This window comes from Paenibacillus sp. 22594 (assembly GCF_052044425.1).
Lineage (GTDB): Bacteria > Bacillota > Bacilli > Paenibacillales > Paenibacillaceae > Paenibacillus_AQ.
This window is the reverse complement of record NZ_JBQENA010000011.1, coordinates 1-115,343: the sequence shown is the minus strand read 5'-3', so window position 1 is coordinate 115,343 and position 115,343 is coordinate 1. Positions and strand designations below refer to the sequence as shown.

At 49.6% G+C, this 115,343-nt stretch carries 114 protein-coding genes and 3 pseudogenes; 26 read left to right on the top strand and 91 right to left on the bottom strand.

The window, feature by feature from the left end:
* Positions 1-13 precede the first annotated feature (13 nt).
* From ACTJKB_RS26630 to ACTJKB_RS26620, 3 genes are all read right to left on the bottom strand, one after another.
* Positions 14-637 (bottom strand): hypothetical protein, encoded by a 624-nt coding sequence (locus ACTJKB_RS26630; protein ID WP_440837354.1) that lies wholly within the window; start codon positions 635-637, stop codon positions 14-16.
* Between the two features lie 602 nt (positions 638-1,239).
* Complete coding sequence (locus ACTJKB_RS26625) at positions 1,240-1,932, bottom strand: SAM-dependent methyltransferase (RefSeq protein ID WP_440837353.1); 693 nt, start codon at positions 1,930-1,932, stop codon at positions 1,240-1,242.
* A gap of 37 nt (positions 1,933-1,969) precedes the next feature.
* Complete coding sequence (locus tag ACTJKB_RS26620) at positions 1,970-2,863, bottom strand: LysR family transcriptional regulator (protein WP_440837409.1); 894 nt, start codon at positions 2,861-2,863, stop codon at positions 1,970-1,972.
* A 142-nt stretch (positions 2,864-3,005) separates the two neighbouring features.
* On the opposite strand from ACTJKB_RS26620, the gene ACTJKB_RS26615 reads away from it, so the two are divergent.
* Positions 3,006-3,746: an SDR family NAD(P)-dependent oxidoreductase gene (locus tag ACTJKB_RS26615; protein ID WP_440837352.1), complete on the top strand. Its 741-nt coding sequence runs from the start codon at positions 3,006-3,008 to the stop codon at positions 3,744-3,746.
* Between the two features lie 176 nt (positions 3,747-3,922).
* Here ACTJKB_RS26615 and ACTJKB_RS26610 read toward each other — a convergent pair whose 3' ends face one another.
* From ACTJKB_RS26610 to ACTJKB_RS26555, 12 genes are all read right to left on the bottom strand, one after another.
* Complete coding sequence (locus ACTJKB_RS26610) at positions 3,923-7,591, bottom strand: X2-like carbohydrate binding domain-containing protein (RefSeq protein WP_440837351.1); 3,669 nt, start codon at positions 7,589-7,591, stop codon at positions 3,923-3,925.
* 367 nt (positions 7,592-7,958) lie between these two features.
* Positions 7,959-8,618 carry a DUF1775 domain-containing protein gene (locus ACTJKB_RS26605; protein ID WP_440837350.1) on the bottom strand — a complete coding sequence of 220 codons (660 nt, stop codon included), beginning with the start codon at positions 8,616-8,618 and terminating at the stop codon, positions 7,959-7,961.
* Between the two features lie 46 nt (positions 8,619-8,664).
* Entirely contained in the window at positions 8,665-9,330 is a 666-nt protein-coding gene (locus tag ACTJKB_RS26600; RefSeq protein ID WP_440837349.1) for a response regulator, read from the bottom strand.
* Positions 9,327-10,124 carry a sensor histidine kinase gene (locus ACTJKB_RS26595; RefSeq protein ID WP_440837348.1) on the bottom strand — a complete coding sequence of 266 codons (798 nt, stop codon included), beginning with the start codon at positions 10,122-10,124 and terminating at the stop codon, positions 9,327-9,329. Before ACTJKB_RS26595 ends, ACTJKB_RS26600 begins: the two co-directional genes overlap by 4 nt.
* Positions 10,125-10,367: 243 nt before the next feature.
* Positions 10,368-11,309 carry a hypothetical protein gene (locus ACTJKB_RS26590; protein ID WP_440837347.1) on the bottom strand — a complete coding sequence of 314 codons (942 nt, stop codon included), beginning with the start codon at positions 11,307-11,309 and terminating at the stop codon, positions 10,368-10,370.
* A 30-nt stretch (positions 11,310-11,339) separates the two neighbouring features.
* Positions 11,340-12,260: a cysteine synthase A gene (gene cysK / locus ACTJKB_RS26585; protein ID WP_440837346.1), complete on the bottom strand. Its 921-nt coding sequence runs from the start codon at positions 12,258-12,260 to the stop codon at positions 11,340-11,342.
* Positions 12,261-12,470: 210 nt separating this feature from the next.
* A complete protein-coding gene (locus ACTJKB_RS26580; RefSeq protein WP_440837345.1) occupies positions 12,471-12,914 on the bottom strand; it encodes a flavodoxin domain-containing protein in 444 nt (147 codons plus the stop codon).
* Between the two features lie 143 nt (positions 12,915-13,057).
* The gene (locus ACTJKB_RS26575) at positions 13,058-14,020 is read right to left on the bottom strand and encodes a TetR/AcrR family transcriptional regulator (protein WP_440837344.1); all 963 of its coding nucleotides are present in this window, start codon (positions 14,018-14,020) and stop codon (positions 13,058-13,060) included.
* A 104-nt stretch (positions 14,021-14,124) separates the two neighbouring features.
* Positions 14,125-15,186: an HAD family hydrolase gene (locus tag ACTJKB_RS26570; protein WP_440837343.1), complete on the bottom strand. Its 1,062-nt coding sequence runs from the start codon at positions 15,184-15,186 to the stop codon at positions 14,125-14,127.
* 268 nt (positions 15,187-15,454) lie between these two features.
* On the bottom strand, positions 15,455-17,149 hold the full coding sequence (locus tag ACTJKB_RS26565) for a methyl-accepting chemotaxis protein (protein WP_440837342.1): 1,695 nt from the start codon (positions 17,147-17,149) through the stop codon (positions 15,455-15,457).
* A gap of 243 nt (positions 17,150-17,392) precedes the next feature.
* Positions 17,393-18,088, bottom strand: a complete 696-nt coding sequence (locus tag ACTJKB_RS26560; protein ID WP_440837341.1) for a Crp/Fnr family transcriptional regulator — start codon at positions 18,086-18,088, stop codon at positions 17,393-17,395.
* Positions 18,089-18,205: 117 nt separating this feature from the next.
* Complete coding sequence (locus tag ACTJKB_RS26555) at positions 18,206-19,741, bottom strand: DUF4153 domain-containing protein (protein WP_440837340.1); 1,536 nt, start codon at positions 19,739-19,741, stop codon at positions 18,206-18,208.
* A gap of 113 nt (positions 19,742-19,854) precedes the next feature.
* On the opposite strand from ACTJKB_RS26555, the gene ACTJKB_RS26550 reads away from it, so the two are divergent.
* Complete coding sequence (locus ACTJKB_RS26550) at positions 19,855-21,528, top strand: ABC transporter substrate-binding protein (RefSeq protein ID WP_440837339.1); 1,674 nt, start codon at positions 19,855-19,857, stop codon at positions 21,526-21,528.
* 89 nt (positions 21,529-21,617) lie between these two features.
* Here the strand turns inward: ACTJKB_RS26550 and ACTJKB_RS26545 are convergent, their stop codons facing one another.
* Both ACTJKB_RS26545 and ACTJKB_RS26540 read right to left on the bottom strand, forming a co-directional pair.
* A complete protein-coding gene (locus ACTJKB_RS26545; protein ID WP_440837338.1) occupies positions 21,618-22,106 on the bottom strand; it encodes a DinB family protein in 489 nt (162 codons plus the stop codon).
* A gap of 109 nt (positions 22,107-22,215) precedes the next feature.
* A pseudogene (locus ACTJKB_RS26540) lies at positions 22,216-22,353 on the bottom strand (carbohydrate ABC transporter permease); the annotation flags it as partial.
* 325 nt (positions 22,354-22,678) lie between these two features.
* Between ACTJKB_RS26540 and ACTJKB_RS26535 the strand changes: the two are divergent.
* From ACTJKB_RS26535 to ACTJKB_RS26525, 3 genes are read left to right on the top strand one after another with little or no spacing between them, the layout of a single operon-like run.
* Positions 22,679-23,494 (top strand): ABC transporter ATP-binding protein, encoded by an 816-nt coding sequence (locus ACTJKB_RS26535; protein WP_440837337.1) that lies wholly within the window; start codon positions 22,679-22,681, stop codon positions 23,492-23,494.
* 21 nt (positions 23,495-23,515) lie between these two features.
* Positions 23,516-24,346, top strand: coding sequence for an ABC transporter permease (locus tag ACTJKB_RS26530; protein ID WP_440837336.1), 831 nt, complete (start codon positions 23,516-23,518; stop codon positions 24,344-24,346).
* A complete protein-coding gene (locus ACTJKB_RS26525; protein ID WP_440837335.1) occupies positions 24,343-25,146 on the top strand; it encodes an ABC transporter permease in 804 nt (267 codons plus the stop codon). Before ACTJKB_RS26530 ends, ACTJKB_RS26525 begins: the two co-directional genes overlap by 4 nt.
* A 95-nt stretch (positions 25,147-25,241) precedes the next feature.
* Here ACTJKB_RS26525 and ACTJKB_RS26520 read toward each other — a convergent pair.
* The 8 genes and pseudogenes from ACTJKB_RS26520 to ACTJKB_RS26485 all read right to left on the bottom strand — a co-directional run.
* Positions 25,242-26,450: pseudogene (locus ACTJKB_RS26520) on the bottom strand (NAD(P)-dependent malic enzyme); the annotation flags it as partial.
* A 54-nt stretch (positions 26,451-26,504) separates the two neighbouring features.
* The gene (locus ACTJKB_RS26515) at positions 26,505-27,851 is read right to left on the bottom strand and encodes a 2-hydroxycarboxylate transporter family protein (protein WP_440837334.1); all 1,347 of its coding nucleotides are present in this window, start codon (positions 27,849-27,851) and stop codon (positions 26,505-26,507) included.
* 175 nt (positions 27,852-28,026) lie between these two features.
* Entirely contained in the window at positions 28,027-28,737 is a 711-nt protein-coding gene (locus tag ACTJKB_RS26510) for a response regulator (protein WP_440837333.1), read from the bottom strand.
* Entirely contained in the window at positions 28,734-30,341 is a 1,608-nt protein-coding gene (dcuS, locus tag ACTJKB_RS26505; RefSeq protein ID WP_440837332.1) for a DcuS/MalK family sensor histidine kinase, read from the bottom strand. The genes ACTJKB_RS26510 and dcuS overlap by 4 nt, the downstream gene beginning before the upstream one ends.
* A gap of 181 nt (positions 30,342-30,522) precedes the next feature.
* A complete protein-coding gene (locus ACTJKB_RS26500; protein WP_440837331.1) occupies positions 30,523-31,014 on the bottom strand; it encodes an N-acetyltransferase family protein in 492 nt (163 codons plus the stop codon).
* The gene (locus ACTJKB_RS26495) at positions 31,001-31,489 is read right to left on the bottom strand and encodes a histidine phosphatase family protein (RefSeq protein WP_440837330.1); all 489 of its coding nucleotides are present in this window, start codon (positions 31,487-31,489) and stop codon (positions 31,001-31,003) included. The genes ACTJKB_RS26500 and ACTJKB_RS26495 overlap by 14 nt, the downstream gene beginning before the upstream one ends.
* A gap of 76 nt (positions 31,490-31,565) precedes the next feature.
* Positions 31,566-32,123 carry an ATP-binding protein gene (locus ACTJKB_RS26490; protein ID WP_440837329.1) on the bottom strand — a complete coding sequence of 186 codons (558 nt, stop codon included), beginning with the start codon at positions 32,121-32,123 and terminating at the stop codon, positions 31,566-31,568.
* A gap of 105 nt (positions 32,124-32,228) precedes the next feature.
* A complete protein-coding gene (locus tag ACTJKB_RS26485; protein WP_440837328.1) occupies positions 32,229-33,638 on the bottom strand; it encodes an NAD-dependent malic enzyme in 1,410 nt (469 codons plus the stop codon).
* Positions 33,639-33,800: 162 nt separating this feature from the next.
* Here ACTJKB_RS26485 and ACTJKB_RS26480 point away from each other — a divergent pair, with 162 nt between their 5' ends.
* Complete coding sequence (locus ACTJKB_RS26480) at positions 33,801-34,745, top strand: tyrosine-type recombinase/integrase (RefSeq protein ID WP_440837327.1); 945 nt, start codon at positions 33,801-33,803, stop codon at positions 34,743-34,745.
* A gap of 26 nt (positions 34,746-34,771) precedes the next feature.
* A complete protein-coding gene (locus tag ACTJKB_RS26475; protein WP_440837326.1) occupies positions 34,772-35,830 on the top strand; it encodes a hypothetical protein in 1,059 nt (352 codons plus the stop codon).
* A 46-nt stretch (positions 35,831-35,876) separates the two neighbouring features.
* On the opposite strand, the gene ACTJKB_RS26470 is transcribed toward ACTJKB_RS26475, so the two are convergent.
* From ACTJKB_RS26470 to ACTJKB_RS26455, 4 genes are all read right to left on the bottom strand, one after another.
* The gene (locus ACTJKB_RS26470) at positions 35,877-38,342 is read right to left on the bottom strand and encodes an ATP-binding protein (RefSeq protein WP_440837325.1); all 2,466 of its coding nucleotides are present in this window, start codon (positions 38,340-38,342) and stop codon (positions 35,877-35,879) included.
* Between the two features lie 424 nt (positions 38,343-38,766).
* Entirely contained in the window at positions 38,767-38,961 is a 195-nt protein-coding gene (locus ACTJKB_RS26465; protein ID WP_440837324.1) for a hypothetical protein, read from the bottom strand.
* A gap of 15 nt (positions 38,962-38,976) precedes the next feature.
* On the bottom strand, positions 38,977-39,462 hold the full coding sequence (locus tag ACTJKB_RS26460) for a hypothetical protein (protein ID WP_440837323.1): 486 nt from the start codon (positions 39,460-39,462) through the stop codon (positions 38,977-38,979).
* A 6-nt stretch (positions 39,463-39,468) separates the two neighbouring features.
* On the bottom strand, positions 39,469-40,098 hold the full coding sequence (locus ACTJKB_RS26455; protein WP_440837322.1) for a TetR/AcrR family transcriptional regulator: 630 nt from the start codon (positions 40,096-40,098) through the stop codon (positions 39,469-39,471).
* Positions 40,099-40,218: 120 nt separating this feature from the next.
* Between ACTJKB_RS26455 and ACTJKB_RS26450 the strand changes: the two genes are divergently transcribed.
* Positions 40,219-41,211, top strand: coding sequence for an acrylyl-CoA reductase family protein (locus tag ACTJKB_RS26450; RefSeq protein WP_440837321.1), 993 nt, complete (start codon positions 40,219-40,221; stop codon positions 41,209-41,211).
* Positions 41,212-41,292: 81 nt separating this feature from the next.
* Here ACTJKB_RS26450 and ACTJKB_RS26445 read toward each other — a convergent pair whose 3' ends face one another.
* From ACTJKB_RS26445 to ACTJKB_RS26410, 8 genes are all read right to left on the bottom strand, one after another.
* Entirely contained in the window at positions 41,293-42,042 is a 750-nt protein-coding gene (locus ACTJKB_RS26445; RefSeq protein ID WP_440837408.1) for a cupin domain-containing protein, read from the bottom strand.
* A gap of 143 nt (positions 42,043-42,185) precedes the next feature.
* The gene (locus ACTJKB_RS26440; protein ID WP_440837320.1) at positions 42,186-43,778 is read right to left on the bottom strand and encodes a sensor domain-containing diguanylate cyclase; all 1,593 of its coding nucleotides are present in this window, start codon (positions 43,776-43,778) and stop codon (positions 42,186-42,188) included.
* 278 nt (positions 43,779-44,056) lie between these two features.
* Positions 44,057-44,602, bottom strand: coding sequence for a YfiT family bacillithiol transferase (locus ACTJKB_RS26435; protein ID WP_440837319.1), 546 nt, complete (start codon positions 44,600-44,602; stop codon positions 44,057-44,059).
* The gene (locus ACTJKB_RS26430; RefSeq protein WP_440837318.1) at positions 44,592-45,317 is read right to left on the bottom strand and encodes an HAD family hydrolase; all 726 of its coding nucleotides are present in this window, start codon (positions 45,315-45,317) and stop codon (positions 44,592-44,594) included. The genes ACTJKB_RS26435 and ACTJKB_RS26430 overlap by 11 nt, the downstream gene beginning before the upstream one ends.
* Before the next feature lie 28 nt (positions 45,318-45,345).
* Entirely contained in the window at positions 45,346-46,980 is a 1,635-nt protein-coding gene (locus ACTJKB_RS26425) for a glycoside hydrolase family 9 protein (protein ID WP_440837317.1), read from the bottom strand.
* Positions 46,981-47,081: 101 nt separating this feature from the next.
* Positions 47,082-47,819 (bottom strand): GTP pyrophosphokinase, encoded by a 738-nt coding sequence (locus tag ACTJKB_RS26420; RefSeq protein WP_440837316.1) that lies wholly within the window; start codon positions 47,817-47,819, stop codon positions 47,082-47,084.
* A 144-nt stretch (positions 47,820-47,963) separates the two neighbouring features.
* The gene (locus ACTJKB_RS26415; protein ID WP_440837315.1) at positions 47,964-48,998 is read right to left on the bottom strand and encodes an HD-GYP domain-containing protein; all 1,035 of its coding nucleotides are present in this window, start codon (positions 48,996-48,998) and stop codon (positions 47,964-47,966) included.
* Positions 48,999-49,142: 144 nt separating this feature from the next.
* A complete protein-coding gene (locus tag ACTJKB_RS26410) occupies positions 49,143-49,469 on the bottom strand; it encodes a hypothetical protein (protein ID WP_440837314.1) in 327 nt (108 codons plus the stop codon).
* 226 nt (positions 49,470-49,695) lie between these two features.
* On the opposite strand from ACTJKB_RS26410, the gene ACTJKB_RS26405 reads away from it, so the two are divergent.
* On the top strand, positions 49,696-50,001 hold the full coding sequence (locus tag ACTJKB_RS26405; RefSeq protein WP_440837313.1) for a Dabb family protein: 306 nt from the start codon (positions 49,696-49,698) through the stop codon (positions 49,999-50,001).
* Here the strand turns inward: ACTJKB_RS26405 and lepB are convergent.
* From lepB to ACTJKB_RS26360, 9 genes are all read right to left on the bottom strand, one after another.
* Positions 49,998-50,495, bottom strand: a complete 498-nt coding sequence (gene lepB / locus ACTJKB_RS26400) for a signal peptidase I (RefSeq protein WP_440837312.1) — start codon at positions 50,493-50,495, stop codon at positions 49,998-50,000. The two genes, ACTJKB_RS26405 and lepB, sit on opposite strands and share 4 nt — an antisense overlap.
* A gap of 26 nt (positions 50,496-50,521) precedes the next feature.
* Positions 50,522-50,938: a DUF4265 domain-containing protein gene (locus ACTJKB_RS26395; protein ID WP_440837311.1), complete on the bottom strand. Its 417-nt coding sequence runs from the start codon at positions 50,936-50,938 to the stop codon at positions 50,522-50,524.
* A gap of 28 nt (positions 50,939-50,966) precedes the next feature.
* Positions 50,967-51,833, bottom strand: a complete 867-nt coding sequence (locus ACTJKB_RS26390; RefSeq protein ID WP_440837310.1) for an SDR family oxidoreductase — start codon at positions 51,831-51,833, stop codon at positions 50,967-50,969.
* Between the two features lie 222 nt (positions 51,834-52,055).
* Positions 52,056-53,198: a GNAT family N-acetyltransferase gene (locus ACTJKB_RS26385; protein WP_440837309.1), complete on the bottom strand. Its 1,143-nt coding sequence runs from the start codon at positions 53,196-53,198 to the stop codon at positions 52,056-52,058.
* The gene (locus tag ACTJKB_RS26380) at positions 53,195-54,511 is read right to left on the bottom strand and encodes a F390 synthetase-related protein (RefSeq protein WP_440837308.1); all 1,317 of its coding nucleotides are present in this window, start codon (positions 54,509-54,511) and stop codon (positions 53,195-53,197) included. Before ACTJKB_RS26380 ends, ACTJKB_RS26385 begins: the two co-directional genes overlap by 4 nt.
* On the bottom strand, positions 54,508-55,362 hold the full coding sequence (locus ACTJKB_RS26375) for an MBL fold metallo-hydrolase (RefSeq protein ID WP_440837307.1): 855 nt from the start codon (positions 55,360-55,362) through the stop codon (positions 54,508-54,510). The genes ACTJKB_RS26380 and ACTJKB_RS26375 overlap by 4 nt, the downstream gene beginning before the upstream one ends.
* A complete protein-coding gene (locus ACTJKB_RS26370) occupies positions 55,359-56,351 on the bottom strand; it encodes an NAD-dependent epimerase/dehydratase family protein (RefSeq protein ID WP_440837306.1) in 993 nt (330 codons plus the stop codon). Before ACTJKB_RS26370 ends, ACTJKB_RS26375 begins: the two co-directional genes overlap by 4 nt.
* The gene (locus ACTJKB_RS26365) at positions 56,351-57,580 is read right to left on the bottom strand and encodes an ATP-grasp domain-containing protein (RefSeq protein ID WP_440837305.1); all 1,230 of its coding nucleotides are present in this window, start codon (positions 57,578-57,580) and stop codon (positions 56,351-56,353) included. The genes ACTJKB_RS26370 and ACTJKB_RS26365 overlap by 1 nt, the downstream gene beginning before the upstream one ends.
* Positions 57,570-58,571 carry a beta-ketoacyl-ACP synthase III gene (locus ACTJKB_RS26360; RefSeq protein ID WP_440837304.1) on the bottom strand — a complete coding sequence of 334 codons (1,002 nt, stop codon included), beginning with the start codon at positions 58,569-58,571 and terminating at the stop codon, positions 57,570-57,572. The genes ACTJKB_RS26365 and ACTJKB_RS26360 overlap by 11 nt, the downstream gene beginning before the upstream one ends.
* A gap of 393 nt (positions 58,572-58,964) precedes the next feature.
* Between ACTJKB_RS26360 and ACTJKB_RS26355 the strand changes: the two genes are divergently transcribed.
* The gene (locus tag ACTJKB_RS26355; RefSeq protein ID WP_440837303.1) at positions 58,965-59,780 is read left to right on the top strand and encodes a hypothetical protein; all 816 of its coding nucleotides are present in this window, start codon (positions 58,965-58,967) and stop codon (positions 59,778-59,780) included.
* 101 nt (positions 59,781-59,881) lie between these two features.
* Here ACTJKB_RS26355 and ACTJKB_RS26350 read toward each other — a convergent pair whose 3' ends face one another.
* From ACTJKB_RS26350 to ACTJKB_RS26285, 14 genes are all read right to left on the bottom strand, one after another.
* Positions 59,882-60,673 carry a lipid II flippase Amj family protein gene (locus ACTJKB_RS26350; protein WP_440837302.1) on the bottom strand — a complete coding sequence of 264 codons (792 nt, stop codon included), beginning with the start codon at positions 60,671-60,673 and terminating at the stop codon, positions 59,882-59,884.
* A 142-nt stretch (positions 60,674-60,815) separates the two neighbouring features.
* A complete protein-coding gene (locus ACTJKB_RS26345) occupies positions 60,816-61,220 on the bottom strand; it encodes a DUF2809 domain-containing protein (RefSeq protein WP_440837301.1) in 405 nt (134 codons plus the stop codon).
* 24 nt (positions 61,221-61,244) lie between these two features.
* The gene (locus tag ACTJKB_RS26340) at positions 61,245-61,718 is read right to left on the bottom strand and encodes an NUDIX domain-containing protein (protein ID WP_440837300.1); all 474 of its coding nucleotides are present in this window, start codon (positions 61,716-61,718) and stop codon (positions 61,245-61,247) included.
* Positions 61,719-61,782: 64 nt separating this feature from the next.
* Positions 61,783-62,232: a hypothetical protein gene (locus tag ACTJKB_RS26335; RefSeq protein WP_440837299.1), complete on the bottom strand. Its 450-nt coding sequence runs from the start codon at positions 62,230-62,232 to the stop codon at positions 61,783-61,785.
* A gap of 163 nt (positions 62,233-62,395) precedes the next feature.
* Positions 62,396-62,983, bottom strand: a complete 588-nt coding sequence (locus tag ACTJKB_RS26330; RefSeq protein WP_440837298.1) for a putative ABC transporter permease — start codon at positions 62,981-62,983, stop codon at positions 62,396-62,398.
* Between the two features lie 118 nt (positions 62,984-63,101).
* The gene (locus ACTJKB_RS26325; protein WP_440837297.1) at positions 63,102-63,863 is read right to left on the bottom strand and encodes an ABC transporter permease; all 762 of its coding nucleotides are present in this window, start codon (positions 63,861-63,863) and stop codon (positions 63,102-63,104) included.
* Positions 63,856-64,623 carry an ABC transporter ATP-binding protein gene (locus ACTJKB_RS26320; RefSeq protein WP_440837296.1) on the bottom strand — a complete coding sequence of 256 codons (768 nt, stop codon included), beginning with the start codon at positions 64,621-64,623 and terminating at the stop codon, positions 63,856-63,858. The genes ACTJKB_RS26325 and ACTJKB_RS26320 overlap by 8 nt, the downstream gene beginning before the upstream one ends.
* Positions 64,624-64,638: 15 nt before the next feature.
* Positions 64,639-64,989 carry a DUF1048 domain-containing protein gene (locus ACTJKB_RS26315; protein ID WP_440837295.1) on the bottom strand — a complete coding sequence of 117 codons (351 nt, stop codon included), beginning with the start codon at positions 64,987-64,989 and terminating at the stop codon, positions 64,639-64,641.
* Between the two features lie 12 nt (positions 64,990-65,001).
* Positions 65,002-65,349 carry a DUF1048 domain-containing protein gene (locus ACTJKB_RS26310; RefSeq protein WP_074114853.1) on the bottom strand — a complete coding sequence of 116 codons (348 nt, stop codon included), beginning with the start codon at positions 65,347-65,349 and terminating at the stop codon, positions 65,002-65,004.
* Positions 65,349-65,654: a PadR family transcriptional regulator gene (locus tag ACTJKB_RS26305; protein ID WP_440837407.1), complete on the bottom strand. Its 306-nt coding sequence runs from the start codon at positions 65,652-65,654 to the stop codon at positions 65,349-65,351. The genes ACTJKB_RS26310 and ACTJKB_RS26305 overlap by 1 nt, the downstream gene beginning before the upstream one ends.
* Positions 65,655-65,884: 230 nt before the next feature.
* Positions 65,885-66,070, bottom strand: a complete 186-nt coding sequence (locus ACTJKB_RS26300) for a hypothetical protein (RefSeq protein ID WP_074085202.1) — start codon at positions 66,068-66,070, stop codon at positions 65,885-65,887.
* Positions 66,071-66,262: 192 nt separating this feature from the next.
* Positions 66,263-66,436: a hypothetical protein gene (locus tag ACTJKB_RS26295; protein WP_167374635.1), complete on the bottom strand. Its 174-nt coding sequence runs from the start codon at positions 66,434-66,436 to the stop codon at positions 66,263-66,265.
* Positions 66,437-66,532: 96 nt separating this feature from the next.
* A complete protein-coding gene (locus ACTJKB_RS26290) occupies positions 66,533-67,072 on the bottom strand; it encodes a hypothetical protein (RefSeq protein WP_440837294.1) in 540 nt (179 codons plus the stop codon).
* A gap of 83 nt (positions 67,073-67,155) precedes the next feature.
* A complete protein-coding gene (locus tag ACTJKB_RS26285) occupies positions 67,156-68,058 on the bottom strand; it encodes an ArsR/SmtB family transcription factor (RefSeq protein WP_440837293.1) in 903 nt (300 codons plus the stop codon).
* A gap of 150 nt (positions 68,059-68,208) precedes the next feature.
* Here ACTJKB_RS26285 and arfA point away from each other — a divergent pair, with 150 nt between their 5' ends.
* A complete protein-coding gene (gene arfA, locus ACTJKB_RS26280; protein ID WP_440837292.1) occupies positions 68,209-69,717 on the top strand; it encodes an arabinosylfuranosidase ArfA in 1,509 nt (502 codons plus the stop codon).
* A 43-nt stretch (positions 69,718-69,760) separates the two neighbouring features.
* Here arfA and ACTJKB_RS26275 read toward each other — a convergent pair whose 3' ends face one another.
* Positions 69,761-70,450 (bottom strand): LrgB family protein, encoded by a 690-nt coding sequence (locus ACTJKB_RS26275; protein ID WP_074103672.1) that lies wholly within the window; start codon positions 70,448-70,450, stop codon positions 69,761-69,763.
* On the bottom strand, positions 70,447-70,857 hold the full coding sequence (locus tag ACTJKB_RS26270) for a CidA/LrgA family protein (protein ID WP_440837291.1): 411 nt from the start codon (positions 70,855-70,857) through the stop codon (positions 70,447-70,449). Before ACTJKB_RS26270 ends, ACTJKB_RS26275 begins: the two co-directional genes overlap by 4 nt.
* 320 nt (positions 70,858-71,177) lie before the next feature.
* Here ACTJKB_RS26270 and ACTJKB_RS26265 point away from each other — a divergent pair, with 320 nt between their 5' ends.
* A complete protein-coding gene (locus ACTJKB_RS26265) occupies positions 71,178-71,561 on the top strand; it encodes a winged helix-turn-helix transcriptional regulator (protein ID WP_440837290.1) in 384 nt (127 codons plus the stop codon).
* Positions 71,562-71,660: 99 nt separating this feature from the next.
* Here the strand turns inward: ACTJKB_RS26265 and ACTJKB_RS26260 are convergent, their stop codons facing one another.
* Positions 71,661-72,047 carry a YkvA family protein gene (locus ACTJKB_RS26260; RefSeq protein ID WP_440837289.1) on the bottom strand — a complete coding sequence of 129 codons (387 nt, stop codon included), beginning with the start codon at positions 72,045-72,047 and terminating at the stop codon, positions 71,661-71,663.
* A gap of 135 nt (positions 72,048-72,182) precedes the next feature.
* On the opposite strand from ACTJKB_RS26260, the gene ACTJKB_RS26255 reads away from it, so the two are divergent.
* Entirely contained in the window at positions 72,183-73,271 is a 1,089-nt protein-coding gene (locus tag ACTJKB_RS26255) for a low temperature requirement protein A (protein WP_440837288.1), read from the top strand.
* Between the two features lie 105 nt (positions 73,272-73,376).
* Here ACTJKB_RS26255 and ACTJKB_RS26250 read toward each other — a convergent pair whose 3' ends face one another.
* Positions 73,377-74,348: an acetylxylan esterase gene (locus ACTJKB_RS26250; RefSeq protein WP_440837287.1), complete on the bottom strand. Its 972-nt coding sequence runs from the start codon at positions 74,346-74,348 to the stop codon at positions 73,377-73,379.
* 171 nt (positions 74,349-74,519) lie between these two features.
* Between ACTJKB_RS26250 and ACTJKB_RS26245 the strand changes: the two genes are divergently transcribed.
* From ACTJKB_RS26245 to ACTJKB_RS26235, 3 genes and pseudogenes are all read left to right on the top strand, one after another.
* Positions 74,520-75,296 (top strand): sugar phosphate isomerase/epimerase family protein, encoded by a 777-nt coding sequence (locus tag ACTJKB_RS26245; RefSeq protein WP_440837286.1) that lies wholly within the window; start codon positions 74,520-74,522, stop codon positions 75,294-75,296.
* A 158-nt stretch (positions 75,297-75,454) separates the two neighbouring features.
* Complete coding sequence (locus tag ACTJKB_RS26240) at positions 75,455-76,561, top strand: glycosyltransferase family 4 protein (RefSeq protein ID WP_440837285.1); 1,107 nt, start codon at positions 75,455-75,457, stop codon at positions 76,559-76,561.
* A gap of 145 nt (positions 76,562-76,706) precedes the next feature.
* Positions 76,707-77,474, top strand: a pseudogene (locus ACTJKB_RS26235) (SGNH/GDSL hydrolase family protein).
* Positions 77,475-77,539: 65 nt separating this feature from the next.
* Here the strand turns inward: ACTJKB_RS26235 and ACTJKB_RS26230 are convergent.
* Entirely contained in the window at positions 77,540-78,334 is a 795-nt protein-coding gene (locus ACTJKB_RS26230) for an AraC family transcriptional regulator (RefSeq protein ID WP_440837284.1), read from the bottom strand.
* Positions 78,335-78,496: 162 nt separating this feature from the next.
* Here ACTJKB_RS26230 and ACTJKB_RS26225 point away from each other — a divergent pair, with 162 nt between their 5' ends.
* Complete coding sequence (locus tag ACTJKB_RS26225; protein WP_440837283.1) at positions 78,497-79,849, top strand: glycoside hydrolase family 30 protein; 1,353 nt, start codon at positions 78,497-78,499, stop codon at positions 79,847-79,849.
* Between the two features lie 102 nt (positions 79,850-79,951).
* Here ACTJKB_RS26225 and ACTJKB_RS26220 read toward each other — a convergent pair whose 3' ends face one another.
* On the bottom strand, positions 79,952-81,064 hold the full coding sequence (locus tag ACTJKB_RS26220) for a glycosyltransferase (RefSeq protein WP_440837282.1): 1,113 nt from the start codon (positions 81,062-81,064) through the stop codon (positions 79,952-79,954).
* A gap of 179 nt (positions 81,065-81,243) precedes the next feature.
* Between ACTJKB_RS26220 and ACTJKB_RS26215 the strand changes: the two genes are divergently transcribed.
* From ACTJKB_RS26215 to thiD, 3 genes are all read left to right on the top strand, one after another.
* Positions 81,244-81,780 (top strand): RNA polymerase sigma factor, encoded by a 537-nt coding sequence (locus ACTJKB_RS26215; protein WP_440837281.1) that lies wholly within the window; start codon positions 81,244-81,246, stop codon positions 81,778-81,780.
* Entirely contained in the window at positions 81,777-83,228 is a 1,452-nt protein-coding gene (locus ACTJKB_RS26210; protein WP_440837280.1) for a DUF4850 domain-containing protein, read from the top strand. The genes ACTJKB_RS26215 and ACTJKB_RS26210 overlap by 4 nt, the downstream gene beginning before the upstream one ends.
* A gap of 108 nt (positions 83,229-83,336) precedes the next feature.
* The gene (gene thiD / locus ACTJKB_RS26205) at positions 83,337-84,149 is read left to right on the top strand and encodes a bifunctional hydroxymethylpyrimidine kinase/phosphomethylpyrimidine kinase (protein ID WP_440837279.1); all 813 of its coding nucleotides are present in this window, start codon (positions 83,337-83,339) and stop codon (positions 84,147-84,149) included.
* A gap of 159 nt (positions 84,150-84,308) precedes the next feature.
* Here the strand turns inward: thiD and ACTJKB_RS26200 are convergent, their stop codons facing one another.
* The 4 genes from ACTJKB_RS26200 to ACTJKB_RS26185 form a co-directional block, all read right to left on the bottom strand.
* Positions 84,309-85,319: a hypothetical protein gene (locus ACTJKB_RS26200; RefSeq protein WP_440837278.1), complete on the bottom strand. Its 1,011-nt coding sequence runs from the start codon at positions 85,317-85,319 to the stop codon at positions 84,309-84,311.
* Positions 85,316-87,184 carry an AAA family ATPase gene (locus ACTJKB_RS26195; protein WP_440837277.1) on the bottom strand — a complete coding sequence of 623 codons (1,869 nt, stop codon included), beginning with the start codon at positions 87,182-87,184 and terminating at the stop codon, positions 85,316-85,318. The genes ACTJKB_RS26200 and ACTJKB_RS26195 overlap by 4 nt, the downstream gene beginning before the upstream one ends.
* Before the next feature lie 208 nt (positions 87,185-87,392).
* A complete protein-coding gene (locus ACTJKB_RS26190; protein WP_440837276.1) occupies positions 87,393-88,301 on the bottom strand; it encodes a hypothetical protein in 909 nt (302 codons plus the stop codon).
* Positions 88,302-88,403: 102 nt separating this feature from the next.
* Positions 88,404-88,877 (bottom strand): N-acetyltransferase family protein, encoded by a 474-nt coding sequence (locus tag ACTJKB_RS26185; protein WP_440837406.1) that lies wholly within the window; start codon positions 88,875-88,877, stop codon positions 88,404-88,406.
* 105 nt (positions 88,878-88,982) lie between these two features.
* Here ACTJKB_RS26185 and ACTJKB_RS26180 point away from each other — a divergent pair, with 105 nt between their 5' ends.
* A complete protein-coding gene (locus tag ACTJKB_RS26180) occupies positions 88,983-89,267 on the top strand; it encodes a hypothetical protein (RefSeq protein WP_440837275.1) in 285 nt (94 codons plus the stop codon).
* Here the strand turns inward: ACTJKB_RS26180 and ACTJKB_RS26175 are convergent.
* The 5 genes from ACTJKB_RS26175 to ACTJKB_RS26155 all read right to left on the bottom strand — a co-directional run bounded on the left by ACTJKB_RS26175 (position 89,264) and on the right by ACTJKB_RS26155 (position 94,962).
* On the bottom strand, positions 89,264-90,310 hold the full coding sequence (locus ACTJKB_RS26175) for a Rieske 2Fe-2S domain-containing protein (RefSeq protein WP_440837274.1): 1,047 nt from the start codon (positions 90,308-90,310) through the stop codon (positions 89,264-89,266). The genes ACTJKB_RS26180 and ACTJKB_RS26175 overlap by 4 nt on opposite strands.
* A 314-nt stretch (positions 90,311-90,624) precedes the next feature.
* Positions 90,625-91,056, bottom strand: a complete 432-nt coding sequence (gene fucU / locus ACTJKB_RS26170) for an L-fucose mutarotase (protein ID WP_440837273.1) — start codon at positions 91,054-91,056, stop codon at positions 90,625-90,627.
* A 16-nt stretch (positions 91,057-91,072) separates the two neighbouring features.
* Positions 91,073-91,723, bottom strand: coding sequence for a class II aldolase/adducin family protein (locus ACTJKB_RS26165; RefSeq protein ID WP_440837272.1), 651 nt, complete (start codon positions 91,721-91,723; stop codon positions 91,073-91,075).
* 3 nt (positions 91,724-91,726) lie between these two features.
* Positions 91,727-93,169 carry a rhamnulokinase gene (locus ACTJKB_RS26160; RefSeq protein WP_440837271.1) on the bottom strand — a complete coding sequence of 481 codons (1,443 nt, stop codon included), beginning with the start codon at positions 93,167-93,169 and terminating at the stop codon, positions 91,727-91,729.
* 26 nt (positions 93,170-93,195) lie between these two features.
* Complete coding sequence (locus ACTJKB_RS26155) at positions 93,196-94,962, bottom strand: L-fucose isomerase (RefSeq protein ID WP_440837270.1); 1,767 nt, start codon at positions 94,960-94,962, stop codon at positions 93,196-93,198.
* Positions 94,963-95,182: 220 nt separating this feature from the next.
* Between ACTJKB_RS26155 and ACTJKB_RS26150 the strand changes: the two genes are divergently transcribed.
* Together ACTJKB_RS26150 and ACTJKB_RS26145 are read left to right on the top strand one after the other, a co-directional pair.
* Entirely contained in the window at positions 95,183-95,953 is a 771-nt protein-coding gene (locus tag ACTJKB_RS26150) for a DeoR/GlpR family DNA-binding transcription regulator (RefSeq protein ID WP_440837269.1), read from the top strand.
* Between the two features lie 120 nt (positions 95,954-96,073).
* Complete coding sequence (locus tag ACTJKB_RS26145; protein ID WP_440837268.1) at positions 96,074-96,547, top strand: MarR family winged helix-turn-helix transcriptional regulator; 474 nt, start codon at positions 96,074-96,076, stop codon at positions 96,545-96,547.
* 65 nt (positions 96,548-96,612) lie between these two features.
* Here ACTJKB_RS26145 and ACTJKB_RS26140 read toward each other — a convergent pair whose 3' ends face one another.
* From ACTJKB_RS26140 to ACTJKB_RS26075, 14 genes are all read right to left on the bottom strand, one after another.
* Positions 96,613-98,481 carry an LTA synthase family protein gene (locus ACTJKB_RS26140; RefSeq protein ID WP_440837267.1) on the bottom strand — a complete coding sequence of 623 codons (1,869 nt, stop codon included), beginning with the start codon at positions 98,479-98,481 and terminating at the stop codon, positions 96,613-96,615.
* Positions 98,482-98,509: 28 nt separating this feature from the next.
* On the bottom strand, positions 98,510-99,217 hold the full coding sequence (locus tag ACTJKB_RS26135) for a glycosyltransferase family 2 protein (RefSeq protein ID WP_440837266.1): 708 nt from the start codon (positions 99,215-99,217) through the stop codon (positions 98,510-98,512).
* Positions 99,218-99,328: 111 nt separating this feature from the next.
* Positions 99,329-100,564: a cation:proton antiporter gene (locus ACTJKB_RS26130; protein ID WP_440837265.1), complete on the bottom strand. Its 1,236-nt coding sequence runs from the start codon at positions 100,562-100,564 to the stop codon at positions 99,329-99,331.
* 76 nt (positions 100,565-100,640) lie between these two features.
* On the bottom strand, positions 100,641-101,018 hold the full coding sequence (mnhG, locus tag ACTJKB_RS26125) for a monovalent cation/H(+) antiporter subunit G (protein ID WP_440837264.1): 378 nt from the start codon (positions 101,016-101,018) through the stop codon (positions 100,641-100,643).
* Positions 101,002-101,295 (bottom strand): Na(+)/H(+) antiporter subunit F1, encoded by a 294-nt coding sequence (locus tag ACTJKB_RS26120; protein ID WP_440837263.1) that lies wholly within the window; start codon positions 101,293-101,295, stop codon positions 101,002-101,004. The genes mnhG and ACTJKB_RS26120 overlap by 17 nt, the downstream gene beginning before the upstream one ends.
* Complete coding sequence (locus tag ACTJKB_RS26115; RefSeq protein WP_440837262.1) at positions 101,292-101,771, bottom strand: Na+/H+ antiporter subunit E; 480 nt, start codon at positions 101,769-101,771, stop codon at positions 101,292-101,294. The genes ACTJKB_RS26120 and ACTJKB_RS26115 overlap by 4 nt, the downstream gene beginning before the upstream one ends.
* A gap of 6 nt (positions 101,772-101,777) precedes the next feature.
* A complete protein-coding gene (locus ACTJKB_RS26110; RefSeq protein WP_440837261.1) occupies positions 101,778-103,253 on the bottom strand; it encodes a Na+/H+ antiporter subunit D in 1,476 nt (491 codons plus the stop codon).
* On the bottom strand, positions 103,250-103,585 hold the full coding sequence (locus ACTJKB_RS26105; RefSeq protein ID WP_440837405.1) for a Na(+)/H(+) antiporter subunit C: 336 nt from the start codon (positions 103,583-103,585) through the stop codon (positions 103,250-103,252). Before ACTJKB_RS26105 ends, ACTJKB_RS26110 begins: the two co-directional genes overlap by 4 nt.
* A gap of 1 nt (position 103,586) precedes the next feature.
* Positions 103,587-106,445: a Na+/H+ antiporter subunit A gene (locus tag ACTJKB_RS26100; protein WP_440837260.1), complete on the bottom strand. Its 2,859-nt coding sequence runs from the start codon at positions 106,443-106,445 to the stop codon at positions 103,587-103,589.
* A 33-nt stretch (positions 106,446-106,478) separates the two neighbouring features.
* Complete coding sequence (locus ACTJKB_RS26095) at positions 106,479-107,120, bottom strand: universal stress protein (RefSeq protein WP_440837259.1); 642 nt, start codon at positions 107,118-107,120, stop codon at positions 106,479-106,481.
* Between the two features lie 235 nt (positions 107,121-107,355).
* The gene (locus ACTJKB_RS26090; RefSeq protein ID WP_440837258.1) at positions 107,356-107,937 is read right to left on the bottom strand and encodes an NAD(P)H-dependent oxidoreductase; all 582 of its coding nucleotides are present in this window, start codon (positions 107,935-107,937) and stop codon (positions 107,356-107,358) included.
* Positions 107,938-108,019: 82 nt separating this feature from the next.
* The gene (locus ACTJKB_RS26085) at positions 108,020-108,442 is read right to left on the bottom strand and encodes a MarR family winged helix-turn-helix transcriptional regulator (RefSeq protein ID WP_440837257.1); all 423 of its coding nucleotides are present in this window, start codon (positions 108,440-108,442) and stop codon (positions 108,020-108,022) included.
* A 113-nt stretch (positions 108,443-108,555) separates the two neighbouring features.
* Positions 108,556-108,774 carry a hypothetical protein gene (locus ACTJKB_RS26080; protein ID WP_440837256.1) on the bottom strand — a complete coding sequence of 73 codons (219 nt, stop codon included), beginning with the start codon at positions 108,772-108,774 and terminating at the stop codon, positions 108,556-108,558.
* Between the two features lie 352 nt (positions 108,775-109,126).
* The gene (locus ACTJKB_RS26075; protein WP_440837255.1) at positions 109,127-110,086 is read right to left on the bottom strand and encodes a LacI family DNA-binding transcriptional regulator; all 960 of its coding nucleotides are present in this window, start codon (positions 110,084-110,086) and stop codon (positions 109,127-109,129) included.
* A 141-nt stretch (positions 110,087-110,227) separates the two neighbouring features.
* Between ACTJKB_RS26075 and ACTJKB_RS26070 the strand changes: the two genes are divergently transcribed.
* On the top strand, positions 110,228-110,755 hold the full coding sequence (locus tag ACTJKB_RS26070) for a hypothetical protein (protein ID WP_440837254.1): 528 nt from the start codon (positions 110,228-110,230) through the stop codon (positions 110,753-110,755).
* Here the strand turns inward: ACTJKB_RS26070 and ACTJKB_RS26065 are convergent.
* Entirely contained in the window at positions 110,742-111,788 is a 1,047-nt protein-coding gene (locus ACTJKB_RS26065; protein ID WP_440837404.1) for a PocR ligand-binding domain-containing protein, read from the bottom strand. The genes ACTJKB_RS26070 and ACTJKB_RS26065 overlap by 14 nt on opposite strands.
* 334 nt (positions 111,789-112,122) lie before the next feature.
* Between ACTJKB_RS26065 and ACTJKB_RS26060 the strand changes: the two genes are divergently transcribed.
* Together ACTJKB_RS26060 and dhaK are read left to right on the top strand one after the other, a co-directional pair.
* Positions 112,123-113,256: a glycerol dehydrogenase gene (locus ACTJKB_RS26060; RefSeq protein ID WP_440837253.1), complete on the top strand. Its 1,134-nt coding sequence runs from the start codon at positions 112,123-112,125 to the stop codon at positions 113,254-113,256.
* Between the two features lie 6 nt (positions 113,257-113,262).
* A complete protein-coding gene (gene dhaK, locus ACTJKB_RS26055) occupies positions 113,263-115,023 on the top strand; it encodes a dihydroxyacetone kinase subunit DhaK (RefSeq protein WP_440837252.1) in 1,761 nt (586 codons plus the stop codon).
* 116 nt (positions 115,024-115,139) lie between these two features.
* Here dhaK and ACTJKB_RS26050 read toward each other — a convergent pair.
* Positions 115,140-115,343 (bottom strand): transposase (locus tag ACTJKB_RS26050; protein ID WP_440837251.1); only part of this gene is annotated, 204 nt, incomplete at its 5' end.

The following is a 115,343-nucleotide window of genomic DNA, read 5'->3' as shown; positions in this document are numbered from 1 at the left end:
TTAGTGCCAGCGATCATTTTGCATACTGCAGGATGGCGATTGCCGCCCGTTCCCTCCGCTCCGCGTCCTCACTCTGCAAAGCAGCCTTCAATACAGCGAGAGCCTCGGCAACCAGCTCATCGTCAACTTTTCCTGCTGTTTTTGCGCTGACTAGACTTTCTGTTGTTGACTCTGTGATCCATAAATCAAGCCTGGCGCCGGGCAGCGTCCCTGTGTATTGCGAAATAACCGCCTCCCCCGTTAACCACTCTCTCAGCGCGTGATGAAGCATCACAAGGGGTACGCTTTTTAGCCAGGTTACTCCCCGTCTGTGGCATCGCCCATCTTCAGCCGAATCGAATGTATCCGCATAAAAATAATCGCCCAGATCCCCCAGATAAGCCCACTCTTCATCCGTTATCAGCACATAATCCCCATCCTGCATGTCGTGAACGAAGATTTGAAGATTATCCAGCGCGGCATCCAGCTCAGCTCCTTCCGGAGTCCCGGTAAGAACCAGACGCTTACGCATCTCCTCCTTGCCTGCATTCGCCAAATCCCCCACACCGGTATAACCGATGCATACATAATTGTCCTCTAAAAACTCCTGAACCCGCTCCACACCCAGCGGCTCCGTTTTGACCTGAAACAGCTTCATCGTTGGTCATCCTTCCCTTAAATCTCCGCAAGCTTAAGTATAATTAATTATACCTCAAGAAACTAAGGATACTGGAGTATAATAGCGCTTACATTAGATTGTTTTTCAAAACAGCCCCAAATTTAAAGGTTTCGCCTTTTTACGAATCCGGGAAATGACGGTATAATTCAGGTATCAACTCAAGGAACCATACACTGCTGAAAGGAAGCCGGAGGGCAGAAACATTCTCTCCGAATATAATCTTTGGCAGATGTACTCCCTGAGATTGAGACTATATCTTTGATCCTGTTGCTGAAACTTTCAATCCATCCCGGGACGAAAGGGTATGAGCTTCTTAAAGCTCAAACATTGAACCATGAAACCAATCGTTAGCCAGCGGATGAATAAGAGAAGAATCATAAGCAGGATAGGCAAATTGAATGCCGCCTCGGACGATTTCTACCCGGCTGAGAACAAGGATAGGATAAGGAGTCTGAGAATAACATGGGTATAGTATCTACACCATAAACCCCTATTATTGATGCAAATCAATAGTAGGGGTTTATGTGTGTTCTGGTTTTAGGTCCACCTAAATAAATCCAGGGGGTACTGTGCGGGTCCGCTTAAGCACGCAGCAGCCGTAGCATAGAGTCCGCTCCCCTCTGAAATTCATAAGGGACCAACCTCTCTTCAGCAGTCCAGCCTTGGTCCTTAACCGCACAGAGCAGTCTCTCCAGCTCCTTGTATCTTTGGCAGGATAAGTCCACCAGCGGAAAGATCCGAATCTCCGACTTCGTAACTCTCATCAATTCCTCAATGGTCCTGAGATGGAAATCATAGTCCAGCCGGTCCCCGTACATAAACAGAAAATGTGCGGACAATGTAAGATCAAAGGTCTGGTCGGCAAACGGAAGCATCGGCAGCTCGACCGGAACATACCTTTCACCAAATTGTTGCCGGTCCAGGGTACTGATCGTTAAGGCTGACGTCCTTGCCTGCTGTAATTCCTGCACTGAAGCGAACTCTTCCCACACAAAGCTGTCCTTGACCTTACTCAGCTGCTGAACGGTGTGATCAATATCTCTCAGCCCTTTGTCCCTCAGCACTTCAGCGGAATAATCATACGCAATGTCTGCGGCAACTGATGCCGCACCAAGCTTGTTTGCCCCGGCAGTAAAAGAGCAGGCTCCCGCCGGGCAGTCCAAAATACTCCTTCCAATCAGCTCCTCACGCTGAAGATCGAACATCCGTAAATACTCCTCAAACGTGCGGCCAATAAAAACAATACGCTCCAAATCCAGTTTGTTTCTGCTCATCTCCGCTCAGCTCACCTTTCCTGGTTCCTATCCCCGGCTAAATGCCCGGCAGCACCGCCAGTTCCTGCCTGATGAAATCATACAAGCTGCGGATGGCCGGTTTCAAGGGATAATCACCGATCCGGCAAATGATGCCGCAGGTCATGTCCACAGCTTTGCCCTCCAGCCTTCGAAACACAGTTCCGGGAGGTACAGGGTCGAGAGTAACCTCGGGTACAAGCGCAATTCCGAGACCACTCTGCACATAGAACTTCAGTGCAGACATGCTGCCGATTTCCATCGTATTCAGCGGCGGTCCGGCAGATTCCCTCAGCACGCTCTCCAGTTTTTTGCGGTAGGGGCATGTAGGTGCTGTAATCAGCAGGCGGTGGCCGCGCAGATGATCTGCAGTAATGACGGGTGCGGAAGCCAGCGGATGGCCTTCCGGCATTAACAGCACAAATGCTTCTGTAAACAGCGGTTCAAAATGCAGCTCCTTCCCCAGCTCCGGAGCGGAACAGAGCACAACATCCAGCTCCCCGCTCAGGAGCCGGTTACAAAGCGCACCTGAACCGGAGATATCCACGGACAGCTCCATTTTGGGAAACCGTGTCATGAATTTCTGCAGGATGACAGGCAAACGGTAGCTCGCTGTCGGATCAGCAGCACCGATGCGGACATTCCCCGCTTCACCTGACTTCAAATCCGTGATGCTGCTCTGGAGCCGTTCCATATCCTTTACAATTCTGAGGCTTTGTTCATGGAACAACCGTCCTGCTTCGGTGAGTGTAATACCTTTGCCTCGTTCCAGCAATTGAACACCCAGATCCGACTCCAGCTTCTGAATTTGCATCGTGACCGTAGATTGGGCATAATTCAGCTCTTCCGCCGCCCGGTTGAAGCTCCCGCTCTGGACGATTGCTTGAAAGGTTTTTAGAGTTTTCAGATCCAGCTTCATTCCCTCCCTTCACCTCAAGCCTACGCATTAATTCAACCAAATTGAACTCATCCTTCAATTCATTCAATTATACAAAATCGAACGTGTTGTATAAACTGCTAATAAGGCTAAAAACACAATCAAGGAGTGAATACGAATGGAATTGTCAGGAAAAGTCGCACTGGTTACAGGTGGAGGGACGGGGATTGGCCGAGCGACAAGCCTCGAACTGGCTGCACGCGGAGCCATAGTCGCCGTCAATTACTCCCGCTCGGAAGCGGAAGCCCTGGAAACGGTTCAAAGGATCATTGAAAAAGGCGGAAAGGCCCTTGCGGTTCAAGCAAATGTAGCCCGGGATGCAGAGGTACGGAATATGGCTCAGCAGATCGCCGAAACCTTCGGAACCATCGACTTGCTTGTGAATAACGCGGGCATCACCAGGCACATCCCTATGGACGATCTGGAAGCGGCCACGGAAGAGGTGTGGGATGAACTGTATGATGTCAACGTCAAGGGTATGTTTTTCTGCGCTAGAGCAGCGGCGGTATATATGAAAAAGTCCAAGCAGGGAGCCATTGTCAACCTCGGCAGCATTGCGGGGAATACAGGAGCCGGCTCCTCCCTTCCCTATGCTGTATCGAAAGCGGCTATTCATGGGCTAACCCGATCTCTGGCCCGCGCGCTCTCTCCGTACGTTCGGGTCAACTGTGTAGCGCCGGGGGCAGTCGCTACCCGATGGTGGACTGGGCGGGAAGAACAAATGCGCCAGCTCGCGCCGAATCTGCTGCTCCAGCGGATTGCCGAACCGGAGGATATCGCCGGGTTCATCTGCGCCGCTCTGGAGCAGGAAGCCATGACCGGGCAGATTATTACAGTGGACAGCGGACAGACATTGTAAATACGAAGCAGAGTCAGCATGAGTACTTCGTGTGAAGTAAAGCTGTGAGCAAAAGCCGTCAATGATCAAAAACGCAGAGCAGTGATCCTCCGATAACGGGATGATCACTGCTCTGCTCCTTTTCCCAGCTATAACCCTTTCAGATAAACCTCTTCTAATTCAGGTATGCGGGTGAGTTACGAAGGTTCAATTCCCCACACCAGGTTGCCGGAAAGATAGGCCGGAGTTTTGGTCCAGTCTGCATAATTGGTACCCGCCCCATTGAAGGAGTAGTCCCCTGTCTGCGTATAGGTGCTCCAGTTCGATTTTACAGCCTGCATCTGGATGTCAATGCTTGCCCCAGCCGCCAGAGATCCTGCTGCGCTGGTAAATCCAATCTCCAGGTAGTAGTCTGCGCCTGTCTTGGCAGACGGCATTTTAACAAAGTTGCCTGTCACATTCGCACTGCCGACCTGGGACCAGTCACAGAAGAAGTTCTGTGTCTGCTCACCGTCAATGGTGTAATAGTATCTTAATTTCACATCTGACAGGGAAATACTGCTAGTCCCTGTATTGACCAGCTTAAACTTTGGATTGAGGGATTGCACCGACGCTGCTGTTGCACCATTATACATCTGTACTTTAAGTGCTCCGGCTGCTGGGGCTGTTGTATCCACGACACTTACGGCCAGTGATTGCGCAGCTCCGGCACTGAAATTGAAGCTGAGCGTAGTCGTGCCCACCGCCTGTGCTGCCAGATACTCTTTCTTGATCGTCACGGTTGTCCCGCCCAGTGTATAATCCGTTCCGGACACCAGGGCAGTCGTACCATTCTTGATCGAGCTGAGGCTGTTGCCATTCAGTGTCAGTGTGACCGGAACATCCGCCTGGTTCCCAGCTTTCTTATCGAAGCTGGCGCTCACCGGAGCAATGGCCGAATTGGCTGCGACGGTCGTATCTGCAATAGTCACAGCCAGCGATTGCGAAGCACCGGCGCTAAAGTTGAAACTCAGCGTAGTCGTGCCCACTGCCTGTGCTGCCAGATACTCCTTCTTGATCGTTACGGTTGTCCCGCCCAGTGTATAATCCATTCCGGACACCAGGGTGGCAGAACCGTTCTTGATCGAGCTAAGGCTGTTGCCATTCAGTGTCAGTGTGACTGGAATATCTGCCTGATTCGCTGTTTTCTTGTCAAAGCCCGCGGTGACCGGTGTAATCACCGAATTGGCCGTTCCAGTTGTATCAACGACGGCTACGGTCAGCATTTTTGCAGCACCCGCACTAAAATTGAACGTTAGCTGGGTAGTGCCCACTGCCTGGGCAGCCAGATAAGCCTTCTTAATCGTTACCGTTGACCCGCTTACACTGTAATCCGTTCCAGCTGTTAGGGTTGCCGCACCGTTCTTAATGGAGCTAAATGTAGTGCCGTTCAGTGTCAATGTGACTGGGATATCGGCCTGGTTTGCAGTCTTCTTATCAAAACTGGCGCTCGTTGGTGTAATCGATGCGCTGGCAACTGGAGGATTTACCGGATCCGCATAAAGTGTGCCTCTGCCGTTCGTCCCAAGATAGACACGGCCATATACTCTGGGGTCGCCGGTAATTGCCATGTTGATTTTGGCATATTGATGGGCGTCATCATTAATCCGTACCCATGATGCACCGGCATCATCGGAACGGAAGACACCTCTGACGCCATCGATTTTGGCTACCGTATAGAGGGCCATGTAGCTCTGGCCCGGTGCGGCCATGCCGAAGCCGATCAGATCGCCTTCCTCAACATTCGGCAGCTTGGTGAAGCTTGTACCTGAATTCGTAGAGTGCCATATACCATATTTGCCCTCAACTGCATTGCCGCCGGCAAACCAGATATCACCTTCGATGCCGGGCATGGCTTTCATACTGATCTGTGCCTGATTCGGCTGGAGACCAGCTACGTTATTAGTTGGGAACCCTGCTGCCGCAGTAGCGCTGAAGGTAGCTCCGCCATCTGTACTGATATAGAAGGTTCCGGCATAGAACGCATAGAATTTGTTCGGGTTCACCCGATCAGATGCCACTTTGGCGCCTGCCGGAACGCCGGTGCTTGCGGTCCAGGAGTTGCCTGTAGTTTTGGAATAGTAGACTCCGATATCCGAGGTGCTCCACAAGATGGAATTACCGTTAGCCGATACCGCAACCTGTCCTTGTCCTGCAGTAGTCTTGGTTCCGTTCGAAGGCTCGCCATTTGGCATATACCAGTTGACACCGCCGTCATTGGAGATCCCAATCGACTTCATGCTCGGAGACTTCTCCTTATCAGCACCTCCTACACGCACAACATAGGCAGGGCTCAGCTCCGCATAATCAATGCCTGTTGTTGTTGCCCAGGATGGGCTGGTCTGGAACTTGACGGGTGCCTGGGTTACATCTTCATAGCGGAATCCGGAAACGTCGCCAAGCGCCGTAATCAGGTGGGCGGTTCCCGATGGAGGGCTGATAAGGCCAAGGACTGCCGTTTCTTCCACTCCTTTGGCCATCACTGAAATATTAACTTTGCCCCCGGTATCCCAGGAGCCCAAATTGTTCGTTCCGTAGATGGTGGCTCCGGTCCCGTACATCATACGATTCGAGTTGAAAGGGTCAATCTCCAGATCCCCCATCATCCAGCCGAGCTTCGGTGATGGATCAATGGAAGTAGGGTTGGTGACGCCATGATCAAGCCAAGGTGCTGCGGTAATGTCCATAGCGAATTTATACGTACGCTCAGGATAGCTGCCCCAGTCCCAGATCCGGCTCCAGGTAGCACCGCCGTTCGTACTGCGGAAAATCACCTCATCCGGCCACCATGCATTCAGACTTGAAACCATAACGGTGTTCGGGTGCTGGGCGTCAACAGCCAATCCGCCGAAGCCATACCAGTTATCCGTTCCGGTGCTTGGGCTGATATTGGTCCAGGCTCCGCTGGTGGTGTTCAGCTTCCACACTTCGCCCTTGCTTCCATCATAAGGGCCGACACCATTACTGTAAGTGATGTAAAGATCTCCTGTGGATGACAGCACCCCATGATGAGGCAGGAAGCCGGTTGGCTGTCCGGGAACTGCCGTCCACGTTGCTCCACCGTCGGTACTGCGGTAGATACTGCTAGCAGTATCGGCAACACCGACATAGATTGTTGGAGTGGCGCTGCCTAGTGTGCCGGTGCTTTTATCAAAAGTAATCCAGGATAGTCCGACCAGATCATTGCCGTAATCCAGTGTCGGATTCTGAATATAGGTGCCCACATTCGGGAAGGAGCTTACCTTCGACCAGGTTACCCCCGAGTCTATACTCTTCCATAATCCGTTGCCGCTGCGTGCTCCAAAAAAGAGAATGCTGTTCTTGTTGGGGTCGATAACCAGCCGCTCCCCTGCGGACCGGCCGGGCATATTGCCCCCAACCTTAAACGGCAGCGGAGTAGACTGCCAGGTATTCCCCCGGTCACTGGAGCGCATAATCTGCCCGTTATCATCCCAACTGTTGGTATAGGTGCCTGTAGCCATATATACCTTGTCCGGATTAATGGGGTCCGTGGCGAGCGCATCCACACCGTTCTTGTTCCAGTCTACCCAGCCTACTGCATCACTGATGGATACCCAGCTGCCAGTAGCCTGATTCCAGCGGTATGCACCGCCGATATCGGTGCGTGCATAGATTAAATTCGGTTCACTCTGATTAAAAATAATGCCGGGCACAAAACCTCCGCCCGCGCCGGTGACAACACTCTTCCAGCTGTAGGCTTCACTTGCCGCTGCACGGGTAATCGCTGGAAAGGCGGTGAATAACGAGCTTGTCATAGCAGCCAGCAGCACAACCAGGCCCAGTTTTCGGATACGTTTACGTGTCACAATTTACGCCTCCTATGATTTGATTTTCCCCAGTCCATTCCTTGTGGTTCTTGGGCTTTCCTCGTTTCCTTGCCCCTCCTTCCTGATCCCCGATCTGATCCGGCAAACAGCAGCATGTACATCTGATAACGCTTACATTATAATTGGTAAATATTATAATATGATATGGAAAATGGTTGATTTTGCGGGAAAATTGTCGTCTGTTTTTGTACCATTTTCCCACTAATAATTACATATTAAGTATATAAGGATAAAGCAGTTCCGCCTTTAAAAAAAGCTATTCCTTGCTGCAAATATAGCTCTACAGCAAAGGAATAGCTTTAGGACCAACGTTGCCAGGTCTCTTGTCATGTGTACCCGCTTGACGCTATGCCCGTCCCCGCAGCAGCCCAATTGCCGCCAGCAAAAAAGACAGCAGAGAAATGCCCAGTGCAATGTACAGCAGCGGGGAAACGCTAGACGTTGAATTCTGATCCTCCATAATCGCATTGTGCTCATCCATGCTCATTGAATCCTTGGTACCCTTGTCCATATTGGCCGAACCGTGAGAATGGCTGCTGCTCCCTGATGCTGCTTGCACAATCTCGGTGATGGCATGAGGGGTATCCGTTCCTTCATCACCGGACCACTGGACCAGGCTGCCGTCGGCATAATGCTGGTAGGCATCCCAGGCGATTTCGCCTGTGGTATCCGGATTCTTGGCCGTGAAGTAAAAGCGCTGAAACTGCCCGGCCTCTATCCCTGCTCCGGTTGATGTCCAGCTGATTTTATTGCCGTCAATCGTTACTTTCCAACCCGGTACAGCCTCGTACTGTTTGAATTCCGCCCCTTGGGGAATGCGCAGGTCGATCTGTACAGTGGCGGCCTCTTTTTCTGAAGGCACTTTCAGAGTATATGTCTCCCATGCACCTGTGGTTGATTCTGCCGGAGCCACGGTCACATGCGCACTGGCAGCTGCTGCGAACAACATCAGGGCTGCGGCCGAGGGTGCAGCTAAAACTGCGATTTTACGGAAAAGTTTATTCAAATTAAAGGTCCCCTTTTCATGAATTCACTGAATCTTCCGGTTCGTTCTATTTTTTCTTGGGGAAATCCCGTTCACGTGAAGCCAGTCCCTGTTCCAGGGCATACCGTGTCAGCTGTGTACGGTTCTGCAGCTGCAGCTTCTGGAGGATGTTTTTGAGATGGTTTTTAACCGTATGCTCCGAAATTCCAAGTGTTGCTGCGATTTCCTTATTCGTGGAACCGGAGGAGACACAGCCCAGTATTTCCTTCTCCCGCGCCGTCAATGCCTCCCGCTCCTCCTTGACGGAAGTGACAGCAAATTCCTTCAGAATTTGAAAAGCCAGCTCCCGGCTCAGCGGAACCTCCTCACTGACAATCGCCAGCAGATATTCGATCCAGGTGGACGGGGCCAGATTTTTCAGCAGATACCCTTGTGCCCCTTGCTTCAGCGCTTCGAATAAAAAGGAGATTTCGTCGGAAACGGTTACGATTACGATTTTGACATAGGGATATTCCAGTTTGATCCGCCGTGTGGTCTCCAAACCATCCATTTCCGGCATCTGAATATCGATCAGGATCAGATCGGGCATCCACTGTCCGGTCCACTCTATCGCCTCAGCACCGCTCCCCACGGCACCGATGACCTCAAAGCGCTCATCCATCGCCATAATCTCACACATCGCCTCACGGGCATGAGCATGATCATCCACAACAAGCACCCGGCAGCGGTTCATACGGAGGTCCCCCTTTTCGCAATCTCTACTATGGTCCCGGAATCCCCGGATTTCAGCGTAAGCGTCCAGCCCATGCCTTCCGCACGTTCCTTCATGATCTGCAGCCCGTAGCTGCCGCTTACGGCAAAAGGGTCCTCATGCCGGATTCCGGCACCATCATCGGAGACTGCAACCCGCCAGCCCTGCTCATCCGCCCGGCCGGAAATCGCAACCTTGCCCGCCCGGGTATGCTTGCGTACGTTAATCATTGCCTCACGGATACAGGAGAGCAGCTCTGCTTGTTCAGAAGGACTGAAGATTTCCTCCCCCAGATCCCAGTCCAAGGTTACGTCAATTGAAACCTCACGGGCAATCTGCGCGAGTTGCTCCTGTACCGACAGCATAAGTAGAGACGCCTGCGGACCCGTAATCGGGACCTTCAGATTGGATATAGCCTGCCGGACATAGCGGTTGACCTCATGTACGGTTTTTTTCAGCTGTCCAATCGTTTCCCCGTTCATCTCGCCCCGCTCCTGCTTCTGTTCCAGGCGGTCAATCCGTACCGACAGCAAGAATAAAGACTGTGCCATCCCGTCATGCAGCTCTTTCGCCAGCGCCTCCCGGGCCTCCATAGCCGTCTTAAGCATACGTTCCTGTTCCAGCTCCCGTACATTCTTTTCCATGAGGGAGAACAGCGGTAACAGCAGGACTATACTGAACAGGAACACTAGTACAGGGGTTAAGTAATTGCCCATGTTCATGGAGAGATAAGGCATCAGGAACTGATGGCGTACAATCTCCCAAATGCCGACCATGACGGTTGGCAGCAGTAGAATAAGCAGCTTAATTCTTGTATACGTTGCTGTCCCCTCCCCATTCTTAAGGATTACATTAGCATTCTCCCGCTAACCCGGGCATGACTCTTTAGGGCTATGACCAGGCTGTAAATGTTACAAAAATAAGTATTTAAAATTCCATAAAAACAGATGCGGCTCGCACCACATCCGTTCATTCCGTATATTATCCATTCAATCCGCCGTTTACTGTTACTGAGTGGTCTACAAAGGCGAAGTGTACCGGCTATACCGCACATCCATTTCCTTCAGGTCTGTGCCCTGCTGAAGAAGGAAAAACGAATTCACACCTTCCGCTCCCCACCAGTTGATACCAAGTGCCACACCGGTTGCTGTCCTTGCCGCAAAGAGCAGTGAGAACATCTCCGGGAGGATTTCGCCTCCATCATCGACGCGCCAGACTGAATAATCATCTTCCTGGATGACAGCAGGATAGTCCGCGAAGCTGAGCTCTGCATTCTTTTGCAGAACCAGACTAAAGAGCATATTCTTATCCTGTCTAGTGAACTGAACCAGATACAAATGCAGCTCTCCGGACGGGTCTGACGAGGCTGACAGGTCTGCCAATTTCCAGATCGATTGAATCTTCCGCTGCTTACGCGCCAAGATTTCCTTCCGCACCGGATGATCGGCTCCCAGCTGCTGCGGCTTGTCTCCTGCCGGCTCTACCTTAAGCAGCGACCCGGGAGCAAATACAGCAGAATCTGCCAAGTAGTAGGTTTCATCTGATGCGGCACTGCCTTCCTCAACAGTAAAAACATATCCTGACAGATTGGCAAAATTATTCGCCAGATCTCTGCCGTTGCTGTTTGCGGTGCCACGCTGCCACTTCTCAAATCTCACGGTGAGTAACTGACCGCCCTGACCAACAGCCATATTTAGCGATTTCATTTCCGCCAGCTTGCTGTCATTTTCCCATGCCGCCAGGATGTGCTTGCCTGTACGGTCTGCAAACCCGAAGCTTGCGTTCAGACTCGCGGGATCCAGAGTTGCCGCTGGTGATGGCGGCACTGGCGGATCGCTCTGTTTTGCCGAGGCTGCTGGTGACGTCCCCGGATTACGCCCGTCCGTAGAGTCCGCTTCCTGCAAAGAGCATCCGGTGATCAGCAGAAAGACCATTACAGCAATCCCAAGCCGCTTCAGCATTGAAGTACCTCCCAGACCCGTCATATTTAGTTAAAATATACCCATGCTCAGGTAACGTTCACCTGTGTCGGGAGCAATGCACAGCACCCGTTTGCCGCTCCCCAGCCGCCGTGCTTCCTGCAGCGCCGTCCATACAGCCGCTCCACCGGAAGGCCCTATTAGGATTCCCTCTGTGCTGGCCAGGCGTCTGACCATTTCCAGTGCATCCTCATCGGAGACCTGGACAATTTCATCATAAACCCCGGTATTCAGAATTGCAGGTACGAACCCCGGGCTGGTTCCCACCAGCTTATGCGGTCCGGGCGTTCCGCCGGAGAGCACCGGCGAGCCCTGAGGCTCCACTACAACAATGCGGATATCCGGCAGCTGCTGGCGCAGCACCTCTCCGGTGCCTGTAATCGTACCTCCCGTCCCTGAGGTAGCTACGAACACATCAAGCCGTCCATCCATTTGCGCCATAATCTCCGGGGCCGTTGTGGTCCGGTGAATATCAGGATTCGCTTTGTTCTCGAACTGCTGCGGAATGAAGCTGTCCGCGATTTCCTTACCCAGCTCCAGTGCCTTGGCAATAGCTCCCGGCATCCGGTCCGCTGCAGGAGTCAGAACAACTTCCGCTCCGTATGCTTTTAGAATATTGATCCGTTCCTTCGTCATATTATCCGGCATTACGAGTATGGCTTTGTAGCCTTTGGCCGCGGCGTTCATTGCCAATCCGATGCCGGTATTTCCGCTCGTCGGCTCGATAATCGTTCCGCCCGGCTTCAAGCTTCCGGCAAGCTCGGCCTGAAGAATCAGATTATAGGCTGCCCGGTCTTTCACGCTGCCGCTCGGGTTGAACATTTCCAGCTTCACGTACAGCTCGGCATCCTGAGGTCCGGTCAGACGGTTCAAGCGGACCACCGGCGTATCGCCGATCAGTTCCGAAATATTGTTGACTACTCGGGATGACATGGATAAGCCTCCTCATTACTTGTGCTATTTATCACCCCATTGTAGCGCTGTAAGGCAGCTCTTGTCGATTGCCTGGAGCAAGGCTTCAGAGGAACGGAATATTTTTATACTTCCCTTGGGGTACGGATAGATATATTATGGCTTGCATCAGGCTTCCCGCCGGAATGCACTGCAAAGTCAGATTGCACTCTTCCGCTAGAAGTTACTGCTTCATTGCTGCAAGTCCACAAGACCCTGTGCAAACTGCCGCGCACGTATCAAATCGTTCTCATCGGGATGTCCTTTTTTATCCAGATTGAATCCGAGCGGACTGAACTCACCAGAGCAGTTGAACTCTGCTACGATGGTGCAGCCCTTCAACTCAAGCTTTTCTGTGATCAGCTGTTTCTTTTTAAATTCGCCGGACCCGGATGTGCAAAAAATAAATACTTTCTTGTCTGTGGCAGGCATTTTCCGGATGAATTTGAATAGCTTGTTATGAAGCTTGGATGCATAAATCCCTGAACCAAAACCGATCAGATCATAACCTTCCAGCACCTCCGGCCGGACATCCTCCACCTTCGCCACATCTGCGTTCATAACCTCTGCCATCACCTTTGCCAGCTTTTCCGTATTCTTTCTGTGGACCGACTTGTAGATAATCAATGTTTTCATAAGTGCACCTCTCTCTTCAATCATATATCATATAATATGAATGAACTTAAATAAATTCATTCATTTATAGAAAAAAATAATGCGCATGAAGCTTGAGCTGCATTCACACGCATGGTTCATCTTCTCACCCGTATTCATTTCATTTATTTCGGCACATCGGTCAGACCTTTCATCACGAACTCGACAAAATAATCCAGGATATGCGGAAAATGCTGTATACCAATCTCCTCTTTGTGGATATCGATATAAGGAATGGCACTGAGCAGCGCGTGTATCAGATCGTCGTCCAGATCTGCTCTTATTTTGCCTTCTGCCTTCCACTTCCTAATCAGCTCGAGCGTACCACTGTTCGTGAATTCATCAATGCTCTCGATGCCGCCTTTTTCATAAAATTCCTTCTCCAGCTTGCTGAAAAGCTCCCGGTTGTACCATTCCTTCAAAATCGGATTCGAGATCATGCCGCTGTAATTCAGAGCCATAACTTCCTTCAACAATTTCACAGGCTCATCATCCGGGTTCACCGTCTCCATGATGCTCTGCTTCAGCTTCTCATTTTCTTTTAGATAGATCTCTATGAAAAGTTTCTCTTTCGAGGCGTAATAATTGTAAAAGGTGCCCACTGCCACCCCGGCCAGTTTCGTAATGTCGGACACATTGGTATCCTTGAAGCCTTTGGAGCTGAACAGCTCTTTTCCGCGATTAAAAATCTCCATTTTTTTGTCTTCCATGGTTGTAAACCCCCAAGATTCTGAATGAATATAAATATATTCATTCGAATTGTAGCATAGCAATCTCTCATTTTCAAGCTGGGGGCCTGGAGATAGGGGCGTTGTCAGGTGGCAGGCAACAACCGCCTCGTTGACCCAGATGCCTGCACCCGACTTGGCGCCAAAAGCGTCTCCGCTCTTTTGCGTACCGGAAATGGTAATGTTCGTGAAGATCGTATCGGCTACCGGGAACTGAGGCGAAGAACCGACATAGCCCTGGAAGACCTTCGAGGCCGAGAACAGTGCAAAGCGGTCGTCGCCCGTAGCCCGGGCTTCATTATTGGAGCCGAGATTGTTCGTATTGCCGTTAGTCATATTGATACCGTCGGCGGATTTCACGTCCCTCCTCTGTTTGAGTAATCTGCTAACTAGCGAGTTGTCTGTTCTCCTGCTTCCTGCGAATAGTATGTGGAATATTACGATTCTTGGGTATTCTGAAGATATTAATGTAGTCCCAGCAGCTCTCGAAGTTCTGCAAATGTACTGACAATGGCTTCAGGCCTATTTCCATTCCCTGGCATAGCCTGCAAAGGATTGAACCAGATCGTATGCCATCCTGCCGCGCTTGCTCCGGCGATATCCTTTGGCCACGAATCCCCAATGTAGAGTGAGTCTTGGGCCTTCATCCCTGTACGGGTATTAACTAATTGAAAAATACGCGGGTCGGGCTTCGAGAAGCCTACCGTGCTGGAAATCATTATTCGTTCTTCAGGGACATAGCGGTTCAACCCGAGTGTCCGCAGCTTGCCCTGTTGATGCTCTTCATTGCCATTCGTAATGATGCCTACCGTCATTCCAATTTCATTCAGGGAGGCCAGCAGCTCACCAGCCCCCGTGGAGAGGCGCATTTCCCCCTGTAGGCGGCTATATGCTTGCTGTATTCGAGTTCCCTGTTCCCGGCTAATAGGTATGCCGAACTCAGCCAACCCCTGTATAAAACGCTCTTCCCTCATCCGGGAGGCCCGTTCCCCTTGTGGTGAAGCCTGCAGCAGATCTCCCTCTGCTGACAATTTCCCGCTATAATAACCTATTCGCCGGTAGGCATCGATGTACGGAAAGTGCTCCGGAAGCGTGAGCACCTCCTTCAGTGCACAGCAGGTCAAGTCAAACTGGCTGTACAGGGTATCATCCACATCGAAGAACACACATCGTATACCTTTGTGGTCCAGCCAATTATCCGATGTATCTACAGAAAAAGGTACCGCCCCATCCTGGCGTATCCTATGATTCTCTATCCGTCCAAAGCTGACCTTCCTGGTAACATCATCCCCTGATGAACCCCATCTGCCGTGATGGCTATCCTGCACCGCATGATTCGTAAGAACAAGTCCGTTAACCGTATCATGGATGATTTGGAGCTCATGATGCTCCAGCACAGCCAATGCTTGCGGCGTCAAGCTCAGCGGTTTCCCAAAATAACTGGAGAGCGCATCTGTAACGATCCGCTGCTGCTGTACGGATAACGACCGGCTTAAAGCTGTTATCTCTTGAGTAAACGCTTCCATACTTCATTCCTCCTGTAAGGCCAGGATAAACCCGTCCATGTCTTAATATCTTAATCCATTCTGTCCCGCCATGAATCATCATGTCACCGAAATATGGGAATGGTTAATCCGGTACCTTCCAGACAAAAAAAGAGCCCCGCCATCTCCGGCAGAGCCAAGGTCTATTATAAGGGGGGTCATAGGATGACTATAACCTCTGAAGCTTAAATCTATATGAACAGAAGATAAAGCTTTGCTGAAAAAGCTGTGGAATTGTGATACATAGATGTTATACATTGAACCGGGCGACCAATCCTTGCAGCCCTTGAGCCATTGAGTTCAGGACACTTGCGGAGGAGGCGATTTGTTCTACCGATGCCATCTGTTCCTGCGAAGCGGCGGACACCTGCTGGGTGCTCGCCGCAGTAGTCTCAGAGATTTGGACTACAGTGCGGATAGACTCCACAATTTCTTCTGTAGCTGCTGTAATTTCTTCCACCGCTCCGGAAACTTCCTGCACCTGGCCAGCCAGGGAATCGATAGAAATGCGGATCTCTCCGAAGGATCTGCCGGCTTCTTCAATAACCGCCGTCCCTCCCTGCACCTCGCTCATGCTATTCTTCATGATCTTCACCGCATCGTCGGCATCGGATTGAATGCCGGCTGCCATCAAGGCAATGAGATTGGCTGATTCACCGGACTGCTCAGCCAACTTGCGGACCTGATCCGCGACCACGGCGAACCCACGCCCCTGCTCTCCGGCTCGTGCCGCTTCAATCGTTGCGTTCAGTGCCAGCATATTGGTCTGCGAGGCAATGCCTTTGATAACATCGACAATGCTGGCGATCTCGCTCGAACGGCCCACAAAGCTCAGCACCTGCCCGGACAAAGTCTGGATGGAACGGTTGATTGAAGCCATTTGCTGAACTGCCGCCTGCAGGGATTCATCACCGGCAACGGCATATTCGCTTGAACGGATCGAAGCTTCAGAAATATCCTGCACACTGGAGGCGATCTGCTGAATGCCAATGGACATCTCTACAATCGTGGTCATATTGGTCTGCAGATCATTCATCTGGCGGTCATTACCGGAGGCTACCTCGCCCATAATACCGGCGATCTTCTCTGTAGCCTCGGCTGTCTTTCCACTGTCGGAGGTAAGTTTTATGGAGGAGGCTGTTAATCCGCTTGCCGATTCTGTCACCTGCCCAATCATTACTGCCAGATTATCCGTCATCTTGTTGAAGTTCATCGCCAGCTCCCCAATTTCATCCTTGCTCCGTACCGAGAGCTTACGGGTCAGGTCCGCATCGCCCTCAGCTATTTCCTGCAGTTGAACGTTGACACTGCGGAGCGGCTTGAGGATCCGCTCCGACAAGAGCAGTGCAATTACTGCGGCCAGCAGCACTGACAATCCTGTCATACCCAGGCTGACGTCCATCGCGAAGCCGCGATGATTGTCGGCCTCGCTCTGTTTCTTCTTGATTTCTTCGGTCAGTACATTCTGAAGCACCAGCTGGGAATCAATAATTTGATCCAGGGAGAGCGTGGTGAACGCTTTTTGGGCAACAGGGAAATTTCCCTCCTTCGCTTGTGCGAAGGCACTTTCCAGCACCGTCAGATAATTAGTCCATTCGTTCTGCAGGTTGGTAATTCCGGATTGCTCCGCCTCGCTAAGCCCGGTGACCTGGAGTTCCTTAACCGCCGCTGTAATTTCAGGAATCTGAGCTTCATAGCTGGTCAAGTATGTCTTCCGTTCCTCATCCGTGTTACTCATCACATACCTTGCTGCCAGCCCGTCGGCTGTGCGGATTTTGTCCGTCAGCCCCTGCACCAGCGACAGCTTGCTGTAATTGCGGTTAATCTGATCCGTAAGCATGCTGACCTTGCTTTGAAAGAAGGTATTGCCGGCGATAGCGATAAGAAACACAAGAATGACTGCGGCAAAGCCAATCAATATTTTGGCGCGTATTTTGGTGAACATAAGTATTCCTCCCGTATCTGTATGTATTTTTGGGTTGGCTGCAATGGGGATCCGTTATGTAAGGCTTAATCGTTATGACTGTCTCTCTGCTCTCCTTCCTTATACTGAAGTTAAGTATTTCCTGATACGTCCATCCTACTTCTCCAAGCTTAAATGAAACTGAAGTGGCTAATAGTTATCTTAGTTTCCTTACAACAAAAAAAACCGCCCCTCCTGCCCTAACGCAGGAATTGACGGTTTGGATTATTCATATAAATTGCCGTTCGCCAGCAGAGCCAGCTTGTCCTGGTCCAGTACACTGAGGCTTCCTTTCCTGCGCTCTATGATGCCTTCCTCCACAAAACGGCGCACGATCCGGTTCAGATGCCGGTAGCTGGTTCCGAGCAAATCCGCGGTTTCAGCAAGTGTAGCTGTACGGATCTCTTCCACGCGCTGGCCGCCGCTGTCTGCAAACAGGGACAGCAGATAGCTGGCAAAGCGGTTTTCCAGCGGATATAGCAAATTTAGCGCCGTAGTCTGACCCAGCGTATACATTTTGTGGCTAAGCTCTCCTACCAGAAAACGCAGAAGAGCCGTATTTTGCTCAAATTCCTTAAGAACCAACTCGCGTCCGGCAACCAGAAGCAGGCTTTCGTCCACTGACACCACTTCATTCTTGACCGGATATTGCCGCAGCAACTCCACATCCCCGATCAGCGACATCGGTCTCGCAAAACGCACCAGCAACGATTTTCCGTTGGGCAGTAGTGTATGAATCTTGAGCCTGCCCTGCACCAGAATATACAGATGCTCCAGGTGGTCACCCACTGAACAAATAGCCTCCCCATCACTGTACCGCCGCAGCTCCATTCCGGAAATCGCCCCACTGCTGAATATATCCTTCAAGCCATTTTGCCCGGCCAGAGCACTGACCTGATCACGGTCTGCAATCCACTGCATCAGCCGCTGCCTCCCCACCTCTGTCACGAATGAACTAAATGTAACACAGCAGCGGAGAATCAGCCAACACCCGACTCACCACATAGTGAAGATTTCTCTGCATCTTGGCGGATCATACTACTTGTCAAAATAATGCTCCAGGGCCCGCTCGGCACGGAACTTCGCCACATTGAAGGCTGGCCATTTCCGCTTGGTTGTCTGCTGACCTTCCCACTTTTCGCGGAGGACCGCATCCAGCTTGCCGTTCTCTTGCTTATTAAAGCTGATCAGCAGCGGCAGGACGTCCGGTGACAGCCGGGATAAATAGCTGGTGTCCAGGACGCCGCTCTTCTGATAGCGCTGGATATTCTGCTTGGCAATAATATGATCCATGCCAAGATAGTTCACCAGTACATAGGATAGTAAACCTAAGGCGAGACAGCACTGCGCGAGCGGGAACTGCACCCGGCTGATCCGCACCGCTGCCAACACCAGTAAGAGTCCGAGGAAGATCATAAACATATGCACCAGAAACCGGATATATGTGTAGCCATAAGCCTCTTCATACAGCATCAGCCGGGAATAGGCTGAATACAACATGATTACAGAACAGAGTACGAGGATATAGAGCAGAATATGAACGGTTGTACGCAGCAGGCTTCTCTCCGGGCGATCCGAATGCAGGGACAGCAGCAGCAGAACGAAGTTGATCGAAGTCACCAGAATCAGCTCCAAAAAACCGCTACGCGCATAATCGGCATACGTGCTACCCTCTGGTAAAATGCCATCCCAGGCACCGAAGAGGTAGGAAAATTGTACGCTGACGAACAGCACATACACCGTATTGATGACGGTGAGAATCGTAGTAAGGATCACCGGATCCACTTTCAGCGTCAAAGGCTCGGGAAGAAGCTCCAAGGTAGAATCCGGGGCAGGTACGATTTCCATATTCAGCTCCGGCTTAGGATTCCATATATACACCTTGTGATCGACAAAACCCCAGAGGAGGCCGAACATGCCCAGTCCCAGCAGGATCACCCACAGCAGACGCGCAATCCCTTCGCCAAAAGAAATCCGTGCCAGCATCTGCGGGAATTTCGCCAGCATTTCATGGAATACCCCGTCTGCCGAGGAGAGCAGTGAGGTTACAATGAGCAGCAGCGGCAAAGAGATTCCCAGTCCAATTAACACCTTGATCAGCACCTGCTTGCGTTCGTCCTTAATTTTCTCACCACCGAAGAGTTTGCGGATGATCCGTGGAGCTGTTCCCCAGTGACGCAGACTTTGGGCAAAAAAATGCTCTGCAGCCGCCCCTATAATCCCGATCCTGCTCCAGGAGGGGTGCTTATAGCTCAGCATATAGGTCATATGTAATAAAATCAGCGCCGGAATAACCAGCAGGTTCAGCCCGAAGAAAACCCAATTCGCAAACAACGCATAGGTCAAGGAGAGAAGCACAATCGCACCAAGCCAGATATAGCTGACCACAGAAGGCTTACCCAGCTTGTCTTTGGCAAAATAGAACACAAACACGTAAAACAAACACACAAAGATCGGATAGGATATTCCTGGCACTGTACCGTAAAACAGAAACTGGTTAAGGACCGCCAGCAACAAAGCCGCTCCCAGAGCCTGGAGAGCACGTTCCGGTTTCGGTGCGGATGGATCATTCATGGTAAATACCTCCATCTTCTTACTTTCATATCCTGATTTTAGCTGATAAAATAAGAAGAAAAAGAGAAAGAATATACGGTTTATTTCCTATTTTAAAAAGGAGACCACGACTCATGAAGCTGCACAGCCAATTTCTGAAGCTCCACTCGCACCATGGAGGACCAGCTGAAATCTCTGTTACTCTGGATGAGCTGGCTGCAACCTTTAACTGCACTCACCGCAATGCACTCCATATTGTTCATAAAATGGCCGGGCAGGACTGGATCACCTGGACCCCCAGCCGCGGCCGGGGAAAACGTTCAAAGCTGGTGTTTCTGGTGGAAGCGGAGGACATTGCGCTGCAGTCTATGAAGCAGGCCATCAGCAGCAAAGATATTGGAAGTGCGATTGAGGGTATACGCGGACATGCAAGGTCCTCCTCGCTTCAGGACACGCTGCAGGGCTGGCTGCTAACCTATTTCGGACATCATTCGGAAATCCGCAGCAATAAGGTCATTGATACACTGCGGCTTCCAGTCACCCAGAAGCTTCACACCCTTGACCCGCTGTATATGAATCTACTGGCAGAGTCCTTCGTCTCCAGCCATGTATTTGACGGATTAGTTGGAAGAAGCGGGGAGCGGGGTATTGTTCCGGGCCTGGCCCACGCCTGGGATGTGGATGACAGCCGCACTGAATGGACGTTTCATCTGCGGAAGGAGGTCCTGTTCCACCACGGAAAAGTACTGTCCGCCGAAGATGTGGTCTATTCGCTGCAGCGGCTGATGCAGACCTCACAGCGGACGCTTTATAGTTCTATTTTCAAGGAGATCACTGGAGTTGAAGCACTGAACGCCACCACAGTGCGCATTGTGCTGCGGAATCCAAATGAGCTGTTTCTCCCGTTCCTCTGCACCAGCCGGGCAGCGGTGGTTCCGCGTGAGTTGGTGTCTGCAGCAGGGAGTGCCTTTGGCCGCAGACCGGTCGGCACCGGCCCCTTCAAGCTGGTTGAGCTGAATGAGGATCTCTGCGTGCTGGAGGTATTCCCTTATTACTATCAGGGCCGGGCACATTTGGACCGTGTGGAAATTCTTCATGTACCGTTCGGCAATGGGCAGGTACAGCCGGATACGGTTTCCGCCTTTCACATTATTCACAATCCTTCGGCAGCAGACTCTTCCTCGTGGAGCCAGATTCATTCTGAATCCTGTGTGCGCAAGTTTGTCACCTGCAACACAAAGAAAAACGGACCTTTAAACGACCCCCTGCTCCGTGCGGGCATTCTATCTTGCCTGAATGAAACAGCGCAGGCTCCTGTCCGCGATTTGCAAGTCATACAGCCAGAGGTTTTGCAAATTGCCACCATTCCGCAATATCTCGGGGATGCCGAGCATATTGCCTCCCGGCTGTTACGGCACGGGTATGCCTGCAGCGTTTTGGCGGTCTCGCCGGAGGAATTCAAAGGTCCCGTGCGCCTGAAGGCCGATCTCATTGTCTTCTCCCTGCTCCGGGATCAGGACGAGCAGCTTCGGCTATTCGATCTGTATACGACGCTGTCTCAGCATGTGGATCCCGGGACAAGGGCAGATATTGAAGGCATGCTGAACCTCATCTCACGGGAGCCCGATCCCGCAGCAAGAAACGGCAGCTTCAAACGGATTGAGGACAAGCTGACAAGGGATCATCAGCTGCACATTCTGTACGAAAAGCCGGTCCAGACCGCATATCTCCCTTCCGTGCGCGGCGTGACCTTCAACAGCCAGGGCTGGGTAGACCTTCGCCATCTGTGGTTTCCGCGCGGCATGTAAAACAGCTCCGGCGGAGGTTCCACCGGAGCTGTTCGTTCGTGCGACTGTTGGGGTCAGTTCCAGGACAACTTCCCGCTTGAAAAAGACCTCTATGCCCTTCCAGGAAGGCTGATAAGCCCCTTGCCGATTAGATTGGCGGAAGGGGGCTGCTTACCCATTTCCCTGGCCCACACAGAGAGCTGACCGATATGATGAATTTCATGGGCGATGACATGGCGTATGATCTCGCCCCAGGCATAGATCACTACTGATCCATCCTTCCGCGTATCCGTAAAGATATTCCGCTCCATCCCCTCATTCCAGGCCAGAACAAATTGCTCCACCTCCGGCCTGAAGCGAGCATCAAGCTCTCTCACCTTCTCCAGACTGCGGAACTCGGCGAAATCCTCCTGGAAATCAGGTTTGCCCTGCACCGTCATGATCCAGCTCCACTCCACATCGGCAATATGAAACAATGTCTTCAGAATTCCGCCAACCCCGCCTACCCGCGGCTTGAGCAGTTCCTCCTCCGTCAGGTCTTCACACCACTTGTACCATTCCTCCCGAACCATCCAGTTATAGCGGAAAAACGTCTGCATGAAATCCCTCCAATAAAAAGATATGAGAACAGCAAACAATTGTTAAATAGATCACAGTTGTTTCCAGTTTATCACATCAGAGCAGGGACACGGGATGTAAAAAATATATATAACCGGAGCCCAGTGTGGAGATCAGAAGCGGCATGGTCTTCGTCTCGGGGGTCTGCAGTACAATCAGCGGCCACAGATAGTTATTCCAGCTTGACATGAAGGTAATGATTGCACCGGCTGCATAAGTGGTTTTCATCGCACTTCGCTTCTTCCACTCGCCGGGAAAAGCAATACCTAGAAGGAAAGGCCTTTTTTTGACAACAAAAAACCGGTGAAATCATCACCGGTATCAAAGAACTTATTTGAGAGACATATGTAAAATAAAACTCAGTTTTCCTGCGTTAACTATAAAATTAATATAGCACGGAAATGTCAAGATAGCAAGCATTTTTATGGAAATTGAAGAAAATCAATAGCATATCCCCACCACAGCGGCAATGTTGGATCAACAGATGGCGTAATTCCGTTTTATCTCAGCCATCGACAATGTTATGATCTTCTGCACGAAGGAGGTGCAGTAGATGCAAATTGAAGTCAAGGATATCCGAAAAACATTCAAGGTGTACAAACGTCCCGAAGGAAAATGGGGGCTGCTGAAGGGAGCTTTTATGCGCAATGTAACTCAGGTGGAAGCACTCGGTGGGATCAGCTTTAAGATTAATGAAGGTGAGCTTGTCGGGTACATCGGGCCAAACGGTGCCGGCAAATCCACTACGGTCAAGGTGATGAGCGGCATCCTTACACCGGACAGCGGTGAATGCACCATTATGGGCAAGGTTCCCTGGAAGAGCCGTGTAGAGCATGTGTCCAAAATTGGTGTCGTGTTCGGGCAGCGCTCCCAGCTGTGGTGGGATGTGCCGGTGGCCGACTCTTTTGAAGTGCTCAAGGATATTTACGCCATTCCCCCGGGTGATTACAAGACAAGACTTGCCGAACTGACGGCAACCCTTGGTGTGGAAGCGCTTTTAAAGACACCAGTCCGACAGCTCTCGCTTGGACAACGGATGCGTTGCGAGTTGGTGGCTGCCCTGCTGCACCGGCCCAAAATCCTCTTCCTGGATGAGCCTACCATCGGCCTCGATGCGGTATCCAAGCTTGCGCTCCGGAACTTTTTAAAGGAGGAAAACCGTAAATACGGGGTTACCATGGTGCTGACCACCCATGATATGGACGACATTGAAGCGCTATGCGAACGGGTGATGGTCATTGGGCATGGACAACTGCTGTACGACGGACCGCTGGGCGGCCTGCAGGAGAAATATGCTCCGGAAGTGATTATGAAAGTAAATACGGATGCCATGATCGCTGCGATGTATAACGACCTGTCGCTGGTATAAAAACTTTTTAGGAGGTGTGAAATGAATTTTCGGAATACCTGTAAGGCCTGCAGTTCCCTCTTCCGCATCCGTATGGCTGAAGGGCTGCAATACCGGGCTTCTGCAATATCCGGCGTGTTTGTAAGTGTCTTCTGGGGTTTCCTGGAGTGCGTACTGTTCACCGTATTTTATACATATAGCGACAACGGAGCCTGGAATAATAACGGTCTATCCTTATCACAAACGATATCCTACGTATGGCTGGCCCAGGGCCTGTTTGTGCTGCAATCCATGAACATTGATGGCGAGATTATGGCCAAAATCAACAACGGTGATGTCGGTGTGGAGCTATGCCGCCCGATGAATCTATACACGCATTGGTTCGTCAAAAGCTCAGCAGGCAAGCTTGGGACCTCCTGGCTCCGCAGCCTCACCACCATCCTGGCCGGACTGCTGATGCCTGTCAGCTATGCGCTGGGAGCTCCTGCATCTGCCCTTGGATTTGCCTGTTTTCTTCTGTCGGTTGTGATGGCCTTTGTGCTGTGCTCCGCCTTTGCCATGTTCGTCACCGCCATACGCTTGAACATCACCTGGGGTGATGGCCCAACTTATATGCTGTTGTTGTTCAGCGGGATATTGTCCGGCACTTATCTTCCCCTCCGTCTCTGGCCTGACTTTATGCAGACCTTTCTGTATCTCCAGCCCTTTGGCGGGTTCGCAGATATACCGGTTCAGCTGTATGTCGGCAGTCTCGCACCATCGGGTGCTCTGCCTGCAATCGGTTTACAGCTTTTTTGGAGTGCCCTCTTTATATTCGCCGGACGGTCGATCATGACCCGCAAACTAAAAAGTATTATCGTGCAGGGAGGGTGAGCAGAAGGATGATTGCTGAAGGCAAAATCTATTTCAAATATTTGCGGATGCACCTGTTGTCGGGGATGGAATACAAAGGCTGGTGGCTGATGCTGATCCAGGTGCTTGTTGTTGTCATCTCAGACCCCATCTCTACCGTGCTGCTCTTCTCACGCTTCGGCAATATCGGAGAATGGACTGTAGCCCATATTATTCTGGTCTATTCACTGGCTGTAGCTTCTTTTGGACTTGCGGAGAGCCTGTGCCGCGGCTTTGATTATTTCCCCTGGCAGATGCTGCGCTCCGGTGACTTTGACAGACTGCTGCTCCGTCCCCGCTCCCTGTTCGTCCAGGTCGCTGCGTCCAGATTCCATCTGCACCGTCTGGTCCGTCCCATCACAGGAATCTGCGCGGCAGGCTGGGCGCTCTCAGAGCTTGGCGTTTCACTAACCTTGGGGAAGATCGGCATTCTGACCATGGCCCTGGCAGGCGGGTGCATTATGTATTGCGGGGTGTTCGTGCTTACCTCGGGGCTCGCATTTTTTACCATCAAAGGCCTGGACTGGATCTATATCCTGACCAATGCCAGCTATCAAATCACCCGCTGCCCCGAGCCCTACATGCCTAAGGCGCTGAAGTCCATGTTCAGCTTTGTGCTGCCTATGCTGTTTATCAGCTTCTATCCTGCGGCCACGGTGTGCGGCTGGGGTTATCCGCAGTGGCTGGGCTATCTGTCCCTTCCCGCCGGAGCTGCGTTCCTGGGCGTGTCGCTGCTGGCCTGGCGTTTCGGGGTAAGACATTATAAGAGCACAGGAAGCTGACTCTATCAGAGCTGCCGGGATAAAGTTCTAGAAAAATGTACGAAAAGCACAAAGACAGCATCCGATCCACACGAGCGAATGCTGTCTTTGGCATACTATAGTGAGGGCTGCCCGAAGGAGACTGTTCTAGCCACACCGCTCTTGACCGCGGCCCGGATCACAGCTTCACGGATAAGCTTCACTACCCGAGGGTCAAACGCATCGGGCATAATATAATCTGACCTAAGCTCACTGGCAGGAATTACTGAAGAGATCGCCTCGGCAGCCGCCAGCTTCATATCCTCATTAATTTCGGTGGCACCGCAGTCAAGCGCTCCGCGGAATATTCCGGGAAAACAAAGAACGTTATTAATTTGGTTCGGAAAATCGGAGCGTCCTGTAGCCATCACCTTAACGTAAGGAGCGGCAATTTCAGGATCGATTTCAGGTGTGGGATTCGCCATCGCAAACACAATGGGGTCCACAGCCATACTTTTCACATCACTGAGCTTTAAGATTCCCGGTGCAGAAACTCCGATAAAGACATCGGCACCCTGAATGACATCAGACAGTGAGCCCGTTTCCAGATTCGGATTCGTAATCAGTGCAAATTCACTCCAATGTGACTTGTCGTATTGCACTGTGCGGCAGATTGCCCCCTGACGATCCACACCGATCAGATTCACGGCCCCTGCATGCAGCAGCATCTTGGATACGGCTATACCGGCAGCTCCAATACCGTTCACTACGATCTTTGCATTCTTGATGTCTTTGTTGCAGACCTTAAGCGCATTCAGAATCCCCGCCAGCACAACAATAGCCGTGCCGTGCTGATCATCGTGAAAGACCGGGATATCCAGCTCCTTCTTCAGTCTTGCTTCAATCTCAAAGCAGCGGGGCGAGGAGATATCCTCCAGATTAATACCGCCAAATGTAGGTGCGAGCGCTTTGACAATGGCGATAATCTCTTCCGTGTCTTTCGTATCCAGGCAGATTGGAAAAGCGTCCACATCCGCGAATTGCTTGAACAGCGCAGCTTTGCCTTCCATCACCGGCATGGCGGCTTTTGGGCCGATATCACCAAGACCCAGCACGGCGGTTCCATCGCTGACAACAGCAACCATGTTCTTCTTGATGGTATATTTGTAGGCCAAGTCTTCATTCCCTGCGATGGCTTGGCATACTCTGGCGACACCAGGTGTATACACTTTGGAAAGGTCCTCCATCGACCGAATCGGGTTTTTCAGCCCTGTTGAAAGTTTGCCTCCGAGATGCAGCCCCATAACTTCGTCCATAATTTTCATCATTTTTCCTCCTGTTAACTGAAGTTCGTTTCTATCAATCAATGACTTCAAAAATGAAGCGCATACAATACGCCGTTAATGCCACACCGAAAGCAGCAGCGTCGCAAGTATGACCGTAACTGCTCCTCCAATGCGTGTAGAGATTTGGGCGAAGGGCATGAGTTCCATACGGCCGGCTGCAGACAGGATAGCAACATCACCGGTTCCACCAAGCCCGCCCCGGCAGCCTGTGACAATAGCAGCTTCCACCGGATACATTTGAATGAGCTTGCCGACATAGAAGCCGGAGATAATCATCGCAATAATAACCGACGCACAGGTCAGAATATAGGGAATGGAGATGATGGCTGCCACATCGTTAAGTGGTACGTACAGCATGCCAAGCCCCACCATCAGCGGCCAGGTAAGACTGGTGGATACGAACTTGTACATTTGGAACGCGCCCTGCTCAATTTTTTCCGGCATAGCCTTGAAGCATTTAATCAAAGCTGCTGTAAAAATCATCAGGATCGGTCCGGGAATACCTACAATCTCCGAAGCCAGACTGCCAAAGATGAATAATCCGCAGGCAACTAATAATCCGGCCCCCATTAGCGAAAATACAACCGGTTTATCCTCATAACTGCCTCCACCCAGTTGCTCACCATCTTTCGCTTTCACCAGCATACCGTTGCCTGTATAGGATGGCTTCTTTTCTCCCAGCTTCTTAAGCAGCCCGGCTCCAATGATCGCTACAATGTTCCCGATAATGGCAGCCGGAATCATTTGTGCGACAACAGCTCCCGATTCCCCGCCAATAATTTGGGAGTAAGCAATGGACAATGGAAGAATGCCTTCACCGATACCGCCGCAGATAATTGGAACAATAATGTAAAAGATCGTGTGATGCAGACTGTAGCCAAACATTGTGCCAACGGCGATACCTGCTGCAATCGCGGCTACGGTACCGACCACCATCGGAATGAATATTTTCATTACACCCCTAATCAGTGTCTTCCGGTTCATGCCCAGTATACTGCCGGCTACCAGACAGGAGATGTAGAGGTACAGAAAGTTTGAAGTTTTCATTAGTGTTTTCACTGAGGCGATTGCATCTGGACTGATTATATTCCAGAACACCATGAATGAGGGAACCATCAGAGCCAGGATGGCGGGACCGCCGATATTTTTGAGTATAGGAAGCTTGAAGCCCAGGTCGCTCAGCAGGATTCCAAGAACCATAATCACCGCAAATCCGCCGATCATGTCGTTGGGAAGGTTCCCGCTTACAGCTGCTCCATAAATGATAAGGGCTATAATCAAGTAAAGTGGAAGCGGGATGACACCTACCTTTAGTTGTCTCAGTTTTTGCAGAAATCCTTCATTGGCCGGAAGGGAAGTGGTATTCCTTTCAGCAGCAGGGGATTGAATAGCTTTTTGCATCTTTCATTACCTCCTAGTTTCGTCTACAGCCTTATAGTAGCGGAAATGAAAGCGCTTTTGTTTTTACGTAAATATTGATTGAATTATGTAAATTATTAAAGTAAGCGCTACCAAATAAGATGCAAAAAACCGCCAATCCCATAAAATCAGGAATTAGCGGTCTGCTGCCCTAAGACTATATGAATTTAGAGATTACTGAGCTGCCCCGGGGAGATATCCGGTATCGCTGCACGGGCCTTCCAACGGTGCCGTAAGTCACATCACAATCAAGGGCTCCCATGTCCACCAACCCGGCAAGATATTTGCCGACTGAAACACGAGAAATCCCGGATACCGCCGCAATCTCTTCGGTGGAGAAGCTGGCTGTATTGCAGGTCTCCACCGCTCTCCAGATGGCCCGAAGCGTATTGCGGGTAAAGCCCTTGGACAATTCTTGAGCTGTAACGTTTTTTTCCTTCCTATACCCGGTCAGCTTATCGAGTTCGGACTGGTCCAGAGAATCCTGGCTGCGAAAAAGAAAGAACTGCTCCTTGTAAGCCGATAGCGCTGCACGCAGTCGTTCGAACTCAAACGGTTTGATTAGGTAATCTACAGCCCCGTTCTGGAGCGCATCTCTGATGCTGTCTTTATCGCTGGCAGCTGAAATGACTATAACATCTATTCGTCTGCTGTCCCGGCGGATTGCAGACAGTAATTCGAGGCCGTTGCTCTCTTTCATGTAAATATCCAGCAAGATCAGCTCGAAGGGCTGTTCTTCCAATTTAGCCATCGCCTCGTCCGCAGATCTGGCCCAGGCCGCACACCGGAAACTTTCCACTTGTTCCACATAAAATTTGTTCATCTCGGCTACCATCGGATCGTCTTCTACAATCAGCACGTTAATCATTGACCATCACTCTTTGCTTGGTAAGGTAAACTAACTGTAAACCGGGTTCCTTCCCCTTTGCCTGTTTCGCACACAATCTTTCCGCCCAATAGTTTAAGACTCCTCTCAACCAGGTACAAGCCGATGCCCCGGTCATTTCCTTTTGTCGAATATCCTTGTTGAAATATAAATGGCACCGTCTCAGCAGGTACACCGCTGCCGTTGTCGCTAACCGTACAAATGAGCGTATTGTCCTGAAACTGAAAACCGACATGAATGCATTTGCTTCCTGTCCCCTCCGGCGCTTCCATCGCGTTATCCAGCAGGTTACCAATAATCGTTATAAGCTGGCGGGATCTTTCCGGGTCACGGGGCTCTGGCAGAACCCCATCCTCAAGCAGCACCAGCCGAATGCCTGCTTCTCTGGCCCGGCTCAGCTTACCCAGAAGGAATCCAGCCATCACAGGGTCCTTGATTTGCCTGACAACAGCTCCCATCTCCGTCTGTGTTGTTGTGACTGTACTCGTGATGTACTCCTCCAGACGATCATACCGCCCCATATGGGTTAATCCCAGGATGACATGAAGCTTGTTCATAAACTCATGCGCCTGGGCACGCAATGCTTCGGCATACTGGGAGATGCCAGAGAGTCTTTCCATAAGCAGGCTGATTTCCGTCTTGTCGCGGAACGTGGCGATTGCACCTTCTACTGTCCCGTTTACGCGGATAGGCACCACGTTGGCCAGTAAAGTGACCCCGTTATGCTCCACCTCCAGATCCTGACTGGCTTCACCGGTCTGCAGTACATGGTTCAACCGAAGCAGGGGCCAGTATTTCTCCACCGGCTGGTTCAAGGGATCATCCTGGATGCCCATTTCTGCAAGCAATCGTTTAGCTTCCGTATTGATTAGGGTAATACGTGAATCCCCGTCAACTGCAATGACCCCCTCTCGGAGAGATTGAAGCATAGAGCTCCGCTCCTCAAGAAGCTTGGCAATTGCAGCAGGCTCCATGCCGAACATCATCTTTTTTATGGTACGGGCCAGCAGGATCGCTCCCAGAGCTCCGATCACACTGCCTACAAGAATTCCCCAATACAGGATTTCCTCATTCTCTCTGACAGCAAGCTGAACATTCCCCAGTGATATTCCGACCGCGACCGCTCCCACCTGTTCCCCGCTTGAGGAGAATACTGGTGAGAACGCTCTCACAGATGCGCCCAAAGATCCCTCAGCTTCAGATATGCTCTCCTGCCCATGCAGAACCGCAGTTTCATCGCCGCCGCTGAAATGCTTGCCGATTTTCGCCTTATCCGGATGGGTCAAGCGGATCGCCTTCATATTCATGACAACCACAAACTCTACCTTATTTAATCTCCGAATATCCTCGGTGTAGCTTTGTAATTCGGAAGTGGGTTGTGATTTGCCTAAGGCTTCAATAATCAGCGGCGTACGGGACAGGGTACGGGACAAAGTAACGGCCTTTTGCTCCAGCGCGGTTTGGGTCTGTGAGGATACCTTCATCCCAAATAGCACATAGACCACCAACAGCATTAAGACAAGTACTGCACAGATCATCATCGTAATCGTTGTTCGCAGCCTAAATGTATATTTTCCAATTCTCACCAGATAGCCCTCCGGAAATACCCCATTATTCTAACCTATACACGGAGCCGATAGCCGTGATTACACACACAAGTTGTGCTGGTAAAGGCTGACTAAGGTAGACCTGGCCCCGTTGCATTTGCGGCTTCAACAATACCAAAACTAAAACGCCGCTGTCTATACCCTAAGAGGTGCAGGCGCATTAATGTGAGCTTAAATGCTTACGGTAGCCCTCCACCTTCTCTTCACGATACCCCATTGCCTCATAAAAAACATGCGCTTCCTTCCGTTTCTCCCCGGAGACAAAAATGATATAATAGCAATCTCTTTCGTGGGCGATCTCTTCAAGGGCGGTCATCAGCTTTTTGCCGAGTCCCTGACGGCGTGCCCGGGAGGAAACAACCACATTCTCAATCACCATGAAGGGCCGGCAATCGCCAATGAGATCCTGGCACACGATGCCCATCATTGATCCCAGCAGCTCCCCGTCCACATAAGCGCCCAACAGTATGTAACGGCTATCCGCCTGAATTGAACGAAATGCCTCTTCCAACTTCTTCGGGTCCGAAGTACGGTCGATCAGCTCATGGTAGAGTCTGTTCAGTGCGTCAAGGGATTCGAATTCAATTTCTTTAATAGTGACCATATGCAGGTTCCCCGCTTTCTGTTGATTGATCAGGCTATTCTTTTTCATACATATATAGCTTCCCCTTCTGGGGATGAAACATCCTTCTGCCCTTGAAGCCCCTGCGCCGCAGCTCGCGCTCCAGCAGTTTCATAAAGGCACCATGACTGACCATTAGCACATTTTCGGGCTGTTCCCTTGTTTCGAGGGAATCTATTAGCAAACGGGCCTTTGTCTTTGCGGTCACCCTGTTCTCAGGCTGTGAGTGATGCCCCAAGGCCCAGCATAATCTCCCCACTGTCAGCCAGCACGAAACGGGAAGTTTGATGCCAGGCAGCATAACGGCGGCAATACCGATCTCTCTCAGCAACGTTGTGAACGTCACCTCGCCTTTATACAAACTTCGTGCAGTTTGTGCGGCTCTCGCTTGATCGCTGCTTAGACACTTGTTCCATTCTTGACCACCGTTCCTAGCATAGTCCGTATGCAGAAGATCCGCTTGTTCATATTGTAAGATCCACTCGTTAAACTGCTCTGCAGACATCCAAAACTTCCGAGGTGGAGGATTTACTTTGTAATGTCTGACTAGTCCGATTTGCATAAGCTCCACGCCTACCCTTTTACTGAAAATAATTGTACTTAGGCTCAGCATTATATTCTTTAAGCACAGCCTTCACTCGCTCTTCGACAGTCATATCCCCTTCCAGTCTCAATACAGGACATTGCAGCTGCGACATCCATTCCTCATGAAGGACTCTGCTTCTGACTTCCGGACCCGCTGTATCATACAAAGCCGCCCATTCCATAAAGGACTGTACCTCATTGAACATGCTGCCGCCAGGCAGACTTTCCGCACCATACCGCAAAGCTTCCCTTCCTCGCAGGCGTTCGAGCCGGATTTCCCCGGGAATCCACAGAAATACAACCAGATCAAACCAGGGACGCAGTCCATCACCCCAACCACAAACGGCACCAGACAATATCCATGGCTCCTTCTGGTCGAGATCACGCTGGATCGTACGCAGCCTTTCATTAATCTCCGTCTGTTTGGTATATTTATGCTCCCAGAAATAATCGTCGCTGTCCAAATGCAAATGTGGCAGATGCTCAGCCAAAGCCCGGCCCAGCGTACTGGTTCCAGAGCCTGACGCTCCCAAAATATGAATTTTGCTGTACATGTACCCTCCTATATATGCGCTAAGTAGACCGTGTAACAAATCATGCATATATTCAAAAAAAGATACAGCGATACTTCTCACTGTACCCTTTTTCTATATCCGGTCTCACTCCGAAATGTCTGGTGGAATTCTCCGTGCTATACCCGTTGCGATTGCGGCCCGAATCACCGCGTCCCGTATCCCTTCGACCACTTTCTCATTAAAAATACTCGGGATGATATATTGCTCATTTAGCTCGTCCGGGTGAACTACAGAAGCTATCGCCTGCGCAGCAGCCAGCTTCATCTCCAGATTGACCGTTTTGGCCCTGCAATCCAGTGCCCCGCGAAAAATCCCGGGAAAGCAAAGCACATTATTGATCTGATTCGGATAATCACTTCTTCCGGTAGCCACTACCCGGGCATAGGGCTCAGCCAGCTCCGGCTCAATCTCAGGGGTCGGATTAGCCATGGCGAACACGATATTATCCTCTGCCATACTCTGTACATGCTCTACTTTCAGGATACCACCGCTAGAGACGCCTATGAACACATCCGCCTCCCGTATGGCCTCCGTCAGTCCTCCAGTCAGCCCCTCAGGATTGGTTGCCCCGGCAAGCCAGCTCCACTCCGCATTGTCATAACTCTGCTCCTTGTGCAGAATGCCCGCCCGGTCAACAGCATAGATCTTCTGTGCACCCGCTGCCAGCAGTAGACGGCAAATCGAAACGCCTGCCGCTCCGATGCCAACAACGACAATCCGGCAATCCTCTACTCTTTTCCCAACCACTTTAAGCGCATTCAACAAACCGGCCAAAGCCACAACTGCTGTACCATGCTGATCGTCATGAAACACCGGAATATCCAGTTCAGCGGACAGCCGCCGTTCAATCTCAAAGCAGCGGGGAGAGCTGATGTCCTCCAGGTTAATTCCACCAAACCCGGCAGCAACCGCTTTCACAATACGGATGATCTCCTCTGGGTCTTTGGTATTCAGGCATAGCGGAAAAGCATCGATCTCTGCCAGCTGCTTAAACAGCATGGCTTTGCCTTCCATCACAGGCATCGCCGCTTCCGGCCCGATATCGCCGAGACCCAGCACCGCGGTGCCGTCGGTGACGACAGCTACCGTATTTCTTTTCATCGTTAGTGAATAGGCTCTCCCCGGGTCCTCAGCAATGGCCATACAGACACGCGCCACACCAGGTGTGTAGACCAGCGACAGATCCTCCCGGTTCTTGATCGGCATCTTTGGGGTGATCTCAATTTTGCCGCCGATATGAGCAAGAAAGGTTCTGTCCGATACATTGATGACTTTAATCCCCGGCATGTCTGTAAGTACCGTAATCACTTTGTCATTTGAAGCATCCTGCACATTTACCGTAATATCCCGCGTCGTTACATCCTTGCCTGCGCGAATCACGTCAATGGCCACAATATCGCCACCAACCGCAGCCAGCCTCGAGGCCACATCCCCAAAGGTCGCAACCGACTTGCGGATTTCCAGCCGGATAATCATCGTTGTTGCAATCGACATAGAGTTACCCTCCTTGATCTAAGCAATCTATGTCCAATATACTACAGTTCACACTTTATACATAATTGTATTCTAAAATTTCGGATTCCCACGTTTTACCGGTTGCCTTTGATATAATCTGAACATCTGACCTTAGAAACTATACATCCAGGAGGAATAGCATTGGCCGTTTCCGTATCCGAATTCACTGAATACTTAGAGAAATATGTATCCTTTTTGATTATTGAAAAGAACCTCTCCCCGAAGTCCATCAAAGCCTACATGTCCGACCTTAACATGCTCCACAACTGGTTAACCGAAAATGAGGTGGATACTATCACAAGTGACATCCTCCATCATTACTTCCATAGCTTCAACAGTGCAGGCATGCTTAAGGATTCCACGATCAAGAGAAAGTACATATCGATTAAGTCATTTTTTTTATTTTTGGTCCATAAAAATTGGATTGAACAATCCCCGCTCCACAACTTCGGAAAAAAGTTCAAAACCGCCAAAAGAATTCCCAAGACACTGGCCGTTGAAGAAATTGAACGCTTGCTGCAATCTCCGTTGATCGACCGGAAGCAATTGACCACGCCGTTTCGCACCCGTCTGTCCATCCGTAACGATGCCATTATCGATTTATTATTTTCAACCGGCATTCGTATTGGAGAGCTTGCACAAATTCATCTGCAGGATATCGACTTGAAGAATCAGGTGGTTGTTATTTTCGGCAAAGGGCGAAAAGAGCGGCTGCTCTATCTGTCCAGCTCCGAGCTAATCGGCAAGCTCAACGACTGGATGGAGATCAGAGAGCAGTTCCGTCCGAAGAACGATACCTTGTTCGTTAATAAATACGGCCGGGCCTTGTCGATTTACGGAGTTGAAGATATCTTTGCCAAATACAGAAAGTTAGCCAGCATTAACGAAAAGGCAACGCCTCACTACCTCAGGCATTCCTTCGCCACTCAGCTGCTGGAGAACGGAGCCGACCTCCGCGCCGTCCAGGAAATCCTCGGCCACTCCAGCGTAAGCACCACCGAAATCTACACCGAGGTCTCGGTCAAACGAAAGCGGGACGTCCTCTCCCAATTCAACCCCAGAAACCGGCTGGAGACCTCCAAATAACTACGAATTATTTGGGGGTAATATATTTGAGTGATACAGATGAAATCATAAAGATCCTATTAAATTCTAAAGAACGAATACAGAATAAAAGAATATATATGGTTGTCAATATAAAAGAAAAAACAAAATTAACTCTTGATTATAATAAGTATTCAATAACTACTGAGTTTTTTTCTGATTCTGAACTAAATGAGCTAGTATCAGCATTTAGAGAAGCGGATATTTATGTAGAGGTTATTTTTGGTGAAGATGAATTTATCGGCAAAATTTTAAATGATAGTAGCATCGATAAGAATGTGCTTGTTTATAATACTGCACAAAATGGAACAGGCGCAGGTAGAAAATCACTAATTCCAGCATTTTGTAACCTTCACCATATTCCAATCACTGGCTCTAATGCCTATGTAGTAAGTCTATGCAGGAACAAGTACCATGTTAACAAGCTACTGGAAGCTCATAATATTCCGGTTGCAAAAAGCTGGCTATATGATGCAAAACGAGGTGGTTGGCTAATGAATAAATCACCAGAAGATAACTTAATGGTGATAGCCAAACCAATTTATGAATCTGCGAGTATTGGAATTAATGATTCGTCAAGATTTGTTTATTCAAGTACAGCTTTAATTTTTTTGAAAAATCTATCCGAAGAAATGAATCAGCCCATTATAGTTCAAGAATTTATTTCCGGTTATGAGGTTGAAACACCTGTAATTTGCCATGGAGGAAGATATTTGTCGATTTCTCCTGTTGGTATCAGTTGGAATAACTCAAGGCTCTTGGATAGCAAGTTTTTAACATATGAAAACATATATTTTGACCAGTATGAATTTTATAATTTCGAACATGAAGACGAAGCCATTGCAAAAGAGTTAATAACAACAAGTAAAATTTCAGCTAATATTGTCGGAATTGATGGATTAGGTAGAATTGACTATCGCATTACCGAAAATGGTAAATATTATGTAACTGATATATCAACAAATCCTCATCTAACTATGCATAGCTCATATTTTCACATGTTTCAGAACAACAATCTAACACAATCTGACATTTTAAAACTCCTAATTACTTGTGCCTTAAAATAATGCCTTAAGGAGTAATGAAAAAGTAGCTTAACTTCTTTCGACTGGTTTACGACTCTGACCAAAACTGAATATCTGAAGTTAAAAAACCTCTCCCCCAATGCTTCCATGAAGGCCCCAATATTTGCGGGTATTTATTTATCAAATAAGTATCAAATTGGTTAGGATCAATAGATACATCAGAAGAAAACAATTCTTGCAGATATCGCTGGCGATTCACCAAAAAATTTTTTTCATTTTTGCAGATGTATGGTATTTTATCCTCATATTCAGTTAAAATGTCTAATGCACTCATTTTTTCTCCGAGTATATATAATACCGAGGCCAGATTCATTGAAATAAAATAATCGTAGTAGTCGTCAACTTTTATTCTCTCATCATGCGCCATTTCTTCTAAGTTACATTTAGCTTTGATAAATTCACCTGATAAGGCAAGTAAGACAGACAGGTTGTTCTTAATAATATACGAATCATCTGATTGCAAATGACTTTCTAGTATTTTTTCAAGAAGTTCTATTCCATTACTAATATCTAATTTATTGGAATATACTCCTGAGAGTACGGCGTTATTAACTAAATAGTAATTATTCATTAGAGCTAGATTTTCATAATCACTTAAAATATTAGAGTTTTCTTCAATAAATTCAAAAGATTTATTGTACTCTCCCAAAGTAATTAAATTCCCCAAATGATTACATAAGGATTTATAGTATTGTGACAAGTACGAGGAATTTTTAAAAAATTCAACACTTTTTTCTGTATTTTTAACGGCAATATCGCTCGTTAAAAACATTTTTGATTTTCTGTACAAAATATTTGTATTATATTCGCCTTGAGGATCAAAGCTTTTTCTTTCGCTGTAATAGTCAAATAGTTTTCTATTAATTTCAAATGCTTTTTTATCATCATGAAAACAATCATAGTAAAATGCCATTAGACATGAAGAACATCTGGCCCAAAGCTCTTTTTCATCCATATTAGAATTATTAAAAATAAATTCCAAACGCTCCTTGGAGTAGTTTAGTTCAGTATTTATTGAGTATACTTTTTTTGAAGCAATTGCAAGCAAATATTCTTTTTCCATATTTAAAATGGGCTGAATTGCATCTTCAATTTCCAGAAGTTTATTTATGCATTTTGTAAAATCCTGCTTTTTGTATAAGGAATATGCCTCTTTCATTGTGACGTAATAATCGCTTAATGAGCTATTTTCTAATAAGAACCGCACTCTGGATTCTATGTATTCGCTTATTTCCATATCGTTTCTTAGTTGCTGGAAACAGCCAAGCATATATAACAACAGGGAGTCTTCAGTGTCACCAGCTTCAAAAAGAAAATTAGCCCTCATGAAATATTCCCCTGTTTTCATGAATTGTAAAAACTGTGATATTTTTTTAGAATACCCTGATTTATTATGATTTGCTCTGTTATTGAAAATAAGTCTTATGATATCATGAGTGAATTTATATGCTGTGCTTTTAATGTTTTCAGTTAATTTTGCTTCATTAGAGCTTTTTATTATTTCTTTTATCTTATCGGTATTAATTTTAGTTATATATTCAAGTTCATGTAAATTGAAATTCATTCCAATCAATGAGGCTGTTGATAAAAGTTCATCAATAAGTTCACCATCTGCGCCAATCAGTTTCAATCTTGATTCCAAAATATCATAAAAAACATGTTCCTGGTTTATATTATCAACCTCAAAAAATGCTTCAAAACTTTTCTCCGCATCATTTAACAATAATACCATTTGTTTAATTAACTCAATGTTTCCGCCTGAAATATTATAGATAAATTCTGTAGTTTTAAAATTAATATTATTAATGAATTTGTAATTAAATTGCTCTAAAATATCCTTGATATTATCTTGTGAGGCCGTTGGTAGTTGGAACTCCTTGTAATTATTGCTGGAATTAAGCCAGTTAACAAAATCAGAATCAATTTCTGTATTTACAATTAATAAAATTGATGTTTTTTTTAGAAAAGTAAATTTATCATTTAAATTTCCTGATACAAGATTTTTTAATAAGTCAATTGAAGACTGATCGAGGCTGTTGATATCATCAAATATAATTAATGCAACTTGATTATTTATAAGATGTTGGAAAACTGCCATTATCTCGTTAGCTTGCGAGTCCAATAAACTGGTGGTTTTCTTTGTATATTTGTCACTTATAAGCTCAAAAAACCAACTAACTAAATCTCCTGCAAAAGGAATTGCTTTTACACCTTCTCGAAGGCCGCCATTTAAAAGCTTACTTTTTGTTATTGCATTTCCAGATAAATAACTATCAAACTTTTCTCTGAAAATATAATAATCATTAAATCTATAATGATCATTTCCACGGAAATAGACTTGTTGTCGCTCTTTATCATTGGATAGATGGTCTTGTATTTGTTTTGAAATGTATGTTTTTCCGACACCAGAGTTTCCTTTTAAAAGAATTACACTTGTATTTCGATTTATTTCTCTTAATAAATTTTCAAAAACAGTATTCTGCCACGAAAACATGGATATACCTCCTACTTTTATAGAACCCCCAAATAATTCGTAGTTATTTGGCCATAAACCAACTGATTTGTGGCCGCCCTATTTTCCTTTTAACAACCTGCACCTTAGGCATAAAAAAAGCTCAAATCACTATCCCAAAGTACCGAATTTAGTTCTTTTTTCATTCCTCGAAAATATATATTCGTCCTTAAATACCATAATCCTCCTGTAACCGAGCTTGAATTTCATGAAAATCTACAAATGTAGACAAAAAAAGACAGCCGATTAGGCCGTCCTTCATTCCTACGAATATTCCCTTCAAAAATCTCTCATTCTAGCTCCTAAGGTCTATAGACCTCCTCCAGCAATACGACCTTCCCTCAACAGATGTAACCCGGAACGGCCTTTCTTTTACCTCGGAGGCAATAAAGTCATGGAACGGATTTCAGCCCGGCCCCGTCAATTCGGCAATGACTACCCCTGGTTTAAGGTTGACACTCCCAATAGATTCACTTGCATTTCTGATATAAAATCCGTTCTTCAGGGAGCCTGCATCCGGTTTGCAGTCCCTCTTGTGCAGCTGCCTCGGCTTATGTATCTGCCCGGCATCCACTTCTCCACTTGCCCTCCTGGTCAACATGCTCTGCTCCCTCCGCTACTTCGGAACTTCCCAAGTCTGTGCAAGCTTCAGTAATTCTTGTTCAGCGGCATCCTCGTCACCGGTCACTTGAGCTTCAATATAATAGGTATCCGTTCCGTCTTTGAGGTCTATGCTGGGCCGCTGAATACAGAGCCAATACTGCGTGATATCCGGGACGGACAGGACAGCCGGACCGCCATGCAGGAACTTGATCAGGATTCCTTCTCCTGCGGGAAGCTGTAGTGTACGCCGCCAAAGCTCTTCTGAATGATTCGGTATGCTGATATAGTTCTGCGGGTTTGTCTGATGGCCGAGGGAAATCTCCATATTTTCCAGCGCTATCCGTTCGTCTTCCACTATATATTTTGCCGGTTCTTTGTGCCCCAGACGAATCCTGTTGACTGTGGGTTGAGAGGTAGCCCCAGACTGGGAATAGATCCATATTGCAGCAGAAAGACAGAGCATACTAATAAGCAAGAGATAACGCCATTTTGTCCTCATAGGCACTCAGCCTTTCATCGGTTTGTTGTTTGTCATATCCTCAGCGCTCAGCACCTTCATAACCGATGCATAACAGGATTCTTTGAACACGGCATGAAGCTCATCGTTGTCGGTCATCAGCCACTGGATCAGACAACCGTCAATAATTGCACGAATGACTGGGGCTGTTGTCTCCGGGGACAGCTCCTTGGCAAAAATCCCTTCCACTTGCCCCAGCGTCAGCACCTCTGTGCTTATCCGTGCGCAGTTGTCATAGAAACGCTGGTTAATCTCTCTGTACACCGGTATCCGGCTGGCCCTCGCCAGGAAATCCAGATATACACGGTAAAAGGAACGGTTCTTCGCCGCATCGGGGAACGCAGAGTCGATGTAGGCCTTAAGCTTGCCGGTCGCTGTCTGCTGTTCTTGCACTGCTGTCTGCTCTTTGGCAGATATTTTGCCAGTCAGCCATTCCAGCAGCTCCACAAGCACCGCTTCCTTGTTGTCAAAATAATAATGTACAACCCCTTTACTGACCCCAGCATGATCAGCGATCGTCTGCAAGGTCACGGAATCATACCCCAGCTCGGACAACGCCTGAAAGGCGGCGAACAGAATCTGTTTGCGTTTTTCTTCTGATTTCTTGTAGCGTACCATGGGACCTCCACGAATTAGGGAATAATGTACATTATATCATAGATAATAAAAAGTTGACCGGTCAGAATAAATAATATATAACTGACTTACACATTATTATTCGTCTAAGGAGAGACTTACATGACAGAAACCTTTCAAGCTTTGGTTGTGGACAAAACGGAGACATTTTCCGTGGCGGTACAGCCGCTGACTATGGAGAAATTGCCTGCCGGAGAAGTTCTGATCCGAGTTGCATATTCCAGTGTAAACTATAAAGATGGACTCGCGAGTATCCCGAACGGGAACATTGTCCGCAATTATCCTTTTATCCCGGGCGTCGATTTGTCGGGAACAGTTGTTTCCTCCGCAGACCCGCGTTTTCAAGAAGGGCAGTCCGTCATTGCCACCGGGTACGGCATTGGGGTATCCCATTACGGCGGCTTCAGCGAGTATGCGCGCATTCCTACTGAATGGGTCATGCCACTGCCTAAAGGCCTTACGCTGCGGGAAGCAATGATCTACGGCACTGCCGGTTATACCGCTGCCATGTCCATTCTGGCGATCGAAGCTCATGGCGCTGCGCCGGATAAGGGCAAAGTGCTGGTCACTGGCGCAACCGGTGGTGTCGGCGGCTCGGCCGTTGCCATGCTTGCCAAGAAAGGCTACCAGGTCACTGCCAGCACCGGTAAAGCAGATGCAGCTGATTATTTACAGACCCTGGGTGCTGCCGAAGTCCTCTCGCGTGAGGAGGTCAGCGGCGGTTCAGGCAAACCGCTGGACAAGCAGTTGTGGCAGGCCGCTGTTGATGCCGTCGGTGGTGCTCCACTTGCTGCAGTACTCAGTAAAATCGCCTACGGCGGCTCCGTTGCCGCAAGCGGATTAACCGCCGGAACATCGGTTCCGACGACGGTTCTGCCTTTTATCTTGCGGGGTGTTAGCTTACTCGGAATCGATTCAGTCGCTTGTCCGATGGAGCAGCGCATTCAGATTTGGGACCGGATGGGCTCCGATCTGAAGCCGGAACAGCTGGACGCGCTTGTGGACCGCGAGGTCACCTTAACCGATCTGCCTGCTGCCCTAGCGGATATCTTGAAATCCAACACACGGGGCCGCGTATTGGTCCGCTTGTCTTAACCTATGAAGCCACCCGCAGGGAGCAATCCCGGGGTGGCTTTTGTTTTATCTGATTATGAAGGATTTCACTTCAACCGCTTGTTATACATTCCCCCCAATATCAACCGCATTCTGTATACCCGGATAAGTCTGGACATAGGGCTGCTGGCGGTACTCCTGAACATACGGCTGGCCGTAGTATCCATGCGCAGGGGTTGGCTGGTAACCGAAGGGCTGAAGCATATGCGAAGCTTGGGCTTCCATGTATGGAGCCATATTATTGGCGTATGCCGTGTTTGCTACCGCGGTCTTGCCGGGTTCACAGCAATCTGCAGGCGGTCCGATAAAGGTTCCAGGTTTCACCGGTGCCAGTACTTCCTTGAGTTCGGCTTCATTCATGCAATACGTGTGAGCAAGCACTTTTAGCGGTGTAAGTGTCAACAGATCGGAGCCCAGTATGACTTCCGGTACCGGGGCATTAAAGATCGCCAGCAAATGCGTGCAATCGGTGGTAGCCACCTCATAATGCCACCAGCCTTGCGGCACATTCGCCACCTGGCCCGGTGTGATTGGGAAGTGCAGCAACTCATTCGTAAATGGATTGATCAGGGAGACGACTGCAGCACCGGAGATACAATAGACCAGTTCAGCGGCATTCTGGTGGTAATGGGGTTCCACTACGTTGGACTTACTGAGAAAAATGTCTAGAAGGGAGGTATTCTCCAGCGTATTAAGCTCTTTGATTGACAACGTATTGATATAATTACAGTCATCCTTCTTAAACGTTGTGTTACAGTTCACATTAAAGCTAAACTGTGTATTGGGTGATTTGTAATCCATGTATGAAGTCACCTGGCTATCCTTCCCTTCCGCAAACCGGTTTTTATCGTTCTTACAATAGGATATGTACCCGCCCAGGCCCAGGTGAATAATTATCTCCGGCTGCAGCAAGAAGAAACGGCATCCTCCTTTTAAGGAGCATGCCGCTTCAACATTTATTCATCTGCTATAATCGTCCGGTTCCTGCCCTGGCCCTTCGCCGAATACATCGCACGGTCCGCCTGCTCCAGCAGCTCCTCAAGGGAGTCCCCATGGCTCGGATAATGAGCGATTCCCTGTGAGGAGGTTACCTTCATCGCCAGCGGAACTTCACTGGCCTCAAGCGTTTTACGGATTCGTTCCGCAACGATGTAGGCGTCGGCAGCCTTGGTTCGCGGAAGAAGCACTACAAATTCCTCCCCGCCATAGCGGCAACAGACATCCCCCGGACGAATACTTGCTTTCAGTATACCCGCAACCTGCTTCAGGACCTCATCCCCTGCCAGATGACCATAGGTGTCATTCACAAATTTGAATTTGTCGACATCCAGCACAATCACGGAAAAGGAAAATTGCGCGGCAATCCACTGATTCATTGTAATATCAAGAGATCGGCGGTTGGCAAGTCCCGTCAAAAGATCAGTCATCGCTTCCTGGGTGAGCTGATCTGTCTGTTTCTGAATATCACTCCAAGCAATGGCCACCGCTTTGGTCAAGAGGTCTGCTTCCCGGTTCCAATGCGGTTTCAGCACAGGGAGTTCAGTCTTTTCCTTCCCCACCTTGTTCATCAGATCAGCAAGCATGACAAACGGCTTGGCCAATTGATGGGCTATTACAAGGGCCAGCAGCAGCATAATCACAAAAGGGATCAAAGTATAGGCAAGTGTTTTGCGGATATGGCCCCATAGCTCATCCTGAATTTTGCTCACGGGTGAAACTACAGCAACTCCCCAGCCATTGGCTGGAACACTTGAATAGCCAGCCAGCATAGGGATTCCTCTTACATTAACTGCTTCCCTTTGCCCGCTGCGTCCTTTCATTAATTCCTGCACGATCTCACTTTTGCTGATGTCCTCATTGAGCCGTTCCTTATCAGGATGAAACAAGAGATGCCCGTCCGCACTGACGATGTAGTAATAGGAGCCCGAAGAATCAATTTCATTATCGTTACCAAAAATCATACTCAGAATATTGCTATCCTGCAGATAAATGGTTCCGCCCAGCTGACCAAGATAATGCTTATCCCGGTCATACATCGGTTCACTCATAAAAACAATCATTCTGCCGGTTGAAGCAGGAGTAAACGGCTCAGAAAGATATGGATGTCTAAGACGAAGCGCTTCCACAGCCCAAGGGGACTTAATTGGTTTGCCTGCCATTCCAAGCGTTGCCGGTGAAGTATTGCGAATGACACCGTCAGCGCCAACCAGAAGAATTGAATTGAAATAGGTGCTGCTCTTGCGCATCAATTCCAGGTAATCGTCAACTTGTTCCGGCTGCACCTCATTGATCTGGGACAGTTTGTCCGCACTATACACCATACTGTTGCGCATAGACCGGAAGAGTGAATCCACTGTCTTGCTCATGCGTTCAGCATTGGAGAGATTTAAATTCAGGGTCGTCTCGATCAGAGACTTTTTTTTCGATTGATACGAAGCGGTGAGCAGGATCGTTGAAGTCAGTAAAACCACCAGTGTGACCAGACCAATCAGCAATAGGGTAAGACTGAGTTTCTTTTTCGGTTGTCCTGCTTCTCCCAGTCTAGGCATTCCTCAACCTCCTTATGTTACTGGGCGGCAGTTGCCGACAGGTCCATCTGATGTTAATTATATACGATTGGGAAACAGAGTCTACACACAGTTTATATTTCCAAAACCACCGACAGGCTACGCAAAAAGGGGGTTTTACGGTGAGGATATCTTTGTTATTGAAATCTCTTCCTATACCGGCCTAGACTGAAGATTGGCCAAGACAGCAAATAAACAGAGGAAAGAGCAAGCGGCGGGAACTGTTCCCTAATCCGCTTGCTCTTTTCAATTCTCTGGGGTTACCAGCTGCTTCGTTCAATCAATGAGGTGATCTGTGCAAGATGATGGCGGTTATGCCAGTTGTACCGCTGAATCGCTGTATCCAAAGTCATCGTACCCAGCATAAGGCTTATAAAGGTTCTATTAAATTGTTCTTCTTCCAGGGAAACCAGCAGGCCAGCGAATCTCCGGTTCAGGTTCTCAAGCAGCGCAAGCGAGGTTTCAATGGGCTCCTCATAATAATCACTTAGCTCTGCCCAAAGCTCCTCCCGGTAGGAAGGAATCTCCGGTGCCTCTTCGGTGAGTCCCCGCTTGAAACGCAGATAAGCATTCATATTGTTGTCGGCAAGATGGTGAACCACCTGCTTCACACTCCAGCCTCCTGGGCGGTAAGGCGTATTCAGTTGCTCCGGCGTGAGAGACTGGACGGCCGCTCTCCACAGTGGCGTTATATTGCGGATTTCGTCAATGGATTGTTTGCGCTGTGCCGCCGTCGGCTGTCCCGGGCTTACAAAAGGACCAATGGGATAACGCAATTGTTCTATATTGGGTAGATTAGTATTCACTGGGCTCCAGCCCCCTTTCTGCATGCAATGCCGCGCCTGGCTCAAGAATGGTATAGAGTTCTTCAAGATTACCCACAGTTACATCCGGCTGCACCTCATGCTTCCAGACTGATCCGGTCCGATTGATCCAGCAGGTTCGGATTCCCGCTCTAGCCGCACCCAGCACGTCCGAGGGTGAATCTCCAATATGCAGGATTTCACTAGGCTGCACGCCGTAGAATGCGATGACCTCGCTGAACATCCGGTTCAGCCCGTCATTTTTATAGGAACCGTACTCTTCTGAAGTAAACAGCTTAATGGGATAGGCCTTATAGAAATCCGGCAGCATCAGAGTATCCGTGTCACTCACAATGCAGACCTGATACGCTTCAATGATCTTCTGCAGGAACGGCATCGTGTCTTCATACAAATCGGAGAGCCGGTGCTCGGCGAAGAGAATATCCACTGCCTTAAGGGAATCAAAGTTCAGCTTGTGCTCCATGAAGACCTTCTCAAAGCCGCTGCGGAATATTTCCTTGCTGGTGCAAAAGCCTCCGGCATCACGAATCGCAACCGACTGTTCCAAATAATGTCTTAAAAGCAGTTGAGCGAGCTCTAAAGCCCGTTCCTTGCTAAAATCCTGCTGCAGGATCGGTCTCCAGATGTGATTCCTCCGGTCTTCAATGTTTACCAGGGTCTGGAACATATCCAGGCTGATGATTTGGTAAGGGTTCATTGGGATTGACTCCTTAGTAGAATTTTCTCTATACATTAAACCGGGCCGTCACGAACACAGCCGGAGAGTTCCAATAAATCGTTACCTCATTTGTGGAATAGCTGAGATCATGATCGGCAAAGCACTGGGCAGCAGGCTTGCCTTGAAGATGCTCTGCAACATATTCATCGTGCAGCCCGCGGTCGGGTCCGCCGGATACAAGGCCGGGCACCGGATCTGCTACACCGTCACCAACCGATGGGCGGTGATGAGGATGCATAACGGGACGGTCACCGAACCCGGTCACATAGCTGATGTCCAGCACATTGCGTCCCATCAGGTAGTGCAGATGATCCAGCGCGCAAGCGGCATAGGCGGTCTCTCCGCTGAAATGCTCTGCCGCCAGCAGCAGCATCGCGTTGTTCATGACCAGCATATTGCTGCCCCAGATATAATCCTCTTCCAGCAAGGAAATACGGTAGCCATCCTCCCGGCTCTGCCGCACCAGTCGATCGGCTTCAGCCAGCAGCCCCTGCTTCAGCGAAGTATACAAGCCCTTCTCTGTGGCGAATTCCCCGGTAAAAAGGTATGTAAGTGTCCCGTATCCGCCCATATCCGCCCAACCCAGGCTGTATTTTGGAAATGACAGCTGTGCCAATGCCTGAACCGCCTCATGATAGACCGCTTCACCTGTGGTACGGTACAGTTCTGCCGCTGCCCAGTACCGTTCATCCCGATCCGTATCGTCACCATATTCACCGGTGCTAATTCCCGCCGGATTCGTGAAGCCAGGCGCCTCAGGGTGCTGCTGCAGCCAACTCCAGGCCGCTTCAGCCGCAGTGAGACATTGGCGCGCATAACCTTGGTCATAAGGCTCATAGACCCTTGCAGCCATCGCCATCACACCGGCAAAGTCCCCAGTCGCTGTTGCCGATACCGGCGAAAAATACAGGTCTGCGTTATCTTCCTCCGGCATTACATCAAGACCGGGAAAGTTCAAAGTAGTCAGCTTGTGGTACACTCCGCCTGTACCGGATTCCTGCATCTTGAACAGCCAATCCAGCTCCACCTTGCATTCCAGCAGCACATCCGGTGTCTTGCCATCGCTCTCAGGAAGCGGAATTGAAACCGCAAATGCTGTGGGATATAGTTCATAGGCAAGCAGCAAATCGGCTATGGCCTTTGCTCCAGGACCGGAGTATTTCCCGTAATCTCCGGCATCATGCCAGCCACCACAGCTATCCAGCGTCAACTCCGGTTGTCCGTATACGATGCCTTCTGCCGTGTGACACGCTCCGTGGGCCCATGGACCGGCAAATTCTCCGGTCAGCTCTACACCGCAGCGGTAATAATAAAAGGCTTTCAAAAGTCCCTGCTGCAGCTCCCCATAGGGCTTATCCCCAATCACAAAGGAGGCAGATATATTACCATCGTCTCCTTCAAGATGATATCGTCCGGCAGTTCTGATCCCGGAGAAATCCGCCACATGAACGATAGCACCGCTGGGTTTATCCACGGTGGCTTTTCCGGACTTACCGGAATACACCGCGGCCCCTGTCTCTTCATTGATTACCCGGAAGCCATGCCCTTCTCCGCTGAATATGGCGATTTTTGCTCCTTCTGTGGCATAACCGATGTGATTCACAGCAATGTGACGATGATCAGGCGTGCTCAAAGTGTTCATCTCTCCTCTATACATATGATTTTTCAGAAAATAATCATCCTCTATGTAAAATCAGTGCTGCCTCCTGAAAACGCTCTTCACCAGCTCATGGAAACCCCCTTTTATTCGCCTAACAGCTTAAGAAAATTGGCCGGCAGGTTAAACTGCTGGTTGTTGATCATGATCCGGCGCAGCTCTTCATCGGAATCGTCGCCTTGTGCATCCTTAATTTCCTTAATTTCACGGTGGAGACGCTCCATCTGCAGATCCAGCTCATACGCCTTATCGGCTGCATTCTTCAGTTCACGGGTCAGCTGCTCGGGGACAGCCTGGCTGTATTTATAAAAAATCTTGTGCTCCAGGCTGGCCCAGAAATCCATAGCAATCGTGCGGATCTGCACCTCTACACATACATGCTCCTGGCAGTCCGACAAAAACACCGGAACCTCCACCAGCAAATGCAGGCTCTGATATCCATTGGGCTTGGGGTTCTTGATATAATCCTTCACGCCAAGTACCTTTAGATCATCCTGCTTCTGCAGCATGGCACTGACCTGATAAATATCGGAGATAAAAGAGCAGGTAATCCGCAGTCCGGCGATATCCTTAATGCTGGATTTAATCGCATCCAGCGACAGCTCGCTGTTTTTGCGCAGCATTTTGTTCATAATGCTCTCTGGGGATTTAATTCGCGATTTCGTATGCTCGATCGGGCTATAGTCATGGAGCATTTGAAATTCCTGTTTCAGGATATCAATTTTGGTCTCAATTTCTTCCAGTGCAAACTTGTAAATCATCATAAAACGGGTCAATTCATATTTAATCTGTTTGAATTTCTCGATCTGATCTTGGGTGTTCATGCTCATTTCTCCTATCTTAATCTTTCATTCATCATAGCTAATCTGCTAGCTGAATTCAAATTCCTGGCAATCAAAAAGGCCATCCCGAACTTCCGCTGCGAAACGGATGGGATAACCTTTTGTCATGTCTCGTTATTGCTCAGGCTATAAAATAATTTCTTCAACTGAAAGGCTGCGTTCGCGTGACAAATCCTTGAATACATTATCCACTTTAACAAGCGGCTTGAACATGTCAAGCGGGTTATTCATCACAATCGTCCCGATTTCCCCATTGGAAAGCTGAACATTTTTGCCGACAAAACCTGGCAGAAGATGTCCTGTAAGCGCCTGGACCACTGTTCCGTTCAGCTTACCGAAGCCCATTTCATGAACTTTGCGCAAGACGGCAACAAGCCCTTGCTTCGGCTGATTCAGCCTGGAGGTAGTCAGCCCCATATAAATATTCGCCACGGTGACAATTTCAGTGTACGGATGAATTTCATTCTTAAGAATCTGGTTCGGATACCCTGTTCCATCCTCAAATTCATGATGCTGGAGTGCCACGAGTGCCGTCTTCTCATCCATCTTGGAGCCGCGGATAATATCATATCCATAGGTGGTATGGCGTTTCAGCTCTTCCTCCTCGGCAGGAGTCAGGACTCCGGCTTTGTTCAATATGGACAGCGGCACTTGGCTTTTGCCGATATCATGCAGGTAACCTGCACGGCTGATCTCATAACGCTCCTCTTTGGAGTGGCCCAGCCAAGCAGCGATATAATACGACAACAGACCAACTTGCAGCGAGTGGTGATATGTATCAATGTCGTCGCGTTCCAGCAATAACAGCAAGGAAACGACATCTTTCTGGGCATCCAGCGTTTCGAGCAGCGGCTGCAGCGTGTCGTCCACCATGGACTGAGTGAAAGAGCCTTGGGCCAAAGCTTCCAGGAAAATCGATTCGTAATTCTGGATGGTATGATCAAAATTGTCATTTAGGCTGTTACTGAGTCCATTTCCGCTCTCAGCATGGCTTATCGTGCGCGGCTCAATATCTACATACTCTATTTTGTGCCGGATCAGGATGGTGATTTCCTCACGCTGAACAACTGTTCTCTTGGGGAGAACGTGCAGGCCTACACTATTGAAAGTGTCTGTCAGAAGACAGTCGCCGTGTTTAAGATCCGTGACATGAACTTTCAAGTCTCAGCACCCCTTTTTATGTATAGGAATATTTCCCTCAATCTTTACTTGATCATAGCCCAAAAGCTGGCAAAGTAACAATATGGTTAAAGTCACGTTCCCTATTCTGGAGTAGGTATATTGAATCCCCGACTTTAGCCTCTTCTACATCCATTTCACGTATCTTTTATAGGTCAGCTTGACCCCGTTCGCTTCTGCCCAATGGTTCAATTCTTTCATCGACTGGGCGCGGTCATCTATAAAACGAAAGGTTAAACGCATAGGAGGAATCCTTTTGCCAACCGGTTTGATGCCCACTACTGGTCCGTCAATTTGGATGGCTTGAATCCTCTGTGCATAGATGGTTTCACCACGGATTTGCAGCGAATCGGTGCCCCATTTGATTTCTGCAGCCGGCCGCAGGGCATTCACAATCGACAGCACAAGGAGAACAATAAGAATAACAAGCAAGACAACTATAATATAATCCACAGTAGAATAAGGACGATATGGATTGTGTGAATTCAACGTCCAAGATTCTATTGCAATAAGTAATATAAACGACAGCATTGTACGTAAGCTCAGCGGAGTTTTGATTCTGGATACAGGTAATTTGTCCTGCATAATATTTTTCCTTTCATGAATCGGAATAATGGAACCATATCCTTGAGCAGGCTTAACAGCTATAATCGAAATAAAATACACGGGAGGACACAAAATGATGTATGAACATCTTGTTGTTTTTAAATTTAATGAGCAATATAGGCCCGAAACCGGAGAACAGCTGGTACATACGCTTAAGGCGCTGAAAAATTCGATTCCCGGGATTGTGGAGCTTACGGCAGGTGTGAACAAAACGGAAGAAACAGAGAATATCCATGGATATACGCTGGGGCTTCGAGTGACCTTCAGAGATCAGGAAGCCCTGCGCAAATATGGACCCCATCCTGCACATCAGCATTTTGTAGGGCTGCTTGAGGGGATCATTGAGAATGTCGTGGTGGTGGATTACCCTATTTTTTAGAAAAGATTATTAACATCTACCAGAACTTTGCCGATCAGCTTATCTTTGGCTACAAAAGGTGTGCTCCACAGGTGGGCATCATAGCTCGTATTCCGGTTATCGCCCAGAAAAAAATAGTGGTCTGCAGGAACCGTGACCGGTCCGAACGTATAGTCCATCTTATCCTGAAGATAAGGCTCTTCGATCCTGTCGCCGTTTCTGTACAAAGCTCCGTCCTTGATCTCAATCGTATCTCCCGGCAGCCCCATGAGGCGTTTGACATACTTTTTCTGTTCATCACCGGGCACCGGCGGGTTAAATACGACAATATCACCATGCTTCAGTGTGGTTAACCAGAGCATTTTCTCCACCACCAGCCGGTCATTGATCTGTATCGTCGGAATCATCGAACCGGTTGGGACTCTCATGGCTTCAGCTACATATGTACGGATAAACAATGACAAAATAATCCCGATGGCTATGCTCGGCACCCATTGCTTGAGAAATTTCTTCATATTATATCTTCCTTTCAGTTCACGGATTATATATCAAAACGTTCAAGAATCCGGGCCATTTCGGCCTCAACGTCAACTTCAGAGTACTTGGAAATATGGATCACCAGCAGACCGCCAAAGATTTGCTCCCATTTGCCCTCGCATATTGTAATCCGGTGTTTGAACTCATGGATCTCCCTCGATCCTGCGGCCTCCTTGCTCAGTAGCCAGGCATATCTGGCATAGCCCGATTTCTGCACCGTTTCCACATAGTACGCAATCCCCTGCTTCTCCTCGACCCGAATGATGTCCCCAAGGGCGATGCACGGGTTGAAAATCGGCGTTTCTTCAATACGGTATTTGCCACGCGCCACCGGCGTCACATCCAGAATCTCAATTTCCCGGCCAAGCTCATCAAAGCAAATATGCAGTCCCACCTTATCCGGCACTAGGTACACCTCCATTCTTGTCAGACATCATCCTGCCTGTAATTCACTTCATGTTCTTAAGAGATTTGGCGATAATTCCTTCGAACACCTTCCAGGGAAGCAGTGTTTTACCAATCACCAGCAGACGGGAGCCCTTGCCGACTGGGTATCGCAGCCTTGGGGCCTTCATTGCTGTGATCCGTGCTATCAGCTCGGCAACCTGATCCGGTTCGGGTGCGGTCTCGGCGCTCTGACGGGAATAGCGCAGTACATCGGCAAGCTGCTTCTGATAGGGAGAATTCTCGTTGGTATGCATCCCCTCCAACCCTTTGCCCCAGATCGGTGTACGGAAAGAAGCAGGCTCCACCAGTACAACCCGAATCCCAAATGGAGTCAGCTCCTGGCGCAGGCTTTCACTGAAGCCCTCCACGGCGTATTTGGAGGCGGCATAAGGGGCATATCCGGGAAATCCGGTCAAACCGCTGACGCTGCTGACATTGACAATCAGGCCCGCCCGCTGACTCCGCATCATAGGCAGAACAGCCTTAGTAACTTCAATTAGACCAAAAAAGTTCGTATCCATCTGCCGCCGCCATTCCTCCATGCCCACCTCTTCCACAAAGCCGCCGACGGCAAAACCTGCATTGTTGACCAATACATCAATTCTTCCGAATATCTCCATAGCCGCTGCTATTGCGAACTTAATGGACGCTGAATCCGTAACATCCAAAGCCAGTACATGTATCCGCTCTGCAACCCCGGCTTTTTCAGCCTGCCGCAATAGCTCTCCCTGGCGGCTTAGGTCCCGCATGGTGGCTGCGACCTGGTAGCCTCTGCGGGCCAGCGCCAGTGCAGTCAGCAGACCGAAGCCGGAGGAGGCACCGGTGATGAGGGCGATTTTATTTGCATTCTGCCCGTTTTCGCTATTCATAACTGCACCTCTTAAAAGTTTTGTGAGCTTTGCTTCTTGGATTTCACTTCGTGCAAAACTTGCTTCGGAAGCATACGCTTTTGTTTTGTGAGCTTCACTTCTTAGAATTCACTTCATACAAAACTTGCTTCGGAAGCATATGCTTTTGTTTTGTGAGCTTCGCTTCTTAGATTTCACTTCGTACAAAACTTGCTGTGACAGCTTAAGCGTAAAACAAATCCGCTACAGCTTCAACTTTTGGATCAAGGGTATGCCCACCCGCCGGAGCAGCAGCCCCAGAAAGGCCCAGCCGGAACGGTTCAGCCAGGATGTGCCTTTGTCATACACTGCCGAGAACTCTGTGGCGGCCACAGCTCCGCGGTTGCGCTTGAATTGACCTACCCCGGAGCTCTCATGCAGCAGTTCTCCCCGGCTGGCGGCAAGATCAATCAGCACAGCAGACAGCATCCGGTACAGTCCGGTCGACTGCGGCAGCGAAGTATCATAACCGAACAACGGCGCCGTCATCGCACCCTCCCGGCTGTAGAAGCCGAGTACTGCGTCTAACCTGCCGTTTTTGCGCAGACCGTGTACATGGAGTGTACGCTTCTCAAGGGCAAGGCGGATGTAGGCTGCGGTGAACTTCGGATTATGTTCTGAATATTTATGGATATACAGCAGCTCGTAGAGCGCCACTATGCGGGGGATGTCTTCCTCCGTAATCTGATCGGGCCCCTCAACCGTATAGCCATGCTTGTCCAGCAATGCCCGGTCACGCTTGACCAGCCATTTGGCCTTTGACCCGGCAGGATGCTGCAGCAGATAAATCTGGCGGCTCGGCACCCATTTACAGCCATAGCTGCTAAGTGCGTCCATTAAAGGCCCTGATGTCTCCTGGCTTAGGGAGCGTAGGAGAATCGTATAGCCGGGATACTCGCAGCGGAGAAAGTCCAGCACCTTCAGCAACTGGTCCGGATTCACCGGAGGATACAGGTTGGTGGACAGCAGCCAGTTATTGACCTGAACCACCCGGTTGAACCTGGCAGTCCTCAGCAGATGGTCCATGCCCCGCAGTAGAGCGGCCAGGGTTCCCTCCAGCAGCCGGTTATTCAGCAAAGCAAGCTCTTCATGGGCATAGCTGACATAATGCGTGTACGGAGAGCAAACATAGGAGTTTGCATACTCGGCTTCATTTACGCTGATCGGTATGGGCAAGCCGTCAACCGCAACCACCTTGACCGCAGTACGCACATTGGCAATAAAATATTCTGCAGGATGCTCCAGCAGGGCTGTAACGTATTGCTGCGCATAGCGGCCATATTCCGTATCCGGCCAGTTCAGTTCCCTGATGCTATCCCTGTCATATTGAAACACTCCATCCTTCAAAGCTTCCAGCTCCTCTCCACCCGCCGCAGCTTCACCGGTCCAGGTGAGAAGCTATATTCGGTGAACTGAAGCTGCGGAGGAATGCAGCAGAGCCGGGTGAATAACCGCGAGAATTCCCCGGTTAACAGTGATTCAATATCCCCTGTGCTTCCCTCGCGTGAGCGGTACGAAATTTCCAGATCCAGCGGACTGCGCTGAATAACCCGGTAATGCTCGATCTCCGGTGAAGCTGCCATTACAGCCCGGGTGATAAAATCGGGGAACAGCGTAACCAGCTGGCCGTTCTCCAAATGGGGCAGATACAGAATATCATCGCATCGTCCTTCAATACGTTCTATCCCCGTAAACAATGAACCGCAAGGACAAGGCGCAGCCAGTTCGGTTAGTATATCATTCAGCCGGTAGCGGATAATAGGCTGGACCTTTCTTGAAAAGTCCGTTACCACCGGCACGAAGCGCCTGGATTCGCGGTCCAGATATTCTTTTTCAATATGAACAATATCTTCATTAAGGTGCAGCGTGCCGCACTCACAGGTATATCCGAGAAATCCCTCTGTACACTGGTAGGCCTGATGCACCTTCTGCCCGAAGGCCCGCTCAATATGCTCGCGGTCCAGCGGGTCCAGAACCTCTGCTACGGAAATCAGTCGGCGCGGCTGAACGCTCAAGCTGCCCGACAAATGCGCTTCAGCGAGCAGACGAAGCATGGACGGCGGCGCAATCCAGATGTCCGGACTGTACTGCTCCAGCCTGGCGACCAGCTGTGCGACCGGCTCCAGCAGATCAAAATACTGAAATTGCAGCCGCCCTTGTCTGACTGATTCATATAGATTGCTATTGGCCCGCAGGAAAAAGGCGATCTTCGCCCGTTGCCACAGCCCTCCCGGCAGCAGCTTGGCCAGTACGGTCCCTGTCCAGGCAGCCTGTTCTTCTTCACTGACAAGAAAGATCCCCCGGTTTCCTGACGTTCCCGACGACAAACCAACCGTAATTCCATGGAGTGTCGGCTTAAAATGACGGCTGTTCTCTGCTTCATAAGCCTCAGCGAAAGCTATGTCTTTGGTAATCCCCACTGTATTCAGCGTATCAAAATTATCCATCATGAGCTGCTTCTCAATGATCGGAAATCGGTGCCACTCTGCGGCGGGGATATTGGCCCACAGATCACGGTAATAAGGAGATGCCTGGCGGATCTGTTCCACATGATGCCGAATCCGCTTTTCCTGCCACAGCTCCAGAGCTTCCCGGTTCTTCCAGCGATGCCGCTGCCTTGTAAGGCTGTAATACCGGAGCGTGCGCAGCAGCCGTCTCATTTCACACCGCCTGTTCCCCAGCGTGCAAGTGCCTCACGACAGTGGCTGGGTACAATCCGCAGGTTGGGAAAGTTCTCGTGGATCTGCCGCAAACGGTCAAAATTCAGCCGGTATTCTCTGCGGTCAGACATAATGAGACTGGCTGCGGGATGTGGCCTGCGATTCTCGCGGAAAGCCCGGCTCGACCATACGGTATCCGCGCAGAGCAGGTAGTCACAACCTCCGTCAGAGACGAACAAGCCGATCATCCCGGCAGCATGGCCTGACATTTCCACTGCCAGCAGACTGCCGTCGCCAAGCAGATCATAAGCATCCCTGAAGGGAAGTCCAGAGTCCAGCGGGCGTTTGGGAGAGTGCTCGTCTATAGGCAATGAACGGGCTGTAAAGTCTTCTGGAAGCAGTCCTGGAAGAAATCCGGCCCTAAGCGCCTTAATGGTTCCAAGCCTGCGAACGGCCTCATATGCCTTCTGTAAATAGATGAACTTTGCCCGGGGGAAGTCCCGGACACCGCCGATGTGGTCCGCATGAAAATGCGAAAGCACCATGTAACGGATCTCTTCGGGTTGAATACCAGCTTCCCGGAGACGCTCCACGGCACTTTCCCCTGCCTTGAAAACTACCGGTGTAATATGGCGGTACAGTGAAGCCGGAAGCTTCGCTGTCTCCTGAAAGAATCGGGCACTATAGCCTGTATCGAACAGGATTGGTCCATGTTGTGGGTGTCTCAGCAGCACATAACCAGCCGGAAATGCCACAGGTCTGATCGTTCCGCCCTTCAGTGTCAGCATTTCGGGATGAACGCAGTATCCTGCGGACAAAATAGACACCGATACTGGAATTGAAGTCATCATTTCTGTTCTCTCCACCATTCCGCGAAGGACTGAAGACCTTCGTCTATAGTTACACGGGGATGATAACCAAGCTGGGCCCGCGCCAGTGAAATATCGAGCGTCTGAGAGACACCGAGGGCCGAAGCCGAATAACGGGTAAGCATCGGTTCGCCCAGGAATGGAAACAGCTTATGTACCCCTTCCAACATTCCCGCAACAGCATAAGCGGTAGGATATGGAATCTGTCTGCTATGCAGCGGCATCCCTAGCCGGACAAACAGCCGCTCAAGGAGCTCCCTGAACATGACCGGCTCGCCGTTGGTGATATTGTAGGCTCGCCCGGCCGCTGACAGCGGAGCGCTACAACAGAGCAACATGGCGTCGATGACATTCTCAACGCAAGTCACATCTATTATTGCGCCTCCTCCGTCAAGCAACGGTACCCCTTTACCTTCATTAGCCTCCAGCAGCCGCGGAAACAAGGCATTGTCCATAGGGCCGAAGATTGCTCTCGGACGTAGTATAAATGCCGTCAGCCCCTCACTTACCGCCTGCTCCACTACCTGCTCCGCTATTCGTTTGGTTGCCGCATAGCTGTTAGCCGGTTTCGGCGGAAGCGGATCTGCTTCCCGAATGCCGAACCGGCTTTTGCGGCTGGAGTAAAGGCTTGGGGTCGATATATGAATCAGCCGCTGGACCCTATGCCGCTCGCAGCCCTCAACTATGTTCCGTGTAGCTGCTACATTACATGCGTAAAAGTCACTATATTTGCCCCAGGGCGAAGAGAGTGCCGCACAATGGAATACTACATCCATACCCGAACACGCCCGGACCGCAGCTTCAAGCTCCCGCAAATCCTCACATAGAAACACTGCACCATCCTGTTCAATCTGTTCGCCGGCCTCCCGGTTTCGCCCGAGACCGTATACTTCCCAGCCCAGCTCTACAAGCCTCTGTACCGTATGACGGCCAAGAAAGCCGGTCGCGCCTGTTACAAGTGCTCTAGCCATCACTCACCGTTCCATTCTATATCTTCTGTCAGGGCTTCAGTAACCGAAATCTTATTCCGCCTGGCAAGACGATAGGCTTGGTAGACGACGCGGAACTGCTCGAGGAAGGGACGCATGTCTTCCTTGCGGAAGATCACATCCTCAGCAGCACGATACGCCCTGTTCCACCTATTCAGGCCTCCCGGTCCGGGCCGCAGGCCGCAGGCGAGCATGGGAAGTGCGAGCATGGCTTTTTTGCCTGAACGAGGTATGCTGACGCTTCCGTGCTGCGCAAGCAGCTCTGGACTCAGCAAAGCCTGCACCAGCCCATCCTCAGGAGCAAACAGATGAATTCCGCTGGTCGCGCGCGGATTGCATTCGATCGGGTATAGAACATCGTCCTCCGCCTGGATGAAATCGAAGCCGATCTGGCCGCTGAATCCGGTGGCATGGACAAAACGTTGTATCCACTCCAAAGCTCCCGGATGCTCCAATGGTTCAAAATACACGCTTGCTCCCGCCTTGCCGGTCCGGTACCCGCTGCCATAAGCGGCATGCGCGGCCAGCTCACCTTGATGCACAACACTGTAAGTGCATATGGCCGCTCCCTTGATAAACTGCTGCGCCACCCAGGGAGCGGCGGGACAAAGACCGGGAGGAGCAGCAAGACTGCGTGGTCCGGCAAGGCTTTCCTGCCCTCCGGTGAACTTACCGGGCAAAATGACTTTGGAAGCAAACCGTGAATAGGCCGGCTTGTATACCCAGGCTTCTCCCATACGCGCAGCTTCATCCGTCTGGTTATTCCATTCCTCCAGGCTGCTGAGCAACCGCGTCGCAGGGACAGTAAATCCCAGTTCACGGGCCCATATAATGAAGTTGGCCTTGTGATGCAAGCGGGCCAGCATCTCCCGCCCCGCAGAGAGCACGCGGCAGCCAGTGATACGGTCAAGACTGGCCGAGATATAAAAAATCTCCTCGCACAGCGGCATCAGCACATCAATATCCAGTTCCTCGACCAGCCTTGCCAGCTCATCAATATACGCCGCGGGACTATGCCTTGGCGGGGGTACACGAAAGCTGCGTTCTACGGCCGAAGAAACCCTGCATAGATGATGTCTGGCGCTTTCAGCAACATATACCCGGTGTCCAGCATCTCTCAGCAGCCGGGACAGCTCCAGTGCCACAGGTGCCCTTCCCCCGGTAATGAGCACATTCATCACTGCCGGATTGCCGGTGGGATCAGTAGTCAATAATCATGCCTCCCAGTGACAGGCCTGCCGCAGTGCCAACGAACAATATGCGTTCCCCGCGCTGCACCCGCCCTTGAACGATTGCTTCATGCAGCCCCATGGGGATCGAAGCTGCGATGGTATTCCCATGTCCAGGAGTATTGTCAAGGAATCTTTCCTCGGCAATACCCAGCTTTTTGCGGAGCAGCCGCATCGCCATTGCACTTCCCTGATGGGGGATAACCAGACGAAAATCATTCATTTGTGTATCTGTCTGCGTCAGCATTTCACTGATAAATTCCGGAAGAAGCTTGGAAGCTTTTCGAAAAATGGCCTGCCCGTCCATATGAAATAAATAAGGCAAGATATTCTCCTTGGTGTATTTTTGGGCATGCAGCCTGGTGCCTCCGCCGGCAATCTCCGAGTAACGCGCGCCGCTGCTGTAGGTTTTGAGCGAGGCATGAAGAATCTTCGAAGGATCTCCGGCTGCACTAGGACCGATGACCACCGCAGCCGCCCCGTCGCCAAATAGCGCCGCACTCTCCTTGTCCTCATAATTAAGTCCAGCCGAGGCAATCTCTGTAGCTACCAGAAGCACGTTCCGGTATCTGCCTGCTTCCACCATATAAGACATGACATCCAGACCCACCAGAAAGCTGAGGCATGTTGAGTCAATATCAAATGCCGGGACACCGGAGTCCCCCTGTCCCATCGCCTGCTGGATAAATACCGCCGTACTGGGCAGGGGCTGCTCTTTAGTTCCGCTCGTGCAGACCAGGCAATCGATATCGGAAAAGCTCAAGCCGGCTGCCGCAAGCGCAGCTTCAGCGGCCTTGGCACCCATACTAGAGGCCGTTTCACCCTCCCCGGCATAATGCCGTAGGCCTACACCCGTTATTTTGCCGACCCAGCCAGCAGGAGTGCCGAGCATCATGTCTAATTCCTCGTCCGTCACCTTCCTTGCGGGTAAATACTTGCCGGTACCCAAGATTTTCACATGTCTAAACTGCACGATGTCATCTCCCTGTCTATACTGCTTCTGCTGCGGGTTTTATCCAATATTGTAAACTATAGAACTATTCTACTAGATTTCTTGAACCAGTTACACAAGTAGAAACGCCTACTCCGTCCTTTTTTAAGGACGGCACCGTTTCAGCGAGAAATAGAAGGATAATTTATAGCGCGCGAAGCATATAAATTCTTATATTTTTAAAAATAGCAATAGAAGTTCAAATAAGCGAACTTGCGTTCTTTTTTTGTTGACGATCCCTTGATTACAAGCTATAGTAAAAGAATAAATTTCATACGATAAGCGGGAGAAGCACCTCGCAGGACAGGCCTTTGCGCCTTTCTTGGGGGTGCTTTTTTGCGTCTATTATCGACCATATTACAGGAGATGATGAGAATGAAAGCAGGAATACGGAAATGGAATGCTGCTTCAGAACAATGGAGAAGCGCAGGCTTTTACCGCAGATGGATAGGAATGCTGGTTCTGCTGGCAATGTTCTGCGTATATCTTCCTCATGCTGAAGCTGCAACTGATTGGGACTCCGCTCTGGAAGAGATTCATACGATGTACAGCGATTATACCGGACTCCAGGTGACATTGAAGTCTGAGGGTACGAGAACCCAGACACTCCGCAAGCAGAATAATGCGGATCTCGCAGCCATAAATCTGAAGTTGAAGACCGTTGATTCCGTCTTGCTGAACCGGCTGAAGGCGGAAGCTGAAGCCATAAAGAAGAAGCATTCACCGCTATTAGAGGAATACAGTTCACTCGGCAAGCAGATCACAGCAGCCCGCAAGGCCGGGAATCTGAAGTCGGCAACCCTGCTGGAGATTAAACGGAACAAACTGAAGGCCGCTGCAACTGCTGCCCGGTCCGAAGTCAAGGCGAAGAATACCCTGCTAGCGGAAGCCCGGGCAATTACAGCAGCCAAGTTAAAACCGGCCAAGGATGCCCTGGCTCCCATAGCCGGTCTTAAGAAGCAAATTGCAGCTCAGAATAAAGCGGCCAGCACTGCGCAGGCAGAACGTACTGAGGCAGATAAACGATACAAAGCCGCTATCGCAGCAGGCGACGCCATCACAGCTGCGGCGGCGATGAAATTGTCTTATGCCCGCATGGGCGAGCTCCGCACGTTCGGGCAGCAATCGTATGCCTGGGAACAGAAAATCACGCTTGCGCTCCGGGCAGCGGAAGCCAAGCTGCCTAAATGAGCCGGCGGCTGAATGCGCCAGAAGAATGCAGCCAATGAAGCCGCTGATTCAACAGCTTTACTATGTATAGCGGCAGTGTTTCTTTTGCGCGTGGGGCATCTTCAGATCAGCTGCACCAGCCAGATAATCGAATGGGCTGCAGGCAAAAGCACAGCCTGGCCAAGCAAGGTTCCCAGGAACCGCGAGCCCATCAGGAGGACATATATTTTGCCCAGCTGATCCCGGGAATCCGCATTTTCAGTAGCCTTATGGGTGATAATGCCAAGCTGAGGGTCGATGAAGATGGTCAGCATGATGGTAGCAAGACCGTTGATCATCCCTGACGCCTGGGAGGCTGTTGTACTGAAAGCAGGTACCAGATGCGCTGCCATCAATGAAGACAGTACACCGACCGTATAAAATCCGGTAACAAATATATTCATGACAATAAAGCGCTTCGGAATGCCCAGATAACGGAAGCTGTGCAGCTTCACTTTGGGCTTGCGGATGTATTTGCGGGTGTTCTTAAGCTGACTGATTGTCACACTGGTCAGCAGCTTGGGTATGGAGCCTTCAATCTCCAGCTTGGAGATAATTCTGCCGGACAGCCCCACGAAGGTGGGGAATAAGGCAATAGCAAGCAATGTACCCAATGAGGAGGCCAGCATGATGATCCGCAGATAATTTTCCAGAGGAAAGGTGTGATCAATCTTGGCAAGATCAACAAATTTGGCAGTAAGGGGGGCTTGAACCATATTGGCCGTTCTGGATACCAGCACGATGATTCCGGTCAGCGATAATGCAATCGCTATCTTGTTCAGCTTCACACCGGCAAAGCGCACCGAATAAGACAACGTTTCGGCCGTGTGAATGATCATGGTCAGCACGCACACTATGATTAGGTTATTCGTCATTAGGGGATCTCATCTCCATATCTGGCAGCATCTCCCTAAATATATATTCTTTAACCTCTATAATCCAGAAGCAATTTTGTAAGATTTATAGAATGGTTTATGGAATCACTTCATCACAGAAGTGGCCTGCTCTGCTTGTTAGTTACTTATCCAGGTGTATCATGCGGGGCGAATAAATGCGGTCCAGCGCATAAGCGAACATTATCCCTGCCGTATACCGCAGAAGATCAATCCAAAGGAACCCTTTTCCGAGAATCAATCCCCCAAGTATAGAATCACGAACCATGTTGATCCATTCGCTCTGATAGAGCTGGCTGAATTCAATCCCGAAACTAAAACACAGGCTCAGCACCAGTGACAGCCATCGTTGCCGCCGGGTAAGCAGCACACGACAAACAAAATATATCATTGATGCCCACAGCGCATCTCCCAGATGCTTGGCAACAAACGGTGGTAGCCAGTCACCACATACTCTGGAGCTGAGCCCCAGTACAATGCATATAAGAACAGCACAGCCGTATAAAATTTTGGCTCTCACTACTTTCATCCCCAATAATCATAATGGCGGGTATTATTCGAAGATGACCCGTTCTTCAGCAGAACCCCGCTTAAAAATCTCCGGTGGGAACGGGATGGCCAGTCCAGGTAGCTTTTCTTCGCTGAAAAACACCAGCTCCTCCGCCTCCCCGTCGATACTTCGGAGCGTACCCTTGACGATAGAGCATTCAAACACGATAACCGAATATTGAACCTGGTCACCATTGTTGTACTCATATGTAAACTTCTCTCCGCCGAAAACCCCGATGATCCGAAGCGGGTTCACCATCAGTCCTGTCTCTTCATATACTTCCCTGCGCAGTGCCCTGGACGGTGTCTCTCCTGGTTCAATGGCACCTGCAGGCAACCCCCACAGCTGTTCCCCACCCTTGCGGATCAGAAGAACCGCACCTTCCTCATTTCTAATAATTGCTGCGACAGACGGCACCATTAACAGTTCACTCCCAACCTTCTCCCGTAGACTCCCGTAATACTCGGATATTGGCATAGTATCCCTCCTGTTTGTGGATTAGCAATATTTTATCCGCTGCGGTTCTAAATCACTTTTATCATTAACCCTTGCGGAAAGAAATTACGGTGATTTTCTCATCCTTCGCATAGCCGTCGCAGTCTGACAACTCAACCTTGTAAAATCCAGCAGCCTCGGCAAGGCCGATTGCCTCGCATACATATTCCGTTTTCCCCGCGCTTACGGCCATGCCGTCTCTGGAATTGTCCACGATCCAGTGGATCACTCGGCCGTCGTTATAGAAATCATGAATAAACGGTCCGCTGTCTATTCCCCACTGCAGCAAGGTCAGATTATCCCCTTTTCCGTCGCCAAATCTGGCAATCGCTTCTTGCATCCGGGCCAGATCGGCCTGGTCAAAATGCGTAATCAAATCCGGCTCATCCCTGTGCTCCTGCTTGCCTGCTGAAAACAGCAGCAAGCCCGCCAACACCCCGATGATGAAGGTCTCCAGGACAATAACAACGGTACTAAGCTTTGGAATTCTGCGCATTTGCCCTCCCGCCATACGTGCTATTGTGGACTTCTCTCACTATATTTGACAACATTAGCATGTATTCCTTGTCTCCACAAACGGCAAAAGGACATTATCGGCCCGAAGGCTGACAATGTCCCTTGATTCTCTATATTCATTTGCATACTACTATACGCAAGTTTTAACCTTCCCCAAGCTCCATCAATTTCACACCACGCCGCCAGGTTCGGTAGGTCCAGAGCAGATCAGCAGTAAGCATCAACGCCATGAGCGGCAGCAACAGCATCCATATCGCTGATATAGGCTGATACAGCATCTCTACAAGCGGCTGCAGACCATAAATACATGTAGTCGCCAGCCCCCACCAGTATAATGAGAATTTCAGACAGATATGTCCCCGCAATTGATAGGCCATACCCGAGTAATCCCACCACTGCTTATGAAAAGCATACTTTAGCAGCCAGCCGCTGGCATACTCGACAGCGGAAGGGATGATTAAAGCCAGAGCAATTAGGAGCGGCAGCGGAAGGCCAAGGTCCTTAAGTGCCACCAGCAGCAATGGTGCGAAACCATACATTGGCTTGAAAGGCCCCTTGAGAAAGCCCTCCTTGCGAAAAGTCCCCTGGCTATAGAGATTATAGCTTCCTTCCAGCACCCAACCCATAAAAGAATACAGCATAAAATAGAAAAAATATTCTCCCGCCAGCATCGCACCAGGGGAATCTCCCAGCGAAAGCAGCTGTGTTATCGAAATGGTTCCCGCCCCCACCCTGTTTTAGGTTTTATTGGGAAGTAGTATGTCCGATATGGGACGGGAATCATCAAGGTAATTATTGGTTATTTTAGGCTAATGCCAGTTGCGAGGGCTTGAAGCCCTTTCCGCCGGTTTAAGCAGCTTTCCGTTTGTATGCACGTACCGCAAATAGATATGCAACAATCAGTATCCCTAAGCACCACCCAAGAGCGACCCAAATATCATTCCCTACCGGTTGACTTGACAATAGAGCACGGATGGTTTCAACGATAGAGGTCACCGGCTGGTTTTCGGCAAAGGCGCGTACGGCTGAAGGCATCGTTTCGGTCGGCACAAAGGCCGAGCTAATAAACGGCAGGAATATAAGCGGATAAGAAAATGCGCTAGCCCCTTCCACCGATTTCGCGGACAGCCCGGCAATCGCCGCAACCCAAGTCAACGCCAGCGTAAACAGCACAAGTATACCGGTTACGGCGAGCCAAGGCAGGACCCCTGCCGACGAGCGAAAGCCCATAATAAGCGCTACGAGAATGATGACGACAAGAGAAATGACGTTGGATACCAGCGAGGTCAGCACGTGACCCCACAACACGGCGGAACGCGCAATTGGCATGGAGTGGAACCGCTCAATGATGCCCCTCTGCTTATCCAGGAACAGGCGGTAAGCCGTATAGGATATCCCGCTAGCAATCGCAATTAGCAGGATACCAGGCAACAGGTAGTTCACATAATTATCGGTATCGGTTTGGATTGCGCCGCCAAATACATAGACAAACAGCAGCATCATCGCAATCGGAGTGATGCAGACCGTGATAATAGTGTCCATGCTGCGGAAAATATGACGCATGGAACGTCCAAGCATAACGCTCATGTCGCTGAAAAAGTAATTATTCATGGTTACTTACCTCCCTTTTCCCGATGATCGCGAGGAAGATCTCCTCCAATGAAGGTTGTTTTTCCACATACTCCACCTTTGCGGGCGGGAAGAGCTTTTTCAGTTCCTCAAGTGTGCCACCTGCTATAATTCTGCCCTCATGCAAAATGGCAATTTGATCGGCAAGTTGTTCAGCCTCATCCAAATACTGAGTGGTCAGGAATACCGTCGTGCCACCGTCCGACAGCTCCTTGACCATCTTCCATGCCTCAATGCGTGCCTCGGGGTCAAGCCCTGTCGTCGGCTCGTCGAGGAAAATAAGCTGCGGGTTTCCAATCAGGCTCATGGCAATGTCTAACCTTCGGCGCATACCGCCCGAATAGGTGGAAGCCCTGCGGTCGGCGGCCTCAGTCAAGTTGAAGCGTATCAGCAGGTCGTCAGCCACTTGACGCGGATTGGGGAGGTGTCGCAGTTTGGCGATCATGATAAGATTTTCCCGACCGGTCAAAATCTCGTCCACGGCGGCAAATTGCCCGGTTAGACTGATCGCATGCCGTACGTTCTCGGGATCTGACGCAACGTCAAATCCGTTAACGGTGGCAGTGCCTCCATCCTGTTTGAGCAGCGTAGTAAGGATACTGACAATCGTCGTTTTGCCCGCGCCGTTAGAGCCGAGCAGGGCGAAAATCTCACCCCGCTTCACTTCAAAATCGATGCCCTTAAGGACTTCTGAACCCTTAAAGGATTTTCGCAGACTTTTCACCTCAATTGCTTTTTCCATCCCGATATCCCCCTTTTATTTTATTTTATCCGTCCACTTTTTCATCGACTTGTTCACTTCCTGGTCAGCAGGCTCCTGGGAGATGTCGGCATAGGTTTTTGAATCTTTGATTAGATCGTCGCAGAAAGCGGCTACGTCACTGCCAGTCACTTGGAGCACGCCTTTTCCCAAGGCCGCACCCTCTTCAAAAAGATCGACAATCCCCGAAAGCAGCCCCGTATCTTCAGTTAATTCGACAGGACCGACCTTAAAGTAATATCTTTGAATCTCTTTATAAACAATCTGATAATCCTTAGGGAGCGCTTTGACACGCGCCACGTGCGCCCGCCACTCTTTTTTACCTTCGATGATATCCCGTATTTTCATTGTATCCTCCTCCTATTCACGTAATTTTTTAGCGATATTATTGTTGAGCTGCTCGCGCCATTTGTCGCGATAAGACTTTGCCTCTTCTTCACCGGCCAGCGCAGAACAGAAGCCTTTGATATCGTCACCCAAAACCTCTTGGACACTCTGACCGTCCGCCGCCGTTTCTTCAAGCAGGCCAAGCACACCGTCAAGAATTGGCATGAGGTTTCGACCGGTGAAATCGGAGTGCGTCCAAAGATTGGCTTTAATTTTCTCCCATGCCGCCTGATAATCAGCCGGCAGTTTTTGGGTTCGCGCTTCAAACATTTTGAATTCTTTAGTCATGTCGCTTCCCGTGATTTTTTCCCAAAAGTTCATTAGTTTCTCTCCTTTAACTCGTTAATTTTTGAGGATACGAACTCCCACTTTTCCCAGAACCTCTGAAGTTCCTCACGCCCCGCATCGTTGATCGCAAAGAACTTTCGGGGCGGTCCCAGTTCGGAGGGTTTCTTGGTGATCTCCACCAGCTTATTTTTTTCAAGCCGGATCAGGATGGTGTACACCGTTCCTTCCACAACATCTGTGAAGCCGAGAGCGTTCAACCGCCGCGTGATTTCGTAACCGTAGGTTTCTTTGCGGCTTATAATTTCAAGAACACAGCCTTCAAGCGACCCTTTGAGCATTTCCGTTAGATTTTCCAGCACAATCACTCCTTGCTATTCTGTACCACTGGTATGCAGTATTACTTACTACTGCTATAAAGTAACACGCAGTAGCTGAATTGTCAATAGTGTTTGCTCTGAAACGGATTTGATATTCAATTATGCTCCCCGATAAGGAATAATAACAAAAAAAACATAACCCGCAGGTTATGTTTATCATTCTGGAAGCCTTCAGATACGCTCCCTATGGATTAGTTTTTGTCCTGCTGTTCTTTGAGCAACTGTGTCAACGACTGTCCATCATGCTGCCTTCTTAGCGTCTCCAGCTTCATGTCGCTTCGTACGCCAAAGTCCGAACCGTACTTTTTCTCAAGGTTGCCTACAAGCGCGTCTCCACGCTTTTGCCGATACCGTCCGTTCTCGTTCCGACTCCGCATTAACGATTCCTCCCCGCAAAATGGATTGCCCAGAGACCTGTGAAATCTGTAATGAACTGGAGAATGAAGGCATGACTTTGTTGTACCTATTTTCAGTATACGTTATTTACTAATTGGTTCTCAATATGAAACCGCATCAAAAAAAACAGACTACCTGCGACGGGTAGTCTGTCAGAAGACAGCATTCTGTCTTTAGTTCTTGGGAAGCGGATCAGGATGGGAGGTTTCCGCAGGTTTGGCTACCCAGTCATCGGCCTCCGGCTCAATGTCCACGCCATTCTCCATCTTTTTGCGTTCCGCAAGGGAATCGCCTTGTTTGCTTTCTTTATTGCGGATGTCCGCTTCATTTTCGAGTTGATCTGACATGTGAAATCCTCCTTTGCATAATGCTTTGCAGGTTAATGGGTTACTTCAGTTATAGTTACCCATTGAACTGTTTTGCAAACATGCTTTCTGTGAAGATCAGGGATTCCGGTCTGCCATCCGGTCCTGCCAGCGCTCAACCAGAGCGTGTGACTCCTTCAAGGCAGCCTCACGGCCGTCAGCAGAAAAAGTCATGATGATGTCCCCCGCTGAACCTATAGGCTCTCCTTTATTCAACAAGACATACAGTTCACTGTAGGAGCTCTGAGCCGTGTCTGAGGGCCCAATCAACAAGCTCCATTGCTTATAGTCTCTGCTGGCAAACACCATTCCGATGACAGAAGAAGGATCGCCCTTCGCTTCCGCACAAGTCGCTAAGCCAAATTCAGGGGACAACCTGCATCTCTCCAGTACCTTGCCGTTCATTGTTATTTTACCTATATAACTTTTGGATTTCTCATCAAATACTCCCTTGAGCAGCAGGGTCACAGGCTGAGAATATTCCGGATTCTTCTCCTTGTAGGCAGTAACTGTAATCTTGCGGTCCACATGAAATACCTTGGGGGCGCTGACAAAACCGTATACTATAATTCCCGTCAGGGCCAGGACAGCAATGATGCCGTATAGCCATTTTCTCACCTGTACCACCTCCATATCTTGAAAGAATAGCGCTCACGCACCATTTTTTAACAATATATGAAAGGTTATGGAGGGGCAAGGGTTTATTCGTAATACACTCTAAATACAATATCCTGCTCATAGTTTCCGAAACCATGTCCGAACAGAGTTAATCCGCCACGTCTTCGGGTGCTGTCCTCCGCGGTCAACCGGAAACTCCACTGATCCTGCTGCCAGCACACATCGTCCAGAGTCACTGCCGAAATTTGCTGTCCGTCTATGTAAGTGCCGCCCTTATTGATCCTCAGTACTTTAAGCAGTCCATATTGATTCACCTCTGCATTCCACCAGGATGGGGTCAAGCGCCCCCGCATCATGCCGAAGTCGCCGGGACTGGTCCACTTGCCTAATTCAACTCCGTTCAGGGTAAACGTAATATCCGAAGGCCATTTCTCGTTCACATGAGGAGCTTCCGAACCCATCTCCATCGAAATTTCAATTTCCTGCACCGTCTGATCCATAAAAAGATAATTTGGCACCTTGTACTCGACATAGCCTTTGGCAAACCAGAGAATCCCGGCATCCACCCGTTCCGGGTCCAGAAAATAGCGCGGGTCATCATAATAGCCGATCAGCTTCTCCGTTGTGGCGATGCCGCATGTAGGTGCTGCCTGCAAATCCGTATATTGTCCGACGGGCACCGACACCTCCACTACCTTTCTGGAAATTCCGCGTGAGCCTGATAGCTTAATCTGTAAAAAATTTGCCGACAAAGAACAATATTTGTAGGTTCCGCTGCCGATTCTTTTCATTTGCGAGCTGACAATCCCGGCCCTTTGCAGCTTGGTGACATGAGAGCTTACAATCGCACTGCTCAGATAGAGGGTAGAAGCAAGCTCCTTGATATGCATTTCCCGCACACTAAGCAGATCAATGATCCGTAACCTTACTTCGCTGGCTAAGGCTTCATACACCTTTAGCGATTCAGCATTCGTTGTTAAGTACATATTCAGCGGCCTCCAAACCGTAAGGATTAGCGAATTTATTAATCCTGAATTTTTATATTGCTAAGTATACCGTATGATTCGTATGATGTAATTAATAAAAAAGATACTCAATTAATATTTATATTAATTCTGCAAAGGAGCAATTCATTTATGACTATTAAAGCATCTATGATTGTCGACAAAGACTTCCAGCTGGCAGAGGTAGACCCCCGCCTATACGGTTCATTCATCGAGCATCTGGGCCGGGCTGTATATGGAGGAATCTATGAACCCGGACACCCTACGGCAGACCAGAATGGATTTCGGCAAGATGTTCTGAATGCTGTCAAAGCACTGAATGTTCCGATTATCCGTTACCCGGGCGGTAATTTTGTCTCCGGCTATAATTGGGAAGATGGAGTTGGCCCCAAGTCAGAACGCAAGCAATCGCTTGAATTGGCCTGGTGGACCACCGAAACCAATCAAATGGGCACGAATGAATTCGCAGAATGGGCCAAGCTAGCCGGTTCTGAGGTCATGATGGCTGTGAATTTGGGTACCCGCGGCATTGACGCTGCCAGAAATCTGGTTGAATACTGCAACCATCCCTCCGGCTCTTATTGGAGCGACCTGCGGATCTCCCACGGGGTAGAAGCGCCTCACCGTTTCAAAACCTGGTGCCTCGGCAATGAAATGGACGGACCTTGGCAAATCGGTGCCAAAACTGCTGTAGAATACGGACGGCTTGCCAATGAAACCGCCAAAGCTATGCGCTGGGTGGACCCTTCGCTGGAGTTCGTTGCATGCGGAAGCTCGGGAAGTGGTATGAGCACTTTTGCCGAATGGGAAGCAACTGTTCTCGATCTGACTTATGACAATGTGGATTTCCTGTCGCTGCATACTTACTACAACAATAATGTGGGTGACACCCCCAATTTCCTGGCCAAGTCACTGGATCTCGACCAGTTCATCGACAGCGTGGCAGCGATTTGCGATTATATCAAAGCGAAAAAGAAGAGCAAAAAGAAAATTTATCTGTCTTTGGATGAATGGAATGTGTGGAAATCACAGGGAGAAAGCCGGATGGAGACGCATTGGCAGGTTGCCCCGCCGGAATTCGAGGATGTCTATAATATGGAGGATGCGCTGGTTGTGGGCTGCTGCCTCATCAGCCTGCTGAAGCATGCGGACCGGGTGAAGATGGCTTGCATCGCCCAGCTGATCAATACCATCGCACCGATTTCGACTGAAAACGGCGGCCCGTTGTGGCTCCAGACCACCTACTATCCTTACATGCATGCTTCTCTTTACGGCCGGGGAACGGTGCTTCATCCACTCATTTCCAGTCCGAAATATGATTCCAAGGATTTTACAGATGTCCCTTACCTGGAAGCAGTGAGTGTATATAACGAGGAGCTCAGCGAGATTACAGTTTTTGCTGTAAACCGCCATTTGACTGAAGGAATGGAGTTTACCGTGGATCTCCGCAGCTTCGGGAAGACTACAGTCATCCAGCATACCGTTATGGATCATGAAGATCTTCAGGCGGCAAACACCAAGGCAAGTCCGGGCAACGTGCTTCCGCATGACCGGGGAACAGCTTCGGCAGAGGACGGCCGTATCACCGCCCTGCTGTCCAAAGCTTCGTGGAATGTAATCCGGCTCCGTGTAGAAAATTAAGAGGCAACTTTTAGTGATTTTCCAGGGGTTTTTCAGAGATTCTTTAGTGGTACATGACCCAGGCCACTAAAGGCCCCACTATGGAACCTACGATCGCACAGACCGTCATAGCTACCGAACTCATGGACACTGACTGCTCACCGTACTCCAGGGCTTTTGCTGTACCCAGGGCGTGAGAGGCAGTACCCAGGCCAATGCCGATACCGGATTCACTGCGGATTCTGAACAGCTTGATAATATAGGGTCCGCCAATCGCTCCGGTAAATCCGGCAATCATCACGAATACGGAGGTTAAGGACGAGTCACCGCCGAGGTTGCTGGAAATCTGGATCGCTACGGCTGTCGTAATGGATTTGGGCAATATCGAGAGCACATACAGTTTGGAAAAGCCCAGACCCGCGGCCATCAGCAATCCGCTGAACATGCCTACCAGCAGGCCGATAACCGTCCCGCCGAGAATGGCCGGAAGGTTCTGCCACAGCACATGACGCTGCTTATAGAGCGGATAGGCAAGAGATACAACTGCCGGTCCGAGCAGGCGGTTGATCCATTCTCCACCGATCATATAGGTGTCATAGGAAATATGAAAGCCAAGCAGGAGAACTACTACTGTAAACGTCGCAGTCAGTGCCGGCAGAAGCACGGGAAGGCGAAACCGTTTGTAAAGCATGGACATGAACAGATAGATCCCAACATTCATCAGAACGAAGCCGGCAGCAAGCAAAATATTCATGCTTCGCTCCCCTTTTCGCGCACAACCGTTAGTTTAGTGTGATGGCTGCGGGCTGCACGGCGGCCCGTAATCCACTCGCTGGAATGCGCCGTCACAACCATGGTTAATACACTGCTAACAACCAGTATGCCAATCATCAGCAGCCCGCGGCCGCTGAATATATCCAGGTGGTTCATAATTCCGGCAGTCGCCGGGATGAAGAACATCGGAAGATAGGCCAGAATGAACAAGGATCCTTCTTCAATCAGCTTCACTGGGACAATGTTGAACAGCAACAAAACAAAAAGAAGCAGCAACCCGACAATGCTGCCCGGGACCGGTAAATGCAGCAGTTTCTGCAAGTAATCTCCGGCAAGAAAGAATATGTACAACACTGCAACCTGGGCAATAATACGAATGATTTTCATACTGCAGGAATCCCTTCAATCTTGAAATGATAATCCGTTAAAAAAAGGCTCACTTCATTAGACTATCAGAATTTTCAGCAAGTTTTCAATTCTTTTTCGAAGCTTTTATGTATTTTCAGGACTATCGCACACCAAAAAACTGCTTTGCAGGAAGGCACGTTGCAGAACGCAGCCGCCGGCAGAGCAGTTTTTTTTCATCCCGTACACGATTGACTGTATGAAGTTCACACGGTTATATTAAGAGATATATTACCGTTTAGGAAGTACACACATTATTGAAATGTAGTATACAAAATGATACTGAAGGAGTGGCACTGTTTATGCGTGACCGTAAAGGCGGATTCGGTGAATGTCCAGGGGACAATAAGGCAGCCTGCCCTGTTGAGTTCACTCTTGACGTTATCGGCGGCAAATGGAAGGGTGTGCTGTTGTACCACATGATGGAGGATAAGAAACGGTTCAGCGAATTCCGCCGGATCTGTCCCGGAATCACTCAACGCATGCTGACCCTGCAGCTGCGCGAGCTGGAAGAGGATGGCGTTGTCCACCGCGAAGTCTATCAGCAGGTTCCCCCAAAGGTGGAATACTCCCTGACGGAGTTCGGCCGCACGCTCATTCCCATTATCCGGCTGATGAAGGATTGGGGCGAAGAATACCAGAGCAAACAGCTCTCCAAAGAAAGCTGTCCGGTGGAGAGTCTGTGAGGTGCAGCTTTGGCTGCACCTTTTTTCGTAACATCTATATCGTGTGCCCGCAAAGGTCATGAACAAGCTATGCAGCCATTGCCCCAATGTGTGGGGTTATTATAAGGTTTCCTGCTCAAAAAATGCCTCTGACTTCTGACGGTGTTCATCGGTTACCTGTCCGGCTATTGCTCTTACCCCTGCTGCAATAATAGCGGCGTCATCGGTAAGACCGAGGCCAATCAGCGCATCCGGAATCGCATCAATGGGGGAAATGAAATAAGCCAGCGCGCCGAAGGCAATTCCTTTAGCCCACAAAGGGGTTTTGGCATCAATGGCACAGTAATACATGGCCACCGCGTCTTTGGTAAACGGGATTTTACCAGCAAACTTTCGGGTCTTGCTCCAGAAGCTTTTTTTTACAAGCTGTTCATTCTTCTCACTGTATTGGTAATTCTTCACTGCAAGTTCCGCAGGAAGCTTGCTACTGTCCTTCTCCTTCTCCATCTGCGGGTTCCTCCTTTAATAATCAGACTGCCTTGCGTTCACCCGGAATGAGCCTTTATTATAACATATAACCTGGAACGCTCCGGGTAAACAGACGACAGACCCGAAAACATCCGAACAGCAAAGGAGCATTATATGACTGCAAAAAAAGTAACCTGGCTGGAGCTCTTCTATGATCTGCTGTTTGTGGCCGCGGTGTCCAAAGCCAGCCATGTGCTGCTGCATGTAGAGGACGAAACACTCTCTTTAGAGACGCTAGGCAAATTCGTACTTATTTTCATCCCCATTTGGTGGGCCTGGGTAGGACAGACGCTGTTTGTCAACCGCTATGGGCAGGATATTGTCTCTCACCGGATTTTTCTGATTATCCAACTATTCTTTGTGTTAATTATGACGGCCAGCCTATCTTTGGATTTCGATCAGACCTATTATTCGTTTCTGATAGGCTACGTTGGCCTCCGTGCAATGACTGCAGTACAGTATCTTTTCGTTCGTACCAAGGAGAATGGGCATCTGAGGGCGACCGCTCATTATTTGGGTACCCGTTTTTGGGTGGGGCTGGTGATTTCCGCCTGTTCCCTGTTCTTCGATTCCTGGGTTCGTTACCTGGTGCTGTACGCGGGGATCGCCCTCGACATACTCCTGCCGTTACTGGGCCGAAAAATACTGGTCAAAACTCCGGCCAATACACATCATCTGTTGGAGCGTTTCTCCCTGTTTGCGCTGATTTTGCTCGGGGAATCTGTGGTCAGCATTCTGGCCGTGCTGCAGTCGAGCGCCTGGACCCTGCAATCTATCAGCTTCGCAGCCCTGACCTTTGTTCTGATCATCGCCATGTGGTGGCAGTACTATGACAACCTGGAGAAAAAAGTGGATAAAAATGTCCATACCGCCGGACAGACGATCATTTACGGACATTTGTTCATCTTTCTGTCGCTATGCATGCTGGCTGCCTCGATCCAGCTGCTGTTCCTGAACAAACTGCATTATGAACTGATGATGAATCTGATCTTCGTCTCTGTGCTGCTCTATTTTGCTTCCACAACCATGGTCTTTCATGTCTACCGGCATAAGCAGCATCAGCTGGGAATCGTTCATCTGGGGGTGCTGACAGCGATCCTCGTCTGCTTTTACATTCTGGACATGGTGGTTCATGTGCCGAATGTGATGATCATGGGAGAACTTGCGCTGTTCTTTGCCGTCTATGCCAAAATCACAACCTAAAGACATTTCCTCCTTAACCGGTTAAATAGCTTCTCAAAAGACAAGGGGCGCCACAGCTGCATATGCTGTGGCGCCCCTTAGTTCTCACACTAACCGCTTCCCGTTCTAGTGTTCCGCCTGACCCAGATGCTTCTGCAAAAACAAAACCTTCTGGCGGTTATGGTATTCACTCACTTCATGTCCGGAAAATGGATAGTCCATAATCTGCTTAGCCGACTCCAAGCGGTTGTAAGCGGCATATACGGTTTCGGGCATGCATACCGAATCCTTCCAGCCGACAGAGATAAGAACCGGAACCGTAATCCGCGGTGCCAGGTTCACGATATCGAAATAAGCAAGCGTATCCAGCACCTGCTCAAGATGCTCAGGATACCTTCTCACATAAGCGCCGATTTCCGTCAGGGAGCTGGTTGAATTCAGCACGCCGAAATCCAGCCGGCACAGGTTGGGAATATCTGCGGCAACAGCGGCGACCCGGGTGCTCAGCGCTCCTGCCAGCAGTGCAATCCCCCCGCCCTGGCTGCTGCCCGTAATCGCAATACGGGACGGGTCTACTCCCGGAAGCTGTGCCGCCGTTTCCAAAGCCCTGACGGTATCCATGGCGACCCCCATATAATAGGAGCGTTCCTTCTCCAGAAGACCCTGGGTAATCCAGCCTTTTACCACTCCGTTCTCCATCGGCAACAGGTTGCCGGTCTCTCCAAGCTGTCCCCTTACATCCACGGCCAGAACGGAATAGCCTAACAGCACCCATGAGGCGTACCGCTCCGGATATCCTCTATCACCGGTATAGCCGGGGAACGTAACGATACAAGGAAGCCGCTCCCCGCTCTCTCCAGCCTGTGCAGGCTGAATATGCCAGGCATTGACCCTCGTATCGTCAAAGCTCTGAAAGCTGACTTTGTCCACCCGCATTCCCGGGTACGGCGTCGCTTCAGGAACTGAAATCATATCCAGAGGTTTGCCGGCATACTCTGCAAGGATGCCATCCCAAAATTCGTTAACTTTCCCCAGTTCCAAAGTCGGTTCAGGCCGGCAGTTCTCCAATTCCTGCTTGCGCTGCTCTATCGTGTTCATTACATTCTCTCCTATTCTGTCAGCGCTTTACCATTGCAAGTAACTGAAAGCGCTATTAATATAAAGTTAATACTAATACAAATCCATATTTTTCAAAAGGAGTTGTTTCTCATCCGTTACGGAACTTTAGCTCACACCGCAGGCTGTTTGCCGCTTAAAGAGCTTACAGCTGTGCTTCAAGATTACGGAATCAGTTTTGTCCAGTTGGCTTTGTCCAAAGCCATACAGGATATCGACACCTCAACCGGAAAGCTTAGTCCGGGGCTTGCCAATTATATCGGCGAACAGTTTGACCGGGCGGGAATCCGTATCGGTGTGCTCGGTTGTTACATCAATCCGATTCATCCCGACCCGGCTATCCGCCGGCAGGAGATCGAACGGTTCAAGGAGCATTTGCGATATGCCCGGCTGTTCGGCGCACCGATGGTCGCTACGGAGACCGGTGAGTTAACCACTTTTGCAGAATTTGAGCCCCACCGGTATGAGGAACTGGGCTGGGAGACCCTCCGGGCCACCGTTCTGGAACTGGCCGAGGAAGCAGAGAAATGGGGAGTGTTCCTTGGGCTTGAGCCTGTAAGAACCCATACCTTATCCACTCCGGCCAAAATGCGCCGGATTCTCGACGAAGTCCCTTCCAGCTCTATTGGTGTAGTCTTTGATCCCTGCAACCTGATCGGGGACCAAGTGGAGCGGCAGGATGAGATCGTAGACGAAGCATTCAGCCTGTTCGGAGACCGGATCATCCTTGCCCATCTGAAAGATATGTATGCCGAAGGTGCCCGTATCCGCCATGGCCAGGCAGGCCGGGGATTATTCCATACGGCAGAGTTTCTGAATAAGCTCCAGGCCCGCAAGCCGATGATCGATGTCTCGCTTGAGGATATTCAAGGCCCGGAAATCCGCAACACGGTAGCCCTGCTTGAGAGCCTGAGCAGGCATCCGTCATAATGCTTTCAGTTCAGTGGTTGTCTGCATTCTCTTCTTAATGTCGGCTGAAGAATTAGTGCCTTCAGACCTGGTACTTTTCAGTTTCCGCTGAATAAAATAGTATACATAATCTGTATTCGCTATTTTGCAGCTTCATTGTAGAAGGGAAGAGATCATCGATGAGGTTTACATTCCCCATTCTAACCTTGTGCCATGGCGGGGCGCAGCGCATGCTGGTAGAACTCACCAACGGACTCACCGCCCGGGGCCATGAAGTCGTGATCCTCATGCCTTCTGGTGGCGACATCTCCTATAATGTCCATTCCCAGGTGCTGCGTACGGATCACACGGTGCTGAGAGAGTCTGATTTTCCCGTCAGTGATATGATCGTATCTAATTTCTATACGACTGTCCCGGTATCGGAGGCTGCAAGTCAAAAGGGTAAAGGTATGCATATCCGCCTATCTTTATGTTACGAACCGCTTTTCCTGCCGGGGAACGAGGTATCTTTCCCTACCTATCATATCACTGACAAGCTGCTTGTATTATCCCGGTGGCAGCAGGAATTAATAGCGCTGAGCCATGGCATAACCGGGAGCATTGTACCTATAGGCATCAGTACGGCGTTTCGCAACCAGCATATCCGCCATATGCTGCAGGAGCCGCTCAATATTACGGCAATTCTGCGCAAGGAAGAGAATGGATTTGCCTCGCACCGTGAGCAGGACTATCTGTTGAATCAGCTTGACATCGTCAAACATAACGCGCCACAGGTGAACATCAACTTCATCTGTCCGCCGGATGAATTCTATAGCTCGGAATCTTTGCAGAAGATGAATAACGGGGGAAAATACCGCTTTTTCACCCCGAAGAATGATGAAGAGCTCTGCTATCATTATAACGGAGCTGATATTTTTGTCAGCGCCAGCGCCTTCGATGCCGGTTCTCTCCCAGGACTGGAAGCCATGCGCTGCGGGGCTGCTCTGGTATCCGTATATTCCGGGGGAAATCTCCAGTATGCCCGTCACGGTGATAATTGCCTGCTCTCCTACCGCTACGAGAACCGGCTTGCTCAAGATGTAGTGCGCCTGATCTATGACACTCCGCTCAGAACCCGTTTAGCGGAACAAGGGGAAGCTGATTCCTTGGCCTGGACCTGGGATAACAGTGTAACTAGTCTGGAGCAGGCGGTAATGCGGTTTGTACAGGATATTCACCAGAATGAGTCTACCCGAACTCCATTATTGCGCCGATTGGCCGGCTATAAATTGTACAAAGGCCTGTAGCCCAAACTAAAATGCAGCAGCTGCGTCCGATTTAACGGATTCGCAGCTGCTTGTTTGGCGTAACCCGTGACGTTTATACATAGGCAATGCCTTCATGAATGGTTTACACTAAGATTAAGTACAATATAGTTTCGGAGGTGAGACCATGCATAGGAATGAAGGTCGTTTGGCAGCTGCAGGGTTTGAGTATAAATATATGGTCAGCGGAGACTCCATCTCGAAAGGTGTAGTCTATGATGAAGGCAGAAGCAAATATGTTATCCTGGAGGATAATTACGTCTCACTGCTGCAAGGGAAGCTGAAGGGAGCATTGCGCAACACCGCCAGGTTCGGCAATACGCTGCTCAAAGGCTTCGGCAATCTGAAACGGGATGTGCTGAAGGAGAAGCCGGATATGGTGCTCATTGAATACGGGGGGAATGACTGCGATTTCAACTGGGAAGACATTGTAAGTCATCCGGAGGCCGAGCATAATCCCAAGACCGATTTCTCGGCATTCGAAAGTATGCTCAGGGATATGATCGATTTCCTGAGAAATCAAGGGATCATGCCGATTCTAATGAGTCTGCCACCCCTAAATGCGGACAACTATTTCAAATAGGTCAGTGGAAACAATCCGGCTTCGGAAGAGAGCATTTTGAAATTCCTCGGCAGTGTCACGAAGATCTACTGGTGGCAGGAAAGGTACAATTCCACGATTATCAAGGTCGCGGAGAGTACGAAGACGAAAATTATTGATGTTCGCGGTGCCTTCCTTCAGCAGCCGGATTATACGGAATTCATCTGCCGCGACGGGATTCATCCCAACCGGGCAGGACACCGCATTATCTATGACAAGGTACTGGAGTTCATCTCCAGCAGCGAACCTCAGCTGCTGCTGGACAGCAAGGGACTGGCTCTGCACAACCATTAGAAAAACCATAGACAAGGCCCGGCCCGTAGCATATTCGAATATGTGCTGCGGGCTTTTTATTGCGTTCAGGAACGTTTGCGGTACACTCCGGGGGCTACGCCGTATCGTTCACGAAAAACTCTATGAAAATAAGTATAACTGCCAAAGCCCGTTTCCTCTGCAATCCGTTCCAGCGTATAGTTGCTGTTGTCCATCAGCTGCAGGGCCATCGCCAGGCGTATTTGCCCGGCGTACTGCATAATCGAATAGCCAAACTTCGCTTTGAACAGATGAACCGCCCGGGTGACACTTACACCTGCGTGGCGGGCAACATCCTCCAGCCTGATCAGCGAAGTGGCATGCTCTTCTATGTAATTCTTCATCTTCAATCCGAGCAGCAGCGATGCCGAAGGACCTACGGGCGCTTCGGCAATTGCGCGGTCCAGCAGAAGGCAAAGTGCCTTAAACAGGGCTTCGAGAATTTCCGGGCTGCCTCCGTCCAGCCGCCGTTTCTCCAGAATCAGCTGCTTCCAGACGCTCTGCAGCTTGCCGTCCTCAGCGATTCGCGTTTTCTTGGGCCGCTCCTGCTTATTCCACCAGTTGTCCACCCACTCCCCCGTGCACATGACGTAATAATCCGCGCTGAAACCCAACGGGCTCTCCTTCTCGCCTATTCTCAGATCGTATACTTCACCGGGACGGAACAGCAGCAGGTCTCCGGGCAGCACAGCAACCATCTCTCCGTCAATGAGAGCCTCCGACTCCCCCTCGGCCTGAAGCCTTATGATATAAGTATCCAGTCCCTCACGGAAGGGTTGCCAGAAGGGCTGGATATGCCGGGAGAAGGAGCTGAGTTGAATATGAACACCGGGTGATTCCATGGTCTTCCCCCTTTCAGTTATACGCCTAACGACCAGATCGTTGAGGTTCTTAACCATATAGTTTCTTCAAAAACCACTAGAATACCTTCTATAATCAAGAAGATACGGCGATGCCGTCCTAAATCAAAAATCAACAATACTTTCAGGAGGTTCTGTACAGTTATGACTATAACCCATTCAACCGTTCGCGTCATTCAGACAGCCAAGGAGACCGGAGACCGGTTAACCGAACTGGAAGCCCTGACCTTTCAGCCGGATTCCGCTGAGAAGGAAAATGAGCTCATTAATATTTATGAGGATCTGGAATACCAGGTTATCGAGGGGTTCGGCGGAGCATTGACCGAAGCTTCAGCTGTAACTCTGGCCAAGCTCAGTCCAGGGAAGCAGCAGGAGATCATCGATGCCTATTTTCACCCCGATCATGGGATCGGTTACACCCTGTGCCGTTCACATATCCAGAGCTGTGACTTCTCCAAAGGTAACTATGCATATGTCGAAGGCACCGATCCTGAGCTCTCCTCCTTCAATATTTCCAGAGACCAGGAATCGATCCTGCCACTGATTCAGCGGGCAGCGTCTTCTGTCGGTGACAGCTTCCGGCTGTTCTCCTCCCCGTGGAGTCCTCCGGCATTCATGAAAACCAACGGTGAAATGAATAACGGCGGCAAGCTGAAGCCGGAGTATAGACAAGCCTGGGCAAATCTGTTCGTGAAATACATCCAGGCCTATGCCGAAGCAGGAATCGATATTTGGGCGGTCAGCGTACAGAATGAAGCCAAGGCTGCACAGATCTGGGACTCCTGTATTTACACTGCTGAAGAGGAAAAGGATTTCGTCCGCGATGATCTCGGCCCTGCCTTAGAAGCAGCCGGCTTGTCCCATGTCAAAGTTTTGGTTTGGGATCACAATAAGGAACGCGTGTACGAGCGGGCGAAGGCCGCTTTTGAAGATCAGGCCGCTTCCAAGTACATTTGGGGCATTTGCTTCCACTGGTATTCCGGTGATCATTTTGAAGCACTCAGTGCAGTTCATGACCGTTTCCCGGATAAAAAGCTGTTCTTCAGCGAAGGCTGCCAGGAAGGCGGCGTTCATCTTGGCTCCTGGAATACAGGAGAACGCTATGGTCATGACATCATCGGCAACCTGAATCATTGGATGTCCTGCTGGACCGACTGGAATATCGTCCTGGATGAACAAGGAGGTCCGAACCATGTAGGTAACTTCTGCGATGCTCCGATTATCGGGGACACCACCAAAGATGAAGTGATTTACGAGAGCTCCTACTACTACATCGGTCATTTCAGTAAATTTATCCGTCCAGGCGCAGTCCGGGTCGGCAGCTCCAAATATACCGACAAATTGGAGACCACCGCCTTCCGCAATCCGGACGGAACCTATGCCGTTATTGTGCTGAACCGCACGGACAGCGAACTGCCGTTTACCCTGAGATTCAAGGGTGAGCTGGCTGAGAACATTATCCCGGCTCACGCGATTCAGACACTGCTATTCCAGTAAAGCAGAACAATCCCACTTGAGGCCTGATCTCAAGTGGGATTTGTGTGTTTGGGGAAATCGGCAGCCAGGTTGGGCGGAGCACTTAAGGAAGGCAAGCCGCTCTTATTCAGCCTGATCTGGAAATGCCTCAAGCTCAACATATTTGGGACCGAGCAGGTTTTTGAAATAATTCCGGTTGAACAGCATGCTGGGATGGGTGGGGTGATAACGAAGTGCCGTTTCATTGAACCGGTTTGCCTTCTCATGTTGTCCGAGCCGATCATAGCATAAGGCCAGCTGCAGATTCGGAAGCCAGGTGCTGTAGACTTCATTCCGCATACCCATGGAATCACTGTTCCGGGGGAGCATCACAGCCAGCTCATACCAGTAGATTGCCTGCAGCAGCTGGTTCTTCTCCAGGTGCCAGGCCGCCAGCCTGCAGCAGAATTCGGGCCGTGGCTTGTCAACTTTCAGAGTCAGGCAAAGCGCTTCAAAAGCCCCCTCCTTATTCCCCAGCCGTTCCATGCACTCAGCCAGACGAATGCAGGCCTGGTAATTATCCTCGATCCAGCCCCGGCCCCCTTTCAGAAAAAGATTGTAGTATTCGCAAGCTTCCTCATTCCTCCCGTGGTCGCGTAGCTCATTGGCGTAATAGAACTGGTCGCGTGGTGAGAATACCTCCCCGGCAGCGGCCCGTTTCTGGTAGATCCGCAGATTGCGGTCCGTAAAGGCTTTGTCTTTATCATGGGTGATACAGACATCACTGCTGAAGGATGGCCCGTAGACCTCCAGATACTCATGCACAGGCCCTATCCACTTGAAATTACAGCTGCGGCGGACCAGCCGGTTGCGGCGGAGTGACGTAATCACATGGCCTGCGGCATCAAAGGCCAGATTATACTGCATATTTACACTGTCGATATGCTCCGAAAGGCTGTGCTTGAGTGCTCTGAAAAGCTCCTGATCTCCGTCCTTCAGATAATCATCGGCATCCAGCCACAGAATATAATCCTTGGTGGCCTTGCTGAAGGCAAAGTTACGGGCCGCCGAGAAATCCTCAATCCAGGTAAAATCATAAATTACTGCACCAAAGGACGCGGCGATTTCTTGGGTCCGGTCTGTTGACCCCGTATCAACGATAATGATCTCATCCACGATGGATGCTACCGAAGATAAGCAGCGGGGCAGGCTGTTCTCTTCGTTGCGGACGATCATGCATAAGCTGATTTCAATCATGGCAGCCTCCTAACGTTATACTTCTATATGGATATGCGGATGGAGCCAAATGGAACCCCTCCTCTAACCCACAGCTCCCTTTCGCCTGCGCCAATTTTTTTGCGTAATATTTTTTACCAAAAAAAGAAACTTTCCCTGTAATGCAGGGGTCAATACAGTAGAGAACAAGGGGGGACAGCATGTCTATCGTAACGAATGAATCGGCCACCATGACCGCCGCCGCATTGCAGACACTGATGGAGCATTATGGCGAAGATGTATGGAACTATGCCTATTACCTTGCACGCAGCAGAAGCGCCGCCGATGATATTGCCCAGGAGACCTTCATCCGGGCCTACAAATATATGAATACTTTCCGCGGTGAAGCCGCGGTCAGAACCTGGCTGCTGCAGATTACCCGAACCCGTTGGCTCACCTACCGGAGCAGCAGCTTTATCCGGCGGGTAACCTTGCGGGATAACATTGGCAAAGATTCTTCCAGCCCGTCTGCCGAAGAGGTGTTTTTGCAGCAATCCCTGAGCAGTGAGGTATGGAGGATAGTCCTGCAGCTGCCCCGCAAGCATAGAGAGGTGCTGATGCTCTACGCCCACTATGGGCTGAGTATGGAGGAATTATCCGGACTACTGGGAATCTCACTCTCTGCGGCCAAATCGAGACTACACCGGGCAAGGCAACAAGCGAACGAATGCTGGGAGAAGGAGCTGGGAAGATCATGAGCACATCGCCTGAGGATTGGGAAAAACAATTGAAGGAGAAACCTTTTGACGGTACACAGTTCACGCCGCAAATGAGACAGAATGTCGAAGAACGCCTGAGAACACAGCGACACAAGCAGTTCAAGAACTGGGGCTACGCAGCTGTGCTGCTGCCGCTAGCCGCAATAATCTTATGGCTGGGTTACAGCAGCTGGGAGCCCGGCAAATCTGCTGAATCCACCATTGCAGCTGTCACTCCGGCTGTCACTCCTGCCGTCAATTCGCAGGACAACGGAATATTGGAGGACGCCCAGGCGGGCAGCGCTCAAAGGAGCCCTAACAATGACCGGACAGTTGGTATTGCCAGCAACTATGAAGCTATGGTCTCCTTCCCTTCTTCGGAAGAGGGGCATGCGGAAATATCCCTCCCGCTGACTGCCATGATCTCCGTTCCAGCTCTGGAGGGCGGCGAGACATATGAAACTTTACCGCCGCTGCCAGATATGACTTACCCGCTTCCTCCTGACATGGAAGGCAAACTTCAGGCGGCGCTTGTCTTCCGGGCCGATACCGGCAGTGCATATATGCTGCTGGCACCTACAGGCTGGACAGCATCAGCTATCACCGGAGCCAACGGCTCCTATGGTGTCACCTTTGAAGATCCGAAAGATCCGCAGCAGACCTTGCAATATTCGGATAACGCCTGGGGCTGTCAAGGCTGCGCCGTGGGCGATATCGGCACATACATCCCCGGCAAAGCCGATTGGGCAGATGAATATGGTATGACCATTGCCCCTCAGGAATTCACCCGGCAGCAGGTGATGGGAGCCGAAGGTCCGGATGCCCGGACCGTGCGGTATACAGTAGCTGCGGAAGCAAAGGGATATCAAGCGGATGGAGTTGCCTACTATGAGGAGGGGGAATGGGGTTACCTTTTCCGCAAGCTGGAGCTGACCGCCTCTCCCGGCTCATTCGGACAGGACATGATCGACACCATTCTGAGCTATTTCACAACTTATCATGGTCCTCTACTCCTTCCTGCTGTCCCTAATACAGAATCTGCCGTAGGTGATACAGGAAATACAACAGAATCACTCTACCTGGCTCTGGAACAGCGGGGGATGAGGCTGAGCCGTGTGCTGGACACCGAGGAGCATTTGTTCAAAAAAGAGCTCGCTGGCAGATGGCCGGATGAGCTGCTGATCGACAAGACCGATACTCCGGTGCGCCCGGACCGCCTGTCCGTCTATACCTACGATAATGCCGGGGAATGCGCCGCCGGGCTGGACGCGCTGAAGCTTGCGATCAACCGGACGACCTACGACGGAGGAGCTCGGATTTACCCTCATGCCTTCAGAGGCGGGAAATTTCTTGTGGTGTACTGGATGGGCGGCGACAACCCAGAGCCTTTCCAATACGACAAAGCCATCAAGACAGCGCTAAGCAGCCTGGACACTGACAAGGAATAGGCTTGTCGCTCAAAACCTTACACGGAGTGCGGACATAGGGAATGATTTTTGTTATAATGTCGTAGAGTTGCGCAGTACCTATTCATATACCAGAAGGGGACGTTCGCTTTGTCAAAAATTATTAAGACTCTAACCATTGCCGGAAGTGACTCCAGCGGAGGTGCCGGTATTCAGGCCGACCTTAAAACCTTTGAGGAGTATGGCACTTACGGCTTCAGCGCATTGACGACTATTGTTACGATGGACCCGGATAACGGATGGCATCACAATGTCTATCCGATTGATGCAGCAATTGTTGCGGAGCAGCTGAAAACAGTGTTTGCAGGCGGTCCTGTAGACGCCATGAAGACCGGAATGCTGGGCAGTGTAGATATTGTGCAGGTTGTGGAAAAAGCGATCAAGGACAACCTTCAGACCAACGTGGTTATTGATCCGGTTATGGTCTGCAAGGGAGAAGATGAGGTTCTCAACCCGGAAAGCGCAAATGCCATCCGCGATCTGCTGCTCCCTTTGGCTACGGTGGCGACACCCAATCTGTTCGAAGCAGGTGTCCTTTCCGGGCTGGGCAAGCTGACCTCCATTGACGAAATGAAAGAAGCGGCACGCCTGATTCATGGGCTTGGCACGAAGAATGTCGTCGTCAAGGGCGGTAAAGCGCTGGGCGGTGATCTGGCAATCGATGTGTTCTTCGACGGCTCTGAATATACCGTACTGGAAACAGCCAAAATCGAACCAGCCTACAACCACGGTGCAGGCTGCACCTTTGCGGCGGCTATCACAGGTGGCTTGGCAGGCGGCTTATCCGTACATGATGCTGTCGTAAAAGCCAAGGATTTCGTCTCCGCAGCCATCCGCAGCGGTTACGCATTCAACCAATATGTCGGCCCTGTCTTTCACGGCGGCTACCGGCTGGAGCGTTAACACCGGGAGAGGCCTTCACTAGCAATACACCTATGTTCGGCAGCGGATTATTCTGCACAGCATTCGGCTTTTGCAATACAAAAGAATGGCGGAACATAAGGGTAATGCCTTTTAGTTCCGCCATTCTTATTATCAAGTCCTTCCTCAATTGGGAATTCGTTATGTAATGTTCAGATTCAATTCCTCCGCGATGTCTTTGGTCAGCTTAGCGAGTACTCTTTTATCCAGATTGTCATATCCTACATAATTAGAAACAATGGATTGAATCACATCCTCCCTGCTGGAAAAAAGTGTGCCCTGGTATTGGTTATACAGTTCATCGATCCGGGAATCGGAATACATTACACGCTGTTTAATCAGATCGACGATGTAATCTTTATGCATATTGTAAAGTTCCTTGATTTTAAAGATATCCAGATTATTTTCTACACGCTGCGTTAACCCGGGATCTATGCTGCTGCCTTTAATTACAATATCAAATTCATCGCCGATCCCTTTCAAGTAATTGAGCTGGCTGGGATCACCCGGCCGTAATGTATCTCCGGACTTCATTTGCAGACTAAATTTAAAATAATCTCCGAACTCCTCCTTGTATGGATGCAGATGTGTGCTTGTTGTGAACTCCACAGAGCCTTTCAAGTCGGAGTTGCATATATCGCAGCAAGGAATCAGGTTATACAGGGACAGCGCCAGATAAGGGTAAGTTGCTTTGTCATAGAAATGATCCAGCCTGCCCCGGGTCTTTCCTTTTTTATTGGGCTCCTTACTTACGGTAAAGATATACTGGCGATTGCAGTAAGGGCAAATCTTTACGTTCAGCTGCGTTACCAACGCATATGCTCCCCATGCCGGAAGACTGCGATCAGCAAAAGCTTTATAATTAAATATCCGCTGCAAGTTTCTGTATAGAACGCCTCTATTCCCTTTATTTGTGAAATTAACATTAAGCTTAGTTGTCATATGCGTGATGATCCTGTCCAGTTCTTCCGGTTCACCTACAAGTAGCTTATCCACGTTAAGCAGCAAATAGCTGTAGACATTCTTAAAGTGCGCCTTCTTTTTATGGAGGCATTCTTGTAACAGACGTCTAACCCTGGTTTCCAGCGAAGATAAATGTTTATGCTCAACTTCGTCCATTTTCACACTTTTATCCGCATTAATGATGATCATTCGGAGCGTTCCTGCTTTAATTGATTAATTTCTTGCTGCATGTTCCGAATCATATTCATCAGCTCTTGATTCGTACGATCTGACCTGATATATTTTTCGCGTTTCTCTTTCATCAGACTATGCAGTTTCCCCCGCAAAACCGGCTCCCCTATTTGACTAATCAATATATCCAGTTCCTTCTCCACTTCGATAAATTCTTCCTTCTCAACAATAGAATGAATGGTATGGATCAGATTCAATATTTTTTTATTGGCAAATTCACCGACCAGGCCCTTCTCCATAAAAAAAGCATCCGAATAAAGCGTATGTATGTTGGCGGCAAAGGTTTGTTTATGCTCAATCAAACCGTCAATTACGGTACACCCCTTCTCTGAACGATCAATAAATATTAGATTCGAATTCGGCAGATCAGAGATAATGACAGGTGAATTGGAAGTGAAGATGATCTGTATATTTTTACCTTTATAGATTTTCGGCAGGTATTCGACCAAGTTATTAAGAAAGTTCCGCTGCCACTCTGGGTGCAAATACAGCTCGCCTTCGTCGATGAGGATAAGCAGATTTTTGGACAAATGCATATTACTTGCCCGCTCTTGTTCATCACATAATGAAAAAAACCTGCTGTACATACTAAGAAGCGCCTTCTGGCCGGAGCTTAGATCCACCCAATCAAATTCAAAGTATTCGCTAAAAAGGGTTGCAGCATTATGGAGCTCCAGAACCTCCAAAATAGTCATTGCCGAGTCCAGACCGTGAACTAAAGGCAATCGGAGTGAACTGTAAACTACGTTACTGTATGAACTGATGAGAACATCAATTTTGTTGAGTAATTGCATTATATTATGGATCAGCTCTAATAAGCCCTCATCTCGGATAGGCATGGATTCTATGAAATCCCGAATGATAATAACAAATCTATCAATTTGAACAAAGGGATCTTGTGTGTTCTTCATATCTAACCCGCGTTCATAAAAATAATTACTACTCAGGTGAATAGAGAGGAAATTCATAAGGTCATACACAAAGTTACCGAGAATAGCACTTTTGAATAGCATCTTCACCCGCTCATTACCAATCATGCTGTGCTCTAAATTTCTCAACCAAAAATTAAACTCAGCATCAAAACTATCATAGCCTTTATCTTGCCCCCCTTGTTTCCCTTTAGAAATAAGTACAGGATTGAGTAGGCGAGGAGTGATAGTAGCATATTCAGGCAATTTCATCGGAAGATCAACTGTACCGCTGCGCTGGGAATTTATAAACTCCAATTGCTTCTTAACTTCACTTCTGCGATATAACTCAATTTCACTGAAATCCCGGTCAACCTGCTTCATTTCCACCGCATGTCTTTTGATCTGTTTCACCAGATAGTTGGTAGAAATATTCCTCATACCCATCCATTCAAACTCTTGCTTGGCATCGAAAATGGTTGAGTAAAAAATGACAGAAGTCTCATCTAAGTAATGTATTTCCAAGTGTGTAAATGTGTCCATATCATCATGATATACCAAGGGATCCTCCAGATTGAAATAGCGGTAATTGCCTTTGGAAATCCCCAATTCCACATGAGAAAAGATGCGCTGTGTTCCCCTTTCATCCCTAATAATAATTATTGCCTTCTGATTTAGCCCTCCCGCTCCGTATACCAAATTCTCCTTAATAAAATCCAATACCGTCGTTTTACCTGCACCATTTTTACCAATAATGCCTGTAATATTGACAATCCTGCCTCTGCCGTCTTCCAATTCTTCTGCTCTTTGAAAAAAATCCGGAATGAACAGGTTGTTCTTCTCTACGTTCAGCTCCTGTGTAGCCTTGGTATATTTGAACCTGTATTCACTACTGAAATTAAATTCTTGTTCCATGAATGTATTCCTGTAATTCTCTATGTACATATACATAAGCTCCATTGTCGGTTCCCCTTTTTCTGAAAAATCATTCAGCCATTCCCATATTTCGACAGCTGTTCGAAACTATCCTGCATTCATTCCCGATTCTCCCATCACCAAGCAAAAAAGCGGCACCACTGTGCCGCTCCTCCTTGCATATATAGTCCGCTGTTTTGTGAAAAATTTACTTACCAGCGTTTTCCTCGGCAATATGCTTCACGAATTGAAGGATCTTATCCTTAGGTTCATCTCCGCCCAGCACTCCAATTTCTATCGATTGGGTGTTATGGTTGATTGGCAGGGAAGACACGAATTTCGAGTCTGTAATATCTACAGCGTAGAGCTCATCCACGGTACTCTCCCCTAATTTCCCCCATTTCAGACGGGGATCATCCTTGGCGATCTTGCCATCTCCCAGAATCGGCTCCAGATTTTGAAAACCATCCTGGCCGCCGATCCATTTGAGTGTAGCTTCATCCAGAATCAGAATATCCGGTGAGTTCGCTGCCAGCTCGACTACAGCCTTTTGCATATAGTTCATATCCAGTGTATCAGAACCCTCGCCGGTCTTGGGAAGGTATACAATGCTGGTGTCCACCCGTTTCCATTCGGGATATTCATCAATAATCGCCTGGTTCAGAGCGTCCATCTTGCCATCCTTGTCCTTCACACCAAAATTGCCGATGAACATAATTTCCGCATCAACCGGCGGCAGGGAGGCCAGATACTTTCTGTGCTGCCAATTGTTATACAGCGCATTACCAGCGAACACAAGTACGATTACCGCGATAATAGAAATAATGACATGTGTTTTATAGAGCCGCATAAAGCGTTCCCATTTCCGCGCTCCGCCGGCAAGACTGCCGTATTTAGCCAGCCGCTGATCTTCAGCCTCCTGAATTTCCTGCTGGTCTCTGGAATCCAGTATAAATTTGATGGCTTGAAAATCTTCTTCATACGCTGCGATTTCCGCTTCATTGGTCAATGAGCGCCGCCGTCTAAGCAGCAGATCGAATCTTTTGTCCAATTCCTCTCTGGTTACGGTTTCAGGCAACCCTAACCTTTCATAGGCTTGTTTCAGTTTCTCGTTCACAATCAAGTCTCCTTTGGGTTGATGCCGGTCCTGCATTTCGCCGCTGCCGGAACAGTCTGGAATAGTTGTGGCTTCTACTTCTCTATTTTATCAGACATGCACCTACTTTCTCCAGTCGAGCTCCATGATGATGAACTCCCGTTCCGTTTCTCCGTTCTTGTTCAGGAAAGATGTAGTACGCGCAAAGCCTGCTTGAGTATAGAGTGTGAACGCTCTTTGATTAAAAGCAGCAACAGTTAATCTAAAACCCGAGGGTGCATACGTCGCCTGACCAAATGCCAAACCCGCCTGCACAAAGCCGAGCCCCTTCCCCTTTCCCGTCAGATCCGGCCTCATCCCCAGCCCGATATCCAATACATCATCGCCTATGTACAAACCCTGCGGCCTGCCCCCTGGAACCTGAGCATTTTGTCCATAACAAAAGAATCCAATCAGCTCACCCTCAGTGGAAAGCACCGAGAAATACGTTCCGTCCAAAATTTCTTGCATGTCTTCGGGATCATCTGTCATATTATAGATAGAATATGGCGGTTCATAGACCCAATTCACTATTTTCCGAGCTTGCTGTTCATCCATTGCTGCGATGCAGTAATCATTAGCCACTCCTCTGTTCAAGCTCCTTACCTCCACGTTAAAGTTTATGCCCCTCTACATTCTATACCAATAAAAAAAGGCTTCCGCATGCTAGCAGCTATTTTTATCCTTTTTTACGTCTATGCTCTGCTTCATCTGGTCACAGGTATCGTTCAGCTTAAGTCTAAGCGAATTCCCGTCAAAAATGCAGTTTTTTTTATCACCGGCGGACTAGTCATTTTGTTAACTCCAAGCCATCAGGCCATCAGACTAGCTCCAACTCTATATTTACAAAAAAACCTTCCTATGCACTGCTCCGGAGAACAGGCACAGGAAGGGGAATCTGCGAATCTGGGAATCGTATTATACAATGAAACTACACTCGATGATTAAGAAGTATAAGATCGTCCAAGCCCAAGTTCCGTTAACAGCTGTCGGTAAGCAATTGAGGTGCGGTCCGCCGGAATATGTGCTTCTGCCTGCAGATCAAGCGGCAGATCCTCCGGAGTCTGCGACTCCACCATTTCTGCGTCTTCTGCGAAGACCTGCAGGTTAAAGTTGATCGTATCCTGTACCGGTGCGCTCTTGTCGAAGTTTCTGGAGATCGGACAGAAGAGCCGGGTATATCGTGCAGACACCGGGGAAGCACAATTTAGAATTTTGAGTCTGCCTTCATCCGGGAAGTAGACGGTAAGCGAAGCCGCAAACGGCGGGAACACGCGGAATTCGCGCAGCCACATGAAGCCTTCCGGTGCCGGGTTCTCCTGGCCTTTTCCGTAATTGCTGACCGTACTCCAGTATTCTGCAACCAGTTCGCTTCCTTCTCGTCTAACCTTGTACTGGGGAACCTCAGTGTTGTTGCGGTCACCGAAGGTTGCTGTATGCACATAAGCGAAATGTGAGACATCGAGGAATCCTTCCATCTGGCGGCCGGACGAACCGGCAATATCGAAGCTCGGCGGCAAAATATTCATATAGTCCGGATCCTCCCACCCGGGGAAGGCTGGAATTTGCTCAGGTGTTGAGCCCAGGCAGGTCCAGATCAAGCCGTAGCGTTCAACAGCCGGATACACGATCAGCTTCAGCTTGGGTGAGATTTTGGAGCTGGGATGGGCCGGAACGGCTGTACACTTCCCTTCACAGTTATAGCGGAACCCGTGGTACGGGCAGACAATTTCGCCATTCTCCACCCAGCCCTTGCTGAGAGGTGCTCCCCGGTGGAAACATAGATCACGCGCGATGACCACTTTGCCTTCACTTCGGTAGCACACCAGCTTCATATCCAGCAGCTTCACTGCGAGCGGTTTATCCTGTACCTCATCTGCTATGGCGACCGGGTACCAATATTCAGCTAAGACCCGCCAGTCCTCAGGGGAGAACGTGCAGTCACGGGGAAGCTCGAGTTCTTGCACCAGTTTCTTGTTTTCCTCTATCATGTTCGTTCCACCTCTCCACACCCGATAAACTCCGTTAAGGTAATTTATTATATGTTAGATTATATAACTTATTGTGTATATTTTAATCTTGTTCCCCTAAAAAAATCAATCATAAATCGTTTATTTTTGGATTTTCGACTAAAAACATCATTCTAATGTTATGCATTATGACATATAAAATAACATAACAGCCTCTACACCTGGCACTCCTGCAGGCCGCAAAACCAAAAAAATCCTGCCGGTAATACATTCTCACGTGGAGAATCCATTACTGACAGGATTATTCAAGATTTCAATCCAACAGTCAAAAAGGATCAACTGCTCTTAATCACACCTTTTTTAAGAATAATATTACCGTAAAGCGCTTCTTCACCGGTAATTACAATAGCATACGCACTTTGTGAGCGGGTATAGAAAGCAAAGCGTTCCTCATGGGAGATCTGCGCATCCTCATCAAAACCAGAAATGATTTCCTTATAAGTATCCCAGACTACGGGTACTGTAGGATCTCCCGGAACGACACTCATGAGCGCAGCCTGATGATCCGCATAATGATCCAGCGGTAGCAGCTCCAGAACCGCAGCCAGCAGCTCAGGAATGCCTAAGCCGTCACAGCGGATCACCCGGGAATGCAGCGCATGGCCGGGAAAGTTGGCGTCTGCGAGCACCAGCTCATCGCCATGGCCCATCTCCATCATGATTTTCACAAGTTCAGGGGAGAGCAGCTTGGGGATTTTCTTCAGCATGTTCAGATACTCTCCTTTACATTCCGTAGAAGGACCGCAGCGCCACCAGCTCTTCAATCCGGTCCGGCGGCAGCTCACGTTCCCCGTTAATCATGCGGGTTAAAAAGGTCAGCTTGGCGGTGTATTCCAGCCGCTCCATGTTCATATACGCACCCATTACATCCTTGCCCCAGGACAGAGCACCATGGCTTTCCAGCAGCACGGCTGTTTTCTTGCCCAGGAACGGCATGATGGAATCAGGAACCTCCTCCGTAGAAGGTGTGCCGTATTTAGCCAGAGGAATATCACCCATAGCGATAACGGATTCCGGCATCATCATTTTGTCGAGCGCTTCCCCTTTAATGGCAAAAGCGGTGCCAAACGGCGGGTGCGCATGCACTACCCCGTTCATCTCAGGAAGCTCCCGGTATATCCGCAGATGCATTTTGACTTCTGTTGAAGGTCTATAGCCTTCGTGTGCTTCCAGAATCTCTCCTTCGAGATTGACTTTGACCAGCATATGCGGCTCCAGATAGCCTTTGCTGACCCCGGTTGGTGTCGCAAGCACTTCAGTCGCGCTCAAGCGGGCAGAGATGTTACCATCGTTTGCGGCTATAAAATCCTTATTGAACAGGTTTCTTCCGATATCGCAAATCTGCAGTCGCAGTTTCTTTTCCAGCTCGTCCATGGTTTATTCTCCTCTATTATCATTTATTGGCCGATAGACCGTCAGGGTCTCGGAAGCTGCTACAATCTCTGCGGCCCGGCTGAAATTCAGTTCGCCCAGGGCTGTCAGCTGCACCAGCAGATTGCCGAGCGCACTGGCTTCGACGGGACCGGCTATAATTTCTCTTCCGGTAACGTCCGCCGTCAACTGGCAGAGGAGCTTGTTCTGAATCCCCCCTCCAACCATATGAACCTTACGGACCTTTTCTCCAGTAATTTCTTCCAGCTCTTGGATCGCAGCCGCATAGGACTTGGCGAGGCTCTCCAGAATCGTGCGGACCATCGCCCCTTTGGTCTCCGGCACCTGCTGACCGGTACTCCGGCAGTATTCAGCGATACGTCCCGGCATATCTCCCGGCGTACTAAAGACCGGATCGTTTGGGTGGATAAAAGATTGTGCCGCCCCCTCGTTCCCGGCAAGTGTGGCCAACTGCCCGAAGCTCAGCACTTCACCCGCTTCCGCCCAGGTCCTGCGCGTTTCCTGCAGCAGCCACAGGCCGGTAATGTTCTTAAGCAGCCGGTTCCCGCTGCCATAACAACTTTCATTCGTGAAGCCATATTTATAGCTTGCCGGGGTTAGAACGGGGGCCTTCGTTTCCATACCAACGAGTGACCAGGTACCGCAGCTGATAAACGCTGCCCCATCCTTCTCCACATATGGAATGGAGGCTACGGCGGAAGCCGTATCATGAGAAGCACCGGCAATAACGCGGATGGGTCCGCAGCCCAGCTCAGCGCAGAGCTCCGGCAACAGCCTGCCGATGGCCGTTCCGGCCTGAACACGGAGAGGAATCAGACCCGCCGGAATTCCCAGCCTGCCGAGAACCTCAGATGATGGGCCGCCAGTAACGGCGTCCAGCAGCCCGCTCGTACTCAGAATGGTTTTCTCTGCAGAAGCAGTCCCGGACAGCAGGTACAGGAACAAGTCAGGCATCATGAGAATATGGTTAGCACGCTCCTGAAGCAGCGGGTTCTCCTGCAAATCCGCAAACAGCTGATAAATTGTATTGATCGGGTCCGGCTGATTGCCGGTAAGCCGGAACTGCTCCTCCGGCGGCAGCAGCTCCTCCAGGCGATTACGGTATTTCCCCATCCGCTGATCCCGGTAATGATGCGGAGAATCAAGCAGCTTCCCGGCATGATCCAAGTAGCCGTAATCTACTCCCCAGGTATCCACACTGAGGCTTGTTATTTCTCCGTGAGCCAGGCACGCCAGCTTGATTCCCTGCTTGATCTCCTGAAGCAGAGCCGGGACATTCCAGTACAAATGTCCGCTGTCCTGCAGCGGCGTGTTGGCAAACCGGTGAACCTCCTCTGTCACAATACTGCTTCCGTTATAGGTGCCGAGGATCACTCTTCCCGAGCTTGCCCCGAGATCCACTGCCAGCAGTTTTATCCGCTTGCCCATTCCATTCACCTGCCCGCTTCCAGAAGTTAATATAGAGGTCCAAAGTTGCGGCAGGCCCGGTAGTCCGCAGCCTCAAGACTCTCCGTCCCGAACAGTGACCAGACACGCGGCCGGAAAATCCGCGACTCCTCCACATTATGCATACTGACCGGAATGCGCAGCATGGATGCCAGTGTAATCAGATCTGCACCAATATGACCGTAGCTGATCGCTCCGTGATTGGCTCCCCAATTATTCATCACGTCATACACCGAGCTGAAGGAGCCGGCTCCGGTAAGAATAGGTGCGAACCAGGTTGTTGGCCAGGTAGGATCTGTACGTTCATCCAGCGTGCGGTGCACCTCTTCAGGCAGCTCCGCAGTATAACCTTCCACCAGCTGCAGGACAGGTCCCAGTCCTTTGACCAGATTAAGCCGCGCCATCGTTACAGGCATTCCGCCCTTGGTCAGATAATCGGTAGAGAAGCCGCCCCCGCGGAAATATTCCTGTGAAGCCGCCCGGAACTCCGTTGCCTTCAGAGTAGCTTCCACTTCCTCATCAGTGATTTCCCAGAATGGTTTGATCACCGGCTTGCCATCTCTCGTCTGTTCACCTGCACCGTCTAGTGCAGCAGATCCGGAATTGATCAGATGGAGCAGGCCGCCAGATGCCTGGCCCTGAAGCTCGTATCCGGTGACACGCTTCACGGCTGCCGGACTCCAATACGTCCGGACATCAGCGAAGATCTGCGCCGTATTTGTCAGCAGGTAATTGAACAGCATCGTCACGCCGTTCAGGCTGTCATTCTCCGTAGCCAGAATATAAGGAGCGCGCTTGCCATTCCAGTCGAAGGAGGAATTCAGGATCGTCTCCATGAAATCGCCGTTCGGGAAGTGGTCCGTCCATTGGCGCTGCCCCTGGAAGCCTGCGGCAAGCGCGTTGTGGCCTTGAGCCTCTTCTTCAAATCCAAGCTCTGCGAGCAGCGGATTCCCGACCATCAGGTCGCGGCCGATAAGCGCCATCTTGACGCAGGTTTCCCACTGGGCTTCCTTCTCTTCGCTACTAAGCTGAAGATGTTCAGGATTATTGTCAGGGCCGATCCGGCAATTCTCCTTCGTCCATTTCAGCGCGCGGGCAAATTCCTCCTGATCGTAAATGCCTTCCTCGAAACGGCGGACGAACTCGGACATATCAATATATTCATTGCGCATACCCAGGTACTCCTGAAAGAACTGGTCATTCACAATTGAACCGGCGATGCCCATCGATACCGATCCCATCGACAGGTAGGAGGTACCCTTCATCAGAGCAACGGCAAGCGCCGATTTGGCGAACCGCAGCAGCTTGGTCTGAACATCAGCCGGGATCTCCTCGCTTCCAGAATCCTGCACATCTTCCCCATAGATTCCAAAAGCCGGAATGCCTTTCTGAGCATACGCTGACAGCACAGCGGCAAGATAGACTGCACCGGGTCTCTCCGTACCATTAAATCCCCATACCGCATTCGGAATCGTCGCATCCATATCCATCGTTTCCGAGCCATAACACCAGCAGGGTGTTACTGTAATGGATACGCCTACATTCGCACCCGAGAATTTGGCCTGAGCGGCTGCAGCCTCCCTCACACCCCCAATCGTGGAATCCGCAATTACACATTCCACAGGTGAGCCATCAGGGTAACGCAGGTTTTCCTTCAAAAAGGCAGCGACCCGCTCCGCCATGCCCATCGTCTGGACTTCCAGTGATTCACGCACGCCGCGGCGTCTCCCGTCAATCGTCGGGCGGATTCCGATTTTGGGATAATGAGTTGTCATGCCATATAACCTCCTCCGAATGATAAGACAATAAAGCGTTTGCATATGCTCTATCATAAAATCATAAACCAGATGTGTCAACACAAATCCACATTTTTATAGTGAAATTACGTGGTTTTAACAATGAAAGTGTGGAATTATATGTGGATTGCTCTTTTATTTACGTCTCGGATTATAGTATTATAGAAATAAAGATCAACATGCCAGGAGGTCCGCCTTAGTGAGAGCATTTGAACGCCGTGAACTCATTATCAATAAGCTCTACCGTAACAAAAAAGTCCATGTCGCTGATTTGGCGCAGGACTTCAATGTCTCCGAAGAGACGATCCGCAGGGATTTGGAGAAGCTGGACAAGGAAGGCATCGCTAAGAAAAGCTACGGCGGCGCCATCCTGAATGTTCACACCAACGAGGACCCTTCCTATTCCCATAGACATGCGGTCAACCTCGAGGCCAAGCGGGCCATTGCCGCGAACGTCCTGGAGCTTATCAATGATGGTGACAGCCTGATGACCGACACCAGCTCAACCGCTTTTGAAGCACTGAAGAAAATTACCGAAGTCAAAAAAAATCTGACGATCATCACGAATTCACTGGTCGTCCTGTCCGAGTTCCAGCATTCCGGTCACAAGCTGATTTCCACAGGCGGCGTGCTGGGAGCTGAAACCAACTCCTTTGTCGGGCCCAGCGCCTCCCGCACCATCCAAAGATATAATGTGGACGTCGCATTGTTCAGCTGCAAGGCACTTTCGATGACAGGCGGACTAAGCGATTCCAACGAAGCCGAAAGCGAACTCAAGATTCTTATGCGCCAGCAGGCCAGCAAAGCCGTACTTCTCGCAGACTACTCCAAATTCGACCGGATTGCTTTTATCCGATTGTTCGGCTTTGACGAGATAGATTTTATCGTTACAGACGAGAAGCCCTCGGAGGAATGGAGCATGTTTCTGAACAAATACCAGGTCTCACTTCTTCACAGTCCCGCAGAATAATCAGGCTACAGAGCGAAAGTGGAACGAAGTTGCTTTTCATATAAGTTTCTTGTCCTTTCCATTCCTTTGCTTCACATGATGACCTATAATTAAGGGAAAGATGATCCTTGAGGTGTGCAGATGAACGAAGACAGAAAAGACAAATATGATAACATCGATGAGCTGATGGCTGTATTTCAGCAGTTCTCCAAAATCAACTGGCAGAAGAATAACCCCACCCTTCTGAAGCCCAGTGAAATTCGTGTGCTGGTCACGATCAAATTAGGAACCGAGAAATCCGGCAAGCCAGTGCTTACCATCTCCGATATCAGCAAAATGCATAAGGTCACCTCCCCCACTATTACCCAAATGGTGAACAGTCTGCTTGCACAGGGTTATGTGGTCCGCACCAGCGATGCCCAAGATAAAAGGGTCAGCGGGATCGCATTGACTGACAAAGGCGAACGTTATGCCGACGCCGCTGTTGAGAGAATCCGCGACACATTCAAAGGGATGATTGACTATCTCGGCAAGGAACGGAGCGAAACGCTTATCGAGCTTTTGAACGGGGTCTATCACTATTTCGAAGAACTCAATGGGCAGCTTGAGGACTGATAAACTATATTTTTAGCACAAAAAAACAGTAAGTGCAGGGCAAGCCCTATACTTACTGTTCCGGGTTACTGCTGATCCGGCCGGTCCGGAAGCTGCATCAGATAGCTGTTCGACATGTTCAGCAGCCGCTCCGCAGCTTCGAACTGCGCTTCTGTGGAGCCGTCTTTGGTCACCGAATTATCATTTAGACTGTAGTTGCTCCCATCCTCGTAATCATTCCCCGTCAGATAGATGCTTGTGTTATTCACGAAAGAACCTGTAGGCAGGAAATGCCGGAACGGGATCAGGTTGGACGTTGAGTTGAGCAGATCCTCACCGAAATGCAGCTGATTCTGCAGCGGCACTCCCAGCAGATTGGACACTGTCGGCAGGATATCAATCTGTCCGCCAGTCCGGTCAATGACCGAAGGCAGTGAGCCGCTTGGTGAGTGAACGATGAACGGAATATTGAACATATCCGTATAACCATACTCATGTCCGATCATTTCTTGCAACAGATCTTTCTCATCATTGCCTAGCGTATACATCGGCACACCCTGGTGATCCCCGTAGAATACAATCAGGCTGTCATCCCACAGTCCGCTCGTTTTTAGTTCCTCCAGAAATTGCCCCATCGCATAATCCGCATAATTCTGAGCCTGAATATAGTCGCCCAGCAGCGTCCCTTGATAACGTTCCGGCAGCTTCATCTTGAACTTTTCCTCAGGAAGCCGGAAAGGATGATGCGCACTCATGGAAATGACCATCGCATAGAACGGCTGATCCTTGGCATCAAGTACGGCCAGCTCGGGTACCGTTTTGGCGAAAAGCACCTCATCCGAAGAACCGAAAGCGATATGATCATCATCCCCAAAGAATGACTGGTCATAATATTTATCAAAGCCTATCGCTTTGTACAAGTCCTTGCGGTTCCAGAATTCAACACTGTTCGTATGGAAAGTAGTGGTAAAATAACCGTTCGCACTCAGCAGCTTCGGCAGGCTGGGTACGGATTTTTTCATATAGGGCGATGATGTTGCGGGTTCGTTCTTCGGTACATAAAATGAGGAGTTCACCACAAACTCGGCATCCGAAGTCGTACCCTGGCCCGCATTGGAGTAGAAATTGTTGAAGTACGTATTGCTGTGCGCCAGCTTATTGATGTTCGGCGTAATCTCCTGACCGTCAATGGTCAGTCCAATCAGGAAGTTCTGGAACGATTCCATCTGCACAACAATCAGATTTTTACCCTTATCGGCTCCAGCGTACTTCGGTGACTGTGGCGTTTCAGCACCCTTAATCGTATCCACCGCCTGCTGGGTAATCTCCTTGCTGTCAATAAGCTCTTCCTTCTCTGTGCTGTCTGCAAACAGCGTATACACCTCGTAATTCAGGATCCCCATGCTTTCAGCTTTTTTGATCTCGTTCATGCTTGCGTGGTTGGGCCAGATATTGAAAAGGCACAACGCGAGCGAAACAGTAGATACACCAATCAGAACAGGACGGCTGATCCGGTACGTGCCTCTTTCCTTCCACTTAGCAATATATTTGGGACGGAACATAAAGAGCAGGAAGAAGACAATGTCCACAAAAATAAACAGATAATACGGTGTGATCAGGGAATACGTGCTCTCACCGACCTTGGTAACCTTATCCGCTTGCTGCAGCGCATGGTAGGTGGCAATCACGCCATAATACTTGTAATACATCAGGACGGAAAAATAAATAACCGTAATGAACAAATTGGCTATCATGTAATACAAGATCTTCCGTTTGGAAGACAGCCATTCAATCAGACTGAACACAATAATGAAAAAAGGAATCTCGGTAAAGACCATACTCCAGTTCGGACCGTCGCTGAACACGACAAACCAGGCCACGGCACTTTTGAGCAGAAGCACGAAGCTGAATAAGAGAATCGGCCGATTTAAAATGTTATTCAATGATTTCTTCATGAAACAATTCATTTCCTTTCACAAAAAATTAATCGCCTTTGATCCGGTAATGGATAACCCTCTTCTGCAGCCTGCCGATAACAACCGCGTCCATAAAGCCTACAAAGATCCGGTTAAAAGCACCGTAACGATAACCTCCGTCCCTTCCCCCCTGATGGCTCACCGCCACCTCAATCACGGAAAAGCCGTTCATCTTCGCCAGTGTGGGCAAATACCGGTGCATCCCGCTGTATAAATGGAAGCTCTCCGCCACTTCGCGTCTCATTAGCTTCATGGGGCACTGTGCATCATACAGGCTATCGCCGGTGAGGAAATTCCGCATCCCGTTGACGAGTCTGAGCAGCGTCCTTCGGAGCAGCGGGCCCTTCCGGTCCATCCGCTTGCCATTCACGAAATCCACCCGCTCAATGAACGGCATCAGCCGGAAAATGTCACGGGGATCAGTCTGCATATCCGCATCGAGCAGGGCGATAAGCTCTCCGCCGGACGCTTTCATTCCCGCCCAGATCGCCGCTGTCTGGCCGCAGTTTTTCTCGAAATGAATCACCTTCACCGCTGTATCGGACCGGGCGATCTCATCCAGAATCCCAACACTGCGGTCTCTGCTGCCGTCGTTGACAAACACGATTTCGTAGCTCTCCGCCTGGCTCTCCAGCGCATTCTTGATGCTGTCATAAAGCTGACGGATACTGTTCTCTTTATTATATAATGCTGCGACTACAGATAGTCTGATCAAACCGAACCACCCCGGTACTTGAATCTCTCATTTTTCTTACCACATGCACTTCTCCGCCGACTGTATCAATACCACTACTGCATTAAATCACAAAGTACTTAGGTTATCAACCTATTTTTGTGTGGAATGGACGTCCTGGGTTAATCCAAGTTTTTTCACCAGCGGCTTGATCGACAGTCCTTGGACCAGCAATGAGAACAGGACAACACTGAACGTCAGCACCAATATATCCTGCCTTCCTTCAAAGGACATAGGCAGACTCAGGGCAAGTGCAATGGATAAGCTTCCCTTCAACCCGCCCCAATTTAGTACACTTTTCCAGGAACCCGGGAAGTTTCTCAGAGCAGCAAGGCTTGTGTAGAGCGCTATGGTTCTGCCCAGCAGTACGATCACAATCGCAGCAAGAATAAGCCACCACTTATCGGAGAAGTTAATATTCTTAATTTCCAGGCCAATCATCAGGAAGATCAGGGAATTCGCTACAAGAGTGATCACATCCCAAAAGGAATTAATGTTCGTCTTCGTAGTCTCGGACATGCCGACCCGTGCTCCATAATTGCCAAAGATCAACCCGCTTACCGCTACAGCAATAACACCCGAGACCTCAAAATGCTCTGAAATGAAATAGCTCCCAAAAAACAGCAGCATGGAAAAGCCAATCTCCAGCGGGAAATCATCATACAGACGGATCAGCTGGGAAAATACATAACCCATAATGGCACCGACCAGAATGCCCCCCAATGCAAACTTCAGAAAGAGCAATATTCCGCTACCGATTCCTGCCCAGCCCATCTCCATGTAAGACAGCAGGTATACGGATGAAATCTGGAACAGCACAACCGCAATACCGTCGTTAAACAGCGATTCCCCTTCGATGATGGTCACAATATTCTTGGGGACGCCCAGTGATTTGAAAATCGAAATAACGCTGATGGGATCCGTTGCGCTCATCAACGCCGCAAAGGTAAAGGACACGATCAGAGGAAGTCCCAAGCCCCAATATACCGACAAGCCAATAATGAGAAAGGACAACAAGGTTCCGCCAAAAGCCAAAGCCAGCACCGGTTTACGCTGTTCCATCAGATGGGAAAAAGGCAGCTTGAGGGTTGCGTCTCCCAGAAGAATAGGAAGGAATAGTGAGATAATAATCGCCTGAAACACGTGAGATTGTGTAATAAAAACCTCTGCATCTTCCAGTACAGGGACTCGAACCAACCCCAGAAAAAGTCCCACCATGACCAGTGCAATAGAGTATGGTTGATTGACCTTTTTTGCAACCGCAATAACGCCGATGGATATGGCAAGCAGGATCAGGACCTGGATAAATGTTTCATCGAAGTGATTCATACGGCACCCCATTTTACAATTTTCGAACCCATACCAAGTTTCTTAGATTATACTTCAGTACTTCTATAGCATACACTTATTTATCCTTAGAACCGGACTGATTCGTCCCGTTCTTCTCCAATACCGGCTTCAGGTCATCCTGCACGCTTCCCTTCCATAAAGGCACACCGGAGCGGTAAGCCGCCCGGCCATTCAGATGACCGGCAACCGGGGAGGTGATGAAGACAAACACAATCGCCAGCAGCAGCTTAATACTGACTATATTTATATAGAAGAAAAAAAATAGAAAGGCTCCTGTCAGCACACACAATACGCCCAGCGTAGCACTTTTGGTCGCGGCATGGGACCGTAAGTAGACATCCGGAAGCCGGACCAGCCCAAACGCGCCAAGCCCGCAAAACAATGCACCCAACAGCACCAGAACCGCAATCAGCAGCTCACCGATCAAGCTCATCCCCCCCCTGATCAATAACCGCTTCTCTTTCAATATATCTTGCTAATGCCGTTGTTCCTATAAAGGTCAGAATCCCAATCACAAGGACAATTTCAATATAATCCTCAGTCTTCTGCTGTATGCTCAGCACCGCAATCAGCGCCAGCAGATTAATACCGATGGTGTCCAGGGCAGCAATCCGGTCTGACCGGGTCGGTCCCTGAACCAGCCGGTACAGGCAGGCCAGCATGGCTAATGCCAGAATAATCAGCGCAAGTTGAAGCAGGACAGAAATCATAGCCGGGTCACCTCCATAATCGCTTTTTCAAAAGTTCCCTGGATCTGGCGGGAGAGCTGGCCGGCATCTTCAATATCCATGGCATGAATGTAGAGGGTCTGGCCGCTGCCCGAGACTTCTAGTGTAAGCGTCCCTGGTGTCAGACAAATGAGGCAGGACAGCAGCGTAACCTCAAAGTCAGAGCTCAGTGCAGTTTCATAAGCGAAGATTCCCGGGCGGATTGTCAGTCTGGGCTGGAGAATTTGCCGGATGACCGCGAAGCTGGATAACACCAGTTCCCGCAGGAACAGCGCCAGCAGCTTCACAATGGACCACACGCGTTTCAAATAGAGCGGTTCGGACAAGAATTTGTGCAGTACCATTAGAATTCCGCACCCCAGCAGATAGCCAATGACAAAGCTTGAGCCTGACCCGTCGCCGATCAGCATCATCCATAGAAACGCAGTCATCAGGTTTAATAAGATTTGAACAGCCATCTTCATCTACTCCTTCAATACAGCTTCAATATAAAGCCGGGGGGAACCAAGCACTTCCCCTGCCTGAGATACATAAGTATTCACCCACTCCGCTCCAAGGCCCATAACGATGACCAGAACGAGGAGGCCGGCTGCTACCGCCGTTCCGCCTTTTAGATTTACTTTGGGGAGTTCCCTGTCCGGTGTATTACCCCAGAAGGCCAGCCTGAACACTTTGATCAGTGAGTACAGCACAAACAGGCTGGAGCCTAACCCGATAAGAGATAACGTAAGCATACCCGAATCCAGTCCTCCCCGGATGATCAGCACTTTGCCGGGAAAGCCGCTGAAAGGCGGGATACCAGCAAGCGTTAGTGCCAGTGCGAAAAAACTCCAGCCCAGCAAAGGATAACGTTTGATCAGCCCCCCCATGCTGGATAACCGATCCGTGCCCGCAGCGGTAATGATCAACCCTCCCAGAATGAACATGAGGCCCTTGCCCAGCATATCATGCAGCAGATAGAAGACCGTCCCATTGATAGCATCCGGTGTTCCCGCAGATAAACCGAAGGCCACAAAACCAACACTGATAATAACGTTGTAATTCAGGATGCGGGGGATATCATTATAGGCGACAGCACCCATTGCGCCAAGAATCATGGTAGCCGCCGCCATCCAGGTGATCCAGCCGTTCGTGAAATCAGGATCACCCGTAAAAATAAGCGTAAATGTCCGAATAATCGCGTACAGCCCCACTTTGGTCAAGAGTGCTCCGAACAGGGCACGGACTGCTGAAGGCGGCGCACTGTAAGAGCCGGGGAGCCAGAAAAAAAGGAACAGCCCGGCCTTCAGAGCGAAGACGGTCAGGAACAGCACAGCGATTACATTCAGAACACCGCTTTGACCGGTCTCAGCTATGCGTTGGGACAATTGAGCCATATTCAGTGTACCCACCGCCGCATACAGATAGGCGACTGCCGCTACAAAGAGCGTTGAAGATACAATGTTGATCAACAGATATTTTGCGGTTTCCCGAAGCTGATGTTTCGTTCCGCCCAGGGAGATCAGTGCGTAAGACGAGATCAGCATGACTTCAAAAAAGACGAACAAATTGAAAATGTCACCTGTCAGAAAAGAACCGTATACGCCTACGAGCAGAAAGTGGAAGAATGAATAGTAATAGAACCTTTCCCGCTCCGTACCAATACTGGTGAAAGAATAGAGCAAAATCCCCAGACTCACGGCTGAAGCCGTCAGCACAAGCAGCGCTGCAAACATATCTCCTACCAGGACAATACCATATGGCGGAGCCCAACCGCCCATGTGTAAAGTCTGTATGCCCTTCTCGTGGATACTGGAAACCAGTATACAGGACAGGACAAGATTCAGAATGCCGCTGAATATGCTTATGAACCTCTGCAGCAGCACCTTCTCTTTCAGAAATATCAGGATAACGGCGGTACACAAGGGGATGAGAATCGGCAGAACCAAGAGATTATTCATTGTTCCTCCTCCGGGACGGAATCCATGTCATCTGTCCCGTGTGCCTGATAAGCACGGTAGGCAAGCACAAAGAAGAACGCTGTTACACCGAAGCTGATCACGATGGATGTCAGAATCAGCGCCTGAGGTAATGGATCTGCATAGGCGTCCGCCTCATTGCCCAGTACGGGTGCAGCTCCTTTTTTTAGTCCGGCCATAGTCAGAAGAAGCAGATGGACGCCATGGGTAAGCAGAGAAGTACCGAGTACAATCCGCAGCAGGGTTTTGGATAAGATCAGATACACGCCGACCGTAAATAGAATACCGACCGCTACAGCCATCATCCATTCCATTTCACTCATCCCCCCTTATCGTAAAAATAATGTTCATCGTTACACCGACGACCGCCAGATAGACTCCAAGATCGAACAGAACGGCTGTCGCAAGCTCTGTATCCCCTAGCAGCGGCAGATCAAAATGGCCAAAGGAATGGCTCAGAAATGGCGCACCAAATGCAAAGGAACCAGCCGCTGTTAGTATAGCAATCAGCAGCCCCACCGCTATTAGGATGCGGTAATTGACCGGAAAGAATTTGCGGACGGGTTCAATTCCCAATGAAATCGCCATTAGAATCAAGCCTGCGGATGTCATCAGAGCACCAATGAAGCCGCCGCCCGGATGATTATGTCCGGCAAAGAATAAATATAGCGAGAAGGTAAGAATGATTAACACTATTCCCTTGGACATGGTCCGCAGAATCACATCATTGCTGCGGAGAGGAAACAAATAGGCTGCCGGTTTGCTGTTCCTCGATGGTATCAGAGTCCCTGGCTCCATTCTCAGATTGACCAGTCCATAAATTCCAAGGGACGCAACGCCAAGAACCATAATTTCGAACAGGGTATCAAAACCTCTGAAGTCTACCAGGATAACATTCACAACATTTTTGCCGCCGGCCTGGGTATAGCTTTCGTTCAGGAAAAATTCCGAGATCGGAGCAAATGGGCTGCTGCCCATCGCCGCCAGTGCGACCAGTGTCATCGTCAGTCCGACACCCGCAGCGATAATAAGATTCAGCCATTTGAAGGAAGCTTTCTCCTTCTCCTGCTTCAGCTTCGGCAAATATTTGAAACACAGCAGGAACAGGATCACCGACACCGTCTCTACAATCATTTGTGTCAAGGCAAGATCTGGAGCTCGGAAGATCACAAATAACAAGGTCACCATGTAGCCGACCGCACCTGTGAACAGGATGGCATTGACTCTCGACTTGGCAAAAGGGACAGTGATGGCGGCAACCAGCATGACCGCAACTACTGCCACTTCGTATATGGAGATTGGAGCGTAATCCTTCATTCCCAGGGTGATCCCCTGTGCTCCTAGCAATGTACTCCCGAGGGCAATAATGAAAAACCCGAAGATATACAGCAGATAATTCCGGTTGCTCCCGGTCATATACAGATTGGTGAGGCGGGCTGACCCGCTTTCTAAGGTGCGAAGTCCAAGATCATACATGCGGTTAAGCGAATCCCTTCCGCTCCACTCACGATCCAGTATCCGCAATCTTCCATAGCCTCTATATAACAGCATACCGGCAGCGATCACACCCAGAGTCATGAAGATTTCCGGTGTCCAGCCATGCCAGAAATGAATCGGGACATGTAGACTCTCTTCCGGCGGCAACAGCCCGAATTGAATCGAAGCTACTGCCGGTTCAATTAAGGATGAGCTCAGCAGGTCCGGGAAGAAGGCAAAGAAGACAGCCAGGGAAACAAGCAGTACCGGGGAGAACAACAGCCCCGGCGGAGCTTCATGCGGCACTTTATCCAACTTCTCGGGCTGCAGCTTGCCGGTGAACGTTTTGAAGACCAGAATCATGCTGTACACAAAGGTAAATACGCTCGCTGTCCAGGCAATGACAGGAAAAAGGACAAGCCAGGACTGTGTACTCCAAATATCCAGCTCACGAATATCCATCACGGCGGTGAAGAACATTTCCTTGCTCAGGAAGCCGCTGAATGGCGGAAGCCCGGCCATGGAAAAGGCTCCAATGAGCGCAACGGAAAAGGTGACCGGCATGAGGGACATTAAGCCTCCCAGCTTTCGCAGATCCCTTGTATTCGTCTCATGGTCTACAATCCCAACCACCATAAACAGAGTTCCCTTGAACACGGCATGGTTGATCAGATGAAAGACAGCTGCCGCAGTAGCCATCGCATAGAATACTGACTCCTCTGTACCTGAGAAAAAGGCTGCGGCAGAACCCAGTCCCAGCAGGCACATAATTAATCCCAGCTGGCTGACTGTAGAAAAGGCAAGCATCGCCTTCAGATCCGTTTGTTTGATGGCTTTGAACGAGCCAAATAAGAGAGTAACCAGTCCGACCAGTGAGACCAGCCAGAACCATTCCGGCTGTCCGGCAAATACAGGAGTAAGCCGCGCTACCAGATACAGGCCTGCTTTGACCATCGTTGCTGAATGGAGATATGCACTGACCGGAGTCGGCGCCTCCATCGCATCAGGAAGCCAGATGTGAAACGGAAATTGCGCCGATTTGGTAAAGGCCCCCAAAAGTATCAGCAGCATGGCTGGAAGGAACATCGGCTCTACTGACAGCTGGCTGGCAACTCCGATAATCTCCCGGATGCTGTAGGTTCCGCTCATCACATAGAGCAGGTTGAACCCGGCAAACATCGCCAGTCCGCCGAACACGGTGATCAGCATCGACTTTAGCGCTCCATAGCGGGATCTTTCCCGGCGGTGCCAGAAAGCAATCAGCAGAAAAGAAGTAATACTGGTCAGCTCCCAGAACCCGTAGAGCACCATCAGGTTGTCAGACAATACTACGCCCAGCATTGCTCCCATGAACATAAGCAGATACATATAAAAGTTACGGATCGATTCCATCCGCTTATCGAGATAATAGATGGAATATAGAACTACGAGAGCACCCATCCCTGTGATTAGCAGGGTGAATACCAGACTCAATCCATCCAGCACCAGGGTAATATCCATTCCCAGCGAAGGTATCCAGGATACCGTGTCAACCGTATTGTCTCCAGCTCGAACGCCGGGTACCTTCATCAGGAAGTACACAAAAAGAGCTGCTGGAACTGGCAGTACCGCCCACCCTGTATGAAGACGCGGAATACGTTTAACGAGCGGGATCAGAACAGCCAGCAGAAATGGAATCAAGATCACAGCATGCAGCACAGCTTAGCACTCCCCCCTCTTCACTTAAGTAATCTATTTGCCCGGCTTTACCCAGACACCCTGCACAATCCGCAAATACTGCGCTTCACCGTCCTCGATCCTTTTGAACAGGCCGCTATTAAAATCGGTATCCAGTTCACGGAAAAACATCCCTTTAACTGTTTTTTCCCCTTCAGGCTCATCCGCAAGCACATACGTTTCACCCTGCTTCACCAAATAAGCGGTAAAGCCTTGTTCATGGGACTGCTCCAAGAGATCCGGATAGCGCTGTACAGCGACGATATGGAGATCAATAGGGCCAAGTAGTTCAACCAAATCATTGATAAAATTGCCCCGGGTAATCTCCTGCCATAAAGTCTGACCAGACTTACCGATAATAATCTGCGTGACTCCCCGCTCCCGCGCGGTTTCCATAATCACTTCGGCGGGTTTCCTCCCCTGGCATTTCCGGACCAGAAATTCTCCCCCGGCTTCCTTGGTGAGTGTCTCCCACCCGGAGAGATATTGCTCCTTCTCCTGGTTGTACTCATTATCCTTAGACGAATCTACGGTGAGCACACATAAAGGAGCGCTGAGCAACTTAGATAACTGGCTTCCTCTTTGAATCAGCCGCTGTCCGTGCGGGCCATAATGGACACATACCATAATGCTTTCGCTGCTCTGTCTAAGGACCATACGTTCTTCCTCCTGCCTTAAATTTCCATAAAAAAAACGCAAAAAGAGCCCGCTGTTGGCAGGCTCCTCCGGGTACATCCTTATACAATTAAATTGATTATATAGGTTACCGGGATGATTGTAAAGGAACAGGCGGGTCAGCTACCAGCTTTGAGATCAGAAATTGCTGTCTTTCCACGCCTGTAATATACCCTTTCCCCGGATAATTATGATCTATTATAGAGTTACTCAGAGATTAGAACAGAGTAGTTACCGTTTCCTCCACCTGAACCAGAATTTCATCCAGAGCAGCCTGTCCGACCGAAGGAATGCTGCCAAACAGCAGGTGCTCCACTATTTCGATGCCTGTAAAGTCGAAAATCCCGGTATCGGATGTGATTTTGAGTCCCGCAGTCATTCCGATTGAGTCATAGATTTCTTTTGGCGTGCCGTGTGTATTGATAATGAACCCTTTCTTGCCTGTCAGTAGCTTATCTATACCAGTTGCCCCATAGGCATATGCGAATCCGTAGGAAAATACCCGGTCCACGTAACCTTTGAGAATGGCAGGCAGCCCGGTCCACCAGATCGGGTAAATAAAGGTCACGACATCTGCCTCAGTAATAAACTTCTGTTCGGTAAGAATGTCAACAGGAGTGTTCCCACTGCGCATAGCAGCTGTGTCCTCAGGCTTCAGTACAGGCTGAAAGTCAAGGGCGTACAAATCGCGCACAACAACTTCATGTCCCTTTTTCTTCAATGCCTGGACAGTGGTTTCCAGAATTGCATGGTTAAAGCTCTCAGTACTAGGATGGGCATAGACAACTAAATGTTTCATTTTGATTACCTCCGTTTTATGGTTGGGTTGAACAGGTTTATCATTATTTTGCATAGACATCTATATATTTATGCAAAAAAATTTAGAATCGTCTATAGATATGCTCCAAAAGAAATTCGAGATCGTCCTGCTGTGCAGGATTCAGACCTCCATACAGGGCCTCATTCAGCGTATCGGATATTTCCTGGAACGCTTGCTGCAGGGCAATGCCTTTATCTGTAAGCTTAACAAAAGTAATTCTGCTATCCTCCCCGCTCTTGACTCTGCAGACATATTCCAGCCGCTCCAGCTTGTTGACCAGAACTGTTACTGTGGGCTGTGTGAGATGAACCTTAAGCGCAAGCTCCTTAATAGAGAGGCTGTCCTGCTGATACAGATGCACCAGAACATCTCCGTGGGAAGGAACGATATCTTTGATGCCGCGCTTCTCAAGCTCTGAGACGATCAGCTTATGGGCCTCGGAGCGGATCTTGCCGATAAGTGACAGTGCGTTATAGTTAGGCATGGCCCTATTATACATAGATATCTATATGTTTTCAAGTAAAAAATAAGCTGAACAACTTCCCGTCTTCCTCAGCGGGGGCGTCCTTCAGCTTACTTTCACATTAAATTCCGCGATTAAATATTTTTGACCACTTCATAAGCATCCCAGACCGCATACATAATATTCTGCACCTGCTTGGCATCTCCCAGCAGATACGTTTCCGGAAGCTCTTGACTCAGCTCGTCATACAACTTCTTCTGTGGGGCATAACCTACGGCCAGAATCGCTGAATCTGCGGCGACTACTCTTTCCTCGCCTGCTTTATTTCTCAGCACAAAGCAGGTAGCCTTCATGCACCGCATGAATCTCTATTCCGTCGAACCCGGCTTTTTTGGCAATCGCAGCGGATTAGGCAAATTTTCTTACATAGGTATGGATTTCCTCAATCGTGAGCTCACGGCAGGTTATATCCGGCAGCCAACGGTGAGGAATAGGCGAAGGTGCTACGGCGGGACATAGTGATTTCTCCTTCGTTTAAAAGTGAGTTGTGGTGACTACTTTTTAACACAAGGAAAGCACTTTGTCTCTATTCTTTTACTTTTTACAGTTTACTGGAAGCGAATTTGCTCATTTATAGTTATAAGTATGGGAAAGGAAGGGGTAGCCTGCAATTGGACTTTTTTACAAACTCACAAACGCTTGATACTACACGGTAGCACGCTCGATTAAATGAATCGGGATTTCTTCATGGGAGTGGCTTCCGTCAATCACGTGCAGAAAAGCCCTTCTGCCAATCTGAACAATTGGAATTTCATAAGTGGTGATATTCATGATTTTGGCGATAGGCTGGTTATCAAATCCTACAATGGCAAGCTGGTCCGGCACGCGGATATCATGCTCCCGGCAATAGGTCAGAATCCCTGCGGCCACCTGATCACCCGTAACCAGAAGCGCAGTCGGCGGGTCCTCCATTTCCCTGATCCGCTGCATAATCCATTCCCCGTCCTCCATATCTATACAGTCATGAAAGATGTGGTCCGGATTATGCGCCTCGTTCATATTCTTATAGAAATCCAGGTAAGCCGCTGCTCTCTGTTTGCTGTTAGGGCTGGATTTTCTGGCCAGACAATAGCCGATTTTATGATGGCCTTTGCTTTTCAGGTAGGTCAACGCACTGGAAAAGTTTTTGTAGTGGTCGATGAAGATGGAAGACACTTTACGGCCGCGGGCATCCTCCAGCACAATAATTGGACCGTACTGCGTATATTCCTCGACAATGTCCCAGCTGCAGGTTTTCGAACAAATAATAAGCGCATCAATCTGTTTGAGCTTCAGCATCATGAGCGCATCCATTTCACGCCCGATTTCATAGTTGGTCTGGATGAGCACCAGTTTATAATTATCCTTGATCGCCTCCTCCGCAATTCCTTCAACCTCCATCCCGAAATAAGGACGTCTGATGGATGGGACGACTACCCCAATCAAATTCGTTTTTCCTCTGCTTAAATGGACAGCGTTGATATTGCGCTCATAATTGGCCACCTCCATCGCTCTCTGTACAGCTTCCCGCTTCACCGTACTCACGTAAGGATGCCCGTTGATCACCCGGGACACCGTAGTAACCGACACGCCGGCAATTCTTGCAATATCTTTTATATTCGCCATCATATCCTCCTTCGTCGACTTTACCTATGGGCAAGTATAATCCCGGATTTTTGGCAAAAGCAAATAAGAAGTTGACATGGTAAGCGTTTCATACACTACATTGATGCTGTATACAGGAACTGAAAGTGAGGTGCATCGAGGATGTACGACCAGGAAGTCGTTATCGAAATGAACCATAATCATCGGACATTACTGAAGAGCTATGATGAATGGCTGGAGCTGCTCAATGTATATCTGACTGAACAGGCTTTTCCGCAGAACCTGTCTGATCATGTAACCTTGTACTTTGCAACCCGGTTTCATAAATCGGCACTTGCACTGCGTCTTTTGCTCATTTCAGGTTACTGCGAGGAGTCTTGCGGTGTGCTGCAGATGATGGCTGAATATACAATAATTCTGAAATCTATGCGGAACAATCCGGATTGGGATATACAGAGAATGGCGGAGGAGGGACATCTGCGGGAGTGGCTGGAGGCTGTGCACACACCCTGTTCAAGCGGCAAATACCCGCAGTTGGTAACAGATCTTGAGGAACTTATTCTTCCCGTCGGGCCTGCCCCCTTTGACGCTGGCAGCATGCTTGAACAGGCTTGCCGCTTGGCAGCGCTTGTCCTCGGCCCAGTTCCGGAAGCGGATGCACAGGATACAGAACCTTTTAGTTCCCCTTGATGAATGAACGGTAGGCTGCCGGTGTCAGCTGCTCGTGTTTTTTGAAGATTTTGATAAAATATCCGGCATCGCAAAAGCTGAGCTGATCACTGATCTGATTGATCGACAGCTCCGTCGTTTCCAGAAGCTGCTTGGCCCAATTCATTTTGAGCCGGGAGATGTAGACTGAGAAGTTCTCTCCGCTCTCCCTGACGAATAACCGGCTAAAATAACTGGGACTGATATGGCAGAGCTGCGCCATCTTCTCCAGCGTGAAATTCTCGTGCTTGTGGCTATAGATATAATCAAAGGCCGGTTGCAGGACTGGATTGGAACAGCTTGCCATGGGAACGGCTAGAGTCGTTAATGATGGAACTCCGCTTCCGGTAAGTACACCGGCACCGCTCTGCTCCTTATCCCCCGCTTGAACAGCTATATACCTCGAATCTGCCAGTGCCTTATTGAACATAATATGAGCTGATGGTGCAGCTTGGGTCTCCTGGTACAAATCCATAATTTCATTCTTCCGGCTCGCTTCTTCAACAATATAATTGCACAGATGGGACAGCATCCCGGCAATAGACTCCACTTGTGAATATGGCATCACGGGCAGCTGAGCATATTCCTCTCTTAAGGCTGCGAATGTGCCAGTGCTCCCCGGCGTATCCGGACGGGATACAATTTGCTCAAGCTGCGAATCATCGCTCTCGGCCAATCTGACCTGCCCTGCCATCACAGCTCCAACATACTGATTGTCAACCGTTATGGGAATCGCAATATCAAGAATATTGAAGTGGCATAAATACACATAAGGCTCGTTCAGCCGGACAGCCTCCAGTCCCCCGCGCGCATCACATTTCTGGCAGTAAGAGGATAGCTCCGCATCCTGTCGCACCGCCTGACAGAAGGATTGGCAGCGGCTGTGCCGGGAGACCGGAACCCCTTTATAATCCACTGTGATTATAGCCATTTGTGTGACAAGGGACAGGGAATCCTGAAGCGCATTCCATTTCTCTAGATCAATAATCGACTTTAAATCATATTTCGACTGCATCATCATCCGGTCCCCATCTCTGGCAGAATAACACCTGTTCTATTCTTGAATTATATCGAATCCCGCTACCTTAGGACAAGATAATTATATTTTCATGGAAAATAACAAGAATTTACGATCTGAAAACGCTTAAACTCGCTAGTTTCCTTCCATGCATCTGTCACGGCCCCTGTCTATAATGTAGATATACGAAAGCGTACGCTTCATAAGCCAGCTTTGTACGAAGCCTATTCAAGGAGCGTTGCTCACAAAATTAGCATAGGCTTCCGAGGCCAGTTTTGTATGAAATCCGGTCAAGGAAGCGACGCTCACAAAACTTTAGGAGGAACAAGTCATGAGAAAAGTGTTCATCAGCCCTACCAAGTATATCCAGGGGGAAGACGAGCTGCTTAACCTGGGGTATTTTGTGAAAACCTTCGGAGACTCGGCCCTGCTGATTGCCCACCCGGACGATGTGCAGCGGGTCAAAGCCAAGCTGGATGCCACCAGCAGTAAGTTCGGAATTACTTTGATTACGGGCAATTTCCACGGAGAGTGCTCCCGCCAGGAAGTTGCCAGGCTGCAGGCGCTGGCCCGTGAACATGCTTGTGCCTGTACGATTGGCCTCGGCGGAGGCAAAGCGATTGATACGGCAAAATGCGTAGCCGAAGGAGATGCCTTAATCATCGTTCCTACCATTGCCGCGACTGACGCACCAACCAGCCACTCAGCTGTCCTATATACACCGGAAGGCGCATTTGACGACTATGCTTATTTCAAACAAAGCCCATCCGTAGTTATGATCGATACAACCATCATCGCCGAAGCCCCTACGAGGTTCCTTGTATCCGGGATGGGAGATGCTTTATCCACTTATTTTGAAGCGAGAGCTACTTCGCGATCCTTCTCCAACGTAAATGCCGGGCTCCCCTGCGGTGTGCGTGAAGGCGTGAGTACAGAGGGCAAAGGAACCAAAGCCGCTCTTGCACTGGCCCGGGTATGCTATGAAACTCTGCTGGAGGACGGCGTTCAGGCCAAGCTAGCTTGTGATCAGAATGTGGTTACGCCTGCACTGGAAAATATCATTGAGACCAACATCCTGTTATCCGGTCTCGGCTTTGAGAGCAGTGGACTTGCAGCAGCGCACGCCATCCACAATGGTCTGACTGTGCTGGAAGGCAGCCATCATTATTACCATGGCGAGAAAGTAGCTTTCAGTACCCTGGCCCAGCTGGTGCTGGAGAATGCAGACAGCCGTGAAATCCAGGAAGTACTCGCTTTCTGCGTTTCGGTAGGTCTTCCTGTATGCCTTGCAGACATTGGCGTTCAATCCATTACAAAAGAAGAACTGCTGGACGTTGCCCGCAAAGCCTGCATCCCGGAAGAATCAATCCATTCCATGCCATTCCCGGTCACACCGGAAGCGGTAGCTGCGGCGATTACAGTTGCCGACCAGCTGGGTCAGACCTTTAAGAAAGGCAGGGTATAGACGCGCATGAAAAAGATAATCAATCAGCCGGAAACCTTAGTCCGCGAAATGGGCAATGGGCTTGTGATGGCCCATCCGGAGCTTGTGTTTGACAGCAAACACAAGGTCATTGCCAAAAAAGCGCTCAACAAACAGAAGGTTACCCTGATCAGCGGGGGCGGCAGCGGACATGAACCTGCCCATGCGGGCTTTGTGGGTCAAGGGATGCTGGACGCTGCAGTCTGCGGGGATGTATTCGCCTCCCCGTCCCAAATTCAGGTGTATCAAGCTATCCGCAGCACCGCAGGCAGCAAGGGTACCCTCCTGATTATCAAAAATTACAGCGGCGATATGATGAACTTCCAGAATGCGGCGCAGCTGGCCAGTGAAGACGGCATTCAGGTCGACTATGTGAAGGTGGAAGATGACATCGCGGTGGAAGACAGCCTGTATACCGTCGGCAGAAGAGGTGTTGCGGGAACCATTTTTGTGCACAAAGTCGCTGGTGCCGCAGCGGAGGCCGGCCTGTCCCTGGAGGAAGTGAAGCGGGCAGCCCAGCATGCAGCGGACAAGGTTCGCAGCCTTGGCTTTGCATTTACCTCCTGCACCGTTCCAGCCAAGGGAACACCTACCTTCCAGCTGGCGGAAGATGAAATGGAGTATGGTGTCGGCATCCACGGTGAGCCGGGTATCCGTAAGGAAAAGGTGGTCAGTGCCGATGAGCTTGCCGGACGTATGATTTCTTCTCTACTGGCAAATCTGCAGCTTGAGGGTAAGACCGGTCAGGAAGTCGCTGTTCTTATCAATGGCTTCGGAGCCACGCCGCTGCAGGAATTGTATGTTCTGAACAATGCTGTTATGCGGGAGCTGTCCGAACGCGGCATTACGGTTCGGCGGACGCTCGTTGGCAGCTATATGACCAGCATCGATATGGCCGGTGCCTCAGTGACCCTGATGCATCTTGACGATGAGCTGAACCAATGGCTGGCCGCCCCTTGCGATACGCCTGCCTTGAGAATTACAGGACCCTCAGAACCTGTTCTGTATACCGATCCGCTGGAACAGCTGACAGAGGCCAGAGAAGTAAGCTATACCAATGAAACGGATCCTGCCCACGCAGTCATCCAGAACGAAAGCCTGTCGCTGTATAACATCATTTATCTCATCGACCAGATGAGCGAAATTATCATTGAGAACGAAGTACCGTTCTGTGAGTTGGATGCCCATGCAGGAGACGGCGATTTCGGTATGAGTGTAGCCAAGGGGTTCAAGCAGCTGAAAAAGGAATGGCCTGATCTCCTGGAGAATCACTCCAAGGATATCGGCAGCTTCATTAAGGCCTGTTCCTTGATTATTATGGAGCACTGCGGAGGCGCTTCCGGACCAATCTGGGGCTCTGCGTTCCGTGCGGCAGGGAAATCTGCTGACAGCAAGACCTCCCTATCCATTCATGAAGTGGCTGAACTGCTTGCCGCCTCTGTCAAGGGCATTCAGGATACCGGCGAGCGCTCCTTCGGCCGGGGAGCCGTAGTCGGCGACAAAACCCTGATTGATGCTCTGGTTCCCTGCGCTGAATCGTGGCTGAGCAGTGCGGGGCAGAGCGACACGCTGCATGACGCTTTCGCCAAGGCCGCCGAAGCGGCCGTTCAGGGCGCCAAAAGCACTGAGGCCATCGTTGCCCGGATGGGTAGAGCCGGCACCGTCGGTGAACGCAGCATCGGCTACCCAGATGCCGGAGCCTACGCACTCGGTGTAATCTTCACGGCGCTTGCAGAAAGCATGAAATAACCCGCAGCTAACATTGCAAAAACAGGGGCTGTCTCATAAGTAGATTTTCAAAAATAAGAAACAGCCCCTATGTATTCAAGAGGCAGTACAAAGACAGCAAGGCCGCGATTGTCCTGTTATTGGAGAATCGCGGCCTTGCGTTTTTGGTCCACCGTGGCTTGCTTAAGCATATTATGGGCAAGCGAAAACCAACCGACCTCAAGCGTCACTTTTTCCATGCCGCGAAGCAGAAAGCGCCGGAAGCCCCGGTTATTCTTCAGTTGTCCAAATACGCTTTCCGGTTCCGTCATTCGGCGTACGGCCAGGGCATAACCTTCCTC

What these genes read in the sequence shown, in the direction of transcription:
- ACTJKB_RS26630 (WP_440837354.1), bottom strand. Translation starts at nt 637, where the DNA reads ATGAAGCTGTTTCAGGTCAAAACGGAGCCGCTGGGTGTGGAGCGGGTT.
- ACTJKB_RS26625 (WP_440837353.1), bottom strand. Translation starts at nt 1,932, where the DNA reads ATGAGCAGAAACAAACTGGATTTGGAGCGTATTGTTTTTATTGGCCGC.
- ACTJKB_RS26615 (WP_440837352.1), top strand. Translation starts at nt 3,006, where the DNA reads ATGGAATTGTCAGGAAAAGTCGCACTGGTTACAGGTGGAGGGACGGGG.
- ACTJKB_RS26600 (WP_440837349.1), bottom strand. Translation starts at nt 9,330, where the DNA reads ATGAACCGCTGCCGGGTGCTTGTTGTGGATGATCATGCTCATGCCCGT.
- ACTJKB_RS26595 (WP_440837348.1), bottom strand. Translation starts at nt 10,124, where the DNA reads ATGGTCGGCATTTGGGAGATTGTACGCCATCAGTTCCTGATGCCTTAT.
- ACTJKB_RS26590 (WP_440837347.1), bottom strand. Translation starts at nt 11,309, where the DNA reads ATGCTGAAGCGGCTTGGGATTGCTGTAATGGTCTTTCTGCTGATCACC.
- cysK (WP_440837346.1), bottom strand. Translation starts at nt 12,260, where the DNA reads ATGTCATCCCGAGTAGTCAACAATATTTCGGAACTGATCGGCGATACG.
- ACTJKB_RS26580 (WP_440837345.1), bottom strand. Translation starts at nt 12,914, where the DNA reads ATGAAAACATTGATTATCTACAAGTCGGTCCACAGAAAGAATACGGAA.
- ACTJKB_RS26570 (WP_440837343.1), bottom strand. Translation starts at nt 15,186, where the DNA reads ATGGAAGCGTTTACTCAAGAGATAACAGCTTTAAGCCGGTCGTTATCC.
- ACTJKB_RS26565 (WP_440837342.1), bottom strand. Translation starts at nt 17,149, where the DNA reads ATGTTCACCAAAATACGCGCCAAAATATTGATTGGCTTTGCCGCAGTC.
- ACTJKB_RS26560 (WP_440837341.1), bottom strand. Translation starts at nt 18,088, where the DNA reads ATGCAGTGGATTGCAGACCGTGATCAGGTCAGTGCTCTGGCCGGGCAA.
- ACTJKB_RS26555 (WP_440837340.1), bottom strand. Translation starts at nt 19,741, where the DNA reads ATGAATGATCCATCCGCACCGAAACCGGAACGTGCTCTCCAGGCTCTG.
- ACTJKB_RS26550 (WP_440837339.1), top strand. Translation starts at nt 19,855, where the DNA reads ATGAAGCTGCACAGCCAATTTCTGAAGCTCCACTCGCACCATGGAGGA.
- ACTJKB_RS26545 (WP_440837338.1), bottom strand. Translation starts at nt 22,106, where the DNA reads ATGCAGACGTTTTTCCGCTATAACTGGATGGTTCGGGAGGAATGGTAC.
- ACTJKB_RS26535 (WP_440837337.1), top strand. Translation starts at nt 22,679, where the DNA reads ATGCAAATTGAAGTCAAGGATATCCGAAAAACATTCAAGGTGTACAAA.
- ACTJKB_RS26530 (WP_440837336.1), top strand. Translation starts at nt 23,516, where the DNA reads ATGAATTTTCGGAATACCTGTAAGGCCTGCAGTTCCCTCTTCCGCATC.
- ACTJKB_RS26515 (WP_440837334.1), bottom strand. Translation starts at nt 27,851, where the DNA reads ATGCAAAAAGCTATTCAATCCCCTGCTGCTGAAAGGAATACCACTTCC.
- ACTJKB_RS26510 (WP_440837333.1), bottom strand. Translation starts at nt 28,737, where the DNA reads ATGATTAACGTGCTGATTGTAGAAGACGATCCGATGGTAGCCGAGATG.
- ACTJKB_RS26500 (WP_440837331.1), bottom strand. Translation starts at nt 31,014, where the DNA reads ATGAAAAAGAATAGCCTGATCAATCAACAGAAAGCGGGGAACCTGCAT.
- ACTJKB_RS26495 (WP_440837330.1), bottom strand. Translation starts at nt 31,489, where the DNA reads ATGTCTGCAGAGCAGTTTAACGAGTGGATCTTACAATATGAACAAGCG.
- ACTJKB_RS26490 (WP_440837329.1), bottom strand. Translation starts at nt 32,123, where the DNA reads ATGTACAGCAAAATTCATATTTTGGGAGCGTCAGGCTCTGGAACCAGT.
- ACTJKB_RS26485 (WP_440837328.1), bottom strand. Translation starts at nt 33,638, where the DNA reads ATGTCGATTGCAACAACGATGATTATCCGGCTGGAAATCCGCAAGTCG.
- ACTJKB_RS26470 (WP_440837325.1), bottom strand. Translation starts at nt 38,342, where the DNA reads ATGTTTTCGTGGCAGAATACTGTTTTTGAAAATTTATTAAGAGAAATA.
- ACTJKB_RS26465 (WP_440837324.1), bottom strand. Translation starts at nt 38,961, where the DNA reads ATGTTGACCAGGAGGGCAAGTGGAGAAGTGGATGCCGGGCAGATACAT.
- ACTJKB_RS26460 (WP_440837323.1), bottom strand. Translation starts at nt 39,462, where the DNA reads ATGAGGACAAAATGGCGTTATCTCTTGCTTATTAGTATGCTCTGTCTT.
- ACTJKB_RS26455 (WP_440837322.1), bottom strand. Translation starts at nt 40,098, where the DNA reads ATGGTACGCTACAAGAAATCAGAAGAAAAACGCAAACAGATTCTGTTC.
- ACTJKB_RS26450 (WP_440837321.1), top strand. Translation starts at nt 40,219, where the DNA reads ATGACAGAAACCTTTCAAGCTTTGGTTGTGGACAAAACGGAGACATTT.
- ACTJKB_RS26440 (WP_440837320.1), bottom strand. Translation starts at nt 43,778, where the DNA reads ATGCCTAGACTGGGAGAAGCAGGACAACCGAAAAAGAAACTCAGTCTT.
- ACTJKB_RS26430 (WP_440837318.1), bottom strand. Translation starts at nt 45,317, where the DNA reads ATGAACCCTTACCAAATCATCAGCCTGGATATGTTCCAGACCCTGGTA.
- ACTJKB_RS26425 (WP_440837317.1), bottom strand. Translation starts at nt 46,980, where the DNA reads ATGAACACTTTGAGCACGCCTGATCATCGTCACATTGCTGTGAATCAC.
- ACTJKB_RS26420 (WP_440837316.1), bottom strand. Translation starts at nt 47,819, where the DNA reads ATGAACACCCAAGATCAGATCGAGAAATTCAAACAGATTAAATATGAA.
- ACTJKB_RS26405 (WP_440837313.1), top strand. Translation starts at nt 49,696, where the DNA reads ATGATGTATGAACATCTTGTTGTTTTTAAATTTAATGAGCAATATAGG.
- lepB (WP_440837312.1), bottom strand. Translation starts at nt 50,495, where the DNA reads ATGAAGAAATTTCTCAAGCAATGGGTGCCGAGCATAGCCATCGGGATT.
- ACTJKB_RS26395 (WP_440837311.1), bottom strand. Translation starts at nt 50,938, where the DNA reads ATGGAGGTGTACCTAGTGCCGGATAAGGTGGGACTGCATATTTGCTTT.
- ACTJKB_RS26390 (WP_440837310.1), bottom strand. Translation starts at nt 51,833, where the DNA reads ATGAATAGCGAAAACGGGCAGAATGCAAATAAAATCGCCCTCATCACC.
- ACTJKB_RS26380 (WP_440837308.1), bottom strand. Translation starts at nt 54,511, where the DNA reads ATGAGACGGCTGCTGCGCACGCTCCGGTATTACAGCCTTACAAGGCAG.
- ACTJKB_RS26375 (WP_440837307.1), bottom strand. Translation starts at nt 55,362, where the DNA reads ATGATGACTTCAATTCCAGTATCGGTGTCTATTTTGTCCGCAGGATAC.
- ACTJKB_RS26370 (WP_440837306.1), bottom strand. Translation starts at nt 56,351, where the DNA reads ATGGCTAGAGCACTTGTAACAGGCGCGACCGGCTTTCTTGGCCGTCAT.
- ACTJKB_RS26355 (WP_440837303.1), top strand. Translation starts at nt 58,965, where the DNA reads ATGAAAGCAGGAATACGGAAATGGAATGCTGCTTCAGAACAATGGAGA.
- ACTJKB_RS26350 (WP_440837302.1), bottom strand. Translation starts at nt 60,673, where the DNA reads ATGACGAATAACCTAATCATAGTGTGCGTGCTGACCATGATCATTCAC.
- ACTJKB_RS26345 (WP_440837301.1), bottom strand. Translation starts at nt 61,220, where the DNA reads ATGAAAGTAGTGAGAGCCAAAATTTTATACGGCTGTGCTGTTCTTATA.
- ACTJKB_RS26340 (WP_440837300.1), bottom strand. Translation starts at nt 61,718, where the DNA reads ATGCCAATATCCGAGTATTACGGGAGTCTACGGGAGAAGGTTGGGAGT.
- ACTJKB_RS26335 (WP_440837299.1), bottom strand. Translation starts at nt 62,232, where the DNA reads ATGCGCAGAATTCCAAAGCTTAGTACCGTTGTTATTGTCCTGGAGACC.
- ACTJKB_RS26325 (WP_440837297.1), bottom strand. Translation starts at nt 63,863, where the DNA reads ATGAATAATTACTTTTTCAGCGACATGAGCGTTATGCTTGGACGTTCC.
- ACTJKB_RS26320 (WP_440837296.1), bottom strand. Translation starts at nt 64,623, where the DNA reads ATGGAAAAAGCAATTGAGGTGAAAAGTCTGCGAAAATCCTTTAAGGGT.
- ACTJKB_RS26315 (WP_440837295.1), bottom strand. Translation starts at nt 64,989, where the DNA reads ATGAAAATACGGGATATCATCGAAGGTAAAAAAGAGTGGCGGGCGCAC.
- ACTJKB_RS26310 (WP_074114853.1), bottom strand. Translation starts at nt 65,349, where the DNA reads ATGAACTTTTGGGAAAAAATCACGGGAAGCGACATGACTAAAGAATTC.
- ACTJKB_RS26305 (WP_440837407.1), bottom strand. Translation starts at nt 65,654, where the DNA reads ATGCTCAAAGGGTCGCTTGAAGGCTGTGTTCTTGAAATTATAAGCCGC.
- ACTJKB_RS26300 (WP_074085202.1), bottom strand. Translation starts at nt 66,070, where the DNA reads ATGCGGAGTCGGAACGAGAACGGACGGTATCGGCAAAAGCGTGGAGAC.
- ACTJKB_RS26295 (WP_167374635.1), bottom strand. Translation starts at nt 66,436, where the DNA reads ATGTCAGATCAACTCGAAAATGAAGCGGACATCCGCAATAAAGAAAGC.
- ACTJKB_RS26285 (WP_440837293.1), bottom strand. Translation starts at nt 68,058, where the DNA reads ATGTACTTAACAACGAATGCTGAATCGCTAAAGGTGTATGAAGCCTTA.
- arfA (WP_440837292.1), top strand. Translation starts at nt 68,209, where the DNA reads ATGACTATTAAAGCATCTATGATTGTCGACAAAGACTTCCAGCTGGCA.
- ACTJKB_RS26275 (WP_074103672.1), bottom strand. Translation starts at nt 70,450, where the DNA reads ATGAATATTTTGCTTGCTGCCGGCTTCGTTCTGATGAATGTTGGGATC.
- ACTJKB_RS26270 (WP_440837291.1), bottom strand. Translation starts at nt 70,857, where the DNA reads ATGAAAATCATTCGTATTATTGCCCAGGTTGCAGTGTTGTACATATTC.
- ACTJKB_RS26265 (WP_440837290.1), top strand. Translation starts at nt 71,178, where the DNA reads ATGCGTGACCGTAAAGGCGGATTCGGTGAATGTCCAGGGGACAATAAG.
- ACTJKB_RS26260 (WP_440837289.1), bottom strand. Translation starts at nt 72,047, where the DNA reads ATGGAGAAGGAGAAGGACAGTAGCAAGCTTCCTGCGGAACTTGCAGTG.
- ACTJKB_RS26255 (WP_440837288.1), top strand. Translation starts at nt 72,183, where the DNA reads ATGACTGCAAAAAAAGTAACCTGGCTGGAGCTCTTCTATGATCTGCTG.
- ACTJKB_RS26250 (WP_440837287.1), bottom strand. Translation starts at nt 74,348, where the DNA reads ATGAACACGATAGAGCAGCGCAAGCAGGAATTGGAGAACTGCCGGCCT.
- ACTJKB_RS26240 (WP_440837285.1), top strand. Translation starts at nt 75,455, where the DNA reads ATGAGGTTTACATTCCCCATTCTAACCTTGTGCCATGGCGGGGCGCAG.
- ACTJKB_RS26230 (WP_440837284.1), bottom strand. Translation starts at nt 78,334, where the DNA reads ATGGAATCACCCGGTGTTCATATTCAACTCAGCTCCTTCTCCCGGCAT.
- ACTJKB_RS26225 (WP_440837283.1), top strand. Translation starts at nt 78,497, where the DNA reads ATGACTATAACCCATTCAACCGTTCGCGTCATTCAGACAGCCAAGGAG.
- ACTJKB_RS26220 (WP_440837282.1), bottom strand. Translation starts at nt 81,064, where the DNA reads ATGATTGAAATCAGCTTATGCATGATCGTCCGCAACGAAGAGAACAGC.
- ACTJKB_RS26215 (WP_440837281.1), top strand. Translation starts at nt 81,244, where the DNA reads ATGTCTATCGTAACGAATGAATCGGCCACCATGACCGCCGCCGCATTG.
- ACTJKB_RS26210 (WP_440837280.1), top strand. Translation starts at nt 81,777, where the DNA reads ATGAGCACATCGCCTGAGGATTGGGAAAAACAATTGAAGGAGAAACCT.
- ACTJKB_RS26200 (WP_440837278.1), bottom strand. Translation starts at nt 85,319, where the DNA reads ATGATCATCATTAATGCGGATAAAAGTGTGAAAATGGACGAAGTTGAG.
- ACTJKB_RS26195 (WP_440837277.1), bottom strand. Translation starts at nt 87,184, where the DNA reads ATGGAACAAGAATTTAATTTCAGTAGTGAATACAGGTTCAAATATACC.
- ACTJKB_RS26185 (WP_440837406.1), bottom strand. Translation starts at nt 88,877, where the DNA reads ATGGATGAACAGCAAGCTCGGAAAATAGTGAATTGGGTCTATGAACCG.
- ACTJKB_RS26180 (WP_440837275.1), top strand. Translation starts at nt 88,983, where the DNA reads ATGCTAGCAGCTATTTTTATCCTTTTTTACGTCTATGCTCTGCTTCAT.
- ACTJKB_RS26175 (WP_440837274.1), bottom strand. Translation starts at nt 90,310, where the DNA reads ATGATAGAGGAAAACAAGAAACTGGTGCAAGAACTCGAGCTTCCCCGT.
- fucU (WP_440837273.1), bottom strand. Translation starts at nt 91,056, where the DNA reads ATGCTGAAGAAAATCCCCAAGCTGCTCTCCCCTGAACTTGTGAAAATC.
- ACTJKB_RS26165 (WP_440837272.1), bottom strand. Translation starts at nt 91,723, where the DNA reads ATGGACGAGCTGGAAAAGAAACTGCGACTGCAGATTTGCGATATCGGA.
- ACTJKB_RS26160 (WP_440837271.1), bottom strand. Translation starts at nt 93,169, where the DNA reads ATGGGCAAGCGGATAAAACTGCTGGCAGTGGATCTCGGGGCAAGCTCG.
- ACTJKB_RS26155 (WP_440837270.1), bottom strand. Translation starts at nt 94,962, where the DNA reads ATGACAACTCATTATCCCAAAATCGGAATCCGCCCGACGATTGACGGG.
- ACTJKB_RS26145 (WP_440837268.1), top strand. Translation starts at nt 96,074, where the DNA reads ATGAACGAAGACAGAAAAGACAAATATGATAACATCGATGAGCTGATG.
- ACTJKB_RS26140 (WP_440837267.1), bottom strand. Translation starts at nt 98,481, where the DNA reads ATGAAGAAATCATTGAATAACATTTTAAATCGGCCGATTCTCTTATTC.
- ACTJKB_RS26130 (WP_440837265.1), bottom strand. Translation starts at nt 100,564, where the DNA reads ATGAATCACTTCGATGAAACATTTATCCAGGTCCTGATCCTGCTTGCC.
- mnhG (WP_440837264.1), bottom strand. Translation starts at nt 101,018, where the DNA reads ATGAGCTTGATCGGTGAGCTGCTGATTGCGGTTCTGGTGCTGTTGGGT.
- ACTJKB_RS26120 (WP_440837263.1), bottom strand. Translation starts at nt 101,295, where the DNA reads ATGATTTCTGTCCTGCTTCAACTTGCGCTGATTATTCTGGCATTAGCC.
- ACTJKB_RS26115 (WP_440837262.1), bottom strand. Translation starts at nt 101,771, where the DNA reads ATGGCTGTTCAAATCTTATTAAACCTGATGACTGCGTTTCTATGGATG.
- ACTJKB_RS26110 (WP_440837261.1), bottom strand. Translation starts at nt 103,253, where the DNA reads ATGAATAATCTCTTGGTTCTGCCGATTCTCATCCCCTTGTGTACCGCC.
- ACTJKB_RS26105 (WP_440837405.1), bottom strand. Translation starts at nt 103,585, where the DNA reads ATGGAATGGATGATGGCTGTAGCGGTCGGTATTCTATTTACGGTCGGC.
- ACTJKB_RS26095 (WP_440837259.1), bottom strand. Translation starts at nt 107,120, where the DNA reads ATGGTCCTTAGACAGAGCAGCGAAAGCATTATGGTATGTGTCCATTAT.
- ACTJKB_RS26090 (WP_440837258.1), bottom strand. Translation starts at nt 107,937, where the DNA reads ATGAAACATTTAGTTGTCTATGCCCATCCTAGTACTGAGAGCTTTAAC.
- ACTJKB_RS26085 (WP_440837257.1), bottom strand. Translation starts at nt 108,442, where the DNA reads ATGCCTAACTATAACGCACTGTCACTTATCGGCAAGATCCGCTCCGAG.
- ACTJKB_RS26080 (WP_440837256.1), bottom strand. Translation starts at nt 108,774, where the DNA reads ATGAAGGCTACCTGCTTTGTGCTGAGAAATAAAGCAGGCGAGGAAAGA.
- ACTJKB_RS26075 (WP_440837255.1), bottom strand. Translation starts at nt 110,086, where the DNA reads ATGGCGAATATAAAAGATATTGCAAGAATTGCCGGCGTGTCGGTTACT.
- ACTJKB_RS26070 (WP_440837254.1), top strand. Translation starts at nt 110,228, where the DNA reads ATGTACGACCAGGAAGTCGTTATCGAAATGAACCATAATCATCGGACA.
- ACTJKB_RS26065 (WP_440837404.1), bottom strand. Translation starts at nt 111,788, where the DNA reads ATGCAGTCGAAATATGATTTAAAGTCGATTATTGATCTAGAGAAATGG.
- ACTJKB_RS26060 (WP_440837253.1), top strand. Translation starts at nt 112,123, where the DNA reads ATGAGAAAAGTGTTCATCAGCCCTACCAAGTATATCCAGGGGGAAGAC.
- dhaK (WP_440837252.1), top strand. Translation starts at nt 113,263, where the DNA reads ATGAAAAAGATAATCAATCAGCCGGAAACCTTAGTCCGCGAAATGGGC.